This window comes from Mucilaginibacter inviolabilis, assembly GCF_011089895.1.
Lineage (GTDB): Bacteria > Bacteroidota > Bacteroidia > Sphingobacteriales > Sphingobacteriaceae > Mucilaginibacter > Mucilaginibacter inviolabilis.
Genome location: NZ_JAANAT010000001.1, coordinates 1,555,829 through 1,671,171 on the forward strand (window position 1 = coordinate 1,555,829; position 115,343 = coordinate 1,671,171).

General features: G+C 43.4%; 106 protein-coding genes and 1 pseudogene (1 of these 107 cut by a window edge). 41 read left to right on the top strand and 66 right to left on the bottom strand.

The window, feature by feature from the left end; all coding sequences use genetic code 11:
- On the top strand, positions 1 to 255 hold the end of the coding sequence (locus G7092_RS06240) for a L,D-transpeptidase scaffold domain-containing protein (protein WP_166087282.1). Its footprint begins 1,227 nt before the window's first position; only the last 255 of its 1,482 coding nucleotides appear in the window; its start codon lies beyond the left edge, outside the window; it ends in the stop codon at positions 253 to 255.
- 205 nt (positions 256 to 460) lie between these two features.
- On the opposite strand, the gene G7092_RS30510 is transcribed toward G7092_RS06240, so the two are convergent.
- Genes G7092_RS30510 through G7092_RS30950 form a run of 3 tightly spaced genes read right to left on the bottom strand, consistent with a single transcriptional unit; the run spans position 461 to position 1,216 of the window.
- Positions 461 to 898 carry an SDR family oxidoreductase gene (locus G7092_RS30510; protein WP_202985224.1) on the bottom strand — a complete coding sequence of 146 codons (438 nt, stop codon included), beginning with the start codon at positions 896 to 898 and terminating at the stop codon, positions 461 to 463.
- Positions 796 to 1,128 carry an SDR family NAD(P)-dependent oxidoreductase gene (locus G7092_RS30515; protein ID WP_202985225.1) on the bottom strand — a complete coding sequence of 111 codons (333 nt, stop codon included), beginning with the start codon at positions 1,126 to 1,128 and terminating at the stop codon, positions 796 to 798. Before G7092_RS30515 ends, G7092_RS30510 begins: the two co-directional genes overlap by 103 nt.
- Positions 1,106 to 1,216: an SDR family NAD(P)-dependent oxidoreductase gene (locus G7092_RS30950; RefSeq protein ID WP_369074288.1), complete on the bottom strand. Its 111-nt coding sequence runs from the start codon at positions 1,214 to 1,216 to the stop codon at positions 1,106 to 1,108. The genes G7092_RS30515 and G7092_RS30950 overlap by 23 nt, the downstream gene beginning before the upstream one ends.
- Positions 1,217 to 1,445: 229 nt before the next feature.
- Between G7092_RS30950 and G7092_RS06250 the strand changes: the two genes are divergently transcribed.
- Entirely contained in the window at positions 1,446 to 1,598 is a 153-nt protein-coding gene (locus tag G7092_RS06250; protein WP_166087284.1) for a hypothetical protein, read from the top strand.
- A 66-nt stretch (positions 1,599 to 1,664) separates the two neighbouring features.
- On the opposite strand, the gene G7092_RS06255 is transcribed toward G7092_RS06250, so the two are convergent.
- The 6 genes from G7092_RS06255 to ppsA all read right to left on the bottom strand — a co-directional run bounded on the left by G7092_RS06255 (position 1,665) and on the right by ppsA (position 9,158).
- Positions 1,665 to 3,257 carry an oleate hydratase gene (locus G7092_RS06255; RefSeq protein ID WP_166087286.1) on the bottom strand — a complete coding sequence of 531 codons (1,593 nt, stop codon included), beginning with the start codon at positions 3,255 to 3,257 and terminating at the stop codon, positions 1,665 to 1,667.
- A 15-nt stretch (positions 3,258 to 3,272) separates the two neighbouring features.
- The gene (locus G7092_RS06260; protein WP_166087288.1) at positions 3,273 to 4,253 is read right to left on the bottom strand and encodes an MlaD family protein; all 981 of its coding nucleotides are present in this window, start codon (positions 4,251 to 4,253) and stop codon (positions 3,273 to 3,275) included.
- A 6-nt stretch (positions 4,254 to 4,259) separates the two neighbouring features.
- A complete protein-coding gene (locus G7092_RS06265; protein WP_166087290.1) occupies positions 4,260 to 5,039 on the bottom strand; it encodes an ABC transporter ATP-binding protein in 780 nt (259 codons plus the stop codon).
- Between the two features lie 6 nt (positions 5,040 to 5,045).
- The gene (locus G7092_RS06270; RefSeq protein ID WP_202985226.1) at positions 5,046 to 5,840 is read right to left on the bottom strand and encodes an MlaE family ABC transporter permease; all 795 of its coding nucleotides are present in this window, start codon (positions 5,838 to 5,840) and stop codon (positions 5,046 to 5,048) included.
- A gap of 208 nt (positions 5,841 to 6,048) precedes the next feature.
- Positions 6,049 to 6,657: an HdeD family acid-resistance protein gene (locus G7092_RS06275; RefSeq protein ID WP_166087292.1), complete on the bottom strand. Its 609-nt coding sequence runs from the start codon at positions 6,655 to 6,657 to the stop codon at positions 6,049 to 6,051.
- 62 nt (positions 6,658 to 6,719) lie between these two features.
- Entirely contained in the window at positions 6,720 to 9,158 is a 2,439-nt protein-coding gene (gene ppsA, locus G7092_RS06280) for a phosphoenolpyruvate synthase (RefSeq protein ID WP_166087294.1), read from the bottom strand.
- Between the two features lie 260 nt (positions 9,159 to 9,418).
- On the opposite strand from ppsA, the gene G7092_RS06285 reads away from it, so the two are divergent.
- The gene (locus G7092_RS06285; protein WP_166087296.1) at positions 9,419 to 9,799 is read left to right on the top strand and encodes a hypothetical protein; all 381 of its coding nucleotides are present in this window, start codon (positions 9,419 to 9,421) and stop codon (positions 9,797 to 9,799) included.
- Positions 9,800 to 9,967: 168 nt separating this feature from the next.
- On the opposite strand, the gene G7092_RS06290 is transcribed toward G7092_RS06285, so the two are convergent.
- Together G7092_RS06290 and G7092_RS06295 are read right to left on the bottom strand one after the other, a co-directional pair.
- Positions 9,968 to 10,834 (bottom strand): universal stress protein, encoded by an 867-nt coding sequence (locus G7092_RS06290; RefSeq protein ID WP_166087299.1) that lies wholly within the window; start codon positions 10,832 to 10,834, stop codon positions 9,968 to 9,970.
- Positions 10,835 to 10,972: 138 nt separating this feature from the next.
- Entirely contained in the window at positions 10,973 to 11,347 is a 375-nt protein-coding gene (locus G7092_RS06295; RefSeq protein ID WP_166087301.1) for a response regulator, read from the bottom strand.
- A 234-nt stretch (positions 11,348 to 11,581) separates the two neighbouring features.
- On the opposite strand from G7092_RS06295, the gene G7092_RS06300 reads away from it, so the two are divergent.
- The 5 genes from G7092_RS06300 to G7092_RS06320 all read left to right on the top strand — a co-directional run bounded on the left by G7092_RS06300 (position 11,582) and on the right by G7092_RS06320 (position 15,143).
- Positions 11,582 to 12,178: a Crp/Fnr family transcriptional regulator gene (locus G7092_RS06300; RefSeq protein WP_166087303.1), complete on the top strand. Its 597-nt coding sequence runs from the start codon at positions 11,582 to 11,584 to the stop codon at positions 12,176 to 12,178.
- Positions 12,179 to 12,245: 67 nt separating this feature from the next.
- Positions 12,246 to 12,884, top strand: a complete 639-nt coding sequence (locus G7092_RS06305; RefSeq protein ID WP_166087305.1) for an NAD(P)-dependent oxidoreductase — start codon at positions 12,246 to 12,248, stop codon at positions 12,882 to 12,884.
- A 44-nt stretch (positions 12,885 to 12,928) separates the two neighbouring features.
- Positions 12,929 to 13,711 (top strand): alpha/beta fold hydrolase, encoded by a 783-nt coding sequence (locus G7092_RS06310; RefSeq protein ID WP_166087308.1) that lies wholly within the window; start codon positions 12,929 to 12,931, stop codon positions 13,709 to 13,711.
- A gap of 124 nt (positions 13,712 to 13,835) precedes the next feature.
- Positions 13,836 to 14,201, top strand: coding sequence for an NIPSNAP family protein (locus G7092_RS06315; protein ID WP_166087310.1), 366 nt, complete (start codon positions 13,836 to 13,838; stop codon positions 14,199 to 14,201).
- Positions 14,202 to 14,384: 183 nt separating this feature from the next.
- A complete protein-coding gene (locus G7092_RS06320) occupies positions 14,385 to 15,143 on the top strand; it encodes a patatin-like phospholipase family protein (RefSeq protein ID WP_166087312.1) in 759 nt (252 codons plus the stop codon).
- 90 nt (positions 15,144 to 15,233) lie between these two features.
- Here G7092_RS06320 and G7092_RS06325 read toward each other — a convergent pair whose 3' ends face one another.
- Positions 15,234 to 15,905, bottom strand: coding sequence for a BON domain-containing protein (locus G7092_RS06325; RefSeq protein ID WP_166087314.1), 672 nt, complete (start codon positions 15,903 to 15,905; stop codon positions 15,234 to 15,236).
- A gap of 165 nt (positions 15,906 to 16,070) precedes the next feature.
- On the opposite strand from G7092_RS06325, the gene G7092_RS06330 reads away from it, so the two are divergent.
- Positions 16,071 to 16,427 carry an RNA recognition motif domain-containing protein gene (locus tag G7092_RS06330; protein ID WP_166087316.1) on the top strand — a complete coding sequence of 119 codons (357 nt, stop codon included), beginning with the start codon at positions 16,071 to 16,073 and terminating at the stop codon, positions 16,425 to 16,427.
- Between the two features lie 16 nt (positions 16,428 to 16,443).
- Here the strand turns inward: G7092_RS06330 and G7092_RS06335 are convergent, their stop codons facing one another.
- The gene (locus G7092_RS06335) at positions 16,444 to 17,745 is read right to left on the bottom strand and encodes an NRAMP family divalent metal transporter (RefSeq protein ID WP_166087318.1); all 1,302 of its coding nucleotides are present in this window, start codon (positions 17,743 to 17,745) and stop codon (positions 16,444 to 16,446) included.
- 318 nt (positions 17,746 to 18,063) lie between these two features.
- Between G7092_RS06335 and G7092_RS06340 the strand changes: the two genes are divergently transcribed.
- From G7092_RS06340 to G7092_RS06370, 7 genes are all read left to right on the top strand, one after another.
- Positions 18,064 to 18,615: an RNA polymerase sigma factor gene (locus G7092_RS06340; RefSeq protein ID WP_166087320.1), complete on the top strand. Its 552-nt coding sequence runs from the start codon at positions 18,064 to 18,066 to the stop codon at positions 18,613 to 18,615.
- Positions 18,616 to 18,709: 94 nt separating this feature from the next.
- Positions 18,710 to 19,780: a FecR family protein gene (locus tag G7092_RS06345; protein ID WP_166087322.1), complete on the top strand. Its 1,071-nt coding sequence runs from the start codon at positions 18,710 to 18,712 to the stop codon at positions 19,778 to 19,780.
- Positions 19,781 to 19,966: 186 nt separating this feature from the next.
- Entirely contained in the window at positions 19,967 to 23,158 is a 3,192-nt protein-coding gene (locus tag G7092_RS06350; RefSeq protein ID WP_166087324.1) for a SusC/RagA family TonB-linked outer membrane protein, read from the top strand.
- A gap of 21 nt (positions 23,159 to 23,179) precedes the next feature.
- On the top strand, positions 23,180 to 24,553 hold the full coding sequence (locus G7092_RS06355; protein WP_166087326.1) for a RagB/SusD family nutrient uptake outer membrane protein: 1,374 nt from the start codon (positions 23,180 to 23,182) through the stop codon (positions 24,551 to 24,553).
- A 204-nt stretch (positions 24,554 to 24,757) separates the two neighbouring features.
- A complete protein-coding gene (locus tag G7092_RS06360; RefSeq protein ID WP_166087329.1) occupies positions 24,758 to 27,265 on the top strand; it encodes a zinc-dependent metalloprotease in 2,508 nt (835 codons plus the stop codon).
- Positions 27,266 to 27,293: 28 nt separating this feature from the next.
- Positions 27,294 to 28,454 carry a TlpA disulfide reductase family protein gene (locus G7092_RS06365; RefSeq protein ID WP_166087331.1) on the top strand — a complete coding sequence of 387 codons (1,161 nt, stop codon included), beginning with the start codon at positions 27,294 to 27,296 and terminating at the stop codon, positions 28,452 to 28,454.
- Between the two features lie 107 nt (positions 28,455 to 28,561).
- Complete coding sequence (locus G7092_RS06370) at positions 28,562 to 28,927, top strand: hypothetical protein (protein WP_166087333.1); 366 nt, start codon at positions 28,562 to 28,564, stop codon at positions 28,925 to 28,927.
- 180 nt (positions 28,928 to 29,107) lie between these two features.
- Here G7092_RS06370 and G7092_RS06375 read toward each other — a convergent pair whose 3' ends face one another.
- The 4 genes from G7092_RS06375 to G7092_RS06390 form a co-directional block, all read right to left on the bottom strand.
- A complete protein-coding gene (locus G7092_RS06375; RefSeq protein ID WP_166087335.1) occupies positions 29,108 to 29,761 on the bottom strand; it encodes an NAD(P)H-binding protein in 654 nt (217 codons plus the stop codon).
- Between the two features lie 12 nt (positions 29,762 to 29,773).
- On the bottom strand, positions 29,774 to 30,715 hold the full coding sequence (locus G7092_RS06380; protein ID WP_166087337.1) for an NADP-dependent oxidoreductase: 942 nt from the start codon (positions 30,713 to 30,715) through the stop codon (positions 29,774 to 29,776).
- 300 nt (positions 30,716 to 31,015) lie between these two features.
- On the bottom strand, positions 31,016 to 31,525 hold the full coding sequence (locus G7092_RS06385) for a dihydrofolate reductase family protein (RefSeq protein ID WP_166087339.1): 510 nt from the start codon (positions 31,523 to 31,525) through the stop codon (positions 31,016 to 31,018).
- 114 nt (positions 31,526 to 31,639) lie between these two features.
- Positions 31,640 to 32,434, bottom strand: coding sequence for a helix-turn-helix domain-containing protein (locus G7092_RS06390; RefSeq protein WP_166087341.1), 795 nt, complete (start codon positions 32,432 to 32,434; stop codon positions 31,640 to 31,642).
- A gap of 160 nt (positions 32,435 to 32,594) precedes the next feature.
- On the opposite strand from G7092_RS06390, the gene G7092_RS06395 reads away from it, so the two are divergent.
- From G7092_RS06395 to G7092_RS06440, 10 genes are all read left to right on the top strand, one after another.
- Positions 32,595 to 33,176 (top strand): PhnA domain-containing protein, encoded by a 582-nt coding sequence (locus G7092_RS06395; protein WP_166087343.1) that lies wholly within the window; start codon positions 32,595 to 32,597, stop codon positions 33,174 to 33,176.
- Positions 33,177 to 33,384: 208 nt separating this feature from the next.
- A complete protein-coding gene (locus tag G7092_RS06400; RefSeq protein ID WP_166087345.1) occupies positions 33,385 to 34,074 on the top strand; it encodes a class I SAM-dependent methyltransferase in 690 nt (229 codons plus the stop codon).
- Between the two features lie 50 nt (positions 34,075 to 34,124).
- Positions 34,125 to 34,718: a class I SAM-dependent methyltransferase gene (locus G7092_RS06405; RefSeq protein ID WP_166087348.1), complete on the top strand. Its 594-nt coding sequence runs from the start codon at positions 34,125 to 34,127 to the stop codon at positions 34,716 to 34,718.
- Positions 34,719 to 34,788: 70 nt separating this feature from the next.
- Positions 34,789 to 36,051: an aminotransferase class I/II-fold pyridoxal phosphate-dependent enzyme gene (locus tag G7092_RS06410; RefSeq protein WP_166087350.1), complete on the top strand. Its 1,263-nt coding sequence runs from the start codon at positions 34,789 to 34,791 to the stop codon at positions 36,049 to 36,051.
- 5 nt (positions 36,052 to 36,056) lie between these two features.
- Positions 36,057 to 37,646: a phosphoenolpyruvate carboxykinase (ATP) gene (gene pckA / locus G7092_RS06415; RefSeq protein WP_166087352.1), complete on the top strand. Its 1,590-nt coding sequence runs from the start codon at positions 36,057 to 36,059 to the stop codon at positions 37,644 to 37,646.
- A 27-nt stretch (positions 37,647 to 37,673) separates the two neighbouring features.
- The gene (gene gcvH / locus G7092_RS06420) at positions 37,674 to 38,069 is read left to right on the top strand and encodes a glycine cleavage system protein GcvH (RefSeq protein ID WP_166087354.1); all 396 of its coding nucleotides are present in this window, start codon (positions 37,674 to 37,676) and stop codon (positions 38,067 to 38,069) included.
- 7 nt (positions 38,070 to 38,076) lie between these two features.
- Positions 38,077 to 39,168, top strand: a complete 1,092-nt coding sequence (gene gcvT / locus G7092_RS06425; protein WP_166090917.1) for a glycine cleavage system aminomethyltransferase GcvT — start codon at positions 38,077 to 38,079, stop codon at positions 39,166 to 39,168.
- 169 nt (positions 39,169 to 39,337) lie between these two features.
- A complete protein-coding gene (locus G7092_RS06430; RefSeq protein ID WP_166087356.1) occupies positions 39,338 to 39,514 on the top strand; it encodes a BF3379 family histone-like protein in 177 nt (58 codons plus the stop codon).
- Positions 39,515 to 39,732: 218 nt separating this feature from the next.
- Positions 39,733 to 40,074 (top strand): hypothetical protein, encoded by a 342-nt coding sequence (locus G7092_RS06435; protein WP_166087359.1) that lies wholly within the window; start codon positions 39,733 to 39,735, stop codon positions 40,072 to 40,074.
- Positions 40,075 to 40,199: 125 nt separating this feature from the next.
- The gene (locus G7092_RS06440) at positions 40,200 to 40,436 is read left to right on the top strand and encodes a hypothetical protein (RefSeq protein WP_166087361.1); all 237 of its coding nucleotides are present in this window, start codon (positions 40,200 to 40,202) and stop codon (positions 40,434 to 40,436) included.
- 47 nt (positions 40,437 to 40,483) lie between these two features.
- Here the strand turns inward: G7092_RS06440 and G7092_RS06445 are convergent, their stop codons facing one another.
- From G7092_RS06445 to G7092_RS06460, 4 genes are all read right to left on the bottom strand, one after another.
- Positions 40,484 to 42,139: a SulP family inorganic anion transporter gene (locus tag G7092_RS06445; RefSeq protein ID WP_166087363.1), complete on the bottom strand. Its 1,656-nt coding sequence runs from the start codon at positions 42,137 to 42,139 to the stop codon at positions 40,484 to 40,486.
- Between the two features lie 8 nt (positions 42,140 to 42,147).
- Positions 42,148 to 42,573, bottom strand: a complete 426-nt coding sequence (locus G7092_RS06450; RefSeq protein WP_166087365.1) for a DUF983 domain-containing protein — start codon at positions 42,571 to 42,573, stop codon at positions 42,148 to 42,150.
- 64 nt (positions 42,574 to 42,637) lie between these two features.
- Positions 42,638 to 43,297: a class I SAM-dependent methyltransferase gene (locus G7092_RS06455; RefSeq protein WP_166087367.1), complete on the bottom strand. Its 660-nt coding sequence runs from the start codon at positions 43,295 to 43,297 to the stop codon at positions 42,638 to 42,640.
- 5 nt (positions 43,298 to 43,302) lie between these two features.
- Positions 43,303 to 44,016, bottom strand: a complete 714-nt coding sequence (locus G7092_RS06460; RefSeq protein WP_166087369.1) for a methyltransferase domain-containing protein — start codon at positions 44,014 to 44,016, stop codon at positions 43,303 to 43,305.
- Positions 44,017 to 44,144: 128 nt separating this feature from the next.
- On the opposite strand from G7092_RS06460, the gene G7092_RS06465 reads away from it, so the two are divergent.
- Positions 44,145 to 44,852, top strand: a complete 708-nt coding sequence (locus G7092_RS06465; RefSeq protein WP_166087371.1) for a Crp/Fnr family transcriptional regulator — start codon at positions 44,145 to 44,147, stop codon at positions 44,850 to 44,852.
- A gap of 114 nt (positions 44,853 to 44,966) precedes the next feature.
- Here the strand turns inward: G7092_RS06465 and G7092_RS30955 are convergent.
- Positions 44,967 to 45,227: pseudogene (locus tag G7092_RS30955) on the bottom strand (heavy metal translocating P-type ATPase); the annotation flags it as partial.
- Between the two features lie 206 nt (positions 45,228 to 45,433).
- Between G7092_RS30955 and G7092_RS06475 the strand changes: the two are divergent.
- Positions 45,434 to 46,069 carry a hypothetical protein gene (locus G7092_RS06475; RefSeq protein ID WP_166087373.1) on the top strand — a complete coding sequence of 212 codons (636 nt, stop codon included), beginning with the start codon at positions 45,434 to 45,436 and terminating at the stop codon, positions 46,067 to 46,069.
- Positions 46,070 to 46,160: 91 nt separating this feature from the next.
- Here G7092_RS06475 and G7092_RS06480 read toward each other — a convergent pair whose 3' ends face one another.
- The 17 genes from G7092_RS06480 to G7092_RS06560 all read right to left on the bottom strand — a co-directional run bounded on the left by G7092_RS06480 (position 46,161) and on the right by G7092_RS06560 (position 56,887).
- Positions 46,161 to 46,793, bottom strand: coding sequence for a TetR/AcrR family transcriptional regulator (locus G7092_RS06480; RefSeq protein WP_166087376.1), 633 nt, complete (start codon positions 46,791 to 46,793; stop codon positions 46,161 to 46,163).
- An 89-nt stretch (positions 46,794 to 46,882) separates the two neighbouring features.
- A complete protein-coding gene (locus G7092_RS06485) occupies positions 46,883 to 47,341 on the bottom strand; it encodes a hypothetical protein (protein WP_166087378.1) in 459 nt (152 codons plus the stop codon).
- Between the two features lie 40 nt (positions 47,342 to 47,381).
- Positions 47,382 to 47,987, bottom strand: a complete 606-nt coding sequence (locus G7092_RS06490; RefSeq protein ID WP_166087380.1) for a DJ-1/PfpI family protein — start codon at positions 47,985 to 47,987, stop codon at positions 47,382 to 47,384.
- 173 nt (positions 47,988 to 48,160) lie between these two features.
- Entirely contained in the window at positions 48,161 to 48,550 is a 390-nt protein-coding gene (locus G7092_RS06495) for a nuclear transport factor 2 family protein (protein ID WP_166087382.1), read from the bottom strand.
- Positions 48,551 to 48,616: 66 nt separating this feature from the next.
- Positions 48,617 to 49,111: a nuclear transport factor 2 family protein gene (locus G7092_RS06500; protein WP_166087384.1), complete on the bottom strand. Its 495-nt coding sequence runs from the start codon at positions 49,109 to 49,111 to the stop codon at positions 48,617 to 48,619.
- Positions 49,112 to 49,230: 119 nt separating this feature from the next.
- A complete protein-coding gene (locus G7092_RS06505; RefSeq protein WP_166087386.1) occupies positions 49,231 to 50,106 on the bottom strand; it encodes an AraC family transcriptional regulator in 876 nt (291 codons plus the stop codon).
- A 53-nt stretch (positions 50,107 to 50,159) separates the two neighbouring features.
- Positions 50,160 to 50,549: a rhodanese-like domain-containing protein gene (locus G7092_RS06510; protein ID WP_166087388.1), complete on the bottom strand. Its 390-nt coding sequence runs from the start codon at positions 50,547 to 50,549 to the stop codon at positions 50,160 to 50,162.
- Between the two features lie 80 nt (positions 50,550 to 50,629).
- Entirely contained in the window at positions 50,630 to 51,229 is a 600-nt protein-coding gene (locus G7092_RS06515) for a DUF4202 domain-containing protein (protein WP_166087390.1), read from the bottom strand.
- Positions 51,230 to 51,257: 28 nt separating this feature from the next.
- Positions 51,258 to 51,548 carry a hypothetical protein gene (locus G7092_RS06520; RefSeq protein WP_202985227.1) on the bottom strand — a complete coding sequence of 97 codons (291 nt, stop codon included), beginning with the start codon at positions 51,546 to 51,548 and terminating at the stop codon, positions 51,258 to 51,260.
- A gap of 73 nt (positions 51,549 to 51,621) precedes the next feature.
- The gene (locus G7092_RS06525) at positions 51,622 to 51,945 is read right to left on the bottom strand and encodes a DUF3817 domain-containing protein (RefSeq protein WP_166087392.1); all 324 of its coding nucleotides are present in this window, start codon (positions 51,943 to 51,945) and stop codon (positions 51,622 to 51,624) included.
- A gap of 60 nt (positions 51,946 to 52,005) precedes the next feature.
- Positions 52,006 to 52,485: a hypothetical protein gene (locus G7092_RS06530; RefSeq protein ID WP_235953791.1), complete on the bottom strand. Its 480-nt coding sequence runs from the start codon at positions 52,483 to 52,485 to the stop codon at positions 52,006 to 52,008.
- Positions 52,486 to 52,563: 78 nt separating this feature from the next.
- The gene (locus G7092_RS06535; protein ID WP_166087394.1) at positions 52,564 to 53,112 is read right to left on the bottom strand and encodes a biliverdin-producing heme oxygenase; all 549 of its coding nucleotides are present in this window, start codon (positions 53,110 to 53,112) and stop codon (positions 52,564 to 52,566) included.
- 48 nt (positions 53,113 to 53,160) lie between these two features.
- Positions 53,161 to 54,216 (bottom strand): cytochrome-c peroxidase, encoded by a 1,056-nt coding sequence (locus G7092_RS06540; protein ID WP_166087396.1) that lies wholly within the window; start codon positions 54,214 to 54,216, stop codon positions 53,161 to 53,163.
- Between the two features lie 72 nt (positions 54,217 to 54,288).
- Positions 54,289 to 54,927 (bottom strand): SCO family protein, encoded by a 639-nt coding sequence (locus G7092_RS06545; RefSeq protein ID WP_166090921.1) that lies wholly within the window; start codon positions 54,925 to 54,927, stop codon positions 54,289 to 54,291.
- Between the two features lie 17 nt (positions 54,928 to 54,944).
- Positions 54,945 to 55,409, bottom strand: coding sequence for a hypothetical protein (locus G7092_RS06550; RefSeq protein WP_166087398.1), 465 nt, complete (start codon positions 55,407 to 55,409; stop codon positions 54,945 to 54,947).
- Between the two features lie 23 nt (positions 55,410 to 55,432).
- On the bottom strand, positions 55,433 to 55,789 hold the full coding sequence (locus G7092_RS30960) for a DUF3817 domain-containing protein (protein WP_166087400.1): 357 nt from the start codon (positions 55,787 to 55,789) through the stop codon (positions 55,433 to 55,435).
- Positions 55,790 to 55,813: 24 nt separating this feature from the next.
- The gene (locus G7092_RS06560) at positions 55,814 to 56,887 is read right to left on the bottom strand and encodes a GlxA family transcriptional regulator (RefSeq protein WP_202985228.1); all 1,074 of its coding nucleotides are present in this window, start codon (positions 56,885 to 56,887) and stop codon (positions 55,814 to 55,816) included.
- A 278-nt stretch (positions 56,888 to 57,165) separates the two neighbouring features.
- Here G7092_RS06560 and G7092_RS06565 point away from each other — a divergent pair, with 278 nt between their 5' ends.
- The 10 genes from G7092_RS06565 to G7092_RS06610 all read left to right on the top strand — a co-directional run bounded on the left by G7092_RS06565 (position 57,166) and on the right by G7092_RS06610 (position 68,400).
- On the top strand, positions 57,166 to 57,753 hold the full coding sequence (locus tag G7092_RS06565; protein ID WP_166087404.1) for a TetR/AcrR family transcriptional regulator: 588 nt from the start codon (positions 57,166 to 57,168) through the stop codon (positions 57,751 to 57,753).
- Between the two features lie 208 nt (positions 57,754 to 57,961).
- A complete protein-coding gene (locus tag G7092_RS06570; protein ID WP_166087406.1) occupies positions 57,962 to 58,489 on the top strand; it encodes a DUF420 domain-containing protein in 528 nt (175 codons plus the stop codon).
- 55 nt (positions 58,490 to 58,544) lie between these two features.
- A complete protein-coding gene (locus tag G7092_RS06575; RefSeq protein ID WP_166087409.1) occupies positions 58,545 to 59,681 on the top strand; it encodes an efflux RND transporter periplasmic adaptor subunit in 1,137 nt (378 codons plus the stop codon).
- A 15-nt stretch (positions 59,682 to 59,696) separates the two neighbouring features.
- Complete coding sequence (locus tag G7092_RS06580; RefSeq protein ID WP_166087411.1) at positions 59,697 to 62,873, top strand: efflux RND transporter permease subunit; 3,177 nt, start codon at positions 59,697 to 59,699, stop codon at positions 62,871 to 62,873.
- Between the two features lie 17 nt (positions 62,874 to 62,890).
- Positions 62,891 to 64,303, top strand: a complete 1,413-nt coding sequence (locus G7092_RS06585) for an efflux transporter outer membrane subunit (RefSeq protein ID WP_166087413.1) — start codon at positions 62,891 to 62,893, stop codon at positions 64,301 to 64,303.
- Positions 64,304 to 64,314: 11 nt separating this feature from the next.
- Entirely contained in the window at positions 64,315 to 65,001 is a 687-nt protein-coding gene (gene ccsA / locus G7092_RS06590; protein ID WP_202985229.1) for a cytochrome c biogenesis protein CcsA, read from the top strand.
- Between the two features lie 51 nt (positions 65,002 to 65,052).
- Complete coding sequence (locus tag G7092_RS06595; protein WP_166087414.1) at positions 65,053 to 65,265, top strand: CcmD family protein; 213 nt, start codon at positions 65,053 to 65,055, stop codon at positions 65,263 to 65,265.
- A 55-nt stretch (positions 65,266 to 65,320) separates the two neighbouring features.
- Positions 65,321 to 66,688, top strand: a complete 1,368-nt coding sequence (locus tag G7092_RS06600; RefSeq protein ID WP_166087416.1) for an MFS transporter — start codon at positions 65,321 to 65,323, stop codon at positions 66,686 to 66,688.
- Positions 66,689 to 66,784: 96 nt separating this feature from the next.
- Positions 66,785 to 67,810, top strand: coding sequence for an SDR family oxidoreductase (locus tag G7092_RS06605; RefSeq protein WP_166087418.1), 1,026 nt, complete (start codon positions 66,785 to 66,787; stop codon positions 67,808 to 67,810).
- Positions 67,810 to 68,400, top strand: coding sequence for a Crp/Fnr family transcriptional regulator (locus tag G7092_RS06610; RefSeq protein ID WP_166087421.1), 591 nt, complete (start codon positions 67,810 to 67,812; stop codon positions 68,398 to 68,400). Before G7092_RS06605 ends, G7092_RS06610 begins: the two co-directional genes overlap by 1 nt.
- Positions 68,401 to 68,498: 98 nt before the next feature.
- Here the strand turns inward: G7092_RS06610 and G7092_RS06615 are convergent, their stop codons facing one another.
- The gene (locus G7092_RS06615; protein WP_166087424.1) at positions 68,499 to 69,536 is read right to left on the bottom strand and encodes a S66 family peptidase; all 1,038 of its coding nucleotides are present in this window, start codon (positions 69,534 to 69,536) and stop codon (positions 68,499 to 68,501) included.
- 674 nt (positions 69,537 to 70,210) lie between these two features.
- On the opposite strand from G7092_RS06615, the gene G7092_RS06620 reads away from it, so the two are divergent.
- Positions 70,211 to 72,742: a UvrD-helicase domain-containing protein gene (locus G7092_RS06620; RefSeq protein WP_166087427.1), complete on the top strand. Its 2,532-nt coding sequence runs from the start codon at positions 70,211 to 70,213 to the stop codon at positions 72,740 to 72,742.
- Between the two features lie 91 nt (positions 72,743 to 72,833).
- Here G7092_RS06620 and G7092_RS06625 read toward each other — a convergent pair whose 3' ends face one another.
- Genes G7092_RS06625 through G7092_RS06635 form a run of 3 tightly spaced genes read right to left on the bottom strand, consistent with a single transcriptional unit; the run spans position 72,834 to position 79,241 of the window.
- Positions 72,834 to 74,969 (bottom strand): DEAD/DEAH box helicase, encoded by a 2,136-nt coding sequence (locus G7092_RS06625; protein ID WP_166087429.1) that lies wholly within the window; start codon positions 74,967 to 74,969, stop codon positions 72,834 to 72,836.
- Between the two features lies 1 nt (position 74,970).
- A complete protein-coding gene (locus tag G7092_RS06630; RefSeq protein WP_166087431.1) occupies positions 74,971 to 76,284 on the bottom strand; it encodes an ATP-binding protein in 1,314 nt (437 codons plus the stop codon).
- Complete coding sequence (locus G7092_RS06635) at positions 76,281 to 79,241, bottom strand: tellurite resistance TerB C-terminal domain-containing protein (protein WP_166087433.1); 2,961 nt, start codon at positions 79,239 to 79,241, stop codon at positions 76,281 to 76,283. The genes G7092_RS06630 and G7092_RS06635 overlap by 4 nt, the downstream gene beginning before the upstream one ends.
- A gap of 192 nt (positions 79,242 to 79,433) precedes the next feature.
- Here G7092_RS06635 and G7092_RS06640 point away from each other — a divergent pair, with 192 nt between their 5' ends.
- A complete protein-coding gene (locus G7092_RS06640; RefSeq protein ID WP_166087436.1) occupies positions 79,434 to 80,390 on the top strand; it encodes an exonuclease domain-containing protein in 957 nt (318 codons plus the stop codon).
- A gap of 33 nt (positions 80,391 to 80,423) precedes the next feature.
- Here G7092_RS06640 and G7092_RS06645 read toward each other — a convergent pair whose 3' ends face one another.
- From G7092_RS06645 to G7092_RS06690, 10 genes are all read right to left on the bottom strand, one after another.
- On the bottom strand, positions 80,424 to 81,140 hold the full coding sequence (locus G7092_RS06645; RefSeq protein ID WP_166087439.1) for a Cthe_2314 family HEPN domain-containing protein: 717 nt from the start codon (positions 81,138 to 81,140) through the stop codon (positions 80,424 to 80,426).
- Between the two features lie 5 nt (positions 81,141 to 81,145).
- Positions 81,146 to 84,805, bottom strand: a complete 3,660-nt coding sequence (locus G7092_RS06650) for an SbcC/MukB-like Walker B domain-containing protein (protein WP_166087441.1) — start codon at positions 84,803 to 84,805, stop codon at positions 81,146 to 81,148.
- Positions 84,802 to 86,019: an exonuclease SbcCD subunit D C-terminal domain-containing protein gene (locus G7092_RS06655; protein ID WP_166087443.1), complete on the bottom strand. Its 1,218-nt coding sequence runs from the start codon at positions 86,017 to 86,019 to the stop codon at positions 84,802 to 84,804. The genes G7092_RS06650 and G7092_RS06655 overlap by 4 nt, the downstream gene beginning before the upstream one ends.
- Positions 86,016 to 88,196: an AAA family ATPase gene (locus tag G7092_RS06660; protein ID WP_166087445.1), complete on the bottom strand. Its 2,181-nt coding sequence runs from the start codon at positions 88,194 to 88,196 to the stop codon at positions 86,016 to 86,018. Before G7092_RS06660 ends, G7092_RS06655 begins: the two co-directional genes overlap by 4 nt.
- 428 nt (positions 88,197 to 88,624) lie before the next feature.
- Positions 88,625 to 89,572, bottom strand: coding sequence for a site-specific integrase (locus G7092_RS06665; RefSeq protein WP_235953792.1), 948 nt, complete (start codon positions 89,570 to 89,572; stop codon positions 88,625 to 88,627).
- Positions 89,572 to 89,886 carry an Arm DNA-binding domain-containing protein gene (locus G7092_RS06670; RefSeq protein WP_317170000.1) on the bottom strand — a complete coding sequence of 105 codons (315 nt, stop codon included), beginning with the start codon at positions 89,884 to 89,886 and terminating at the stop codon, positions 89,572 to 89,574. Before G7092_RS06670 ends, G7092_RS06665 begins: the two co-directional genes overlap by 1 nt.
- Positions 89,832 to 90,155 (bottom strand): helix-turn-helix domain-containing protein, encoded by a 324-nt coding sequence (locus G7092_RS06675; RefSeq protein WP_166087451.1) that lies wholly within the window; start codon positions 90,153 to 90,155, stop codon positions 89,832 to 89,834. Before G7092_RS06675 ends, G7092_RS06670 begins: the two co-directional genes overlap by 55 nt.
- 60 nt (positions 90,156 to 90,215) lie before the next feature.
- Positions 90,216 to 91,229 carry a competence protein CoiA family protein gene (locus G7092_RS06680; protein WP_166087453.1) on the bottom strand — a complete coding sequence of 338 codons (1,014 nt, stop codon included), beginning with the start codon at positions 91,227 to 91,229 and terminating at the stop codon, positions 90,216 to 90,218.
- Positions 91,230 to 91,320: 91 nt separating this feature from the next.
- Positions 91,321 to 91,527 carry a hypothetical protein gene (locus G7092_RS06685; protein WP_166087456.1) on the bottom strand — a complete coding sequence of 69 codons (207 nt, stop codon included), beginning with the start codon at positions 91,525 to 91,527 and terminating at the stop codon, positions 91,321 to 91,323.
- Positions 91,527 to 91,700 carry a hypothetical protein gene (locus G7092_RS06690; RefSeq protein ID WP_166087458.1) on the bottom strand — a complete coding sequence of 58 codons (174 nt, stop codon included), beginning with the start codon at positions 91,698 to 91,700 and terminating at the stop codon, positions 91,527 to 91,529. The genes G7092_RS06685 and G7092_RS06690 overlap by 1 nt, the downstream gene beginning before the upstream one ends.
- A 110-nt stretch (positions 91,701 to 91,810) precedes the next feature.
- Here G7092_RS06690 and G7092_RS06695 point away from each other — a divergent pair, with 110 nt between their 5' ends.
- On the top strand, positions 91,811 to 92,821 hold the full coding sequence (locus tag G7092_RS06695) for a helix-turn-helix transcriptional regulator (RefSeq protein ID WP_166087460.1): 1,011 nt from the start codon (positions 91,811 to 91,813) through the stop codon (positions 92,819 to 92,821).
- Here the strand turns inward: G7092_RS06695 and G7092_RS06700 are convergent.
- From G7092_RS06700 to G7092_RS06760, 13 genes are all read right to left on the bottom strand, one after another.
- On the bottom strand, positions 92,806 to 96,180 hold the full coding sequence (locus G7092_RS06700) for a UvrD-helicase domain-containing protein (RefSeq protein ID WP_166087462.1): 3,375 nt from the start codon (positions 96,178 to 96,180) through the stop codon (positions 92,806 to 92,808). The two genes, G7092_RS06695 and G7092_RS06700, sit on opposite strands and share 16 nt — an antisense overlap.
- A gap of 2 nt (positions 96,181 to 96,182) precedes the next feature.
- Positions 96,183 to 99,383, bottom strand: coding sequence for an exodeoxyribonuclease V subunit gamma (recC, locus tag G7092_RS06705; protein ID WP_166087464.1), 3,201 nt, complete (start codon positions 99,381 to 99,383; stop codon positions 96,183 to 96,185).
- Positions 99,367 to 101,085, bottom strand: coding sequence for an exodeoxyribonuclease V subunit alpha (gene recD, locus G7092_RS06710; RefSeq protein WP_235953793.1), 1,719 nt, complete (start codon positions 101,083 to 101,085; stop codon positions 99,367 to 99,369). Before recD ends, recC begins: the two co-directional genes overlap by 17 nt.
- Positions 101,086 to 101,450: 365 nt before the next feature.
- A complete protein-coding gene (locus G7092_RS06715; protein WP_166087467.1) occupies positions 101,451 to 101,789 on the bottom strand; it encodes a hypothetical protein in 339 nt (112 codons plus the stop codon).
- A 142-nt stretch (positions 101,790 to 101,931) separates the two neighbouring features.
- Positions 101,932 to 102,378, bottom strand: a complete 447-nt coding sequence (locus tag G7092_RS06720; protein WP_166087469.1) for a hypothetical protein — start codon at positions 102,376 to 102,378, stop codon at positions 101,932 to 101,934.
- Between the two features lie 696 nt (positions 102,379 to 103,074).
- Complete coding sequence (locus tag G7092_RS06725) at positions 103,075 to 103,635, bottom strand: hypothetical protein (RefSeq protein WP_166087471.1); 561 nt, start codon at positions 103,633 to 103,635, stop codon at positions 103,075 to 103,077.
- A gap of 12 nt (positions 103,636 to 103,647) precedes the next feature.
- Positions 103,648 to 104,163, bottom strand: coding sequence for a CHAP domain-containing protein (locus G7092_RS06730; protein WP_166087473.1), 516 nt, complete (start codon positions 104,161 to 104,163; stop codon positions 103,648 to 103,650).
- 26 nt (positions 104,164 to 104,189) lie between these two features.
- On the bottom strand, positions 104,190 to 104,726 hold the full coding sequence (locus G7092_RS06735) for an RHS repeat-associated core domain-containing protein (RefSeq protein ID WP_166087475.1): 537 nt from the start codon (positions 104,724 to 104,726) through the stop codon (positions 104,190 to 104,192).
- 148 nt (positions 104,727 to 104,874) lie between these two features.
- A complete protein-coding gene (locus G7092_RS06740) occupies positions 104,875 to 105,309 on the bottom strand; it encodes a hypothetical protein (RefSeq protein ID WP_166087477.1) in 435 nt (144 codons plus the stop codon).
- 9 nt (positions 105,310 to 105,318) lie between these two features.
- Positions 105,319 to 106,317, bottom strand: a complete 999-nt coding sequence (locus G7092_RS06745; RefSeq protein ID WP_166087479.1) for a hypothetical protein — start codon at positions 106,315 to 106,317, stop codon at positions 105,319 to 105,321.
- Positions 106,318 to 106,604: 287 nt separating this feature from the next.
- The gene (locus G7092_RS06750; RefSeq protein WP_166087481.1) at positions 106,605 to 107,111 is read right to left on the bottom strand and encodes a hypothetical protein; all 507 of its coding nucleotides are present in this window, start codon (positions 107,109 to 107,111) and stop codon (positions 106,605 to 106,607) included.
- A gap of 9 nt (positions 107,112 to 107,120) precedes the next feature.
- Positions 107,121 to 110,924: a DUF6443 domain-containing protein gene (locus G7092_RS06755; protein WP_166087483.1), complete on the bottom strand. Its 3,804-nt coding sequence runs from the start codon at positions 110,922 to 110,924 to the stop codon at positions 107,121 to 107,123.
- A gap of 48 nt (positions 110,925 to 110,972) precedes the next feature.
- Complete coding sequence (locus tag G7092_RS06760; RefSeq protein WP_166087486.1) at positions 110,973 to 114,947, bottom strand: PKD domain-containing protein; 3,975 nt, start codon at positions 114,945 to 114,947, stop codon at positions 110,973 to 110,975.
- Between the last annotated feature and the right edge of the window lie 396 nt (positions 114,948 to 115,343).

A 115,343-nucleotide genomic window follows, 5' to 3' on the forward strand; every position in this document is an offset into this window, starting at 1 on the left:
GAACATCCCGAACAGCTTGCCGCTTTGATCCTGGAAAATGATCAAAGCTCAGATAAGGTAAAAGCCTTACGACAAGCGATAGCGTCCTATCGAAAAAAGCAGTTTAATCTGCGACAACCCATACCATTACAAATAACCTATCTTACCTGCGAGGTAAAAGAGGGCAGGCTGGTCAATTATAAAGATATCTACGCGATGGATCAAAGTTTAGGCATGGCGCTTTATCATATCAATGAGGTCTTATCCCGGAAATAAGAAGTCTTCTGATTATTCAGAACCTGGAGGTGGATGTTAAATTATTAATTTGCCTGTCATCCAGCCGCTACAGCGCTTGAGACCGCCATAAACCAGCAGCTGACCGGAAGTTCCGGATATAAAACGCGCATTACTGGGGAAAGATATGGTTAAGCACGGTATCGCTAATCATCTCCTTTTGAATAAGACGTCTGTTCCATTATATTTAATAGGCCGTCCAGCCACCATCTGCCGTGATCACGGTACCGTTAACAAAGGCAGATTTTTCAGAAGCCAGGAATAAAGCCAGCTCTGCAATAGCGTCCGGATTTTCGGAATGAGGCATATTGCCGGTACCTGCATTCATTCTTTCAAAGCCGAAAGGATCGTTTTCCATGCCATAAAGGATATTTGTATTAATGCCTCCGGGCGCAATAGCATTACGCCTGATGCCCTTTTCCGCGTATTGGTATCCGATATTTCTCGTCAGGCCGATCAGCCCATGTTTGGATGCCGTATATGCACAACCGGCACGCCCACCATATAAGCCGCCTATAGAGGCTATATTGATAATAGTACCTGAGCCCTGTTTAAAAACAGCCGTACAGCGCTTCTGCAGGTATAGAACGGACCGTTCAGGTTGACACCTATTACCTTTTCCCACAGTTCATTGCTGACTTCGGCGACAGGGGTAAAACTGTCCATTACCCCGGCATTATTGACCAGGATGTCCAGCTTATCGTATGTCTGTAAGGTAAAATTCATTAACAGGCTAACATCTTCCTCCCTGGAGATATCAGCAGTAAAGCAGGCAGCCTGCCCTCCCTTTTTATGGATGGCGTCTGCTACTGCTTCTATGTTCTGCTGACGGTTATCCGCAAGTATTACTTGCACCTGCCTGAGCAAAGACCATGGCAATGGATTTACCTATACCCGAACCGGCTCCTGTTACAAGCGCAACTTTAGACGTTAAAGTTTTCATATTCATAATTGTTTATTGGTTAGTGATCAGTAGCCATTAAGGCAATACCCAAAAATCCAGAATATCAACTGTAAAAAAAATGATTCCCGTTACACAAGATGGTGATAAGCATCCTGTAAAACAAGGATATATATCGTTAAAATCCTGATTACGATCATTTCCATTCTGTGTCCTTATCTCCACCTTTATCCAGGTATTTACGGGAGTAACACCCATAAAAAACAAAACGATGGTAAAAGATAAAACCTGGATCAGCGGATTAACAGCCATGATCATTATTACGATCATCATCCTGATCATGATCGTTTCTGCCCGTAAAGTGTATGGACAGCAATCGAACCCGAAGGGATTGAGGCCGGGGGGGCACCGGGGCCGGGGATAAAATATCCCGGTACAAAAAACCACAGGCCCAGGACCCGCGGTTTTTTTATTTACACCAATCAAATTTTCAGATAAGCATGGTTTTCATAGCGTCAAACAACACCTCCGGATGCCGCGCCCCATGGTACATGGGCGCAGGTTCTTTATCAAGCTTCAGCAGCTGATATACTGCCGTCTGCGCTGTTCTTACCGAGTACTCGACAGTAAATACAGTATCATCCGGCATTTCGGCAAATTGCCCGATAAAAGCCAGGTTTACGGAATCAGCAGGAACCACTTCCGGGCGGTCGCCTGCAGCCCGCGTCAGGAATTCGCTGGTAATATAAGGCAGCATACAGGGAATGCAATTACAGCTATTGATAATCTGCTCCCTGGCTTGATCAAACCGTAAATGTGAAAGCAATTCGCTCATGATCTCCGCCCCACTGCAATCTGCCATTTTCTTCGGAATAAAGTTGCCGACCCTGTCCGGAAACAGGCCGTACCCCCAAAACACGGTCACCCCCTCAGGCTGACCAATAAAATGCGGCTGATAAGCCAATACAATAGACATCAGCCAATTGGAATCCTTAAAAGTGACCAGTGCGCCGGTACCCGCGGGATTGCCCGAAAATTCTTCCATCAGGTCAAAGAACTGCGTACCCTGACAGGTCACGGTGAAAGACTCCCATTTGGATTCTTCCACCCGGTTGTCAAATACAAAGGGGCGACCGAATTCTGAGCTATGCTGGGCAATTTGTTCCCACAACCTCCAGCTGCCATCTTTTTTACCGGTGATCAATTCCGGAGGTGACTCCATAGTACCCAGGCTGGAATCTGCCGTCATCGAGCCTATGGTCACCAGCACGAGATCCCGCGATATTATACTGATTTCCAGTTCCTGTTGATTTTGGACATAATGTATGCGTTCAACGACTTTTTTTCCAGCCTCTTCACAGAAATCAAGACCGGTTACCTGAACGCCCATTTCAAACCTGACACCCCGTTTTTTCAACCAGCGGATCAATGGTTTAGCCATGGAGTCAAACTGGTTATAGGGCGTACGATCCACTCCCGCAAGCGTATTGATGCGGCTGAATTCATGCAGGAACCGATGAAGATATCGTTTAAATTCCACTGCGCTATGCCAGGGCTGAAATGCGAACATGGTATCCCACATGAACCAGAAGTTGGTTTTAAAAAAAGCGGGCTCGAACCATTCGTCAATACGCCGGGTCTCCAGGTAACTTTCGGTTACAGCCATCATCTCCATCAGGTCCAGGCGGTCTTTATTACTGAACCCCATGGAAGACACATCGATAATGCTGCCGCCCTCAACTACACGGGCACCGGCATGTGTTTTTATTTTTTTATTAAACGCTTTAATTTCTTCCAGAACGGTCACATCCGGATCTGTCAGGGAAGGAATAAAGGAGAACAGGTCGTAAGTGCAGTGGTAACTGAAGTTAAGCATCCTACCGCCACGCAGGACATATCCGTTTTCAGCTGTTCCGCCACCGTCCAGGCTCCCTCCCGCAATGTTCATCTCTTCGAATATCGTGATCTGATCCGCGGGAATTTCACCGTCACGGATAAAATATGCCGCGGCGGCCAGCGAGGCTATACCACCACCTACCAGATAAACATGAGGATGTTTTCCGATATCATTTGTATTTTTCATCTGTTAAAATTTTAATTATTGTTTCTTATTTTTCTGCTTTTCAAGATTTTTAAAGTAGCCCCGCAACAGGAAATTATGTTTTAAGGCTTCCATATTCTGATTGAACCCGGCAGTTCCGTCCTGTATATTTCTCATGGTTGATCTCAGTTGCCCGGCCACCACCGAGTCTTTGAGCAATACATACATGGAGCCGTTTTTTGAAGACAGGTCCTGATTAACACTATTGATCAGCGTATTCAACTGAATGGTCGCCTGGTTGGCATTATCACTAACCAACCGGACGTTTCGCATCGCGTTATTCAAATTTCCGGAGAAGACCGTATCGGTCAATAAAAGTCCAGCCGCACCTTTTCCTTCTCTGATCCCTTTCACGATCATGTCCAGGTTCATGGCCATATCCCTCGCGTCAGCTGTTGCCTGATGAATGTTTCCCAAAGAAGACCGGAGACCAGAGCCAAGCTCCTGATCATTCAGCACCTCGAATATTTTGCTCTGGTTAATGCGGGTCACTGTATTTTTTAATTCTTCTGAGATCAATGCCATATTATTGTTAGTCTTATCGAGCGTCTGCAGCATGGCATCCGTATTCACCGCTTTCCGGGTTTGCAGATAATCGCCCTTATGGATGACCTGCCCCTTACCCATCCCAGGTTGAATATTGATGATCTTATTACCCATCAGGCCTTCGGTACCAATAGTTGCAATGGCATCCTGATGTATAAATGCACTGACTTTAGGATCGATCGATAATATCACCTCGATTGCAGTGTCATTAAGCAACTCGATATTTTTTACCGTTCCGGCCTGAATCCCGGAATACAGCACATTATTCCCGGCTATTAACCCGTTCAGATTAGAAAAGCGCACTTTCACTTCAAAATCTCCTCCAAACAGGTTGTGATTCTTCCCGATCATATAAAAGGAAAAGATGAGCACCAGCAGTCCTGCCAGCGTAAATACGCCCAATTTTGTATTATTTTCTCCCTGGTTTGTCATGGTGTTTTACTCAAAAAACTGTTTAATATTTTCATCAGCCGCTTCTTCCAACTCCTGATAGGAGCCTTCGGCATAACACTTTCCATCCAGCAGTAAAACCACCCGGTCTGCTGTATTTTTAACACAGTTCATGTCGTGCGAAATAATGATAGAAGCCGTGTGGTATTTTTTCTGAAGGGCTATAATGAGGTTATCGATCTCCCTTGCAGTAACGGGGTCCAGACCCGTTGTTGGCTCATCATACAAAATGATCTCCGGTTTGAGGATCAGGGTACGGGCCAACGCGATCCTTTTCAGCATACCACCGGAAAGTTCCGCAGGCATCATATCTGCCGTATGGGGCAGGCCTACGTTTCCCAGGGCTTCTTTCACTAAGGCATCTACTTCTGTCTGCGGCAGCTTGATCCACTGTCTCCGGAGAGAGAACTCCAGATTTTCCCTGACTGTCATCGAATCATACAGCGCGTTTCCCTGGAAAAGAAAACCAATTTTTGTCCTGATCTTGTCCAGGTCTTCATGGTCTAATTCAGGTACATTTTTACCCAGCACCCTAATCGTTCCGCTATCTGGTTTTAAAAGCCCAATGACGCATTTAATCAGGACAGATTTTCCTGCTCCTGATTTACCGAGCACCACTACGTTTTCATTCGGGTACACTTTGAGGTTAAAATCATTCAGCACGACATTTTCCCCAAATCTTTTACAGAGATGCTCAATCTCAATGACCGCTTCCCCATCTCCTGGTATCTTTTTTTCTGGCATTGATGATCCGGTTAAAGTTTCCATAATCAATTAATTTAGTCCAAGAACATCAGTGAGCTGCACAGCCAGCAGGTCAATGATAAATATCAGTACGGAAGCCAGCACAACGGCTGTATTGGCCGAACTGCCGACACCACGGGTACCCTTACTGGAATTATATCCCTTGTAGCAGCCGACAATACCGACTGCAAATCCGAAAAAGAAGGTCTTGATCACAGCCGGCGCAAGGTCACCAAAGCTCAGGCTATCAAACACCTGTGTAAAAAACAGTTGAATACTCGTTACCGATCGGATATTGACCCCGACATAAGCGCCAAACAGGGAGATCGCATCACTCAGTATAGTCAGTATGGGTAGCATTAAAGTTGCTGCCAGAACCCTTGTGGCCACTAAATATTTAAAGGGATTAGTGCCGCTTACTTCCATGGCATCAATCTGTTCGGTTACCTTCATGGAGCCTAACTCGGCGCCAATACTACTGCCTATCTTCCCCGCAAAGATCAAAGCGGTAATCACCGGGCCGATCTCCCGGACAATGGCGATACCGACCATCACCGGCAGCTCAGACTCTACACCATAGCTGACCAGGGAAGGCCTTAACTGCATGGTCAGCACAAGTCCCATAATAAATCCGGTCAGGCCGATCAATGGCAGGGACTGGTAACCAATGAAATAACATTGGGCCAGTAGCTCCTTTAGTTCAAAACGGGGTTTAAGCCCTGTAGAAAAAAAAAGCCCTGTAAACCTAGTTACCTGACCGGTTTCCCTAATGAACTCCGGTATCCTGGCCATCAAGGTTAAATGAATTTTATCTTTACTATTCATGTTATGCCGGTGTCTGAATTTTTACTAAAATTACAGGCCTGGCTTCTGTCGGCGAATGACGAGCATCATATATGTTTATGACCTCCATCAAGAAGTCCGTATGCCTCTTTTATTGGGGCAAAACTGGTCATCAAAAAAGCTCCGCCAACGACCATCTATTAGTCGTCAACCGGAGCTCAAATAACCTGCATGCTAGTCATTAAAGTCTTTATCCCAGCACTTCCGATTTTTCTCTACGATGATGATGCCCTGAAAGTTCATCCTTGATTCTCTTTATCTTCAATGATAACCAGATCCGGAAGATACCGGCGAACAGGAAAGCCATCCCGGTCCAGAGGATCAGGTTCTCTATTCCAAAAGCCGGATAGGCCAGGACGAGCAGGGCAAAACCAATAATGGACACGGCAGTAAATAAAAGCCATTTCCAGTTCCGGAAGCCGTAAGAGCGCATATCCAGCGCATTGGCAACCGCCATGATTCCCCGGAAAAGTATCCAGACACCCACGATCAAGGGCAGGATGATCATCGTGATCAGCGGATAGCGCCACAAATATCCACCGATAAACAAATCGACCAGTCCGCCTGCAAACGCCCACCCCCAGCCGTCAACTGATTTATGGTTGATTAGCGAGAACGTGACCTCAAAAGCACCAGTCCCCATTATACAAAAGGCAAATGCCCAACTGAGGGAAAGATAAGATTCAAAAGGAGATGCAATGACCCAGATTCCCATGCCAATCAGGACAAGTCCGGCAAGTAATATGAGCCACCAACGGCTGATCATGTTTCGTACGATATTAAAAGGTAAAGTTTCCATGTTGTAATGATGTTAGTTTAATTTCAGGTATCAGGAGATATTTTTCGGTTATGCGCTGTGCGCTAATGGGTGCCATTTAAATTTTTAATCTTAATGGGGTGGTTTCCAGTTTTTGACAATTTAGTCGGTGGATAAAGCGCATCATTGATATTATTAATGCCGTTAAAGAGCGCGTCCGGGTTGAATGAAATACTGTCAATGCCGGCGTTTACGATCATTTTGGTGAATTCTTTGGAATCGCTTGGCGCCTGTCCACAAAGTCCGACCTTCCGTTGCAATTGGTTGGCTTTTTGAATCATCAAAACGATCAGTTTCCTGCTGGCCGCATTTTGCTCATCAAATAAATCCGCGATCACAGCAGAATCCCTGTCGATGCCCAGTGTTAATTGTGTAAGGTCATTGGATCCTATAGAAAAACCGTCAAAAACTGCAGCGAACTCTTCGGCTAATATCACATTACTGGGTATTTCTGCCATGACAAAGATCTCCAGCCCGTTAACACCCTTTTTAAGCCCATTTTTCTGCATCTCGGTCAGTACCTTTTTACCCTCTTCGACGGTTCGGCAAAAAGGGATCATCAGTTTGACATTGGTGAAGCCCATATCGTTCCTGACCTTTTTCATAGCCTCACATTCCAGGCGAAAACCCTCCCGGTAACGTTCATGGGTGTAACGTGAAGCTCCCCTGAATCCGATCATCGGATTTTCTTCTTTCGGTTCAAAGTACTTGCCGCCAATCAAACCGGCGTATTCATTGGTTTTAAAGTCACTCATCCTCACAATAACTTCTTTCGGGTAAAAAGCCGCAGCTATAACAGCCATGCCCTGTGCCAGCCGGTCTACAAAATAATCGGTCTTATCTGAATAGCCGGAGGTCAGATGCTCAATCTTTAACCGGTCCGTTTCGTCAGTCACCCGGTCAAAATTGACGAGTGCCATTGGGTGTACCTGGACAGCGTGCGAAATGATAAATTCCAGCCGCATCAGCCCGACACCATGATTAGGATAAAAAGACAGTTGGAATGCCTGATCTGGATCACCAACAATCAGTTGCACCCTGGGATGTTCCGGCAGGCGAATTTCTCCTAAGTCTGTTGTCGTTTCCTTCCAGTTCAATTTACCGCGATAGACGGTACCGGTCTTACCCTCGGCACAGCAGAGGGTGATCTCTTCACCATCTTTGATATTCACGGTTGCATTTTCCGTACCGACAATCGCTACTGCACCCAGTTCCCTTGCGATAATGGCTGCATGGCTCGTCCTGCCGCCTTTATTAGTGACAATCCCGGCTACTTTTTTGAGAATAGGATCCCAGTCGGGGCTGGTGGTATCAGTGACAAGGATATCACCAGGATTTAATTTAAAAGCATCCTCAGGAGAGCTTAACAAACGTGCAAATCCACTGGTAATCCGGTGTCCGACAGCAGCTCCCGTTGTGAGCGTTTCTCCCCTTTCGGCGATATGGCAGGTTTTAATCTGTAATTCTTTCTCCCGGCTATGCACGGTTTCAGGCCTGGCCTGTATCATATAAAGCTGGTGGTTCTCCCCGTCTTTGGCCCATTCAAAGTCCATTGGTTTCTGATAGTAGTCCTCGATAATCAGCGCCCAGCGGGCCAGTTGTTCAATTTCGGCATCTTCCAGCACGAATTTCCCCCTCATTTCCCAAGGGGTATCCTGATTGATCGTTGTGCGATGCTCATTCCCGTCCTGTGCATAAACCAGCATTTTACTTTTGCTGCCTAGTTTTTTCTGTATGATCGCGTCCTTATCTTTTCTTAAAGCGGGCTTAAATACTATAAATTCATCAGGCACCACAGTACCATGTACCATGTTTTCACCCAAGCCCCAAACACCGGCGAGGTGCACCACATTACGAAAACCGGATTCTGGTTCAAGCGTGAAACCCACGCCAGAGCAGCCCAGGTCCGAGCGGACCATGAGTTGAATACCTACAGCAAGAAAAACTTTAGTGTGACCGAAGCCCTTATCTTCCCGGTATTTAATAGCGCGGTCGGTATATAAGGAAGCAAAACATCGTTTTACAGCATAAATGACTGCCCAATGTCCCTGAATATTTAAATAAGAATCGTGCTGGCCGGCAAAACTGGCATCCGGGAGATCCTCAGCTGTTGCGCTGCTGCGTACAGCTACTGAGGGGTCCGAAAAACGAAATACGTAGTCATAAGCGTCGATAATGGCCATCTGGAGATCCTGAGGCATCTCCGTTTCCATGATCAATTTCCTGGCCTTTGTTCCAACCCGGGAAAGATTGTTAAAATTATCCCGGTCGAGTTCCTGAAGTACGCCCTGCAGGCGCTGTTCCAGGCCATTACATTTTATAAAATACCGGTAAGCCGCGGCGGTAACGGTAAAACCGTCCGGGACCTGCACGCCCATAGATATCAAATGCGTAAACATTTCTCCGATGGAAGCATTTTTGCCGCCAACCTCCGCGATATCCGATAAACCGGTTTCACTGAATTTTTTAATAAAGGATTCCATATGAATTGCTATAAATGGTTAGAAAAAGGCTTACCTGTCTATCAAGTACAACAGCCTGGCCATTCGTTTTAATATGGAGCTAATTTCCTTTTAAAGCCCTGCTTAAATAATGACCGGGGTCAACACCAAAGCTGATCCTGCGCATTCCGCAGAAAGGGCCGCTCATTCCGCTTCCATTTAGCTTATGTTCTGAAGCGGTATCACGTCAAAAAATGTCGACGATCATTTTTCCGGAGAGAAAAGCTACCTATCCTTGTTCTATGAAACAGATCAGTATAAAACATTTGAATTTCGCGCACAACGCGTGGTTAAGAGGCCTTGGCTTTTATGAACTCGAACTGGGTTTCCTGCAGGAAAGACTGGAAGAAATTGCTGCGGACAATACGGGTCAAGCCGTATCTGAAAAAGTAGAGCACTTCCAAAATCAGTTCATCATCCATCGGGATTACCTGGATGGCTTGAAACATCGTATACACGAGAACATGAAAGTGCTTCAATATGAGCTGGCCGGATCAAACGGTCACGTTGACCGGGATACTGTAGGGCTTTATAACCAGTTAGCCGAGGACTACTTTACAGAAGATCAGCTTTTCATCGCGCTGCGGCATGAATTCAACCGGTTCGCTGCTGAATGGATGTAAGCGGGGGGCCCTTCTTTCAAATAAGGCAAGTACAGCCTTCAGGCCAGGTTTTTTAAAAGATAACCCGGCCTTTCCTATTAAATTCTATGACGAAAACTGAAACTGCGGATCAAAAAAAAGCCGCAGGGTTTTAAGTTTCCCTGCGGCTTTCCCATAAATATCTATGCTTTACCTGTCTTCCATATCCGCAGGGATTACCATCACCGGTATTTGCTGATGCTTTAACTGGTCATTGGTGTGGCTGCCTTTAAACATCCTGTTCAAAAAACTATGCCGGTCATGTACCAGGACAAGCAGGTCAGCCCCGTTCTCTTCACAGTGGCGGTTCAACCGTGCAGGCAATTCCTTGCCGGTGATGTTCTGATACGATATATTAGGGTAACGGTACCTTTTCACGCGGTTGGAAAACTTAATTTTCTTTTCTATCTCACGGGCATCATCATGGCCCCAAATGGATACATGCAGGATTTCCAGATGAAAATTAAAAAGGCGGCCGAGTTTGGTGAGATAATGTACCGCGCGCAGATCACCCTCATCAAAATCACAGGCAATCGTAACCTTTTTTATCTTCCGGAGATCTGCCTTTTCCGGAATGATCAAAACCGGCCGGTTCGTTTGATTGACCACAGTGCTGGTATCGCTGCCGATCAGTAAATGTTTCATGGTCGTTCCGGAACGGGCACCCATGATAATGAGTTCTATATCTTTTCTTTCCATAAAGGCGCCCAATTGATATTGCAGACTCCCCTCTTCCCGCTGACAATCAATACTTGGCCGGTGCCCTCCGGATGGTATTTCCGCAATCAGCTTTTCCAGGCTCTCCTTCAAATAAGTAATTTTCCCCTTACTTTCGTCGACCCAGATCATCTGTTCTACTGCATAAGGAGAGCCGCCAAATTCTGACAGAACGGGTTGGCTGATAAAAGTGTTGAACAATAAGATATTCGCACGCAATTTGGCGCACAAAGGAACAGCTGCGGTTGCGGCATGATCCGCATTATCACTATAATCAGTTAGCACCAGTATCTTTTTCATGATGATTTATTTAGAGTTAAATCTTTGTTAGTCCTCATTATAGGAGGTTATAGGACAAATATGACCAATACGCTGTTCTCCGGCTATGACTGCCGTCATACCGAAATTTGATTTACGGCATATTTTAATGGTAATAGATTAGCGGGGGAACCCCAATACCTTCTCTATGATCTGGAAAAGGTCTTTATCGTCATAAGGTTTGACCAGGTAATTACAATAACCGATGGATAATGCCTTTTCCATATGTGATCTTTCCGACATCGCAGAAGTGAAAATAAAGGGGATATCCCTGGTATTCCGGTCAAGGAGCAATAATTCAAAAACCTCAAATCCATCCAATCCGCGCATCACCACATCGCTGATGATCAAATTGGGATGATGTAGTTTAGCCATGCTAATCCCATCGGTACCATTATCGGCAGTAATTACCTGGTAGCCTTCCAGTTCAAGGAGTTCTGTCGTATTCTCCCTGATATCCGTATTATCTTCAATAAACAATATCGTGGTGGGCATAATCGATGAATTATTTACCTGATGATCAAATTTTTGCCATCTGAATAAAGTAAATAAAGATAAGCATATTCCATTAGCTTCTATCGGATTTTGCAGGTCAGATGATTCAACTCCCTATTAATTGAGCTTTTTTATTAAATTCGGCTGACGGATTATTATTTCCACCACATGCAAATACCGGATCAGTTAGTGGACAGGCTATTTATACTTTAAACAACTATACAATACGTTAAATTGAAAGCTGCTATTGATACCTATTTGAATTCAGTCAAGGCACTTTGTCCCCAGGTGACAAGTGCTGAATTGGACTTCCTGATGAGTGGCTTGACGGTTTCTAATCTTAAGCCAAAACATTTTTACATGCACGCAAATACGGTTCAAAAAGAAATAGGATTTGTGTTTTCCGGCTTATTGCGAACATTTTATATTGACCATGAAGGCAGTCAGATTTCGGTGAATTTTCTTCGGGAAAATCGCTATGTGACACACTATCCTGCATTCATTACACAAACTCCCAGTAAGTATTACTTTCAATGTATAGAACCAACGATTGTTGTCAACCTTCCCTACAAACATATTCAGGAATGTTACAACAGGTTTCCAAATTTGGAACGTTATGGCAGATTGGTAGCGGAGGAAGCTTTGAAAGTTCTGCATAGAAGAGTTGAGAGCTTTCTGTTTGACAATGCCGAAACCAGATACCTCGATTTTATAAAAGAAAATCCCAATCTGTTTAACAGGGTGTCCTTATCCTATTTATCATCCTACCTGGGTATCGAGCGGCAATCTTTAACCCGAATAAGAAAAAAATTGGCACACCATTCATTTTGACACATTTGTGTCAGGAACACCTTCTGTAACGCGACTACTTTTGGTTTGAAAATCAACCAACATAAAAATGAAAGTAGTCATCTTCGGAGCCACTGGTTTCTCTGGCAATGCCGTTTTGAAAAAAGCCTTAGCACAACATCACCAGGTAACCATATTAGTAAGAAATAAATCCGCGATCTCCACCCATGATAAAAACCTGAACATCATGGAAGGCTATGTCATGGACAGAAACAAAATTTCGGAGGTACTGGAAAATCAGGATGCGGTAATTCAATGCCTTGGTGTAAGTGGAAAAAGCACGCAGCCCACAACATTCATGTCCGATGTAACAAAAATAATTGTTGAGGAAATGGAAAAATCAGGCGTTAGACGACTGATCTCCATGAGTAATATAGGAACCGGAAACAGTATTGGTTACAACCCCTGGTATTTTACTAAAATCATTCTCCCTTATTTTATGAAATGGTTAAAAGTAGTTATTGATGATAAGAACCGCATGGAACCCATCGTCATGAACAGCCGCCTCGACTGGACAATTGTTCGCTGTCCAAATATTGTAGACAAGCCTGCTAAAGGAAGGACTCATGCCACTTTGGACGGGAAAGGATTAAAGCTATCTATTACTTTGGGCGACATGTCAACGTTCATTGTTCAGCAATTAACAAACGGAAGTTTCTCCAAACAAGCACCTGCGATCAGCAATTAACACCAGGCAACTATTTTTTCTTAATTATTTTATAATCAGTAAAAATGAATACAACAGCACAAAAAGCTGAAATAACAACCAGTATTGGGAAAATTTCAGTTTATATCCAAAAAAACACGTCCGATAAACTGCCAATAATATTCTTACACGGCATATACTTCGACCACCATTTATGGAACAAACACGCCGAAGAAATAAATGACCGTACTGTAATTGCTGTTGACATGCCTTTCCATGGCGACAGCCGGGAAAACATCGAACCCAAGTGGACTTTGAATGATTGCGCGAATATGCTGATGGAGATTTTAGATAATTTACAAATCTCAAAAGTTATTGCAGTCGGACATTCATGGGGGAGTATGACTATTTTGAGAGCTGCACACAGGCAACCCACAAGGTTTGAATCTGTCGGGTTGTGTAATATGTCTTTTAAATCGGCAGCAAAAAGCCAAAGAATCGCCTCCTGGTTTCAGCATTCCATGTTGGTATTTAGAAATTTCTATATCAATCAGTCCGCTAAGACTTTGTTTGGAAAGGCCTCACTAAAAGAGAATCCTGCCCTGGCCAATGAGCTCAAACGCTCCATGGGTATTTTATCTAACCGGCAAATAAAGCACATTGACAAGGCTGTTATGATGGATGCGGAAGATGCTACTTACCTGATCAAAACATTAAAAGTTGATGCCATTGCTTTAAGAGGTGAAGAAGACTTTGTACCAACACCACCCCATATGGAAACAATCCTAGTAAAAGGTGGACATATTAGTCCTTTAGAAAGGCCATTGGAAGTTTCTCAATTAATCAGCAGACTAATGGCAAAGGAATAACCATAAAGCCCGGCAGTCAACAGCAGCAACGCGCCATTCGCCAATTTACGGTTGTTTGAAATCATGGCAATGGCTACTGATCACGATAACATTTCAAAATAACTTAATACTCAAATCAAATACAATGGCAAATCAAGTTCAATACACCACAGAATTTAACATTATTGACGGAAAAATTGAAGAATTCAAAAAAATGCTGCATGCCATCATTGCATCTGTTAAAGAAAACGAGCAGGACATGAGTGCATACCAGGTTTACCTGAATGCCGAGGAAAATAAAGCGTTTATTGTGGAGTGGTTTAAAAATTCCGAAGCTATTTTAATACACTTATCAAACGTAGGACCTTTATTTCCCGAACTCTTAGCCATAGCACCGGCTGTGCGCTTAGAGGTTTTTGGAAACTTAACGCCAGCGGCAGAAGTAGCACTAAGATCTATTGGCGCCAAAATTTTTAAATACCATGAAGGATTTATTCGTGGAGACATTTAATTATATGGAGGGTAATCAGCTGTAGCTATTACCGGAGGTTAGCATGGCATGAAGCGCAACGCCTCTCCTGTTGTTTTGCATTAAGAAAACCGGGGCCGCCGATAAGCCACATACATCCTTACAGCTAATATTGCTGTATATCAAACATGCGTCTGATTAATATATAAATTATTATCTTGAACCATGGTTGGAATTGGAGTAGTGCTATCCGGAGGAGGAGCTCGTGGAATTGCTCATTTGGGTGTATTAAAGGCACTTGAAGAAATCGGTATCCAGCCGGATATTCTTTCCGGGGTAAGTGCAGGCGCGTTGATTGGCGCTTTGTATGCGGCAGGACATTCCCCGGAACATATTCTGGAACTGGTTAAAACACATACTTCTTCCAGCCTCGTCAGGATGATCTTATCTCCATCCGGGCTTTTCTCCCCCGCGGGTCTTGGCAAATTATTAAAGGAGACGATTCCGCATGATAGTTTCGATCTTCTACAGGTCCCCTTGTATGTAACAGCTACAGATATCGGAAGCGGCGAATCAGTTACTTTTTCCGAGGGGCAATTACATCCGGTCCTTATTGGCTCATCCTCGATACCGGGACTGTTCACGCCGGTTAAATTTGGCCGGCATTACCTGGTTGATGGCGGAGTCCGGAACAACCTGCCGGTGAGTTGTATCAGAGACAAATGTCATAAGGTTCTGGGCAGTCATGTAAATAAACTTTACCATGATCATCCGGAACAATTGGGAAGATTCCAGGTGCTGGAAAAAAGCTTTCACCTGGCCGTGGCCAATACGGTGGCCGCTCATGCCCTGCAGTGTGACATTTTCCTGGAACCTGAATTACAGGGCCATCAAATGTTTGAAACGAGGCATGCTGATCAGCTCTTTAAAGCCGGTTATGATGTCGTTTTGAAACAAAGGGACTTACTGAGGTCATGGATCTAACACTAAAGGATCGGATATACAGATTACTTTCACAAGTCAAAACATGGACCGTCTCCGGGAGACAGTCCATGGAAAGTACGCATCCGATTTTTACATTAAAATGCCTTCCGGCTCTTCTACGGTTAACTTGCTTTCTACACTGTACACACCCGGAGCTGCCCATACCGCATTTTCAGCCTCGTCCTTTTCAGTTAATGAGCTTACCCGGCCGGTAAGTGTTACTTTGCTACCATTCACGGCTACGTTTACCTTCCCTGCATCAATATTCGCATTGCGGCGGAAAGCAGCACCGATCTTTTGTTCCAGTTCAAATGCGGAGATTTTGGGTTTAATTTCAATGAGGTTAATGATGGAACGCACCCCGGTCAGGTTTTCGATGACCGTTTTCGCATTGTTACGCTGAAAGGCCCATTCCACTTCTCCCTGCAACGTAACCACACCATTTTCAACCTTAATCTTTACCTTCTCGTCCTGCACTGCAGTATGCCATTGCAGGGCGTTTAATGCTGCTTCGGCGATTTCGGTATCGGTTCTACGATAGATAGACGATACACCTACCTGGATATCCTCGGCTACCGCTTTGACACCACTGATTTTCTTTGCAGCGTTTTCCGCGGCGATTTTTTTAGTATAAGTATCTACCTGCCCGGACAGCGTTACCACGCCATTCTTTACGGCCACGCCGATTTCAGCGGCATGTAAAAAAGGGAGCCAGGTAATTTCGTCCATTACATCCTGTTGAATTTGAAGATCTGTTTTCATCACATTAAAAATTTAAAAGTTAATTAATATTTGTTGCCCAAAGGAACACGTTATAGTATTCCACGTCCATGACAGCCATCATTCTTTTTGCTGATCCTGGTCAAAACCTTTCCAACATGATTTACTACCTTCACTTTGTATTCATATCAGGTGTTAAGATTATTTATGATTAAGCTATTTGTATCCGGTTTTCCGTTGGAAATGAAGGAATTGGAGCTGGTCCAGCTTTTCGGCCCTTTTGGCACAGTCAGTACAGTTAAGATTGTCCGGGACAAGGTTACCCGGAAATGTAAAGGATACGCATTCCTGGAAATGGAAAATTTGGGAGATGCTGAAAGAGCTGTCAGCGCCTTAAATGGGATGCCAAGTGGCGATAGGTATTTAACGATAAACATTACCCTTGTTGAAAAAGGAAATCCAGGCAGCGACAACAATAGATCATTACCCCCGGCAACTCGTTACATCAAGGTGGAAAGGCCGGGTATTGTGCAAAAGAAGAAACGCCCGAGAAAACAATTTTGAGCTATTTAATACCGCGTTATTTAAATATCGTGTAAAACATAGCGATTGCCGCCGCGCCCATGGCCAAAAAGGTAAACCAGAGCAGTATATTGGATAAACGGCCATTTTTATAATCACCCATGATCATTTTATCACTGGAAATCCTGACTATTAAAAATAGAAGAGGAACCGCGGCAACGCCATTCAATACGGCAGCGTAAACCAAGGCCTTCACAGGGTCGATCCCAATAAAATTGATCAGTAAGCCAATGAGGGTGGCCACACAAATTATCAGGTAAAAAGCTTTGGCACGGTTCCATTTAAGATTTAATCCTGATTCCCAGGCAAAAGCCTCGCAAACAGCATAAGCAGCTGAGCCTGACAAAACGGGTACCGCCAGCAAGCCCAAGCCGATGATCCCAACAGAGAAAATCAGTTTAGCCAGGAATCCAGCATGAGGAAAGCTGTGCACCAGCGGTTCCAGGGCTTTTGCAGCGTCTGCAGCCGTTTTCACATCCGTGATACCGCTCTGGTGTAAAACTGTTGCACCAACAACAATAATACTCCAGGTGGCAAATTCAGAAAACAACATACCTGAGCTATTGTCAATACGCATATTCCGGATGGCGGCCTTGCTGATCACAGGTATTTCATTTACCAACTTGTTATGTTCCTTTTCTTCTTCCACCTCCTGGGATGCTTCCCAAAAAAACATATAAGGAGATATAGTAGTACCTAAAACACCTGTGATAATAAAGAGAAAACTAAAGGTAAACTCAAAATGAGGTATAAAGCTCGCCCGCATAACTGTAACCCAGGGCTGATGCACAATAAACAACGTTATGGGATAAGCCAACAAGGCCAGGGCGAGCCATTTCAATATCCTGGAATAGGTACGATAATTGGTAAATATCTCCAGTAAAAGGATAATGATCGTAAAGAATAAGGTGAGCATTATGAAAGGGACCGGCACCAGCAGTTGTACAGCCGAGGCCATAGCCCCAATATCGGCGCCAATATTGATCACATTAGCGATAAGCACTAAAGCTACAACCCCATACAGCACTGTTTTATTATAATGCAGTTTAACGACCGAGGCGATACCCTTACCGGTTACCATCCCAATCCGCGCACAGGCTTCCTGAACTGCGATCATAAATGGAAGCATATATAAGGCGGTCCATAATTGCCCATAACCGAACTGGGCACCCGTTTGGGAATAGGTAGCGATACCAGACGGATCGTCATCGGCTGCCCCTGTTGTTAAGCCCGGGCCCAAGACCCTGAGGAACCGGATCAGTTTGTTTTTAGGTCGTTTGATAATCGGCTTTAGGTTCATACAACTCGATTGTTTTTCTATAAAGATAAAATATAAGCGCTTATCAAATAGTGATAATGATCATATAATGTTATGTCGTCACTCAGCCTTTCTCTGATTTAATCCGGATATTCCATAGTTATTGACCACCTCGTTCTGAAATATCATAGATATCATTCTGAAACACTTTGATCATGCTCATTCTATTGGATGCAGAACCAATTTGGCAATACGTCCACAAATGCCTATCCTATCTACATAAGTAAATAAGGATACTCGTCACAAAATATTTGCTATAATTTATTAATAGACTAACTTTAGCATTTTACATTAGCACAATTGGTTCAGGCAGATATTATTAAACTACAAAATGCCGTTGCGATTAATCGCGATGAAGCCGCTTATCGCCAATTGTTTATAAATTTCCACCAGCCGCTTATCAAATTTGGCTTTTCGATTATTCAATCTGAGGAAGCTGCCGAGGACTTATATTCGGAAGTGATGATAAAAATATGGTTGATGGAAGAAAGTCTCGCAAAAGTCGAAAACCTTAAACAATATTTATATACGCTAATCCGTAATGCGGCTTTCAATGAACTAAAAGTACAGAAAAAAGTAACTTTTTCTTCGTTAGACGATCTTCCAGACAACTATATCAGTACATCTTCGGTTGAAGACAGTTTTTTAAAAGACGAATTTGTAGATAAGATAAATGATGCCATTAAATCACTTCCCCCTAAATGCGGTCTTGTCTATCGTTTGATCCGGGAAGATGGGTTTAATTATAAACAGACTTCTGAGATCTTAGGTATATCAGTGAATACCATAGAAGGCCATATGACCTCCGCGATCAAAAAGATAAGTGAGTCTCTTCGGAAATATCTTCATTAGATCCTTTGTAAATACATCCCTTAAAAATATTTTCATTCTGACCGGTGGTTTTGTTATTTAATATTGTCTTAACATTAAATAAGCAATGCTTGCCATGTCCGAAAAACTTTTTTTTCAGCTTTTATCCAGACAACTTGCCGGCGAAGCAACATCTGATGAATTAAAGAAATTAAAACTGCTAACTGAAGAAAACCCCGAGTGGAATAAACTTTATCATGACCTAAACTATAACAAAGCAAATCAAACCGAAGGTGAGCAAGTTAAAGCCGAGCAAGCGTATATGCTTCACATGCTCAAGATGCAGTTAGCTGTTCCCAAAAAAGAAGTTGAAGCTGAAAATAATGTAATCCGGCTTCCTTTCTATATAAAATATATGAGGCCGCTAATTGGGGCAGCCGCTTCTTTATTGATAATTGGATCGATCGTAGCCTATACCTTTTCAGGTAATAATCCTGAAAAGAAACTTTCTAACCTCATACAAACAAAAAAAGGTTCGAAAACTAATATCAAATTGCCTGATGGAACTACCGTGTGGGTCAACTCCGACAGTAAGATCTGGTATGCGGATAACTTTAATAGCAAAACGAGAGAAGTCTGGCTTTCAGGGGAGGCCTTTTTTGATGTAAAACATGATTCCCAGCATCCGTTTATTATTCACACGGATAAAGTCAATATTACAGATTTGGGTACGGCTTTCAACGTCAAAAGCTATCCAAATGATCCTGATATTGAGACCTCGCTCATTCGCGGTAAAGTTGATATTACTTTTAATGACAGGCCTAATGAACATTTTACGCTGCATCCAAACGAGAAATTGACGGTGAGCAGGAATCAAACTTCTAATGGCCAAATATCTAAGATCAATGAAGGAGAGCCCAAAATCAAATTGGACAATCTAAAATCGCTGAACGCCGACCATGTGATTTCTGAAACTGCCTGGGTATATAATAAAATAGGCTTGAACAATATCACATTCGAAGATATTGCAGTTCAACTGGAACGAAGGTTTGATGTGGAGATCACTTTCAAAGATAATGTAGTAAGGCATTATCATTATACCGGAGTATTTGAAGATGAAAATTTAGAAGAGATATTAAATATTTTACAGATTTCGAAACCCTTTAATTATAAAATGAATGGAAGAAAAATAACGATCAGCCAATAGGTGTCTGGTAAATAAAAACGGGAAATGTTGGAAGCATTCCCCGTTAGAATAATTAACCAGGCACAGTTCCCCTTCGAAAGAGAATTAACGCACTATTTATTAACTATTCAAAACAAATGTATGAAGAAACCAAGACTCTTCAACCAAGATTTATTTTTCATTAAATATCGAAGCGCCTTCCTTAAAATGAAACTACTCTTACTCCTGGTGATTATTTCGTTAAATGCTACCGCAGCGGTATACTCTCAAGTTCAAATTTCTATTAACCTAAAACAGGTTACCCTGGAAAAAGCGTTAACGGAAATTGAACAAAAATCGGCGTATCGGATTATTTATAATAACGAAGTAGTTCCTTTTAAACAAATTGTATCTATACATGCAGACAACACTGATTTGTCCAAAGTACTTGATCAATTATTAAAGGATTTGCCGGTCAAGTATAAAATTCTGGACAACAAGATCATCGTATTAACGGAAAAAGATCAACGTAAGGTCGAATCCAATAATAACGGCTATTCACTCTCTATTAAAATAACCGATGAAACAGGGCTGCCTATGCCGGGAGCGACAATTAAAATTGAGGGGCCAAGGGTTGAGTCCGTAGTTACCGATGCTAATGGCCTGCTTCAAATACCCAACATTGATGCCGGTACTTACACATTTACAGTTTCCTTTGTTGGTTATGAAACCTATGTGGCCAAAATAAATGTATTAGGTAACACCACCTATAATGTAATATTAAAAGCCTCACCGAATTCGCTTGATGAAGTGAGGGTAGTTGGTTATGGTAAAGAAACTAAAAGATTTCAAACAGGTTCATCTATTCACCTAACTGCAGAAGATATAAAAAAGCAGCCGGTAAATAATGTTTTATCCGCCATTCAGGGTTTGACTCCCGGATTGAACATCGAAAATACGTCTGGCACGCCGGGAGCACCGGCTACGGCCATGGTACGGGGTGTAAATTCCCTCAACATCAATAACTCGACAAACCCAACCATAGGTTCAAATATTCTGATCCTGATTGATGGTGTGCCTGGCGACATCACAACCGTGCCACCTTCGGACGTAGAGTCGATAGACATACTTAAAGATGCCGCTTCCACTGCCATCTATGGGGCGAGGGCATCAGACGGTGTAATCATTATCACCACCAAAAGAGGATCCGCGAATGGAGGGAACAAAGTTACCTTTAACGCTTATACCAATTTTAATCAGCCAACTAACATTGCTAAAGTATTAAACACCGCTGAATTTCGGAATATCAGGGGGCAGGCGTTTAAAAATGATGGTATCACGCCAAACCAGTACAATGCTCCTGATCTTTTCATGGATAGTACAGTAAATACCAACTGGGGAAAATCATTATATCATACAGCACTTACACAGGATTACCAGGTCGGTATTTCCGGAGGGACTTCAGATATCAATTATTATATCAGCGGCGGGTACCGTGATGAAAACGCGATCGTCGTAGGAGATTGGCATTCAAGAAGAGCAAATGCGAGAATAAATATGGATGCCACCTTATTTAAAGGTTTCAAAATCGGCGGTGGATTTGCTTATACCAATCAAAATAGTAACCTATACAATGGTGCAGTAGCAGCAGCGATCTATTATGCACTGCCAATGATTCCCCTTAAAAGTGCCGACGGCAGTCCTAACTTAACATTATATAATTCTTATACCAGTCCGAACAGGTTATTAACCGCTTATAATCAAAGTAATAACGGACAAATGTTGGGTAATTTTTATTTCAACTATAATATACTGAGCGATTTGACACTGCTGACAAATGTGAATTATCAGCATGTGGATAGTAAAACCACATCTTTTACACCAACGACTGCCTTTTCGTACCCAACTACAGGTAATAACGGTAATTATGGTTATGGTGGAGGCAACACGCTGAACATCGAGCCTCAATTAAACTATAATAAAACCTTTGGCAATCATTCATTAAGATTATTGTTAGGCGGAACTTACCTGACAGCAAACTCTTACAATACCTCACTGATTACCTCCACCAATACAAACGCAATCGACGCATTAAATACATTGGCTTCAGGGACGGTTATCTTTCAAAACTATGTTGAAGCGCCCTATAAATTTACATCCATATTCGGAAGAGTTAATTATAAGTATAAAGACCGTTACCTTTTGGAGGGTGTAATTCGCCGGGATGGGTCCTCCCGATTTGGTGATGATAATAAATTCGGCACATTTTACGCCATATCAGGTGGCTGGATATTTTCTGACGAAAGCTTCATGAAGAAAATTGCGGGTGAAAATTTCTATGGAAAAATCAGGGCGAGCTATGGTTTAACGGGTAACGATAAAATTGGTGATTTTAGTTATCAGGCCAACAGCGCCTCCACCTCTTATTCCTATGATGGGAACAATACACTTTATGTACAAAACCTGGCAAACCCCAATTTGAAATGGGAACAGACAAAAAAGCTGGATATTGGAATTGATATAAACATTCTTAAAAACAGGGCCAGCCTTACTATAGACTATTACCACGATCAAACAACCAACTACCTGTTTACTCAATCGCTTTCTTATGTTACCGGCTTTAATTCAATTGTCTCTAACCTCGATGGCTTGATTAACAATAAAGGTTTCGAATTCACGCTTAATGTGATACCTGTTAGTAGCAAGAATTTCAAATGGACAAGTAACTTTAACATAACTACGGTTCAAAATAAATTAGTAAGTCTTCCTAACCTCAGCAACTCGGGCATTGGAAACAGGTATAACTACCAGGTTGGCCAACCCATAGGCCTGGTTTGGGGGCTGAAGTACCAGGGTGTAAATCCGGCTAACGGCTTGGCGATATTTCAGGACGTTGACCATAATGGCTCCATTGCCATGTACACACCAGACGAACAGGTGTTAGGTAAAACTATCCCTGATTTTTATGGTGGCTGGAACAATACCATCAGTTATAAGAAATTTGATTTCAGTTTTTTAACGCAGTTTGTTAGTGGAACCACTAAACAATACGATGTTTATGATACCCCCGGCGGATCCTTAAATCTACCTGTCAGTTTTCTAAATCTTTGGCAAAAACCCGGAGATATCACCAATATACCCAGAGCAGCTACACCAGGTACGGAAGCATACAATACTAACAGTCTGATAAGCAGCAGCAGCTTTGCCTACAGTAATGCATCCTATATCAGGGTTAAAAACATCACCCTTGGATACAATTTCGGAGCCTTAAAAGCGGTTCATATTACCAATCTCAGACTTTATACCACCGGGTATAATTTGTTTACCATTACCGGCTTTAAAGGGGATGACCCTGAAGGCTACAGTAATCTTGTGCCAATGACAAAAATTTACACCATTGGTATTAACGCAACATTATAAACCCAACTCAAAATTCAGATTATGTCATCAAAAAAAATATATCATAAGGGCATTTGGATGGTTGGCCTAATAATTATCGGGCTAACCAATTCCTGTAAAAAAATGGTCGAGGTTAAACCGGTCGGTTCAATACCTACTTCCGTGGCCTATTCTACTGAAGCTAACATCGCTGCTTCTGTAAATGGTATTTATTATACTTTACAACAGCAAGGCACTATTTACAATTCGAGTTACAATTCAATTTTTCCATTACTCAGTGACGAGGCCAGTATTGGGAATACTTCGACGGTGCAATATCTTCAATTTGGAAACAGCAACATTACCTCTGATAACTATTTGATCAGTGGTTTCTGGTCAAACTGTTATGCTACAATATATCAGGCCAATCTTTTATTGGAGAATGTTAGCGGGAATACTGGTATAAATGCCACTAATAAAAATCAATGGCTTGGAGAAGCCAGGTTTCTGAGGGCTTACTCCTATTTCATATTGACTCAATATTTTGGAAAGGTACCATTGGCTACTACTTCTGATTATAAAACTAATAATTCATTAGCCAGAAGCGACACAGCGACTATAAACAAATTCATTATCTCCGAGTTAGAAGCAGCAGCAACCTTGTTACCTGATGGGTATTCGGCTTACAATAATAATCGGACAAGGGCGTGCAAACAAACGGCGCAGGCTTTGCTTGCCCGTGAATATTTGTACAGAGGAGATTGGGCGAAGGCGGAAGCTAATGCAACTTTGCTGATAAATAATTCCACGTTTTCTTTACCGGGTGATTTGAACAATGCCTTAGTTTCAAATTCGGTGGAAAGCATTTGGGAAATAGCTTTTTCCCAAAAAAACCAAAATTATACAGCTTATAATCTTGTTCCATTCGGACCCTACGCACCACCGGTTGTTCCAAGCACTAAACTTGTCAATGCGTTTGAAACCGGTGATAAAAGAAAAGATGTCTATTTAGAACCTATACCGGCTGACCCGTCATTCTATATCATGTATAAATGGCACGATCAGACTAACTTAGCTGATCAGCCCAAAATCCTGCGACTTTCGGAGATGTATTTGATAAGGGCTGAAGCAAGACTTAACCAGAACAACCTTTCTGGCGCAGCTCAGGATATCAACACCATACGAAACAGGGCTGGACTGGCTAATACGACAGCAACAACTCAGGCAAATTTGATGAGTGCGGTTATGCAGGAAAGATTCGTGGAACTTTGTTTTGAAGGCGATCGATGGCTCGACCTAATACGCACTGGCCAGGCAAACATCGTATTAAGCGCGTTTAAAGGCAGCAGTTGGAAAAGTTCAGATCAGTTACTTCCCATACCGGCAACAGAGATTGGCAATAATCCAAATCTTGGCCCTCAAAACCCGGGATATTGAACGGGGTGAGTGGTTTGCTACGCAAATCAATGATGAATTGTTGAGAGGAAGGTACTTGGTACCGGTTTGCAGAAGCCGGTACCAAACCACCTTGAAGCTGCATGGGTAATTGCCCTGGCAGACTATTTCGTTCCTTTCTGTCAAGTAAACCCAGGTATTATAGCCCGGGTTGCCTGACAGTACTTACACAAATACAAACATATTATGAATACTAAATTTAAAGTGCTCGTAGCACTTTTGCTGGGATTGCCATTCCTTGTGAGCGCGCAGAACAAAGCTTCAAAAAATAAAGCAGGTGCGGATACGGTTAAAAAGCAGGAAGTTAAGTCAGCCATAAAACCATATGCAGAAGTTATTACCGAAAAGGCTAAAAGTAAAGCAGGGCTATTTACTGTACATCAGGTAGATGACAAATTTTATTTTGAATTGCCGGATATGATCATGAACCGTCAGATACTGGCCGTAACCCGATATTCCAAAACCCCTGGAGCGGCAAACTTCTATGGCGGCGAGCTTGCTAACCAACAAACGGTATACTGGCAAAAGGGGCCGGATAATAAGGTTTTTTTAAGAGCATCGATCTTGGTGAGTCAAAGTAAGGATTCCACCCAGGCTATCTTCAAAGCGGTAGAGGTATCCAGTCTGGACCCTATCGTCGCAAGTTTTGACGTAAAGGCATTTTCAAAAGATAAGCAAGGTGTAGTTATAGATGTAACTGATTTTTTTAAAGCAGACAATCAAATTGTGTCAATGCCCCCTTATCAGAAACAACAGGCAAAAATTACAAGCCTGGCAGCGGATAAATCATACATTTCGCAAATTAACACGTTCCCAATTAATACCGAGGTACATACGGTAAAAACGTTTGCTGTTACCCCGACAACAGGTTTTGGTGATCCATATAACCGGCCGATACCAGCAGGAGTAGAAACCGGTTTTATAACTTTAGAGTTAAATACTTCTTTTTTGCTGCTGCCTGCTATTCCTATGGAGCGGCGTCGTTTTGACGAGCGGGTAGGCTATTTTGCGGGCCAGTTTACTGGCTTTCAGGATAATGAGCAAAGCGTGAAACCGGTTTCTTTTGCTGTGAGATGGCGACTAGAACCCAAGGATGAGGATGTCGAGAAATTTAAACGCGGAGAGTTGGTAGAACCAAAGAAACAAATCGTTTATTATATCGATCCGGCCACTCCAAAAAAATGGAGAAAATACTTAATAGCAGGTGTAAATGATTGGCAAAAAGCTTTTGAGCAGGCTGGTTTCAAGAATGCCATAATTGCGAAAGAATGGCCGGAAAATGATACAACCATGAGTATGGAAGATGCCCGGTACTCTGTGATCCGGTATCTCGCCTCTCCCGTGAGCAATGCCTACGGGCCGAATGTGCACGACCCAAGAAGTGGGGAAATACTGGAAAGTCATGTAGGGTGGTACCATAACGTTATGAAATTGGTGCATAACTGGTATATGATACAAGCCGGAGCCATCGACAAGCGAGCCAGAAAGATGGAGTTTGACGACGAATTGATGGGAGATTTAATTCGGTTTGTATCTTCTCATGAAATTGGGCATACCCTTGGGCTTCGTCATAATATGGGCAGCAGCAGTCAAACACCAGTTGAAAAACTACGGGATAAGGCTTGGGTGGAAGCAAATGGTCATACCATTTCTATCATGGACTATGCCCGTTTTAATTATGTTGCGCAGCCAGAAGACAGCATCGGACCCAAAGGGATTTATCCGCGGATTGGGGAGTATGATAAATGGGCAATTGAGTGGGGGTACAAATATGTAAATGCGAAAGATGACGTGGAGGAGCAAAAACTTCTTTTTGCGGCTACAACTAAGCGGTTGGCAGCGAATCCTAAACTTTGGTTTGGCGGAGAAGGGAGTTATGAAGATCCGAGGAGCCAGAGTGAGGACCTGGGCGATAATGCTATAACGGCAAGTAATTATGGGATCAAAAACCTTAAAAGGGTTATTGCAGGATTAGAAGACTGGACTAGGGAAGATGGCGATACCTATTATAACTTTAATGAAATGTACAACCAATTGGTTGCTCAGTATGAGCGCTATATGTACCACGTCATGCGAAATATAGCGGGGATATATTTTACAAATAAAGCATCTACAGAATCAGGGAATTTATTTGTACCCGTTGAAAGAGCCAAACAAAAGGGAGCCACGGATTATTTGATCAAGCAAGTATTTGTGACGCCAGAATGGTTGATACCAGAAAATGTGATCAATAAACTTGGTGTAAGGCCAATAGAGAGGATTTTAAGCCTACAGGAAGATGCATTGAGCTCGTGTTTTTCTGCTGCATTATTGCTCAATGTGACAGAATGCGCTCAAAGATCATCTGATCCCTATGGTCTGTCGGAATACCTTAATGATCTGACAAATGGTATATGGACCGAATTGGGAACTCATAAAGCCATTTCCATTTACAGGAGGAATTTACAAAAGCTGTATATCGATAAGTTGCGTCTCGTAATTAAACCTATTGACAACAGCAGCAGGCCAGCTGGGGTACCCTATATTTCCGAGCCGCCTGCTAACAACAGAGATGTGCAATCTATCATACGCCACTTGCTATCGGCATTGAAGAAAAAAATTGATATGGCTATTCCTCAAACCAGCGATACGCTATCAAAGTATCATCTTGAAGATGTGTCAGTAAGGATAACGAGAGTTTTAAGTGACAAATAATTTAACAGCTAATAAAAACACTTTTCAAATGAATTTTAATAAGCATACGATGTTATTCATTCTCTCCATTTGGGGAGGTGCAATAATACCATTTAGTGCCCATGCACAACAAAAGAACTATACCATTAAAGGGATGGTCGCAGATTTACAGGCGCCGGCGAAGGTTTACATCGGGTACACTACCGATGACAAGGTCGGCCTTACAGATTCTGCTATTGTAGAAAATGGAAGGTTTGAGTTTAAACAGTACACGTTGCACCCTGTTAATGCGCTGTTATATGTAAGCCGGACCGGTAAGCCGACTAATCGGATCTCTAATAATAAAGACATTACGAATGTTTATATAGAACCGAATGCTTCTATTATCCTCACAAGTGATCATAGTTTAGCCGAGCGTAAAATCAGCGGATCAAAAACGGAACAGGATTATGAAGGGTATTTGAAGTATGTACATTCCTATGACCAACAACTGGATACCTTAAGATGGAAAATTGCCACGACGGCGAAAGATACTTCAAAACCTGCGGAAACCGTCAAAATGCAATTACTTGAACGGTTCAGGTTAGTTACCGAGGACAAAAGGAAAAAGACAAAGGAATACGTTCTAACGCACCCTGCCCAACAGCTGAGTTTAAATCTATTGGAGGAGTATTCTGGTCAATTTATTGACTATAAAGATATTAAACCTGCTTTTGATGGATTGGAGCCCGGATTGCGCAATTCTCCGCAGGGGAAAATATTCTCTAAACAGATTGAGGAAGCCAATTCATTAGCTGTTGGTACGATGGCCCCTGAATTTTCGCAAACAGATAGTTTAGGGAAGATTATTTCCTTATCATCCTTTAGGGGTAAATATATATTGGTGGATTTCTGGGCAAGCTGGTGCGGCCCTTGCAGGGTTGAAAATGTAGTAATAAAAGAAGCCTATAGTGAATTTAAGGATAAAAACTTTGAGATCCTCGCCGTTTCTCTGGATTTTAATAGGGCAAATTGGTTGAAAGCGATAAAAGATGACGGATTGCCCTGGTATCATGTATGCGATCTGAAATACTGGAAAAACGCAGTCGCTTTGCAGTATAAAATTGTATCCGTTCCACAAAATGTCCTGGTTGATCCATCAGGTAAGATCATCGCACGTAACTTAAAGGGAGATGCATTAAAAGAAAAGCTCGCTGAACTGTTGAGATAGATAGTAGTTACCCTAAATAGATGGAGCAGCCTCTTACTTTTTAGATCTAATAATAAATCGAAATTAAATCATATTCAATTCAATATTCCAATAAATTAAGTTAAATCGTGAAGAAATCAACAGGCTTTTTAACAAAAGTCAGGCTATGTCTTTGTCTTTTATCCGGTGTCCTGCTCAATTCGTGCAGCTTATTTCATCATGTTAAACAGAACGCAGCAGAACTAAATGCCTCTTCACAGGCAACAATTGTATTTTATTCACTCATTAATGATCAGGACAAAATCATTAATGCGATGCGCCTCCTTTGCTCTAATGGAATTAATCCGAAAATACAGTGGACACTGCCCAATCAACCATCATTAGCTGAAGTTCAGTTAACAGTGCACAACTGTAAAGATTTGGATCACATAGTTTACGGGTTAGCGTTTGAAGGTATAGTTATTAAAACTGTCAGGTATAATTCAGGAGATTAATCGAAAAAAACTACGGCCTGAATCTTAATAAATGATGACCTGTATATAAGATCTTCTAATAAATTAAAAAAGATATACCTCCGTTCTTTATATGTTTTTTTAAGTAGTTATTAAAAGAACAGTTAATAGTTAATTAGATAAAAGTGGTACCTCCTGAGGAGAGGTACGCTTTTAAAATCCCTAAACAAGTTGTATCATTTCGTGCCAGTGGTAAATTTTTGACTTCTCGGACGGATTTTTTGCAGCATTTATCATCGCTGTCGCGATTTGTTTTGCCTCGATACTCCTATACTTATTCATTTTTCCCGTAAGAACAGGGCTGATAAACTCCCATATTCTTCCTAATACTCTTTCTACCGGCCGGGCTTTAGTTCTGTTTCCGATAATCGTCGAAGGTCGAAAGATGTGGGTATGTTCAAAATTTTGAAGAATGATATCCTGTTCAGCCTGACCTTTGGTTTTCGGATAAAAGAAAGAAGATGCGACATTTGCTCCAATTGACGAAACAAAGAAAACAGAGCTGGCTCCATTTTCTTTGGCTATTTTTGCAGCCAACACCGGATAATCGTGATCAACCTGATAATATGATGCGTTATCAGGCGTCTTTTTTCGGGTTGTTCCAAGAGCAATGTAAACTTCATCGACCTTAATCCCGTCTACCAAACCAACAAATGATCCAAAATCGCCGGTTAAAACTTTCAACTTATAATGCTTTATAGGTAGTTCCGTCCTTACTACGGCAATTACTTCGTCATAGTCATTACTCCACAAAAGTTCCTGCAGGATATTGAATCCAACCAGTCCGCTTGCTCCATAAAGAATTGCTTTTTTCATTTTTTTCGAAGATTACAGGGTCACGACTATTTTCCCAACAGTTCGGCCTGTTTCAATTTGCTGATGGGCCCTACTAATTTCATCGAGTTCGAACGACTGGGCTATATGTGGTTTTAAGGCTCCATTGGACAAAAGTTTAGCTAACACTCTCATGTCGTCACCGCTGGATTTAACGGCCGTATTATAACAGTGTATGCCTTTTTCTTTGGCCTTTTCAGCGATCAAAGCACTTGAACCTGTAATAATACTTATTACCGTGCCTCCTTTTTTTGTTACTTGCAGGGAGAGTTCGGTATTTGCGCCACCAACTGTATCCAATACTAAATCTATATCGGATAAGGTTTCTTCAAAACGTACAGCCTTATAATCGACATGTTCGTTCGCACCCAGGCTCAAGACAAAATCACGGTTTGCCGCTGAGGCTGTTCCAATGACGTATGCTCCTAAGCTCCTGGCAATTTGTACGGCAAAGTGCCCCACTCCTCCTGATGCCGCATGTATTAATACACGTTGTCCCCGCGTTATTTTACCATGTTGTATGAGGGATTGGTAAGCTGTAAGTGCCGCTAAGGTAGTTGCGGCAGCTTCAGCATGAGAAATATTGGCTGGTTTGATAGCCAATTGTTCGGCTGGAACCGCTACATATTCGGCATAGGCCTTGCCATGCCCAGGAAAGTTTATCATACCAAAAACCGCCTCTCCTACTTTAAAGTCGTTAACCTCAGCCCCTACTTGTGTTATAATGCCAGAAATATCCCAACCAAGAATTAAAGGTACTTCGGTTTTGAGTTTTTCATACAACCCTTGGCCTTTCCTTGTTTTTATGTCGATTGGATTAATACTAATGGCTTTTACCTGTATCAGCACTTCGTTATTTTTGATAACAGGAAGATTAAGCGTTGCTAGCTTAAGGTTCTCTGCTCCTCCGGGCTGATCTAAAATAATTGCTTTCATTTTTATCTTTATTTTTGAATAGTTCTACGAATACTTTTCCAAGCTTCTTGCAGAATCTATGTAAGTCCTGCTTCAATTTTCAAACTGTCTATAACTCTTTGTATTTAAATTATTCTACAAAGATGAGATATAAACTACCCCAAAAAAGTATAAGAACTACTGCAAGAAATACAAATATCAAAGATTAAATATTCATCATATTATCTCCGTTCTGGAAGATCTTTTTTCCAGTCTTCCTTAGAATGATCATCCAGCGAATAATAAGCAAGAGGGGGAGCGAACCAATTCCCCCCTTGCTTATTATTTTTTAACAAGCCAATGCAACTGAAATATATCGCTGGTAATAACTTTAGTTCCCAAAAGTTCGAGATCCAAATCATGATCAGTTAAATCAAGAAGCTCTTCCCCTGTACTGGTTAATATCGGGTTATAATTCAGGTAAAGCTCGTTAACATATCCTTTGTTAATAAAGGAATGATAGGTTTGTACACCTCCCAGGATCAGGATTTTGTTTTGTCCCTTTTTACCCAGATATTCAATTATTGATTCAGCATCCGGGAGAAAAGTTACGCCCTCAAAGCTATCTGTCCTTTTGGAAAGAACAATAAGCTCTAGGCCCTTCAGGCCTTCACCTGCTCCTGGAATGCTCATAAAAAGATTAAATGTATTGCTACCTATGACCATATTGCCTGTACCCCAGGCCAGTTCCATACAATCTTTCAATATTTCAACCGGCGTTTGGTAGTTTTCTTGTTGTGCCAGTATAACTCGGCCGTTCGCTGTGAGCGACGCATAAATGATAAATTCCATCTTAATGATTTTTTCCCGCAAATATATTTCGCTTGAAAGGCATAAAATTGTACAGGGTGGACAAATTGCTTTGGCGGGAAGAAAATAAAAAGATCAAGTCAAAATAACACGATGTTAAAGCTGGCAAATTGGGCCTGAGTTTTTAGCATTGTGTCCTGATAGTTTTTTAAACTCGCGGGAGAAATGGGCCGGGTCATAATATCCTGATGCATAACCAATCGCTGCAAGGGAATAAGGCTTTGGCTGGTACAGTAAGTTCCTGGCAACCACAAACCGGGATAACCGCCTGAAAGTTTGTGCATTCACGCCAATTTGATCCTTGAAAACCCGGGCCATATGTCGCGAACTTAACGGGTACAAACCAAAATCATTTCGATAGGCTACAGTTGGACCAGGATACTTTTGAAGTATTCCTGCCAGTTTGGATACATATCGAAAATAATGATTCTCGTTTCTTATCTCGCGGCAAAAAAAACTATCTAAAAGTTGATTTCTTGTCTCAAAATCACTTGCAGATCTCATTTGATTAAAAAGATGTCTGATTGAATCTCCAAAGACTCTCTCTGCATTCACAAAGGTCTCTGTTGTTTCTGAAACGGGAGTATCACTAAAGCGGGCAAAGCCGAATGAAGAAAACTGAATGATAACGGTTTCAATTTCCCGCTGTGCCGGTGTCATCAGGTAAACACTTTCGTGTAAACCCAATAGCATAATGTCCGGACAAACTTGTCCGTTAATTTTCGCTGCCTTAAAATTAAAAATTAATGAAACGTTATTGGAGGGAAATATTTGCTTTTGCCGATGATGGCCCGACTGGTCATAGAAATGGCCGTATGAAAGAATAAGTGAACTTAGCTCAACTTTCCCTGGTGATTCTAAACTAAAGATAAAATCATTTTCTTTATCCATCTCCTACTTTTTTTGGTAAAGGCAAAGATAGTAATACCTGGGGTGACACCAATTCCTGCGATTCTTCGAAATCAGACAGCAACTCGTGGCCGATACGCACTCATATATGGCTAAAAACAGAACAATTATTTTTGCGTCCATTTTTAATAGCAGTATAACAATGAATTTAGAAGAGCAATTACGTGAGCGAAGCAATAATCAATGCGAACTATGTCTGTCCACTACGGATCTTTCTGTATATGAAGTACCACCGCAAGACAGCAGTAACGCTGATAATAGCATCCTGCTCTGTGGAAAGTGCCTCGCCCAGGCAGAGAAAAAGGAAGCCTTGGACAATAACCATTGGAATTGCCTCACCAGCAGTATGTGGAGCGAGGTTCCCGCTGTTCAGGTAATGAGCTGGCGGATGCTCAACCGCCTGCGGCAGGAAAGCTGGGCCGCAGACAGCCTGGATATGATGTATCTGAACGATGAGCAACTGGCCTGGGCTAAAGTTACCGGTGATCACGAGAACGATAGCAGTGTGGACCTGCATAAAGATTGTAACGGACAGGTATTACAGGTTGGCGATAGCGTGGTGCTCATTAAATCGCTTGATGTGAAGGGGAGCTCGCTTAATGCCAAAATGGGCACGGTAGTAAAGAATATAAAACTTGTAGAAGATAATAGCGGGCAGATAGAAGGTAAGGTCGAAGGACAGACGATCATTATCCTTACCAAATTTGTAAGGAAACAGCACTAAAACATTTCCTATCTTACAATATCAAAAGGGGCGAAATGATGGTTATATGAAATCGCCCCTTTGTTCAACCCTATACTGGGATGTGACGACTTCGCATTATCATCAGTTTACTCAGAAATCCTGTTAAATCAAGTACAGCATGCGATTATAACCAGGTAAAAACTGATAAATATCACCTTCCTCATTGATTTCTTGCAGGTAAAAGCCCTTGGATGGGTGGATATATTTGCAGGTGCTTACTCCATACCCAATTTCGTCATTTCCGCCCGAGCCCGAAGAGCAACAGCAGGGCACTATTGTACCTTTCAGAAAGAAACATCCCAATGATTGTTTCTTCCGCAATGAAGCGGAATTTGATTGGCTTTATCCTGAACATTTGCAATTGATATCCCTAAAGCAGTGGACACCTATCGCCATTGCCAGAAAAGCTGCCGAATATTTAGCTGTAAAAGGTGCAAAAATTCTGGATGTGGGCAGTGGTATCGGAAAATTCTGTTTGACTGCGGCACATTTTTATCCTGATTCTTTTTACTTCGGAGTAGAGCAGCGACATGAACTGGTCCATTACGCCAAAACCGCCAAAAGATACCTGGGGATGGATAATGTCGATTTCCTGCATGCCAATATTACCCAGATTAATTTTAAAGAGTTTGATCATTTCTATTTCTATAATTCTTTTTTTGAGAATATAGACCAGGTGAACGCGATTGACGATAGCATAGAGACCTCCTATAGCCTCTACACGTATTATTCGATGTATCTAAAGGGCGTGTTAAGCGAGAAACCGGAAGGAACCCGGGTGGTAACCTACCAAAGCCTCGGCGAGGTTATTCCATCCGGTTACAGGATGACAGGCCAGTCTTATGATTCCATGCTGCAATTTTGGATCAAAGAATAATTATCCATTTAAACTTAAAACTTAAATAAAACCTCACACGCCTTTTTTAAATGTATAGCGATACCTTAAATATTTCCTATTTCCGCAAAGACGCGGCCTTTGATACTTTATATCCCCGGCATATACGTGAATTATCAGAAATGCACTGGACCGCTTTGGATGTTTCCCTGGAAGCCAGCAATTTTCTGGCGGCCCCGGGGGCCCGGGTCCTGGATATCGGGAGCGGCGTCGGTAAATTCTGTATTGCCGCTGGTGTCTATCACCCGGAAGCTACTTTTTACGGTGTTGAACAACGGGAAGAACTGTTCCACCATGCTCAAACAGCTAAAGAGCAGGTCGGGGTGTCCAATGTCCAGTTTATCTATGGTAACCTAATGGACCTGGATTATGACCAGTATGATCACTTTTATTTTTACAATCCTTTTTATGAAAATATAGAACCCAAAAGCCGGATCGATTTTACCGTCAGGACCTCGTTTGAATTATATCATCAATATACCCTATTCATTTACGAGATGCTGAACAAGAAACCGGCCGGTACTAAACTGGTAACCTTTCATGCGCCGGACAAACAAATTCCGGCCAGTTATCAATTAATGGACAATTCCTATAGCCGGGTCTTGAAAATGTGGGTCAAGCAGTAAGCGATGTGGTTCAAACCCTGCTATAGGATTATACGATTTACTGATGAACGATCATAATTAATATTTATTGATGAATTTAATACAAAAAGCACTATCCAAATTAGGTCCTTTAGGCGATCATGCTCATTATGCCCACGGTTATTTCACTTATCCCCGGCTCGAAGGAGAACTGGGGCCCAAAATGAATTTTAAGGGAAAAGAAAAGCTGGTCTGGAGCCTGAATAATTACCTGGGACTGGCCAATGATCCTTTAGTCAGGCAGGCAGATACTGAAGGTGCCAGGCAATATGGCCTGGCCTATCCTATGGGAGCCCGTATGATGACCGGAAACTCAGCGCTGCATGAGCTACTGGAAGAGAAACTTGCTGCTTTTGTGTCCAAACAGGATACTTTTTTATTGAACTATGGCTATCAGGGCATGGTATCTATTATTGACAGTATGGTTGACCGGCATGATGTGGTGGTGTATGATTCGGAAGCTCACGCCTGTATCATTGACGGGCTCCGCTTACACCCCGGGAAACGTTTTGTTTACCGGCACAATGACATGGATGACTTTAAGAAACAATTATTCCGTGCCAAAAAACTGACGGATGATAGCAAAGGGGGTATCCTGGTCATTACCGAAGGCGTTTTCGGGATGCGGGGAGATCTGGGTAAACTGAAAGAAATAGCTGCTTTCAAAAAATATATAGATTTTACATTGCTGGTGGACGATGCTCACGGGATCGGAGTCATGGGTAATCATGGTGCGGGAACCGGCGAAGCCCTGGGCGTACAGGATGAAATTGATCTTTATTTTGGCACATTCGCTAAAGCGTTTGCGGCCATCGGCGCATTTGTATCCGCGAACCGGGACATTATCCAGTATCTCCGTTATAAAATGCGGTCGCAGATTTTTGCCAAGGCATTACCCATGCCATTGGTATTTGGTTTACTGCAAAGGTTGGAATTGATCCGGACACGACCAGAACTCCGCATCAAGCTATGGCAGATCACCCATGCCCTGCAGGATGGGCTGAAAGAAGCAGGTCTGGATGTGGGTGATACCGAATCCCCGGTTACCCCTGTCTATTTAAACGGGTCGGTTAGTCAGGCCACTGCATTGGTGGAAGATCTTCGTGAAAATCATCATATTTTTTGTTCCATGGTAGTTTATCCCGTAGTGCCCCATGGCACGATCATGCTCCGGCTCATCCCAACTGCCGTACACACTTTTGCAGATGTTTATAAAACTGTCGCCGTATTCAAGCAGGTCAGGCAAAACCTGGTTGAGGGCAAGTACGCCGGAAACGCTATACCTGCAACAGCTGAGGAACAAATTTTAAGCTGAATAACATGAAAAAATCAGTCGGGAATTCCCTGGATTATATCGGTTTACAAACCAACAGTCAGCTAAACTGGAATACCCCTGCTCCGGAACTGATCCGACGGACAACGGAGGCCAAACAGGGGTTTCTGACAGATACCGGCGCACTTGCCTGCGATACAGGAAGGTTTACTGGCAGATCGCCGAAAGATAAGTTCATCGTTATGGACGACCTCACCGAAGACAGCGTTTGGTGGGGTGATGTCAACCAGCCTTTCAAAGCCTCGGGCTTTGAGGAGCTATACCAAAAAATGATAGCATACCTGTCTTTAAAAGAAGTTTATATACAGGATGTGTATGCCTGTGCGGCTATCGCTTACCGTTTAAAGGTCAGGGCAGTTACAGAATATGCCTGGCAAGCCTTATTCGTACATAATTTATTTATAAGGCCTGAACCCAAAGAACTAGCGGAATTTAAGGAAGACTGGCTGATCTTATCTGCCCCGGGCTTTTTTTCCGACCCTGCTGCCGATGAAACAAGATCAGCTAACTTCACGGTAATCAATTTTTCCAGGAAGATCATCCTGATCGGCGGAACTGCCTACACAGGAGAAATAAAGAAAAGTGTTTTCACGGTATTGAATTTTTTGTTGCCCCGGCGGCAGGTATTCCCGATGCATTGCAGCGCCAATACTTCTGTTCAGGGAGACACGGCACTTTTCTTTGGCCTATCTGGAACCGGTAAGACTACGCTGTCCGCTGATCCGGCAAGGAAGCTGGTTGGAGATGATGAACATGGCTGGGATGATACCCAGATCTTTAACATGGAGGGTGGTTGTTATGCCAAATGCGCGAATTTATCCCAAGAAAAGGAACCGCAGATATTTAATGCCATTCAATATGGCGCCTTATTGGAAAACACCTGCTTTCATCCCGGTACAAGGCGGGTAAATTATGAAGATATCTCCGAAACTGAAAATACCCGCGCAGCCTATCCGCTGGATTTTATGGATAATATCCAGGCCCCTGCTGTCGCGAAGATACCCCGGAATATTTTCTTTTTGTCGGCAGATGCCTTTGGGGTTTTACCGCCCATAGCTAAGTTAACCCAAGAGCAGGCCATGTATCATTTTCTTTCCGGCTATACCGCCAAAGTTGCCGGAACTGAAATGGGAGTTACGGAACCCAGGACTACATTTTCAGCCTGTTTCGGAAAACCTTTTTTACCCTTACACCCGATGCACTATGCCCTGTTATTGGGAGAAAAACTCAGGAACAATCCCATTCAGGTATGGCTGATCAATACAGGCTGGACTGGAGGAAGCTATGGGACAGGGACAAGGATACCGCTCGAATATACCCGGGCGATGATCACAGCCGCCTTGAACGGAAACCTGCAAAGCGTGTCCTTTACCAGTGACGCTTTTTTTGGGTTGCAGATGCCTGACTTCTGTCGTGGTGTACCATCGGCTATCCTAAATCCCCAAAATACGTGGAAAGATCCTTTCCAGTATCGTATAGCAGCAGCAAAATTAGTACAACAGTTTATTCAGAATTTTTCACAATACATTGCGCCGGAGATAATTAAAGGCGGCCCCATCGTTGAAGAGTCTATTTGATACCATTGAACCATAAAAAACAAAGATATGAAATACCCGGAACATCTATTTTATACAAGGGACCATGAATGGATCAGCTTTGAAAATGAGCATGCGCTGATAGGTATCACCGATTTTGCGCAAAAGGAATTAGGAGATATTGTTTATGTAGATATCCCATCCCTGGACAAGATTATTGTTAAAGAAGCCATATTTGGCACGGTGGAAGCAGTAAAAACGGTTTCTGACCTGTTTATGCCGGTAAATGGCAAAGTTATAGCGATCAATCCCTTATTGGAAACAAACCCGGAACTGGTGAACCAGGATCCTTATGGCAGCTGGATGATCAAGGTCTTGGTGACCTCAGCAAGCGACCGGGAATCCCTGTTGAATGCAGAACAATACCAGGCGCTGATCGTAAGTAATCCTTCATCGCATGAATAAGCTTATGATGAAGAATACGGCATTGGCAGCAATCCATCAATCATTAAACGCCAAAATGGCTCCCTTCGCAGGCTATCATATGCCTATCCAATATTCGGGGATCAATGAGGAACATGAAAATGTCAGGAACCAGGTAGGAATCTTTGATGTTTCCCATATGGGTGAGTTTTTTGTAAAAGGTCCGGATGCCCTTGACCTGATACAGCGGGTAACTACTAACGATGCTTCAACCTTATATATCGGGCAGGTGCAGTATTCCTGCATGACCAACGAGCAGGGCGGGATCATTGACGATCTGCTGGTATATCGGCTGGACCTGGAGGTCTATATGCTGGTGGTGAACGCATCCAATATAGAAAAGGACTGGAACTGGCTGGTGGATAACAATTATAAGAACGCAGAATTGGTAGATCGATCAGATGAGCTTTCGCTGATCTCTGTTCAGGGCCCATATGCCGTTGATACGCTTCAGCGCTTAACCTCCTATCAACTGAACCTGATCCCTTATTACCATTTCAGAGAGCTGATGTTAAATGGCATTCCCGGTATGATCGTGTCCAATACGGGGTATACCGGAGCCGGAGGATTTGAACTATATGTACCCAATCATTCGGCAGTTGCCCTATGGGAGGCGATCATGACCGCAGGTTCCTCCTACCATATCCGACCTGTAGGCCTTGGAGCCAGAGATACCCTTCGACTGGAGATGGGATATTGCTTGTATGGCAACGACATTGACGATCATGCTACACCCCTGGAAGCTGGTTTGGGTTGGATTACCAAATTCAATAAAGTATTCAATGGGAAGGAGGTTTTGCAGGAACAAAAAATGGCCGGCGCGAAACTGAAATTAGTCGGGATCCGGATGAAAGAAAGAGGCATCCCTCGTCATGGATACCGTATTTTGAATACGGATGGTGAACCAATCGGGGCGATTACTTCCGGCACACAGTCCCCTACTTTAAAAACAGGAATTGCCTTAGGCTATGTCGCTATTGACGCTGCAGCACCCGGAACAAATGTGCTGGTAGATATCCGGGGCCTGTTGATGGGTGCCTGTGTCAGTAAGATGCCCTTTGTACAAAGTCAAATAAAATAGTCATCTATGCAACCCTGTAATTCGCTAATGGGAATATCTGCCTAAATGATCAAAAAGGATGTCAATGATCATCGGAAAGGCTATTTATACTGAAATTTTTTAGTTTTACGTGTTTGTTTTCAAAAAAGGAACGAAAAACAACCCTCATTTATTTACTTAATAAAAACATATGGAAAAATTCAAATCGGTAAAAGACCTGGTGGCTTCTGTAGAAAGCGACGTGGTCAGCTTTTACGAAAAAGGCAACAAAGCGGCGGGAACCAGGCTTAGAAATGCCATGCAGCAATTAAAAGTTATTGCAACGGATATTCGTAAAGAAGTAACAGAAAAGAAAAACAATCAATAATAGTTTAAAAATTGTTTTGGGAAAATAAGCCCGGTCAGTTTTGACCGGGCTTATTTTTATGGTGGAGATTCGACTATTTAACAAGTAGCGCAACCTGATAAATATCAGTATTGGGACTGATATTTTATTTATATAGCGGCTAAAGTTTGAAGTACTTTTGACTATCGGGGAACTGAAACCATGGAGGAAAAAAGGAAAACCGGATATCAAAACACCTGATGAGTTTATTAAAAAAAGGCAGTAACATCAAGGAGCATTTTTTTATAGGTTATGATCTGCATAAAGCCGGTTTTATTTTTGATCCTCCCCATATCGCCTGTAATTTTAATTTGGATCTGTTATGCGGCTTCGCTGCCGACTTTGTAAAAGTATCTGCTTCCAGGGCCGGGATAAGCGTAGCTAAAGATGGAATCATAGCTGAATTACTTAAGCTTTTACTTTCGGTCAGTAAAGATGATTGTATTGTAGTCTTGTCACTCAATAAAAAAGGGGCTATATCAGGGAAAGTAACCCATAGAAAAAGTCATCTGTTTAATGAATTATTTGACGAGTCCATTTAACAAGCATTTGTGTCAATCGCTAAGCCATATCGCCAACAGGCATTCACCATAAATATCTGCGTTGAGGATCTTCTGTCCGTTCCTCTTTTATATACACAGCGATTTAACCTAATTTCTATTTACCTATGATCGGATTTCCTTTACGTGTAAATTATAATCAACAAGACTATATCTATTATATTATCTCCGCTCCGAGTAAAAAAAAACTTTGTATTGAAATTCTTTTAGAAGGCAAAAATCATACGCTCATCCTGGGTGAAAATAAATTATGGATGGAAGAAGCGCCCGAAGAGAATACCGTTCTTGAACCGGGATTGATCCTGGCCATTAGCAGGGCTGTAACGCTGCGCTATCCTATTTAATCCAGAAAACAATGATGCCTTAGTTTGCGATTCAGGAATTGTTTTTTTTAGACATTGGATAAGACATCATTCGCCCGTTTTAAAGCTTTTTCAAAACTGTCCTTGATATTACCTTTCCCTATTTGAAACAACAAACGTGCTTTTTTTAATTCAGCCATTACCTGTTCACTATTCACCTCGGAAAGGATGAGTTTTGTTCCCTTCTTTTTTATTTCCTGATGAACATCTCTCAATACCCTGATACCGGTTGCATCAATAACAGGTACGTTCCGCATCCGGATGATCAGTACCCTGGCTGGCTTCTCCAATACCTTCATCGCGTCTTTAAATTTATAGGCCGCGCCAAAAAACAGAGGACCGTTGATCTCAAATACATCACCCCCCGCTGGAATGCCTTCCGGATTAAGGTCCTGATCAGGTAATTGTTTTGATGAGAAGACGGCTTGCTGTACAGAACTTGTTTGCATCATTTTGCGCATAAACAGGAAGGCAGCCAGGATCATTCCGATTTCAATAGCTACGGTCAGGTCCACCAGTACAGTTAGCCCGAAGGTGGTCAGTAAAACGGCGGCATCACTTTTAGAACCTTTAAATACAGCTATAAAATTTTCCAGCTCGCTCATATTCCAGGCGACCACGATCAATATCCCGGCGAGTGTTGCCATCGGTATCAGCGCCGCCCATTTGCCTACAAAAAGCATAATCAGGAGCAGGGTGATGGCGTGGATGATCCCGGCAATGGGTGTCCGCCCCCCGTTTTTAACATTGGTGGCTGTTCTGGCAATCGCACCGGTTGCAGGGATGCCTCCAAAAATAGAAGAACAGATATTCGCCAGTCCCTGAGCGATCAGTTCTGTATTAGACCTGTGGTTCCCGCCGGTCATGCCATCCGCGACAACCGCTGATAATAAAGACTCAATACTGCCCAGCAATGCGATGGTAAAAGCAGGCCGGATCAATTGCTGGATGGTCGCCACGCTGACGCCCGGAATTACCGGGTGTGGTAAAGAAGAAGGAATAGCCCCGAAACGACTGCCAATGGTTTCAACCGGGAGATGAAAGAACCAAACAACCCATGTACTTATAACAATAGCGATCAGTGAGCCCGGAATCTTATGGGTTATTTTGGGCCACAGCAAAAGAACCAGTAAGGTAAAAATCCCGATGAACAGGGCATATAGATTTACAGAAGACAGGTGCAGGCCATAATCCAGCCATTTGCTGATAAAATCTGTAGGAATGCTTCCCATTTTCAAACCTAAAAAGTCTTTGACCTCGGAGGAAAAAATGATGACAGCGATCCCTGTGGTAAAACCAATGATCAGCGGATAGGGAATATATTTGATGGTATTGCCCAATTTGGCCAGGCCCATGATGATCAGGAGTATCCCAGCAATAAAAGTGGCGATAACTAAACCGCTGACACCGAACTGCTGGACGATTCCATAGACGATGACGATAAAGGCACCCGTAGGGCCGCCGATCTGTACCCGGCTGCCTCCCAAAGCGGATATGACGAGCCCTGCAATAATAGCAGTAAAAATTCCTTTTTCCGGGGATACGCCAGAGGCTATGGCAAATGCAATGGCTAAGGGTAAGGCCACGATACCTACAATGACACCGGCCACTATATCTTTATAAAATTGCGCCAGGGTGTAATTTTTAAGGGTATCGATCAGCTTTGGTCTGAACAAATTTATCATGCTGTTCATTATTGAAACCATTTATATTTATTCCCGTCAACTGGCGTGTCCGTATCCAGCTCAGGATGATAATGCACCTTGGGCGACAACCAGTACAGTAATCCCACACGGGAGTACCGGAAATTCAGCGGTGACAGGACGAATAAGCCGCCGAGGATCGTTGCAAGATATAACCAGGGTGAATCGTTATTTCCGGTGATCAGAAAGGTGGCTACCCATAAAAATCCGCCTTCTGCTACATTCATAGCGTAGCTCACATACATCGCCGCATAAAAATAGCCCGGCTCAATTTCAAAAACCATCTGACAATGCGGGCAATTCAGGTTGATCCTGTTGAAGCCCAGGCTGTATGTTGCCCCCTCAAACATATTTCCCCGACGACAGCGCGGGCATTTGGCGTGCAGCATGGCCCATGATTTTGATGTTCTTCCCATGATTTATTTTATCAATGCGGTACTTCTTTTACAGTTCCTTGAATTACTATGCCGGTCCGGGAACTCACTCTTTGATCCACATTTTCAGGAACCTGCTATAGGCGTTACTAACCAACTGGTAACTTGGCGGAACCTGGCTATCGGCCCCATGGAATGTTACCAGCCTCGTTTCCGCGGGCTTTTTGTCCAGCATTTCGTAAACAAACCGGCTATAGCGGTCATAAAGTTCAAACGAAGTTTTTACCGCGTAATCGATCCGGCTATCCGGTTCGATATTTTCATAAAAAGGGTTATAAAAATAAAAGTGATCGTAATTATCAAAGTCCAGTTCGGTCAGGTTACCGTGAATGAAATTTACATTGGGTAAATCAATTTCCTCCCTGGCTATTTCTGCGAAAGTGAATAGTTCGCTCCGCTGTTCAATACCGTAAAATGTTGTTTCCGGATGAAAAAAACCAGCTACCAGGCAAAACTTTCCGACACCGCTCCCGATGTCCAATACTTTGGCGTTTGGAATGGCCAGAAACTCTCCCGCCTTTTTAGCGATGTCAACGGAGGTCCAGTGCATGGCTGATAATGCCTGGATATGTTCCGGGTAGAGATCATCAAAAACATGGTCTTTACGAAAAATGGACGGACTTAGCCTATGATGGAGCATACTGCTGTCTTTTTTATCGGTTTCAAAACCCCGGAAGGGAGCGTTTAAAAATCTGAATACATTCATTTGGACTATTCTTTGATCCACATTTTTAGCAAAGTATCATAGGAAACATTTGCCAGCCTATAGTCAGGCGGGATCTCCTGTTCTAAACTGTGAAAGGTAACCAGGCGCGTACCTGGAGGCTTTGCGCTCAGCACCATATAAAGATATTGGGTATAGTAGTTGTATAGGCCCTCTGATAATTCGATCGTATTATCGATTTTATTCATTTGATCAATATTCTCATAGAATGAATTATAAAAATAAAAGTGATCAAACTCTTTGAAATTAATCTGAGTGACATTCCCGTAAATGAAATTCACATTGGGCAGATCCGTATATCTTTTAATGTTCTCTGCCAAATGATGCAATTCATGTCTTTGCTCCACTCCATAAAAAAAAGTTTCCCGGAAATGATAACCCGCGGTCAGGCAGAATTTACCGGCACCACTACCAATATCAAGCACCCTGGTGTTTGGTAAAGACAGGAATTCGGCGGCTTTTTGGGCAATAGACAATGGCGTGAAATGTTTGACTGATAGCAATTGAAAATGTTCGGGGTAAATCCAATCAAATTCTGTATCATCACTGAATAAGAGATCATTGATCAGTGTATTTCCCGGCGATCGTATTATTTCTGGCTTGATCTGATCCTGGGGACCGAGTGGCAAAAGCGAAAACGGATCATCTTTCATCGTATACAAATTTAGCGTTATAGCAGCAGCAATGGCATGGTAAGACATCAGCGTATGGGCTGATATTTATCAGTTTTTGCAGATAAATAGCTGCTTTATATCTTCCCGGCGAGTTAGGCATTTAGCGCGTGCGGCGGCTTATCAAATAGGCTTTAATAAATTCGTATCTTTGTAATATGAGCCTATCTGGAATTTTTCCGATTGACAAATGGGAATTCACAACACAGTCTGTTTTAAATACCCTCTCAGAAGAAGATTACCATTTTTTGATCTCCCGGCAGGGAGCGCAGAAATATCAAAAAGGGGAAATTATTTTCAAGGAAGGTGTCGTGCCTTCCGGTATTTATTTTATCCACCAGGGGAAAATAAAAAAGTATAAAGTTGACAGGAGCGGCAGGGAGCAGATCATATATGTAGCCAATAAAGGCGAACTAATTGGGTACCATGCGGTCTTGGCAGAAGAACGCAGTCCTGATTCTGCCGCCACTTTAGAAGATAGCCTGGTTAGTTTTATTCCTAAAGAAGATTTTTTAACTATTCTGGATAAATCGCCGCTTTTTGCCCGGCGCTTATTGAAAACATTGAGCCATGAGTTTAGTGTGCTGGCCAATGGTATTTCCGTGATTTCGCAAAGAACCGCGACGGAACGGCTTGCCATCGCGCTGATCGTGTTAAGGGAAAAGTTTAAAGATGAAGGATCCAGGGAACAAGAGATCATTTTAAATATATCCAGGATGGATCTGGCCAGCCTGGCCGGTATCGCCCAGGAAAATGTGATCCGCCTGTTAAAGGAATTTAAAGAGGAAGGTATTTTGGAAACGGATGGCCGGAAAATATGGATCAAAGATATTAAGCGACTGGTTAAAAAATCAAACTATGCGTAAAGGCTGATTTTACAATTTCATGAAAGCGATAATTGCTAAGAAATGGCGTCAACCAGGGGGTAATAATATGATCAACAAACAGGCCGGTTTAGACTCTTAATCATAGATTTGAAATTAACCTTTTACTTTTAGCGTACCGGCATTTATAGCCACGACAACCGTGCTGACCGTCATTAAGACCGCACCCGCAGCCGGGCTTAACACAATGCCCTGGTTAAACAGCACACCGGCAGCCAATGGCAACGCGATTACATTATAACCCGTTGCCCAGGCCAGGTTTTAAACCATTTTCCGGTAAGTCGCTTTACCGAATAAGATGAGGCTGACAATATCCTTTGGATTACTGTTCACTAAAACAATCCCGGCGGTTTCTGCTGGATATTCCGGAGCCGGGGATCATAACATTCCGAAATCGCGGACCAATAGTTCTGCAACACTTTGACCATATCAAATCACTGATTAATAGTTACCATTTTTTAATGTGATAAACACAAGGCGCTGCTCTAAATGCCACGGAATCGCTTGGTCAAGGCCTACGGAACGTCCAGGTATTATGGCTAAAACTGACGAATAAATTTGTAATGGTCTCGCACACCTTGCTTGAATCTTATTATCAACAATTCTATCCAAGCGGGACAAATTTTCATCGCCACGAGATTTACTTCAAAAACGGCGACTTCCATTCTTCATTTAAGTATTTCGACCAGCATAACCGTCTTTATATTGACAGAAAAATATATGCGGATGCTATCGTGATCTGGTCTTCACCTTATTCTGATTTCAGTATTCGTTGCCTTGAAAAGCTTCCCCGTGATGAAAATAATCAAGACAACACTTTCATAGATTTTAATCTAAAGGCATGGACAGATCAGGAAGTTGGCCATACCTTTGGATCGTTAGCATATCGGTTTACGTATAATGGCCTCAGACATTTTCATAAGTTTAATTTACAAGATCTTGATCTGACAAATGACCTGCTTATCGACACCGGCAAACACAAGGATAAGATCATCAACGTCAGTGCCATATTTTACAAGGATGGGCATTCAACTTTTGGCGGCTTTAGCCACTGGAACACACCAGAACCACCTATAATAAAAACGATAAGCGTATCAAGTTATAAAGCAGTGGCATATGCAATACTCGCACCGCAGAGGCGGGACATAAAAGAACGTTTAAAATACTACTTTGCGAAATATTTGGGCTTGCATCTATAATTCGCATTAGGGATTGAAAACGGCATCCTTCGCCAGAAGATAAAGTGGAAAGCCCGACCGAAGGGAGTGCCATGAAGTTGATCCATAATACTTAAATATCTAAAGATTTATTTTTCTGCGCTGCTTCAAAGGCCCAATTAACCACATTGCCAAGCGCATCTGAGATTGCTTTGACGCCATCTTCTGCACCCATGTCCAAATCTGCAAAATCATAGCCGTTCGCTAAGGTGTGCAGCACGGTATAGTAAATACCACCGATCAGTAATGCTGCAACGGCCCTGAAATTGATATCAGAATTTTCAAAGTGCCCGTCGGTCTTTTCTAAGATATCCTGTCCAATAGATTCACGGACATTATGTATGCTTCTCATGATATGACTGGACCCATTAAGTTCCATCAGTATCAGGCTTTGCATCTTCGGTTCTTTACTAAAATGCTTAAAGAGCTGCTGCAATATCTCTGTAATAAACTGCTGGGCATTGCGCTCATCCAGTTCTTTTGCCATCTTTTTCAAGTGCTCTGCGAAAAGCATCCAGTAGTCATTTTCAACAATATATGCCTCAGTAAGGTTATTCAGATTACCGAAATAGCGATAGATTAGCTTTCTGTCAACACCTGCATGCCGGGCTACTTTACTGATTCGTACGGCACCGAACCCTTTGGATTTAATGATAAAGCCAACCGCATCTATCAATTTACGCTTGGTTTGTTCTTTGTCTTTCATGATAAGGTATTAAGTTTGTTTCACATCACCGCACGATCAACATCACTGCTCTAAGCAATGGATGCGAAAAAAAAACGGATCGCTCGGAATTATATACGGATCAAAGGGCGATGCACCAGGTCAAGCACGGGCCATGGTATACTGACGACAGCCAGCATAAAAGCAACGCCGAAGTATCTCATCAAAACGTATTGCGTGTAATCATTTGTTTTACTTGATCTAAGGATAAACATCGCGCCGGAAGTAAGCAAAGGCAGCATTAGCATTGCAAGGGGATGTATCCAATCGAAGAAGTTTGCCTCCTTATTGCCCGGCTGAGTGTGTTGCAAAAAATCATGGACCAAAGGACTGTACATATAAACAAGAATGCCAATGACCGTCGCCATGAGGATCAGGTGCTGTGTCAGCCGAGCAACCTTGATCTGGAACACCGTTGGCTGAACACCTGTGATCAGGTTATATAGCGCTCTGCCTGAAGTATAAAGTAGCCCTCCAAGGATCAGCCATCTAAGCAGAGAATGACATAATAATATTATTTTAAATAGCATGGGATTAGCAATTGATCGTTAATAAAATGGTCATCATTGTTTACACTAAAGTATTAGGCTGGCAGATCTTAAAACCCATGAGGCGTTTTACGTTTAAGACATTTTCCTTATTCGTCAGGCGCTCCAGTAAGGCGAAGGCAACATCCAATGCCGTAGACGGACTCCAAGAGGTGATGATGTTATCATCAATCACGATAGGCTCCATGCACAGAATGGCTCCAAGATTAACAAGGCTTTGCTGACGTAAAGGATTAAGGTTGTAAGTAGTCGCTCTTTTGCCCGTCAGCACACCGCTTTGCGCAACTGCTATCGCGCCCGTGCAGATCGAAGCGATCATTTTTTTGCTGTTATGGAAACGTTTAATCAAGCCAGATATCTCAGGGCGCAAAGCGCTTTCGAAATAGCCGAATTCCTGAAAACCGCCCGGGATGGCCAGTGCATCAAAATCATCAGGATCAAGTTCTTCGATAAGTTGATCGACAACGAGCTTTTGGCCGAATGTGCTGCCGACCTCTTTAGTGAAACCACAAGTATAAAGCTGTGTGGAATGGTCACCTTCCAGTCTATTCCATCCGATCACATCGACAAAAACGCTTGCCTCATAGAATTCAAATCCTTCGGCAAGCAGCAGCAATACTTTTTTCATAATAAGCGCCAGTAAGCCGGGCTGACCACACCACTTAAGTAAAGCGGCAACTTCCTGCCCGTACAAAATTTGTAAAAACGAAGAAAGAAGGCTACATACAGCCTTCTTAGATCAAAGCGACGTTTGGGGACAGTACCGGAGATCTTAGCTCTCTCCGGCACTCAACATCATCATTACTGTCCCCAATAAAGGTTAAACACCTTGGACAACACTTTCCACTCACCATCAATCAACAACAAGGAAAGATAATCCGTAGAACCCACGCCGCCTTGTAAGTCTTCCAATTCCACCAGCACGACAGCTGCCGTCTCTGTTTTATGCAGAATGCTTATATGAGCCTTTACATCCGCAGCTGCGCCATTCTCCTGGGTGAAGTCGTACAGGAATTGCAGCTTGGTCGTTAATTGCCCGTCCGGCATGTACCCGGCCATTAGGCCTTCAGAATGAAAGGTTTGTTTTAGCTGATCGACATTACCGGTCTTTAAACCATCAACGTAGATTTTCGCCACAGCGATTATATTATCATAATCAGCGATCGAGTTATTATTTTTTATAGCTGGCATATTTGAGATCTTAATTTTTGATCGGATATAGGCCGGATGCCCGGCCGTTTTAATTGATTACTGAAATTATTTAGCGTGTGACAAGTGATAGACCTTCGATATGATCTTCCATTCACCATTAATCTTCATCAGCGATAAATAATCAGTTGAATTATGATTCGGTGAAGTATTTTTCAATTCAGCAAGAACCGAAGCTGTATTAGCGGTCTGGTGAAGAACGCTGTTTACCGAAGTTACCTTTGATAGCGCGCCATTTTTTTCGATCAGGTCATAAAGATGTTGAACACTGCCTTCAGTGATCTCATTCTCTGCCGAGAAACCGTACATGATCGCGTTTTTGTAAAAGCTTTTCTTTAACAGATCAACCCGGCCCAAGCGTAAGCCTTCTACATAGGTATCGATCACGTCCAGAATTGCTTTTTTATCAGCAGCGTCAGGTGCTGTAAGAATTTTGTGCCCCGTTGATACATATGTTTTTTTTGATGCAGACGAACCCGGTCCCTCTTTCGCCATTGCCATAGTTGAGCAAAGGCTTAATAAAACTATAAATGCTGTTCTCATTATTCCTATATATTTATTACTACAAAGGAGGGCTAATTTCTACCGATCGGCTTTTCTAAAAAGTCTATAATTTTGTTCTATTTGGTTCAATTATTGGATTAGACCATTTGAGACGTCTTTTAGACCGCTTGTCTTAAACTAGTCGGAATCTTGCCATGGTATTGCTTAAAAATTCTTGAAAAGTGAGATACATTCTCAAAACCTAAGGAATAGCATATTTCAGAAACAGTCATTCCCGTGGTTTCAAGCATTTCTTTGGCCTTGTTCAGTCGCTTTTCCCTTATCCAGGTGGCAGGTGGCAAATTATAGACCTGTTGAAAGTCACGCTTAAAACTGGATAGGCTCCGGCCGGATAGGTAGGCCAGGTCCTGGATCCGAACCTGTGTAGCATAATGTTGTTCGACCACCTCACGAAGGTCAGTCGGTACTTGCTGCTGCAAATGCAGTATTTGCTGAAACATGGCCTGGCTGCAAACAGCCGTATCGTACAACAATTCCATCATTTTATGGCGAAGTTGGCTTGGCACTACCTTGGCAACATTTTTAAAATACGGCTTTAGGGACTGGGCAAATGCAAGCAGGCATTCATCCATGGGTTGAACGGAAGTAAGCACTTGGTGGACCGAATTCTGCCGGCTTATCCTGAGCTCAGTACTGGTCAGGAAAGATCTGATCAGCTCGCTTTTCAGGGAGAACATCAGGCAGTCGAATAGGTTGCTGTTTTCATGGCTTCCTGACCACTCATATTGGACCAATGTTGCCTTTTTAAGCAGTATCATTTCGTTCTTGTTAACCAGGAAAGACTGTTTGCCATACACAACCCTAAGGTTTCCCTCCAGCAAAAAAACAAGCAAATGGTCTTTCAGGTACATGGAGCCGTGTGTGTCGATATTATGAACGCATTGTTCGATCAGAGAATAACCGTCCAGTAGCAGTGTTTTGGCAGCCCAATCCAGCTTGCAACCATTAAGGGCACTAGGGTCTAGGATATTCATGTTTACTATTATAATGACATATCCCGCAGCAAATCGGGAATTGCCGGGTTAGATCATTTCTGTTCTGCTTCAGCGGAAGGGCGTTCTTTATCCATGATCATCTGGAGGTTTGTCCAGGCACCGCCGTTGACCGCATTTTTATACCCTCTGGCCTTTAGCAGTTCAACGGCCTGAACACTTCTTACCCCATGGGAACAACAGGTTAAGATCGGACGTTGATGATCCAGGGTAATCGGTATGCCTTTCTCCAGCTCATCTAAGGGAAAGTTGACCGCACCTTCCAGATGTCCGCGTGAAAACTCTGCTGGTGTCCGTACATCCAGGATCACCGGATCTTTGGCAAGAATGTTTTCCATGGTGTGATCATCTACAGATGTAGCGAACATGCGGTAAATGAAAAAAACAAATAAGGCAATGATGCCAAAAAATACAACGTATCTCATATTGATAATATTTAAGTTGCGCAGCCAATTCACTGATCCCAGGACTATGACCGCTTATTAGTAATAGTGTTGGTAACAGCTTAAGAATGTTCGACCCGTTCGATTGCTTTAATGACCAGGCTTAAGCCGTCGTTGGTATAAGGCAGCAACTTTGCGATTGCATGACCATGCTTATCCATTTTTAACAGCGACCGGTAAAGAATATTGACCATTTTCTCGGGCTCATCAAGGTATTTAAGGCGCAGTTCTTCATACTGATGCTCAAGAAAGATCAAACACAAGGCATTTTCCATGATCTGCACTTCATAATCCTGTTTTATTCTTTTTTTTAAGATGATCTCCGTTACACGGTTGATTTGGTTCTCGCCATAACGAGCTTCTCTCATTAAATCACCAGCGATCGTGGCATGATGCTGTGCCAGATCCTTTCTCCATTTGAGATAAGCTTCCCTGCCATCCGGATAACTGTCACGGGGAATCTCCCATCTGCCGATGTGCTGGCAACGGGATGCCAGTAACAGTTCTTGACCAGAGGCCGGCTGAAGGGACAAAACCCATTCATTCAGCATCAATGCATGAGCATATTCCTGGGGATAAACCTCGTTTTTCCAGATGATCCAACGAGGATCCTTTTGATTATACCCATCAAACAGGTTAAAAGCGTGTTGTAGCTGGTTCATGTGAATGCCGAATTGGGCCCTGCAGGGATTAGTTAAGATTTAGTTTTTCACTGGGCACATTTAAGGCAATCCCTTTTTTACGGAATTTCCTGTACCACACAAATCCGACGATTGCGATTGCGGCATAAGGCATACAAAGCAAGTAAAGGATGCCGTTATTAAGACCTTTCGCAAGTCCTTCGTTTCCCGACTGCCTGTTTGATTCTACTGTCGCGACACATTGAGCACATTGGGCATGGGCCACTTTAGCCGTTCCCATCATAAACATCACAAGAAAAATGCTCAGAAATTTGGTGATCTTTTTTATATAAGTTTTCATGGACTATAAGATTTAATTATGTTATCAAAATATAAGTGACCGAACATTTCAGTCAAATGTCTTCCGGTGTTCGTTACCGGTTGGTTTCGGCAAGCCGCTCTTTTGTGATCAACCGATCTATGTAAAATGTGCCAAAGGGTATAATACAGGCAAGCAGTACCTTCCAGGTAGTTCGCTGGAACTTCCATTGCTGCTCTACACCAATGCTAAGGGTGCTAAATATGAATCCCAGAAACAGCAGACCATGAATAGGGCCGATCGCTTTAACTAATACAGGATTTCCAGCAATGTATTTAAACGGCACGGCAACACCTACGAGAAATAACAGTGAGGTCCCTTCGAGGTAGCCTAACAGCTTCAGCCTGCCGACCCGGGTTTTTAAAAGGTTTTTAGTCATGACAACAGATTTTAATGGATTCTTATTTGGTACAGAAGTAATTACATTTTAAGTGATAGATCATAGCGTCCGCACGAACGGCCGGCTCGCCAATGGTGAGAATGGCCAAGGTATAGCGATAAAAATCACCACTAAAGCGATCGTGAACCAGGTCAGCATCGTATCAAATTTTTCAGCATCGGTCTTCTGCCGCTTTGCCTTGGCTGATCCGATCGTAATCAGCACTACAGCTACCATCATCATAACCAGATGGAAATAGCGAAAGAAGGTCTGCTCATTAAATAGCCTTCCGGGCGCATCCATCATCTGGAACAAGACGACCGGGCTTTGAAAGTAAATGGACATTCCCAGCAGCAGTTGTACGTGCGCAATGGTGGCTGTCCAGTGCCGCCACTGGTCCACTGAGGCGGTGTAACCTATCTTGCCGGTTTTCCCCCGGTAAGCGATGTATATGGAATAGACGAGGCTGCTTAAAACAAGCCAACGCCAGAACGAATGCAAAAAAAGTAATATTGGAAACATGATCATGAAATTTTGCATACCATGTAGTATGCTTTAAAGCAAAAAAATATGATACTAGTGTCCCGCATGTCTACCAAGACAACCTTCAACAGACAGTTACTTATCATCGAAAGACAAAGCAAAGCAGTGAAAAGTATCGGTAGCCGTTTCAACGACCTGGTATTGTTCTGACACCGGAACGGTTTTATTCAAAACCTCTATAAAACGCCCCCAGATGGAACCTGTCTCAGGGCCGTACCCGGAAAAGAAGGAGACCCCGTCAGTGATGCCTAACTTTGCCAGCATTTGAACAATGATGGAACCTCCCATGATGGAGCCTTCCATCACATAGAAAGCGCCCAGTGCCTGGTACACATTAGTGATCTCCGGCACATCCGGTACAGAAATCTCTGTTACGGTCTGGCCGAGACTAACCATATCGTTGGCCAGAAAGCCAGAATTTCGACGCTGTGCCTTGTCAGGCAGAATATCTTCGTTCATGTACGGCGCGATCACCTCCTCCAACCGGGAGAAAAAGGCATAGAAATATTTTAATAAGGCTGCATAATCTTCCTTGCTTTTGATGGCCTTTAATCGGGTAACAACTATTTTTTCTAATTGCTGATGGGCCGCAGCAGACCCATTTCTTAAAACGTCTTGTATCATAAGTATAAAAATTAATTAAGATCGTAACTGGTTTGACCAGCCTGTTGATCATAGGTTTTGAAATCGTTTATCATTTATAAATTCTTTATCCGTGAGTGTCTTTAAAAAGGCCAATATCTGCTTCTGTTCCCGGTCATTGAGGGAAATACCTAACCTACCGTCCTTTTTCAGTTCGGGATCAAGATTAGGATTTGCTTTTACGCCATGGTGATAATGTGCCAGCACATCATTAAGGCTCGCCAGGCTTCCGTCATGCATATAAGGCCCGCTGACCTCAACATTCCTCAAAGAAGGCACTTTGAATTTCCCTATGTCGACTCTCCGGTGGGTCAGGCTGTCCCTGCCTTTATCCGCAGAACGCATTTCCAATCCATTGTTGCGAAAACTGCGATCAGTGAATAGCGGCTCCTGGTGACATGAACTGCATTTCTCTTTAAAAAGCGTATATCCTGATCGCTCTTCTTCCGAAAAATTGCCTCCTTGTTCATTCCGAACATGTTTGTCATATTTCGAATTTGCGGAGACCATCGCAGCCATAAATTGAGCTAAGGCTTTCATCATTTTTTTTTCCGTAATAATCGAATCGCCAAAGGCTTTTTTAAAGAGCGGCGGATACATGGGTAGTTCCTGAAGCCTCGCACTCATCTGGTTCATTTCGTTGGCCATTTCACAGGGATTGGTTACCGCATTATGCGAGGTCAGGTCCAATTGGTCCAGGCGTCCGTCCCACATAAACTCCTGTTGCCAGGCCAGGTTGAATAAAACAGGGGCATTCCGGGTGCCTGTACACCCTTTTATGCCCCGACTGAGCGGCCGCTCAAAATTTGCAAATGCTGCATTTGCCTGATGGCACGACCCGCAGGAGATCGATTGATCAAGCGATAGCTGACGGTCGTAAAACAAGATTCGCCCGAGCTTAAAGCCGGCTGGTGTCAGCTTATTGCCTTTAAGATCATAGACCGGGTTAGGAAAATTGGAAGGCACTTTAAGTTCAATATTTTCCTCTTTAGCATCAAAATTAACTTGGGCCGGCTTGAGATTATACGCAAAGTAGCCGATGATCACATTGATCAATACGATGATGATGATTAATTTTTTCTTCATTAAGTTCCTGTGCAGAGTACACAATCACGGGCAGGTGCTAATCTTGTCGGCAGGCTGCAGGACGCTGATCATTTACTTTTTTTCTTCTGCAATTAAAATGTCCATATCGTTCAATAGTTGATCAACCTGTTTCGAATCAGTTCCGTCGTAGGCACCTCTTACTCGTTTTTCTTTGTCTACGAGCACGAGATAACCCTGGTGTACATAACCACCGGGTGCTTTGCCGTCCTCGCCAACAGAAACAAGGTAATTTTGCTTAGCAAGCGTATAAACGCTGTCTTTGGTACCACGCACGAATTGCCATTGCGATCCATCAACACCTAATTTCTGTGCATATTTTTTCAAGACATGAGGAACATCATATTTGTAATCTATGGTATGAGAAAGCAGCATGACCTGGTCGTTTCCTTTATATTTTTCATATACTTTCATCAGGTTGCGGTGCATTACGGGGCAAATGGAAGGACAAGAAGTAAAAAAGAAATCAGCTACATAGATCTTACCATCGAAATTATGGTTGGAAATAAAAGTGCTGTCCTGGTTGATAAACCTGAACGCGGGAATGGTCTGGTATACGGTATCGATAATTTTATTACCGTCGACTATACGTTCGACCGGTTCGTGTGGACCATAAATTGGAAGCGTTTTAGGCTTTCCTTTACATGCGGAAAGGGCGATCGTCATGGCGACGCAAAACCATATTTTATTCATCATCGATCAACTGTTTCTTAATTATCAATTGTGTTTATAGGAGGAATATGGAGCTTTTGAAATAAGCCTTTAGCTTCAGAAATAGCATTGTTATATAAGCCGTCAAGCTTATTCAATTTATCAGCCTCTGCTTGATAATAAGCATTGGTCGCTTCCGGAGAGTTTCCTATATAATCCGCCTTGTATTGATGCATCCAATCTTCCATGGTCTCGTCAGCTTTGATTAATAATGCTTTGATCGCTTTTATCTGTTGAACAGATTTAAGACTGTCTATTTCGGGATTAATAGCAGTAGAGTGGATTAATTGTAAAGTGTCCAATTGCATTTTGATCGACATGGCTACCTCTCCCTTCTGCATTAACTCATCATGTTTAGAAAGAACGTATTGCTTCGGATCAGGCTCACTCTTTGGTCCGCTGCAAGAAAATGCCAGGCCAAGCAACACCATGGATACCAAGTAGTATGTTTTTAGTCTGTTCATTAGATATTTATATAATTTTTCATTTAACTATTATTGGAGTGGACCTTTGCTATCGGTCCACTATCGTTGCATCTAAGTTTGCTTTTATTGAGCATTAGCTTGGCAACGAAAAAGGTCCCGAAGGGAATAAAACAACTGACCAATATCTTAAAGGTGGTCTCGCTAAAACGCCATTTGAATTCTTCAGCGACCTGAACGGTATTGACCATAAACCAACAGGTCAGCGAGAGATGGAACGGCGAAATAAACCATAACATACTGGGTTGTTGCAGTAATAATTTAAGCGGAATGGCGACGCCAACCAAGAGTAAAAACGACACGCCTACGCAATAAGCGCTTATTTTCAATCGTTTTAGGGGTGATCCAAAAATCTCATCCATCAATTTACCAGGCTATAATGATCGTCAATCCACTTCGCTATGATTCATATTGATCGGGTAGTGCTCCCCAAGCCCCAAATCCTTCAAAGTTGTGCGGAATGCCCGGCGATAATCAGAAGGCGTTGTATTCAATAACCTCAGAAATGTACGACGCATAGAACTCAATGCTCCAAAACCACAGGATTCCGCAATATTTTCAAGGGTGTTGTCTGTATCTTCTAATAGCTTCCTGGCCTGTTCAATCCTTACTTTTTCGACGAACTTAGCCGGAGGCGTACCTGTTTGTTTTTGGAAAACCCTTGTAAAATTTCGTGGACTCATATTCAAATGATCAGCTATGCTTTTGACATCGAGTGCTTCGGTTAAATTATCGAGTACCCATTTCCGAAGTTTTTGACTGAGGCCCGGTCTTTCAACTGAAGGAAGTAAGCTACCGAACTGGCTTTGGTAACCCGGCCTGTATAAATGTACGACGAGTTCACGTGCTACCTGGATCGCCACATCTTTTCCAAAGTCTTCCTCTACCATAGCCAGGGCGAGATCTATACCTGAGGATACACCGCCTGACGTATATATATGGCCGTCTTTGATGTATAGAGGATTCGTGTCTACGGTCAGCTGCGGATAGCTTTGCTGAAGTATTTCGTTCAATGTCCAGTGTGTGGTCACTTTACGGTTATTGATCAATCCCGCTTTTGCCAGCGCAAAAGTGCCTGCGCAGACAGAGGCGATTCTCCTCGTATTTTTATCAGTACGTTTTGAAAGCCATTGGTAAAAAGGCTTGAACTGAATAGTTTCTGAATCTTCCGATTCATAGTTAGAAATAATTAAAGTATCTATCCGTGATCTGATATCAATAGCGCGAATATGGCATAAAATGTCAGCCCCTGCATTGGTGGCTATACATTTATCAGCTGTAGGTGCAGCTATTTGCACTTGATAGCCTACCGGTAAACCCCTGCGTCCCAGGTAAATATTTGTTGTTGTAAATACATCAGCAGGCCCCACAAAGTCCATCATCATACGACCGGACATGGCTACGATAACGACTTTTTTTTTCTGATCCGCCTGAGCATTATCCATGATCTCACTTTTCATACTTACAAAAATACACGTTGTGGGACTTGTCTCAAAGGACATAAATAGCGCATTTTAGGCCATTTTTAAAATAACGAACTAAAATGGTACTTAGAAAAATAAATCCTTGGAATTTACTTATAATCAATAGTTTAATTAGCGGTTTCGTCTATTAACAGACGACCAAACTTGACATTTTTAACTAGCTTCAGCAATGGCAGCTTTACAACAGGCAACGCATTCAATGATAAAAAACACCAAAACATAGATAACTTTGCACCGTACTAATCGGTTTGATAATGTCAAAAGCGGACGCAACAAGAATGGATATATTAAAGAAGGCATTTGACCTGATTTACAAAAATGGTTACCAGGCAACAAGTATTGATCAAATCCTGGAAACCACCTCTGTAACTAAGGGTGCATTCTATCATCATTTCAAAAGCAAAGAAGAAATGGGGATAGCTTTGATCGACGATGTCATACACAGGGAGATCTGGCCGACGATCCTGAAGTCGCTCAGAGTCTCGAAGGACTTCAGAAAAAACTTATATCAAATGCTGAAAGATCTGCTGATCGCCCATCCACTATTGAACGCCGACTATGGTTGCCCCGCCGTTAACCTGGTGCAGGAAATGGCACCGATAAATGAAAACTTCAGAAAAGCGCTGAAAAAAAACCAAACTGAATGGCGCAAACTCATCGAAGATGAGATCGCAAAAGCCAAGGCTGCAGGACAGCTAAGTGCCGAACATAACTCCGAAACTACTGCGTTGTACATTATCACGCTTTACCATGGAGTACGTGCGATGGGAAAAGTACTTGGAAAGAGTTATTACAACACCTTTTTGAAGGAATATCAAAAGTATCTGGAATCACTTAAATAAAATTTTTTTTTATAAAACATACTGTGTGGTATGCTTAGTTAAGATCTATGACCATTCAAATATCCAACCCAAAAACATACTACGTAGTATGCTTTCTATTATTCAGTGAGCATTTAACGATGCTAACCTTCGATGATTACTTTAACTGGTTATCGCTTCACCCAAACACTTTGATGAGGCCTACGATCACAACGATCTATTTAAACTAATGAAACAGAAAAATTTTACTCCTTTGATCTGGATACTGACGATGGCTATCAATGGTTTGATCGCGACCGCCTATTTTATTCCAAAGAACGATCTGCTTAATGGCTATGACCTCACTAAATTGCCCTTGTTAAATGCAGTGTTGAACGGATCAACTTTCATTGCCTTAATTGCAGCATTGGTCAGTATTAAGCGAAAACGCGTTATAGCACACCGAAGCTTTGTATTTCTCGCGTTCTCATTTACCGCGCTTTTCTTATTCTCTTATCTACTCTACCATTTTTCTATTCCGTCAACAAGGTTCGGAGGCACCGGAATGATCAAAGCTATTTACTTCTTGATACTCGTTACGCATATTTTTCTCGCAGCACTGATCGTCCCGCTGGCTTTGGTCACGATGAGCTATGCCCTGAACGGCAATTTAAACAGACACCGGAAAATAGCAGCCTGGACGATGCCGATCTGGCTGTATGTCAGCCTCACAGGTGTTATCGTTTATTTCCTCATCTCACCATATTATCCGCATTAATCCCAAGAACAACTATACAGCTCCAATTTCTTTTACACTTAATATTTAAAACTTTATGAAAAAAAATCTGATATACGGTTTGATGGCTCATGCCATCATCTTTTCTGGCTGTTCATCCGGCAGTTTGCCATCAGTACCGGCAGCCACGCCTTCCGTACCTGTTGCAACTGTAAATGCCAGTGATGAGATCATTTATTCGGAATACCCGGCAAAGATCGAGGGTTTGACGGATGTTGAGATCAGGACCCAGGTTTCCGGCATTCTTGAAAAGATCTTTGTCGATGAAGGTGCCTACGTCCAAAAAGGAACCCCGCTATTCCAGATCGATACCAGGCCATATCGTGAGGCCTATAATGATGCCGAGGGTGACTTACTTGCCACAAAGGCAACGGTAGCCAGCGCAAAACTGGAAGTCGAAAAGTTGACGCCACTTGTGCAGAACAAGGTAGTTTCATTATACCAGTTAAAAACAGCGCAGGCAGGCTATGAAGCAGCTTTGGCCAAAGAGACACAGGCCAAAGCCAAGGCCGGAAATGCAAAGATCACCTTAGGTTTCGCAACGATCACAGCGCCTGTTAGTGGCTTCATTGGTCGTTTTTCGAAGAAGACCGGCAGCTTACTTTCGCCCGCTGATACTCAGCCTTTGACCTATTTGTCGGATAATCGCGAAGTGCACGCTTATTTCTCTATTGGTGAGGCAGACTTTGTTACCTTCAAGGATGGTTTAAAAGGTGCATCGATCAATGAGAAGTTAAAAAATTCACCGCCGGTAACCATTTTGCTGGCGGGCAGGAACCCATATTCCCAATCCGGGACGTTGGACATGGTTGATGCTGCATTTGATAAAACTACCGGCGCGATAACACTTCGTGCAACTTTTCCTAATCGGGAAGGCTTGCTTCGTTCCGGAAATTCCGGCAGGATCAAACTTGGTTTGAAACAATCCGGCGTGATCGATATACCGCAATCAGCCACCTTCGAAATGCAGGACAAGACATTTGCCTTCATTGTTGATCAAAACAACAAAGCGCATCAGGTCGCCCTGACCATATCCGGCTCTACGGATAACACCTATTACATTTCCGCCGGCCTGAAGAGTGGTGACCGTGTAGTGTTAAAAGGTCTGGAAACGGTTAAAGATGGAATTCTAGTAAAACCGGAACAACCAAAAGAAAAATTGGCCAGCAACTAACTAAAATAACAAATCATGCTTAAAGTATTTATCGATAAACCGGTAATCGCCACCGTGGTTTCTATCATGTTGGTCATTCTCGGTGCAGTGGGTCTGATGGGCCTGCCTATTCAACAATTCCCTGATATCGCGCCGCCGGTGGTGCAGGTATCCGCCAATTATCCCGGGGCCAACGCTGAAACCATGGTCCGGGCAGTAGCGCCGCCGTTGGAAGAAGCGATTAATGGCGTTGAAAATATGAGTTATATGAGTTCCACTTCCAGCAACGATGGAACGCTGACCATATCTGTTTACTTCAAGTTAGGTACCGATCCGGACCAGGCAGCGGTGAATGTGCAGAACCGGGTATCATCCGCGACCGGGCTGCTACCGCCTGAAGTCGTTCAGGCAGGTATTACTACCCAAAAGGTGCAGAACTCGCTGATCATGGCCATCAACCTGATGAGTGAGAATCCGAAGCTATATGATGCCACTTACTTGACCAATTATTCACAGATCAACATCATCCCTGAGCTGAAACGTATCCAGGGTGTCGGTCAAGTGATCTTCTTTGGTGCCAACAGGGATTATTCCATGCGTATCTGGCTGAACCCAGCACAAATGGCTGCCTACAATATTACACCGACAGAGGTAATGACAGCTGTACGGAGCAAAAACCAAGAAGCGGCTCCGGGCAGATTCGGGGAATCCAGCAACCGTTCATTTGAATACGTGCTTAAATATTCCGGAAAATATACTAAACCTGAAGATTATGGCAACATGATCATCAGGGCGAACTCAGATGGCAGTATGCTGAAGCTGAAAGATGTTGCCAAAGTCGAGTTGGGTAGCTATACCTATAATTCATTGAACACGGTGAACGACAAGCAAAGTGTGTTGTTCCAGGTGATCCAGTTGCCCGGTACCAATTCAAGGGACATTCAGACGAAGGTTGGTGAATTCATGAAGAAAGCTGAAAAAGATTTCCCGAAGGGAATCAAACAGCAGATCCTTTACAATACGAAAGACATGCTGGATCAATCCATTGAACAGGTAGAACATACCTTACTGGAAGCCTTCATCCTTGTGTTTATCGTGGTTTACATCTTCTTACAGGATTTCAGGTCGACTCTTATCCCTGCTATCGCTGTTCCGGTAGCAATTATCGGAACGTTCTTTTTCATGTCTGCCTTCGGGTTCTCCATCAACTTACTCACCTTGTTTGCGCTTGTACTGGCGATTGGTATCGTAGTGGATGACGCCATTGTCGTGGTGGAGGCTGTACACTCCAAATTAGAACACCGTGACATCACCCCGAAAAAAGCAACCATGACTGCTATGCATGAGATCACCGGAGCGATCATTTCCATCACACTTGTAATGGCTGCGGTATTCCTGCCTGTTGGCTTTATGAAAGGTTCCGCAGGTGTGTTTTACAGGCAGTTCGCCTTTACGTTGGCAATAGCTATTGTGATATCCGCATTAAACGCGCTAACACTCAGTCCGGCCTTGTGCGCTTTGTTGTTGAAGGATGTGAATCATGATCATCGCGGGCAACCGAAAAATTTCAAACAGCGATTCTTTCATGCTTTCAATAAGGGATTTGAAAATATTACGGGCAGATATGTTGGAGCCGTAAAAGGAATGATCAAATTCAAGTGGATCAGTCTGGGCGGCTTAGCGTTGGTTGTGGTTGTCACTGCCTGGCTAATCAGAAGAACACCGACAGGTTTTATCCCATCTGAAGATCTTGGTTTCATTGCCATATCGGTCAATCTTCCTCCCGGTTCTTCTATGAACAGGACTCAGGCCATTCTGGATGAAGCAGCGAATAAGGTACGGGATATGAAAGCTAAGTTTGCATTCAATGAAGTTGCAGGCTTTAACGTATTGACCAGTTCCACCAGCCCCTCTTCAGGCGTAGCATTTTTCAGGATGAAAAAGGACGGCGAACGCGGAGAAATGAATAGTGTCACGGATAATATAGCCGAACTGCAGAAAAGGTTGAATACGATTAAAGGCGCTCAGTGTTTTGTCTTCTCATTTCCAACCGTTCCGGGCTTTAGCAACGTTGACGCCCTTGACCTCGTTCTGGAAGATAAGGCAGGTGGCAAGCTGGATAAGTTTGGTGGCCTGGCGAACCGTTTTATTGCCGAATTAATGAAACGTAAAGAAATTGCAGTCGCCTTTACCACCTTTCGCGCAGATTATCCGCAGTACGAAATGGTGCTTGACCATGAGAAAATCGAGCAATTGGGCGTAGATGAAAAGGATGTATTAAGTACAATGCAGTCTTACTTCGGCAGCGCACAGGTGTCAGATTTCAACCGATTCGGAAAGTATTACAGGGTGATGGTTCAGGCTGAAAAAGAAGAACGGGCCGATCCCGCATCGCTCGATGAGGTATATGTCAAGAGCAAAGCCGGTAGCATGGTTCCGGTAAAGACGATCCTCAGCTTGAAAAGAGTATTCGGACCGGAAGTGATCACACGTTATAACCTGTTCAACTCTATTGGCGTCAATGCCGTACCCAAGCCGGGTTACAGTACCGGTAATGCGATACAGGCGGTACGTGAGGTCGCAGCCGAGGTTTTGCCAACAGGTTATTCTTATGAGTTTTCCGGCATGACCAGGGAAGAAATTTCTTCCGGCGGCCAATCGGTGATCATCTTTGTGCTATCACTATTATTCGTTTATTTCCTGTTATGTGCGCAATATAACAGCTACATCCTTCCATTGGCCGTTGTGTTGTCTGTGCCAACCGGAATCATAGGTGTATTTATGGCTATTGGAATGGCCGGAATCGATAACAATATTTACATTCAGGTTGCACTGATCATGCTCATCGGCTTGCTGGCTAAAAACGCGATCCTGATCGTTGAATTCGCTGTACAGCGCAGGCATGCCGGGCACACCTTGGTGGAATCAGCGCTGGAAGCAGCCAAATTGCGTATCCGTCCGATCATCATGACCTCTGTTGCTTTTGTTGCCGGTATCACACCAATGATGCGCGCTACAGGTCCTTCAGCCATGGGTAACCATTCGATCAGTATCGGAGCGGCCGGCGGCATGCTTGGCGGCGTGATCCTTGGATTATTTATTATTCCGGTATTGTTCGTTGTCTTTCAGGCACTTCATGAGAGGATCTCCGGAAAAAAAGAAATTATTGAAGAGCAAAAGGCATTGGAGTACAAACCCGAGCCTGTGCTTTAATTATTAATCACTGAGCAATGAACAATAGTAAAATAATATATCTGATACCTTTTTTAATTGCCTTTGCTGGCGCGTGCAAGGTATCAAAGGACGTTAAAACCCCGCAACCCGAGCTTCCGGCGGCATTTAGAAATGCACCCGCATCAGATAGCGCTAGTATAGCAAGAATGCCCTGGAAATCGTTTTTTCAAGATCAATTCTTGCAGCAACTGATAGACAGTACGCTATCACGAAACTATGATATGCAGATCGCGATGAAGAATCTGGAACAGTCACGATTGGTTCTGAAGCAATCTAAATGGAATAATGTTCCGCAAATTGGGCTGAATGTAACAGCAAATACGACCAATCCCTCAAATAACAGTTTGAACGGATTGACACTCGGACAGTTCCTTGGTACTAACCACCTGGAAGATTATTCGGCAAACTTAAGTTTGAGTTGGGAGGCGGACATCTGGGGTAAGATCAGAAATACTAACAGGATCGCGCTTGTCAGTTATCTGCAAACACAGGAAGCGCAGAAGACATTGCAAACGGCTTTGATCGCATCCGTATCTCAGGGATATTTCAACCTGCTGATGCTAGACGCACAGCTGAGTATTGCCAGGAGAAATTTAAGTTTGAACGACAGTACGCTTAACATCGTAAAGCTCCAATATGACGCCGGGCAAGTCAGTTTACTTGGCGTTCAGCAGGCGGAAGCACAACGCCAGGTTTCAGCGGAATTGGTGCCTCAACTGGAGCAGGCCATAGCTATTCAGGAGAACGCCTTGAATATGCTTGCAGGGCATTTGCCGGCTAGGATCCAGAGAAATTCGCTACTTGACGAGGTGAGCCTCCCGGCTATGCTTTCTGCAGGTATTCCCTCAGAAATGGTCAGCCGCAGACCTGATGTAAAAAGCAGGGAGCTTGATCTGACCATTGCAAATTCGCGTGTAGGTATCTCCAAAGCGCAAATGTATCCTGCATTACGCATAACTGCTTCGGGCGGCGTCAATGCGATCAGGGCCAGTGACTGGTTCAATATACCAGGATCATTATTTGGCATTGTCGGCGGCAGTGTATTACAGCCACTTCTTCAGCGTAAAGAGTTGAGTACGCAATATCAGATCGCCAAGGTCGAGCGTGAGAAAACAGTATTATTTTTCAGGCAGACCGTGTTAAAAGCGGTTGGCGAGGTTTCTGACGCTCTGATTAGTATTGAGAAGCTAAAGAACAGGGAAGCAGTGGCAGTTGCTCGGGTTAAAACGCTCCAGCAAGCCACCGCTAATGCCAATGCATTATTTAAGAACGGCATGGCGAATTACCTCGAAGTGATCACCGCGCAAAGTAATGCCTTACAAAGTGAACTGGAATTAGCGACTGTCAAACGACAGGAATTGAATGCCATTTCGGACCTATATCGCAGCTTAGGAGGCGGGGCCAATTAATGAGCATTACGATGGACAAATTATTATTATACATTGATCAGGCTTGGTGGAAAATCACCGGGGTAATTTTGGTTTTTTCCACTTTATTTACAGGTTTGTTGTTACCTGTGCCCGCACTGCCCATCCTGCATGAGACCATCAGGAATCTATATTTTCATGTCCCCATGTGGATGGCAATGCTGGTCGTTTTTAAGATTTCAATATATGGGAGCTTAATGTATTTGCGTACAGGTGACCAGCGATATGATCTCTTGTCACTTGAATGCGTTAAGGTGGGACTTTTCTTTTATATACTGGGCCTGTTGTCCGGCATGCTTTGGGCTAAATATACCTGGGGGGCATATTGGAGTAATGACCCAAAACAAAACAGCGCTGCTATTGGAGCACTGCTGTATTCAGCTTACCTGGTACTTCGCAATTCTATTGAGGAAGAACAAAAGCGCGGCAGAATAGCGGCCATTTACAACATCTTTGCTTTTCCTATTATGATTGTACTCTTGTTTGTGTTGCCGCGCATGACAGATTCCCTTCATCCAGGTAATGGAGGTAATCCGGCCTTTGGAAAATACGATCTGGACAATGGCATGAAGCTGGCCTTTTATCCCGCTATGCTTGGCTGGTCGCTTATTGGGGTTTGGATCGCTACAATCCGTTTTCGTATCCAAATGATTGATTACTATCAGAACACAATTAATTAAATTTAATAACAGCCAGCTGCAATCGAAAAGCAGCTGGCTTATCCGTTCAACATGAAAAAATTATTAATAGCTGCAATACTTTTTTTGCAAACTGCTAATCTCTTTGCTCAATCAGGTTCAGGAATTGAAATGGCCGACTCACTTAGAAGCTCCGGAAAAATCTACGTGGTGGTTGCGACCATTGCGATCACATTCGTGGGCCTGGCAATTTATCTGTTTTCCATTGACCGGAAATTAAAGCGATTAGAAAAGGACCATCATTAATTAACCGACGCACCAGATTGTTCCCTACTTTTGCGGCTTCAATAATTTCTTCGCTTTGAAAAAGAATCAGACGGGCTTTTGGTTTGTGGTCATCACGACCAGTCTTGCATTTGTAGTATCTCAACTGGATGTTTCTATTGTAAATGTGGCTGTTCCGCAAATCGGGAAATCATTTTCTGCGAATATCAGTACTTTGCAATGGATCGTTGATGCCTACACCATTGCTTTTGCCGTATTAATGTTATCAGCAGGGGGCATGAGTGATCTGCTGGGGTCCAGGCGCCTTTTTCAGATCGGCATACTAATCTTTGGGATAGCGTCGGTAGGTTGCGGACTTGCATGTAACGCGCGCTCATTGATCGGGTTCCGGGCTTTGCAAGGAATCGGTTCCGCAACCATGATTCCAAGTTCGTTATCTATTCTCAGCAACAATTTCTCAAACGAACCAAAGCTAAAAGCGCGCGCTATCGCTTACTGGACTGCCGGAGGGGCGATATCTATAGCAGCCGGACCTGTTGTTGGCGGATTACTCGTCAATATGAGTAGCTGGCGGATAATCTTTCTGGTAAATATACCGATATGTTTGGCCGGCTTCTTTTTAAGCATTTATCTCACTGATAGTGTAAAAAGTAAAAGCAAGGGCTTTGATATACCCGGGCAATTGATCTGGATGCTCGCGCTCACCGTTTTTATTGCTGCAATGATCGAATGGCATACGCTGGGTCCAACATCACCGATCATATATGGCGGCATCTCTTTCAGTATCCTGATGTTGATAATGTTTATTTGGCGTGAACGGGTAGCGAAGGCACCAATTCTTCCGCTTGACCTGTTCAATTCCAGGAATTTCAATGTATTTATTGGCTTGGGAATGTCCCTCAACTGGATATATTATGGTCTGGTCTTTGTTCTTAGCCTCTACCTGCAGCAGGTCTTGCATTATACTGCGTTTCAGACCGGCCTTGCTTTTTTACCATTAACCGGTGGGTTTCTAATCTCAAACCTGATGAGCGGCTACCTGATGGATCGCTATGGAATACGTGTGCCGATCCTTATCGGATCTGTAGTTTTCGCTGCGGGTTGCATCTGCCTGTTAGCAGCAAAAACAGAAACACCATACTGGCATCTGTTATTCCCTTTCTTTGGCCTGCCATTCGGAATGGGCGTGGCTGTTCCGGCAATGACCACAGGTACACTCGCGACGGTAACCGCAGGTAGATCCGGTATTGCATCGGCAGTTCTTAATACTACCCGACAAGCAGCAGGCGCTGTAGACGTGGCTGTGTTTGGTACTATGGCCAGTGGCGGAACCAATCAAATCGTTTCAGCCATCACGGTAATCGCAATCATAGCGGCGGTCTATATGCTTTTTTATGCTTTGTTGATCTATAAGACACTTCAAGAACTTAATCACTATAAATAATAAGTGCTGCACGACGCAAAATCAATGACAGCATTTCTTAACAAATGGTAATGGCAGTTCAATTTCCAAACTTGACTTTTGCTCAAAACAATGGTTATGAAAAAAGAGAAAGTTTTGCTTACCGGTGTTACCGGATTTTTAGGAGCTCATACGGCCATTACACTGCTAAATGCAGGGTATGAAGTTATCGGTACCCTACGCTCCGAGGGTCGTAAAGCTGCGATATTGCAAGTCATCAAAGAACATACGGCAAATATTGACAGGCTAAGTTTTGCAGTGGCAGACCTAAGCGATAAAGATATCTGGTATGAACTTACCCAGGGTGTTGATTTCATTCAGCATGTGGCATCACCTTTTCCGTCAACTTTACCTAAAAACGAGAACGAACTGATCAGGCCTGCTAAAGACGGAACGCTAAATATTTTAAGAGCTGCGGCACGGAACAACGTTAAGCGGGTGATCCTGACCTCCGGACTGTGTTCAATCGCCTATGGTATTGATGAATGGAATGATAATAAAGTCTTCAACGAAAACGACTGGACGAATATTAACACCGACAAAGATATAACACCGTATTATAAGAGTAAGACCATCGCTGAAAAAGCGGCCTGGGATTATATGAAAAGTAATTTAACAGACCTTGAACTGGTGACCGTGTGCCCAGGCGCTATTTTAGGACCTGTTCTGGAAGAAGATTACGGAAATTCTGCCAATATGATCATCGCCTTGCTTAACGGCAGCTACCCGGCCATACCCAAAATAGGGTTTGATCTGGTTGACGTACGCTCAGTGGCTGATTTGCTGGCTAAAGCAATGGAAAGTCCACAGGCAGCCGGAAATCGTTACATCGCCGCTTCGGAATACTTAAAGTTCAAAGAGATCGCTGTTATATTGAAAGAATGCTATCCTGATAGAAAGATTCCGAGCGCCGAATTTCCTAACTTTATAACGAAGCTGATAGCAAATTTTCGCCCCGAGCTAAAACCAGTATTATTAGAGATGAAAAGAAGAAAAACGGACCTGACAAAAGCAAGAAAGGAACTTGGTTGGCAGCCGATCCCAGCTAAAGATGCTGTGATCGCATGTGCAGAAAGCGTCCTACAACTAAAAATCGTTAAATAATGGAAATGTTAAAATCTGCTTTGGCTTTCGGAGGGATTCTCGCTGATGAGGACATTCAGGTTCTCACCGCTGATTTTAAGCACCGTAAGGTCAAAGCAGGTGAATACCTACAGGAATTACACGAAGTCGCAACTGAGATAATTTTTGTGAATTCCGGTGTCTTAAGACTTTTAGGTATTGATGGCAATGGTGACGACGTAACCAAGCACTTTATCCGTCCTAATCAATTTTTTGCCAATCTTGAAAGTTATTATACTAAACAGCCGGCTTCAGAAGCGATCCAGGCTGTAGTAGATGGGGACGTTTTTACAATTGCATTTTCCGCATTTGAAAAACATTTAAAGTTGATCCCCAACTTGTACATCCAATTTAAAACCATCAGCGAATCAACATTACTGCAAAAAATCAAGGATAATGACTTTTTGAACTTCGGCGATGCAAAGACAAAGTATTTTGAGTTGCTGCGACGTTATCCTATAATTGTCCAGCAAGTTCCGCAACACTATATTGCTTCATATCTCAAAATCACACCCCAGTCATTAAGCCGGATCAGAAAAAGTTTAAATTCTGGTACTACACTCGATAGCTAACAGCATATAAGATAGCCAATTGATATGTCCAGATTCAACTCAAATTCGTTATCATACTGCGAAACGAGTTATAGCTAAAGTTGTATGCCGTATGCTTTTCAATGAACACCAGCTTCAAGGATTATAAATTTATTTTCCAGGCAATTGATCTCAGCCATTACACCGTAAGGAATTATAAATACAGGATCAGTATGTCCAAAACTCATATTAGATAAGATTGGGAGGTCATTACAGTTAAATTCATCACTGACGATCTCTAACAACGCTTTTTCATACTGCCTACACTCCTGCTCAGATCGTTGTCCACCTGGCCTCCCGAAAATGATGCCATTTACCAATTCAAATATACCCTGGTATCCAAGATTTCTTAAGATATACTTAAAGGTGCTTTGCGATAATTCGCTTTCGGATATTTCGATGAATAAAATAGCTCCTTTCCAACTTTCCGGGTTCGGCCAAAGGTCGGTCCCCAATAACATGGTAAAGACCTGAATACAGCCTCCGAGCAGATGTCCATTAACGGTTTTGGTTCCTTGTATTACCTGTTTTCCAGCATTGGGCAGTAAATTTCTTTTGATCATTTGATTCTCAGGATTGAACCAATCTAAATATTCTGCTGTCCAAAATTCAGGATCAATAATTTCTCCAGGCGGCACGGCTGAGAAGAGCGTTTGACGGAATTGCGTGGCAAAGTAAGGTATGAGACCTTGGTTTTCAGCAAAGTTCGCAAGAATACTCGGGCCGTAGAAAGATGTCAACCCTGCTTTAAAACAAAGTAAGTGCGAAACCGTACTATCTGAATACCCAATATAAGCTTTCGGATTATTGCTGATTATATCAATATCAACATATTTAGCCATTCGAATCGAATCGTCCCCACCAATAGCCGATATGATTCCGTCTATAGTTGGATCAGCGAAAGCATCCATTAAGTCTTCAGCCCGGGCCTGTGGATTACGCTTTGTCCACTCCGGATCTTTTAGGGTATGCTTCATCTCAACCAGCTCAATATCGAACTCATCCTGTAATTGCTTTTTCCCGATATTGTAGCGATACGGCAACAATCCGGCAAGTCCTGCTGAAGAACTTAAGGCCGCAATCCGATCACCCTTTTTAAGGCGTTTTGGTTTTAACATATTCGCCCAAATTTAGCGAATCAATTTTTGATTAATGTCTTGCTAAGAATGATCAATTAATACATAATGATGCCAAAGTTCAAGGTTTATAAGTTTTACCAATATATAGACTTGATCATTCGCTCGGTACCCAAAAGCAGGTATACAGTTTTTGATCAAGGTCCGTGATATTCGTGTAAAGAGTAATAAAAGCTCCCACAGTGACAGAACATCTATATTATAATAAAAGAATTTAAAACCGATAAAATTCTTTACAACCGACTTAACAATTAGAGTAAACTTGCTGTCTACGTCATTCGTAGAGTAAGGTTTTTTTATAAATGTAATTTATTGATAATAAGTTTATGTGAATGATAGTTCTGAACTCTCCCTCTCCTCTCCTAACCTAGGTGTATTTCAAAAATAATGGTTCGAGCCCAGCGTCGGGAGACCGGCTCGGCTTTAGCCGAAGCAGGGTTGATGATAAAGTGGATGTGTTTCAGTTTCATAACCCAACAACACCCCGCTGCCGCTTAAGTTTAGCTTTTTTATTTGGGCAATCCATATCCACCCGAACTTTGGTATCGCAGGCGCACTGGCTGGCGGTGGCAGCACCCTACATGGAGATAAAATTCGAAATTTCAATTTGCCAGATAATAATTCTAATTTCAGCGGATCAAACCTTTGTCCAAAGAATGAAAGAAGATAAATTAAATGGCATTAAACCTTTAACTGTCGTTCTTTTATGCCTATCTATTTTCGGCATTTGGTTTCTCTGGACCAAATGGGTACGGAACAAAAAAGCCAGACAAAAACTGCAAACATTATTACCTGAGATCAGAGACGCGGCTAAAGACTTTGAGCAGCTTATCAACTATGATTATTATTTCTCGAACTTCCGGGAACAGCAATTTACGCAAGCCCGATCTTCATTGCTCAAATCCATCCCCGGCTATTATGGCGAAGTCGGCTTAGATACGGCGGATATAGAACTCCTCAGCAAATTGCTGAACAGCTATCAGCATATCAAAAGCGAGAGGGCTGTTTATAATGACCGCTTTGTAGAACTTGAAGCAGCGAAATATGCAAATCTGTTTAATTCGCTCGAATCCTATCCTTTGTCCAGGGATCAGGTCGAAGCGATCATACGCGATGAAGATAATAACCTGGTCATTGCCGGGGCAGGTACAGGTAAAACCACGACGATCAGTGCCAAGGTAGCCTATCTTTTGGAAAAGGGGCTCGCCAAACCACAAGATCTGCTCATCATTTCTTTTACCACTAATGCGGTTGATGAAATGCGTGAGCGTTGCCTGAAGTTTTGCCGAAACATGCCTGATGCCGATAAGCTGGATGTCAGGACCTTTAACAGCTTTGGGTATTTTGTGACCCGTTTCTGTTCGGCTAAGGAAGTACTGCTGGCCTTTGATGGTAAAGATGATAAAGCAAAAATTTTCCTTCAGGAGAGGTTTAGTTACCTTTTTAAGAATGATGCGGACTTTCAAAAAAAAGCGATCAACTTCATCGCCTTTTTTAGCCGTCCGGAGCGTGATGAATTTGAGTACGAAACACGCAACGAATACCTCAAACATGAACAGAGCTATAAAAATGTATCCTTAGATGGAACCCAGGTCAACAGCAAGGAAGAATTACAGATCGCGAACTTTCTTTGTCTGTTTAAGATAGACTATGAATATGAGCGCCACTACCCTTTACAGCCTGAAGACCGTAACGCCAGCTTCGCGGCTTATACACCCGACTTTTACTTCCCAAAATATAAGATTTGGCATGAACATTATGGGATAGACCGGGAGGGCAACGTCCCCTCTTTTTTCAAAGCAAAACACCCTTTTCGCACAGCGAAGGAAACTTATCACGCCGGTATGCTTTGGAAAGAAGATATCCATAAAAAGTATGGAACAACATTAATTAAAACTTATTCCTACGAAAATAAGGAAAATTCACTGCTGCAAAACTTAAAGACGCGGCTCGAAACTTTGGGTGTAGAATTCAATAAACGTACACCCGAGGAACTTTATGACCTGATCCAGTTATCCCCGGAATATGAAGACTTTATTGCTTTGGTACATAGCTTTCTGGGTTTGTTAAAGTCAAACGGCAAGCAACCGGCGGATATAATCATCCCTAAAGCTGATAAGCGGTTAAAAACATTTATGGATGTTTTTGCGCCACTGTTTCGTGAATATGAACGCAAGCTTCACGATGGTCATTCGATAGATTATAATGATATGATCAACCTGGCGAGCAGCTATATCAGTGCAGGTGACTATACAAGGTCTTATAAATATATCCTCGTCGATGAGTTTCAGGATATGTCGCTCGGGCGTTATGAATTGCTGAAAAGCCTGCGCAAGCAGAATCCGGCGGCGAAGCTATACGCTGTTGGCGATGATTGGCAGTCGATTTTTCGGTTTTCCGGCAGCGATATTTCAATCATCACGCAATTTGAGGAACATTTTGGCTACACCAGTCAATCTGCTATCCTGACCACTTACCGTTTTAACAACGAAATTTTAAAGACGACCAGCGACTTTATTCAAAAGAATCCGGGCCAGATAAAAAAGCAATTGACTGCGCTCAGTGTCGCCCAACAACCCTCCTTTTTATTTCATGGACTGGAACTAAGCGGCCACACGCTACAACAGAAGCAAGCTATTAAACTTAAGTGTATAGAACATTTGTTGGAAAACATCAGCGCAACTAAAAGCGATGCCGTAGTATTTCTGATTGGACGCTATAAACATAACAAACCACCGGGCTTCCAGGATTTACAAGCTGAATTTACGGAGCTCAGCTTATCTTATTTCACAGCGCATAGCGTCAAGGGCTTGACTGCTGACTTTGCAATATTGCTTGATCTTGATTCAGGTGTTTTTGGTTTTCCTTCCGAAATAGCGGATGACCCTATCCTTAATTCGGTGTTGCACGAAGGAGATAAATTTGATAATGCGGAAGAGCGGCGCTTATTCTATGTAGCGACGACCCGGGCACGCCACCAGAATTTCATGTTATACGATTTGCATAATCCAAGCAAGTTTGTGCTGGAATTACAGGGCATAGGTTCAGCTCAATCCGTGGTGGAAAAAAAGAGTTGCCCTGAATGCGGTGGTATCCTGGTGCAGCGAACAGGTTCTTATGGGGCTTTTTATGGTTGCGTTCATTACCCGCGGTGTGACGGTAAAGTGAAAGTGGATGCTATGGCTTAAGCCTGGAGAAATGCGTTTCCTTTACAAATGCTAATATGGAAGGCATAAGCCGGGGACCTTTTGACAGATATAAAAGGAATCGGTTCCTGGATTAATGATCCGTATGCCTAACCAGCCTGACATTGGCTAAAAACGCTCCCGCACCATCGAAATCGTAACGCGTTGCCTTCAGCAGTTCCTTCTGCAGTACAGGCGGCAGATAGACTCCCCATTTAGCGTTCACCATCCCCCCGGGATTGGCGGCAATAGCCTCCGTAAGATAGGCATCGACCTGTGCTAAATTGGCGAGCGCAGCTGTTAGAGTACTTTCAACGGTTTTAAAATCACAGCTGAAGTGGAACGTACTATCCTCTTCCACCAGGGTAGTAACAAAACCCGGCTTCATCTGCTGCAAAACGAAGGCTATAGCGCGGTTAACACCAGATCCCTGGAAAGTATAAACTATACAGCTACCGCCTTTCTCCGTAACCGGCCGGTCATACTTTAGGTCCTCTATGGCATATTTGCCGAACATTTTCCGGTATTCGGCTAATACATCTGCTGCGCTCTTATCCAGCTCACTCCAGGCAGATCCGGTCATCAGTAATTCCAGCATGCGCTCCCTGACCCGGACGTTGACATCCATACCACCACCGGAAAATTTGGGTTTCTTACCATCCTTAGCCGGTATTACCGTGATCTTTTTGGATTTCTCATCGATATCGACGACCTTCCAGATCCGGGCCGCCAGGAATATATTCTCATCAACAACGATGATCGATGTTAAAGGAATTTCGCCGATGGGTCTATCGGCGTGAACGACTTTATAATTGGGGTCGGTTTTAAACACCGCGTAGAAATCACGTGCATTGACCATTCGCTCGCCTTCCACCCCGATGATCAGTTCCCCGCCGATAAGTTCCAAAAGATCCAATTGCAACAGGTGTTTCACGATTGCGGTGACAGCCGCTGGTTTGATTTCGGCAAAGGCGTAATTGACGGACATTCGTTCCTGCAATGCCTCGAACGAGCAGCCGCTCAGTTGTTTTACGGTCGATAAGATCTGGTGGAGTAAAATATCGTAAGCATATTGATTGTTACCTATTGGCTCAACGAATTTTTCGCGGTAAAGGGAAAAGCAGGCCAGTGACTGGATCAGGCTCCAGGGTTCCGTTGCGTAAAACAATAACATGCTGGTCGTCCCATCCTTCCTGCCGCTCCTGCCGACCCGCTGGATTAATGAAGCAATGGAGTTGGTAGCATCGACCTGGACAACTTTATCCACCGAGCCTATATCAATACCCAGCTCTAAGGTAGAAGTGCAGGAGATCGCAAATGGATAGCGCTGGTTACTCTTTGCAAACTCCTCCACGTATTCTCTTACTTCCCTATCAACAGAAGAATGATGTGAAAAGTAGTTATGATGACCGCCGACACGGTCTGAAATTTTGTTTAGTTTGACTGCGATCTCTTCCGCTCTGCCCCTGCTGTTGGGAAAAATCAGCACCTTATTGTCCTTGGTATTGCTATAAAGATCTTTGAGCAGGTCAAGTGGCAGTTCGGCACCTTCATCCGGAAAATACTTAAACTCGGCATCTATCTCTTTGCCGGTCGGATCACGTAACACCGCAGTATTGGCGGCATTGCCGGTCATCTGTTTGACTGCGGCATGGTCGCCTATTGTTGCGGATAGCCCGACTACTTTATATTGGCATTTAGCGGTAAGGGGCAGCCTGCTGAGCAATGATTGTAACTGTACACCCCTATCTGTTCCGAGAAACGAGTGGATCTCATCAATCACCACATAATCCAATGTGCCGAACAGGTGAGGAATATGTTGCGGCGCATTACAAAACATGGCTTCCAAAGATTCGGGTGTGATCAGCAACACACCTTCCGGATCGCGGATCAATTTCTCTTTCAATGACCGCTTTGCCTCGCCGTGCCATTTAGTTACCGGCACATCAAGGTATTCGCAAAGTTCTTCTATGCGGGTGAATTGGTCGTTGATGAGCGCGATCAGCGGTGAAATGTAAAGCACTTTCACCCCCGGCGTTTTAAAACTGACCCGGGACAGAATGGGCAAAAATGCCGCTTCGGTTTTACCGGAAGCCGTGCGGGATTCCAGGATATAATTACGGTCGTCCGCTAAAATGTGTTGGATTGCTGCCGCCTGGATGGAACGCAGGGATTCCCAGCCTTTGTTGTGGATATAGCGCCTGATCGGTTCTGCCAGCAATTCGACCATACTATAATTCTTCTATATCCTCCAATAATAGATCTTTTGGCCGTTCATCTTTCACCTGAAGGCTGGCAAACATTTTTTTCTTGTCGGCCTCCGGGTGCTGGCGGAGTAAACTCAGAATACCTAAAAAATCACGAATTACTTCGCGGGGTAATAAAAACTCAGCGGCGCCTGGTTTATTATAGAGCTCTTCCATGAACAAGCGGATCTCTTCATCCGACAAGGCCACCTGGACAGAATAATTGACATTGAATATTTCCCGCAACATTTGGAGCAAAACAAAGACCTGGTTAAAATCCAGCGGCCGCAGCTTGATCACCGGCTGGGCGAAATCACGGTAGGCTGAGCTTTCAAAGCGGTTGGTTTCCAGCCGGGAGCGCAGCGCGCGATAACTAAAAAACCCGCGGCGCTCGTTTTCCAGCACCTCATTCGTCCCGGCAAAATTGATGAATAAATTGCCGACCTTCCCCTGGAAACAATCGTTGTAGATCATCAATATCTTTTCGTAGTTTTTTTCACGCATCGCGGCCGTACCGATCTTGTATAAATTGATCGCCTCATCCAGGTTGATCATAAAGCCGCTATAACCCATGCTTACAAAAAACTTGCAAAAGTTCTTCAGCATATCATAATAATTCAGGTCGTCGATGATCTCGCGAACACCCAGGTCTTGCCGCGCCTCGGTTTTGGTAGTATATTCCCCTTTGAGCCAGCGCAAAGCATTAAGCCGCAGCCGGTCATCCTGGCGGACATAGCCTTCATAATATTTCAGCACCACGAGTCCGAAGTCAAATCCGCCGACCTCGCTGATTTCCCGGACCGCTTTGGTGATATTCGCCTGCACCAACGGCAAATGTTCCTCCTCCCGGATCAGATGTAAGGGAACATTATTTTCGGTGGCCGTTTTTGTCAATACTTGTTCTATCCATTTTTCCAGCAAAGTGGGCAAAGCGCCGCCTTCTGGTTTGGTTTGAATAGATATATTATCCATGATCGCCTTGTATAGCGACCTTCCCTTACCATCATTGGCATACAGCCGGTTATCCGGCGTAAAGTCAGCGCCGGCGACCACGAACTTAGCTTTTAAGGCTACTGTGTTCAGGACATGCATCATAAATGATTTACCCGACCCAAAATCACCGATCCAGAATTTAACCATGCTATGGCCGTTCTTGACATCTTCCAGCGCTTGTACGAAAGCGTCAACTTCGGCTTTACGGCCAACTACAATATGTTGCACTCCTACCTTGGGCACTACACCACTAGATAGCGAGTTGATGATCGCGGTAGCTTCTTTTGGTTTTAGGTTGTTAATCATTCAGCGTATATTTTTTTAAAGTAATCAGGGTCAATCGTGTATTCGTCTTCGCTTTCTTCAATAAGTACGTCATCCAACAAATCAATGCAAGCTTCGTTAATGCTTTCAATCAATTGATTTTTGAATGCACCATGCTGCTGGGCAAACTGGCTAACGGATCCAACCGAGAGCGTAAAATCATTTGATCGAAATAAATCCAATAAAGTTTGTTGCAAAACATTCAGCTCTGTTGTCACCAGCGTGTCGGCTGGCGCTGCGATTGCTACCACGGTCATACTTTCTTCTTCCAGGGCCGCTTCAGGTTCGTCTTCTTCATTCAAATATTTATTCAAAACGCTAATTGTGCCTGACAGCTCTTGACCCGCCATTTTAATGGCGCTGTTATCCAGTGTGATTGTTTTGCGTTTAGGTTCATAAAAGCCAGCAACCTTTTTAAGTGATTGTTTAATGTCCTTGAAAACAATCAACTCGTCTACAATCGCCTGAAATTCCGCTTGTTGTTCCGGTGTTTTGAATAACTGCTTTTGGTTGGTTTTATTCAATGGTTTGTTATCGATGCGCGCTGACTTTTGATCAAACTTGACGTAATACAAATACATGCCCAGCGCTTCAATTTTATCGATTGGTGCCATCAATTTAGCAGCTTCGAAATAAATGTTTTCTACCGACGGATTTTTCTTATTCAGCTTGGCCAGGGAGTGAATTTCTTTAACAATGGTTTTTGCATCCCGGTTAGTATCGCTCATCGTACGCTCAAACTGGTGTTTCCACCGGGTCGAATTTTTTTGATTAAGTTCTATTTCCGTGATTTCATCTGGTGCTGGCATGCTTGGAAGGAGTTCAACAATGACTTCGTCAAGCACGGGCTCGATATAGCGTTTGAACAATTCTAAAGCTTCCGGGCTCCGGGCATTGAATGCAGGAGAAATGCTCCGGCCGCTTGCCCAGGCTTCACGCAATGCACTTTCTGCTTTTTTGTAAACGGTGTAGTAAAGGTCCGCTTCAGTAGCTTCTTTTACCTGGCTATGGTCATAATAACCCCATTGGTTAGGTTGGTGCAGGGAAAATTTATAGGCCGCATTTTTAATATCTTCCAGCCTTTGTTGCAGTCCAATAGGTTCATTGGCAAAACGCCGAACCATTTTTTTAATGATGGTCAGATAAAGCTTGATTACGGCGATAGAACATCCTTCAATGCCATTGAAGGCATTGGTATAATGGATAAATTTATTCAGCCATATAACTTCCTGCGGACTTAAATTTAATTTTGATTTGTATTTACTGCCGAGTTTATAGTCATCCGGGTTATAACCTTGATAAACGTGGTTTGTGGTACTCGTGAAGTTGGTCGGCGTTGTAAAACCAACTGAAATATCCAAATTAAGCTTTATATCTCCGGGTACAATGTCGATCACGTTAGTTGTCTGATCTTCTTTCAGTGGTTCAAAAGGTGCGGCATCGATCACGACAGGTTTTTCAGGAAGGTCGGCAGGACTTTGGACAGACAGCGCAATTTTTGCGGCCGCTACTGACGCGACAATTTCACTGATCTCAATAGGCGCAGAAGTAGGTGTTACTTCAACAATAGTCTCGTTCCCTTTCGATGGTTCAAATCGTGTCGTATCCGGACTTGGCGGCGGGGTAATAATGATCGGGTCAACCTTTGCTTCCACAGGAGCTTTTTTAGCGGGTTTGTTTTGAGCAGGCTGAACTGGCAGGCGGACATCCGTTTGCTGTTGAAGACGGCCAATCTGTAGCAACAGGTTGGCGAAATTATCGGCCGCGCCTTTTTTTGAAGTAGAGATTACTACGTTTAAGCCCGTATTTGACGAAAAACAATAGTCGGAATAAGCGCAGATCGACAATTGCTTGTTATTAGCAAATCTACGGTCAGGGCCACCTTTTTTATTCATATGTTGCCAGGTGCGATCTACTGCCTGCGCATCTCTGGGAACTATTTCATTTTCAATAAATCGGCCGGTCTGGGCGGTAATTTTTAAATTTTTATAAAAAACTGCGGTGTAGCTTTTATCGCGCTTGATCAGAAGACGTTCGGGCAAAAAGAATAATTCAGAGTTTTGCAGCTGAATAGCAGGAATTTGAACGTTCGTTTTGAAAAACTCTAGTGGGGTTTTGTGACCGTTGATGAAATGAATGTTATAGCGATGAATCAGATTGGCGGCACCGCCACTGCTCTTTAAATTTAAATTAGCTTGTGTGCCGGTATGCTGCCATATTTTCGCAGCACCCGCAAACTCACTGAAAAACTTTTTAAAATTCTCATAGAGGGGTCTCAAGTTTTCATCTATTTCGTAAAAAATGGCGATTTCCATTTGTCGACGGTCTATTTTACGGAGCCAGGCGATTAGAAAAATAAAAAACAAGATGCCGCCTGCACAATGGTATGGAAGCTGCGCATTGGACAAATAGGTGCTGTTCTCTATTACCGCGTCCGTATGATGGTGTCTGATGGTGGAGAAAGCTCCGTTGACATAGCCCACGGAATCGTGTAAAGCAATTTTCAACCATTTACCATTAGTGCTGTCTAATAAAGGAAAAGTTTCCCCATACCTGGCTGACCTGAGGATTGACGATTTAGCGTTAGGTAAATGCCGGATGTTCAATCCATCGTAATTTGTAATCTCGACTTTTGTGCTATCTGTCCCCGGTTGTTCGACGATTTGGCGGGTGTTAAACGAATTGTAAAACAGCAGGATCGTAAAAATTATCAGCGGATAAACTCCAAACCAGGTAACGTGGGATAATTGCTTTGATTTTAGGTTAAGGTCCTGTATAAACTTTTCGCTATCTGATTTTTTTAGCTGGTGATCTTTCGCAGACCGCTCTGAATAATAGGTTCCTTGCGCGGCAAGCGTTACAAATATACCCGGTTTGTCGACTGTTTCTCCTATGGAGTTATCTCTGAAACCTGATAAATTATGATTACTCCGATCCATGCAAAATTTTAAAGTTGAGGTTTTCTAAGTTAGAAAATATCATGAAGCAAACATAACTGTCTTTGAAAATATTTAACCGCGTACTTATTTGCGGCAGGCGCGTGAATGCTTACCTAATTCACCAGATAAATTTGGAGTATTTGGTAAATGAACAAGATACGATTATATTAGTACCAACCTTATTACAAAATAATGAACTTTGTAACCATCGACTTTGAAACTGCTACCTCGGACCGTAGCACGCCTTGTGAAATCGGTCTGACCTTTGTGGAAAACAACCAAATAGTAAAAACCCTTTCTTGGCTAATTAAACCGCACTGCTATCCAAATTTTGATTTTTTCAATGTACTCATACACGGAATTACGCCGGCTATGGTGGCGGATCAGCTTGAATTTAATGAATTATGGCTAGAGATACTACCGTTGATTGAAGGTAAATTTTTATTTGCGCACAATGCCGGTTTCGATTTTAGCGTTTTGCGAAAAACACTCGATGCATACGATCTTCCCTATCCGAACGTGGTTTATGCCTGCAGTTATATTATGGCAAAAAATATCTGGCCAGGTTTGTCATCATACAATTTGAAATCACTATGTAATGAACGCCAGATAACTTTTGATCATCACCGGGCTGGTGCCGATGCCAAAGCAACAGCTGAATTGATTTTGATAGCTTTGGCAGAAAGGGAAATCACCCACATTGACGACTTTAAAATCAAAAGCCGGATGGCTATAGGGAATTTATCATCCACAGGTTATCATCCTTGTCAAACGATCAGGACTTATACAAAGCCGGATTTTCGAGCTGTCGCTGCTGATACTTCTCATCATGACCGCGACTGTTTGTTTTACGAACGTAATGTTGTCTTTACAGGTAAGCTTTCCTCGATGGAAAGATCCGCTGCTCAAAAGATCGTCATTTCAATTGGCGGCCGGATAACGGATGGTGTTACGCGGGATACCGATTACCTGGTAGTTGGGTTTCAGGATTATCGTTATGTCGGAGAGGATGGAATGAGTTCGAAGCAGAAGAAAGCCATTGCCATGGTTAATTCGGGCGCTAATTTGGAAATATTATCCGAAGACGACTTTTTAAGAAACATCGACGGTAAATGGAACTCAATTAAAGTTACGGTGGAAACGATTTAACTTAGTAAGCTCAGTATCTACCGGGCTTATCGCTTAAGGTGTTTGAGATAAAGAAGCCGAAATCCTGTCAAAATCATCCTTTAAATGCATCAACAAAATCAGCACAGCCTGCTTTAATATCCCTTGATTTTTTTCAAAAATCCAGTTATAGGAAACCAATCCCTTCAACTGTGTCTCATAAACCTCTTTATCGTAAGGGCTAAGTTGATAAGTGCTTAACATCGCCAAAGTGGAATCTTCCAGATCACCACGATGCGCTATCCTATCGCGAAGCGGTTTAATCTTTTGAAATGCATCATCAAAATAGTCCAAGTATAAATAGAGTTTTTGCGCCTGAACATCGGAATTTTTTCTAACGCGTTTTTCCAAACCTGGTGACTGTGTGTGCCCCATTCGATAAACAACATTTACTAAATTAAGTGTGATATCTTTAAGCTTCGGCAACCTGAAGAAATAGTTCTCCCACATAAATTTGATATAATCCCCACGGTCCACCCGCGTCATCTTAAAGGATTTCACTTTTGGATGCGCAAATTCGATCAGTTTGATCGTCATATCGATATCCCAAAAACTTTGCGATAGATCATACAACACGTCGTTCACCGACTTCATATATAGGGCGTATTCGCTGGTCTTTTCATGCTTATTCAGTAACATCGCGGTTGTGACCTTTTGTACCTCCTGGCCCAGCGGTGTCGAAAATAAGGATTGCGAGTTCCACTCTATAGAGTCATCTATATCATCCTTCATTCGTGTCATACAAGCACGGGTTGCTGACCATAACCAATAATGCTTATCCTGCTCACCCCGCCTGGCTGGGGACTTACCCGAATCTGTGTACCGATACGCTCTTTTAACGCCTCAACATGCGAAATAACACCGATCGATTTACCTTTTGCCTGAAGACTCTCTAAAGCGCCGATAGCAATATCAAGTGTTTCGGGGTCCAAGGTACCAAACCCCTCGTCGATAAATAGGGAGTTAATTTGAACCTTATGGCTGGCTAAATCAGAAAGCCCCAACGCAAGCGCCAGGCTGACTAAAAAACTCTCTCCACCGGATAAACTATTCATTGGTCGCTCAACATCAGCCTGATAACCGTCTACAATCAGTAATTCAAGGTCAGCCAGCTCACTTTTACGGATGGTATAACGCGACGTCAGTTTTTGCAGGTGCAGATTGGCCAAATCTGTTAGCCGGGTCAAAGTTAACCCTTGGGCGAAACGGCTAAATTTTCTACCATCTGCCGAACCAATTAAATTGTTCAAACTGCTCCATCGCGCAAATTCCTTAGTCTGCTTTTCTATCTGTATCGTGATTGCAGCATATTTCTGACGCGTCACGATGTCATCCGCTAAAATCTGCTTTAATTTACCTATTTCCTGATTCAATTGGGCAAGTAACGAATCGGAAACCCCTATCGCCTCATTCAAAACCTCAATTGATTCTGTCGTCAGCTGTTTTGCATTTTCAGTTTTAATTTCGTTTTCTCCTCTGTCAATAGACTCTTGAAGCGACGTTATAGTAGATTCCAATTCCTTCTTCAAATTTCTGATCTCAGCGGCGAACTCTTCAATCATGAATAACGATCGCAAAGTTTCCACGTCGGCGATTTCTTTTTTGATCAAGGCCTGCGAAAGCTTGCGCCTCAGTGCAACGAACTGCGTCGAAACAGACAACTGCCGTTGTGTTTCCTGGGTAATCCTGTCAGCAGTCTGTTCAAATTGCTGTTTTTTTGTTTGATAATTTTCCTGCATCAAATCTTTTTGCTTTCGTTGCCGATCAATTAAATCTTGCAAACTGTTACGCTCCATTACTGGATTGCGCTCACCGAACAAATCTTGGCGTTCTTTGCGCTGATTGCTCCAGTGGGATTTCTCCGCCTGCAACTTAATCATCGCACTATCCAATTCTTTCTTACGGATAATCAATGTTTTATCTATATTCTGTATTTCTGCTAATAATCCTGACAAAGTAACCTCGCAACTTTGTTTTTCACGAAGGGAGCTAACATAGGCAGCAGCGCGGTTTATTAATAGCTGATCATACTGTGCATCTTCCAAAGATATACCCAGTGGCTCCAGCAGTGCCTTGATCGCTTTAATTGTCTCATCCCGTGTGATCTGTTGACTATCTATTGCCATCTCCAAGTCGTTCACTTTTTCAATGGCAGCTTTAACGCGTTCGGCAATAACAGACGTATTATTCTGTGCGGCTTTTAAATCCTGACCTTCGGATGCCCATTCATCGCGGGCAATCTGAAGGTCTTTTGAAAGTTTTTGTACATGATCCATTTGCTTTATCAATGCGCGCAAGACTTGATTTTTTGAAGTCATCGCCTCGTTGATTGAGCTAGAAGATATGATCGTAAAATCTCCCTTATTCCCGGAAACTTGACCAAATTCATTTTTCAAATCGCTCAGAGTCACATCAAGAATTTCGTACTGATTTCTTTTCTCGTTCAAAGTGGTATTAAGGCCATTGATCAACAAGCTTTGTTCATGGGATTTTGCTGAAAGTCTTTTAACAAGCTGATCCTGTTCGTTAAATTTTTGTTCAGTTGCATTCAACTCTCGCCCCGGCTGTTCTGCCGCGTAAGGATGATCCAAAGATCCACACAGAGGACAAGGATCCCCCGCAATCAATTCACCTCTATCCTTTTCGTAGTTTACTATTCGCTGTTGCAAAATGACCAATGCGTTCAAATCATTCAGGTGTTCAACTGCCGATTTTTGCTGCTCAGTGATATCATTAAAAGCTGTGTTTTGCGTTCCAATCTCTTTTTCCAATTTCGCTACAACTGAAGCCAGGGAAGCTTTTTCATTCAAAGCCTTATCGTATCTTAGAGAGATGGCATAAAGCTGTTCATAGGTTTTAACTTCAGCTGGTAAATTTACCAGTTCCTTTGTAATTTGATCAATAGTTTTTCCGCCCAACGCATCTTCGACCGACCGCGTAATTTTTACGATTAAATCTGCCTTTTCATTAAGCCGATCGTTTAGTACCCCTATACGTAAACTGTTTTCATAAACTTCATTTTCAGTAGACAGAAGCGTTTTTTGTACCTCATTTTTTTGCGTAAGCGTTAAGTTAGTTTGTTGTTCCAGGTTTCTTAACTGCAAACGGTGTTGCTTTATCAATGCAATGGTCGGTTCCAGATTTTTGTCCTGGTCATGTTCTGCCAGCCAGTTAATTAAACGTTCTGATTTAGCTTGCGCTTGTTCGGCGCCGGCCCGCGCTGCTTCCTTATCGTCCACGAGTTTACTGACCTTCAGTGCGGCATCGTCAAACATAACCTGTAACTGGTCCACTTGCGATTTCGAATGTTGAATCGCAGTATCTAAATGCATGACCTTTTCAAATAGTGGAAATTGGACTTGATAGGTCGACTCTGATACTTGCAGTATTTCCGCAGCGTTATTTAGTTGAGATAAGGCCTCTTTTGAAGCTGACTCAAATGCAGGCAGCGCTAGTATCAACTCCGTTAATCTGGCGTCAATATCTTCCAGTTGTTGGCCGACCGTGTCCATTTCTACCAGTTGTGGTCGAAAAGTGACGGCCAAGTCGTGCTGATTTAACCGCTCAAACTCATTGGTATTTTCGCTGTAACGATCTTGCGCTGCGCTCAATTGACGACGTCGGTCCTCGACTGCCAGGCGTAACTTTTCCAGTGACACCAACCAGTCCAATTGTGCGCGAATCGCCGACTGAGCTTTTTTCTCGGCTTTTTCGGATTTGTCAAGTTCGTTTAAATGAACCTTGTGACTTTGTAATTCATCATCGGTCAGTATTGTAGTATCGTCAAGTTTATCAATTAAACTATCGAGCAACTCCCTTTCTGTTTTCTGCCTATTATATACATATCGGGACAAATCAGCATAGATAATTGTATCCGTTATCTTTTCCAGCAATTCACTACGTTCACTTTCACTGGATTTTAAAAACTTCGTAAAATCCCCCTGGCACAAAATTACTGAACGTAAAAACTGATTATAATCAAGGCCGCATAGCTCAACTATCTTATTCTTAGTAGAAGTCGGGGTATGACCTCCAATAAACAGACCCGTTTCTACTTCGGATAGTTCCATCTTTTCCGGCTGCAGGTTCCCGTTTGCATTCAATCTGCTCCGTTTCCGGGACCATTTGGAACGATAAGCTTTATTATTCACTTCAAATTCTACCTCCGCAAAACTCTCCCCGGTATGTCGTGACATCGTTTCCTCCTCTTTATCATGGCGGTGGACTTTGGCATATAAGGCTAAGGTAATCGCATCCAGGATGGTAGTTTTTCCCGACCCGGTCGGCCCGGTAATAGCAAAGAGACCACTTTCATTGATTGGAGCCACATCGAACCGGATCTCATGCGAACCGGTCAACGAATTAAGATTCAAAAATTTCACCCCAAGAATTTTCATGATCCTCCCTCCTGCTGATGTAATGCCTCCAATGCCTCTTTGAAAGTCGAGAGCATTTCCTCGGGTACAGGGCTGCCATACACCGACTCATATTTTTTTCCAAACACGGCTTCCGGAGTTAAGTCATTGAGCGCTAATGCTTCCACTTTTGAGTCCGTATTGTTCCTTCTGATCAATTGTTGCCGCGAAAAAAAATGCCCGATAAAAGGTTTGCTCAATTTAAGCTTAGCCAGTTGTTCTGATAGATCAGGAAGAAAGGCATCGGTTTCTATTTTGAGCTCTACCCATGCCGGGTATTTCAACCCGGCATCTTCCAATAAACTGATCTGGCTTTTGACGCTACTCATACTTCCTGATATCCTGATCAGGCTGCGACTGGGCGGGATTGGAACTTCTTTAACTTCCACCACACCTTTACGAAACTCGACTGCAATAACTTGCTTTTTGTGATTATATTCGGAGAAGTCCAGAGCAATCGGGGAACCTGAATATCGAATATGCTCAGCCCCGTTTACCTTTTGAGGTTTGTGCAGGTGGCCCAGGGCGATATAGTTGAATTCCATGGGGAACTGGTCGCCGGCCACCTGCCCCAAATTCCCTACATGAATATCCTTTTCCGAACCTGAAGCAGCTCCACCGGCCGCAAATAAATGACCGGTTGCGATTACCGGAATATCTTTTTCTTTGTGTAATGCAATATGTTCAACCAAATTATGGTAATGATCCATGATCCCCATTTTAATACGCATTTCCCGTTCTTCAGCGGTTTCGCCTGATATGGATAACCTAATATCTTTGTCTCGTAAAAATGGTACCGCACAAACGATCAGACCAATCTCACCATCTGAATTTTTGATAGGGATAACTTGTTCAGCAGGATGCTCCGGTACGCCGCCTACAATATGTACATTAAAATATTTCAGTAAGGTTTTCGGTGCATTTAATGTACTGATCGAATCGTGGTTGCCACCAATGATGACCACATCCCGGCAGCAAGTATCTTTGACTTGACGTAAAAAACGATAATATTGTTCCAGTGCCGAATTGGAAGGAGAACCGGAGTCAAAGATATCACCCGCAACGATGAGCACCTCAATTTTTTCAGCATTCAGTATGCCTATCAGCCAATCCAGAAAATCCTGATGTTCTTCTGTTCTTTCGAACTGTTCCAGGCGCTTCCCCAAGTGCCAGTCCGCAGTATGTAATACCCTCATGCGGTCATCATCATATTATAGTGCTCCAAATGCTCAGTATGTTCAAATACCTTTTTGAAAACCTCCAAATAGCGGTCTGTCATATCACCCGCATGCTCGACAAATAAATCATCCGGAATGCTGTGCGAGCCATCATTAATCCAGCTTAGCAGTGACCGGCAGATCGCTTTATCTTCATTAATTTCAAATTTATCAAGCAACTTATCGTTCATCCCGCTGCCCAGCAGGCTGAAGTAATTTTCTATAATCCGCCGCATCGTATTTTGCAGGGTCACCGCAGAATTTTGTTCTTTATTTTTTAATTCGTGCCAAAGCAATTCATAAGAATTTTTTATCGGGTTATGTTCCCCATAACATTGCACATTCGTCACTTGGTTATTTTTACGAAGCATCCAGAAAACAATTTCTTTTGATGCGCTACCCCGGTCAACAAAAGACACCTCTTTGTGAAAGTAAACATTGTGGGTTAACAAAATCAACTGCTTTATACTTCCCCTGTCCGCCTTGATCTGTTTAATGATCTCTTTAAGTAAAGAACTTACGATAAACAAAACGTTACTATCCAGACTACTGATCGGGTCATCGATCACTAAAATCCGGTCTTCTGTAATATTGGATTCTGTGCTGCCCCCCCTCGTCAATTGAAGGAAGTACAAAAAAGTTATAAAAGTGATCTCCCCTTCACTCAAGGTAGCATCTGCAATATCACCATTCTCTCTTTGGATTTGGTATTTGTTGGCCTCAGCCTGGTAAGGAACAATTAAAAAATTATGAAAGCCAAAGTTTTGCAAAGTCCGGTTGATCTCATCAATAGACGGCTGTACACTGGTCACATTTTTACTACGCTCCTTGATATCTTTATCGAGTTCTTTGTATTTTCTTTCCGCTTCGGTTATCCCATCAGTAATACCTTTGATAGCTTTTTGAATGATTTCCCGACTATTAACAAAATTGTCGATCAGTGTCTTGTGCTTATCGGTAAGGAACCGCCACACGTTTTTAATCAGCGTCTGTCGTTCTTTACTAAAGTTGGCCACGATCTCGTTATGGGCGTTGATTTCTGTATTGGCCGTGGTGATCAGCGCGCAAAGCTCTTCAAGCTGTTTTTTAACACTTTCCAGTTTAATGCTACGACTGGGTTCTTTTCCTTTGTTTTCAAGCAAGATGCCATTAGCGGTCAGCTGGCTTGAAAAAGTTTTCAAATACGCCGAAAATTTTTCTTTGTCGAGTTTTGAACTTTTATTAGTCTTTTCCCCGTTTTCGATTTGCTGAAGGAAATTCAAACAATTCTTCGTAAGCAAAATATATTCTTCTGCAAGCCTTTTAATATTCGCCGTATCCTCGATAAAGGACGCATCAAAATAGTCCTCCAATTGTTCGATAAACGTTTTCGTAATCGTACTTTGCTGACAGAAAGGGCACGTTTGATTATCCGGTTCGATAAACTTTCTACCCTCGTTCACCCAATCATTCAAATTCAACCTTTGTATCAATTTGGCAATATCTACATCCGCTTTGCCCAATATTTTTTTTGCCCATAAATCATCTTTTTCGATTTCTAATATGCGCGAAAAGCTTGGTATTGAAAGTCTGGCCAACGTTTCCGGCGCTGATCCAAAAATGGTTTTTGCTTTCGCCGCAAGCGTTTCGTAATCCAAAAGTGCAGACTTATTACCGGTGAATTCCTCGATCAGTTTGTTTTTGAAATTCTCTTTTATTTTAAAACCGACAAATGCGTCACTAAAGACATTTTCATAAGCTTTGTAAACCTCAACCCAAGCTATGTCACGAAATGAATTGTCCTTTTCCTGCAAATCCTCAGTTTTCTTTTGCAAGGTATCTTTACGTTTGGCAACATCTTCTTTAAGCGATTTGCGTTGTTCGATCTTCTCCTCGATTAACCTCTGCTCTTCTTTCGTGGCCTGCCCAATAGTAAATACACCATCTATTTTCCCTTTTCCAAAATTTTTATCCCTAAAATCCTTATTGTATACCAGGGCGCTCAATTTTACATTGTTCTTCCAGGTAACTGTACACTTGTTAAATATCGGATCTTCAGAGTTTGCGACCAGCTTGGTCAGGGTTGTTTTCCCACTGCCGTTAACACCATAGATAAAATTGATTTTTTTAAGGTTGTCGAACAGCACACCTGCTTGGTTATAAGTGGCAACGTTCATTAATTGGATTCGGTTTATCATTGAATAAAGGTAAGGTTTATAAGTACCTCAAATATAGGTGTTAAAATACTTATACCGATAAATAATATATAATAATAAACTACCGGTGGTAGGGTTCATCCTCTGAACACTTCTCTCCTGCGCCATCCCCATAGTGAAACGTCGTGCCATCCAGCGCGACTATCCGGCAAAATTTTCCTCTGTCCCTCAAAGCGATTCAAACTGTACACATGCTCTGCTTTTTCACGAATCTGTGATGAAATTAGCCGCTTTCCGTCAGTTCTGATAAAGTAATCAAGAAAACTGGCTTATGGGGAGCCTTGCTAAACTTCTTAGGGGGCCCTCTTCAGGTCCAATAGGTTCGATAAATATCCAGCGGGTCAGCCATAGATAACATATCGTAAAGCCAGGCATCCGGTACCATTGCGTCAATATTCTTTTTCCAGGCCCAGCTCCTGACCCTCGTAACGTGCTTTCAAGGGGTCCATATCTATTTTCACCTTTTTATCAGTGACCCGTGCATATAATTGCGTTGATTTGATACTCTTGTGCCCCAGCATTTGCCCTACCGTCTCAATAGGAACGCCATTTGTCAGCGTAACCGTCGTAGCGAAGGTATGTCTGGCGATATGATAGGTCAATTTCTTATTGATATGCACCGCCTTCGCGATCTCTTTTAAATAGGCATTCGCTTTTTGATTGCTGATCGGCGGGAATAACTTACCCACAGGCGTCCTCGGATCATCCTGGTAAAATTTGATCAGTTTCAAAGCCGGGGGCAAAAGCGGAATACGCACCCGGTTGTTGTTTTTTGAACGATGGCTTTGTAGCCACTGCTCGCCATCTTCCCCGGTAAAAACATCGTCCAGCTGCAACTTGACCGTATCGATATAAGCCAAACCCGTATAACAACTAAAAACAAACAAGTCCCGGACTGTAGCCAGGCGTTTCAGCTTAAAGGTTTTCGAACACATGCGGCTGAGTTCTTCGCTTGTCAAATAATCCCGGTAAACTTCGTCCACTTTCATTTTCAACGCAATAAAAGGATCATGGCTTAACCAGCCCAGATTCATTGCCAGTCTGACCACTGACCTTACCCGGCGAACGGTTGATGCGACAGTATTGTTCTGCATCGTATAGTTGGTTCGCAGGAAAGCCTCGTATTCCCGAATAAACTTGAAATCCAGCTCGTCAAGCCTCAAGTCCTCCACGTCATAGTTTCGCTTCATATAGCGTTTCAAGATTTCGTAAGTCCGCTTATACTTCCGCAAAGTGCTTATGGTATAATTTATTCCAACCAGAGAATCGATAAAATTAATCTGGTAAGTAAAAATGTCGGAGAGCTTTCGGACGGGGAATAGCTCTTCACCCTGCATCAATTTACGGATATGGGTTGCGGTAAAGCCTTACCGGTCGCATAAAGCTCCTGCCTGCTTTCGTGGCATCGGCCAGCCATGGTATCCAGCCAACTGTTGACCGATCTGGCCCGCTCCCGGGTGCCTTTCATACGTTGAACACTCCCATCCCACTCCTCTTTCAAACAGCTGCATTGCGTCGAAAAATCCTCCCGGTGCCCATTGACGGTCACCCGGATATAAATATGGGCCTCTGGCTTGCCTGGCGATTTAGAGGGCTTCAGGAAGAAGTTGACGCTGAAAGTTTGTTTTTGCGCGCGGCCGGGCGCTTCAATGGTCTTTTTTTTTCAGGGCCTTCCAGCATTTTGTCTATATCCTCCTGTTTATAAAAGTAAATCCCGCCGATCTTTGAAAACGGTAAAGCGCCATTCACACGCAAGTTTTGAATGGTCGCGCCGGATATCTTTAACAACTTTTTTAAATCTTCATTCTTAAGCCACTTATCATTGCCCGCCTTTCCTCCAGCTAAAGGTCCGAGCAATTCGAATAATTCCTTCTTGAAATTTTCCAGGTCTTTTTTGGTAATGAGTTCGTCCGGTGTCATGGTACACTAAAATAATCCCGGATAAACTTTGAAGTGGTAGGTTGTGAATTTAATTTTTATTTACTGCTCATCTTCAGCTTCTTCACCCATATAATCATCATCAGGTTCATACTGCGGCAAATATTTCCGTGCATAAGCCACCCAGTCATTTTCTTTAAGCCATTGTTTGTTTTCATCTTTTTCCCACCAGCGTTTTTGCGGAGTGACCATGATTTTTCTTTCCGGAAGGTTTAGCCGCTTATTATTAGGATTTTCCCAGGCCCCGCTTATCTTAGCAACGGCATCGGCAAGGAACACTTCATCGCCGGTCTTCGGCTCTTTCAATGTCTTGTACTTCAAGTAAAAATTTCCAACATGTTGTTCCTCAGCATTTTCATCAAAAAAAGTCTTCGGCTCAATATACCGCATAGCAGGTCCGTAATGGACAGGCGTAAGTAGGCCATTTTTATCAGGTTCGTAATAAAACACATACCCCAGGTACATACTATGCAGATAAAGTTCATAACGTCTTGGTCTGAAAACGGCTTTTTCCAGGGGTCTTGTTAACGGTACCACCCAAAGAACATGGATGTTTTTTTTGGCGTAAAACGTGGTTTTCTTCCTGATATAACTTGGCGAATAAGGACTCAACTGGACTTCGACCGCTACCGCCGGGAAAGCTTTGTTCCTTTCCCCAAAATAGCCGGCAATATCCGGTATGAATGTACCCAGCGACTCATCCACAATTTTAACTTCAGTCTTCCAGTTGCCTAAGGGGAAGCGTTCTTTTAAAATGCCAAATAGCTCATCGCGGACCCCATGGTGAAAAGCCGTGTCCTTATTTTGCCCGGTCGGCGTGACCAGCGCCTTATGTGCGAAATGGTCTTCTTTATCACTGCACTTTCTAACGATCGCTTCGGACAAACACGCTCTGCAATAAAACGGCCCGTCTGATTTTCTGACATACCCGGCATTGACCAAGGTTTTCAAGTCGGCTAAAAGCGCCACACCGCCAACAAGGCCAAAACACCGGGATTCATATGCGTCGGTCTTCTTCGGTCGGGAGGATTTTTCTTCTTCGTTATCTGTAGTCATTGTGATAAAATTTGGCACATCAAGATAAGCAATAAAGCCCCTTCTGTTCAAAGGGGCAGTCAATAATTTTTCAAGAAAATAAAACCACTGATCAACCAGTGTTGCAGGCGGACGCACAAAACGCGCAGCCGTTTGACTGGCGGTAATGCTTTTTAGCTTCCGTCACTGCCGTGGCGCAGCCATTGTGGTAACCCAGGTAGGTGGTGCTTTTGGCTAAAGAAAGCCAGTAGCATCCGTCTTTGTGAACCTCGTGGTCGCCATTGCTTTGCGCATGGTCATTGACATAATACTTGTCCATTACTTCTCCTTTCTGACACCTTTAAATGGCGTCCCATCTTGTTTAACATCCATAAAACGCCCGCTGTTAGCATCGCGCTTTACCCATTGTTCAGTCGAGGGATTAAAAACCTGACTGCGTTCTCTGACGGCACCGTTGCGGTGACCGTCTCCTTTTGGTGGATTAGTGGCCATAGAATTAACTTTTTATACAAAGGTGCGACCCCACTCCGCAGCCTATTTGCGCTTCAAATATCTTTTTACTATTTTTTTTGATATTTTTACTCAATCCTAACCTGTTATAAATGCCACAATCCAAAGATCAGCCTGCCCGCATACGCGTAATTAATGAATGCCTCTCTCAGAATGGCACATATTGGACTAAACAAGAACTGCTTGATAAAATGCTGGACATTGATATCGATATTGAAGATCGTACGTTGGAAGCAGATATCACAGACATGCGCCGATCGACGAAACTTGGCTACCGTGCACCTATAAAATGGTGCAGAGTACATAAAGGCTATCACTACACAGAACGCGATTATTCAATCGACAAACTGCCGCTTAACAAGGATGATGTCAGGCGCCTGGAATGGGCGGCCACGACCCTATCTCAATATCAGGGCATACCCCTAATGAGAGAATTCACAACCACCATCGATAAGATCATTCGTGTGGTCAACCGGGTAAAGCGGGGGAATTATGAAACCATACTGGACTTTATAGAGTTCGAAAAAACACCACCAGCCGACGGACTAAAACATATGGATGGGATCATAGAAGCCATCCAGAGCGCCAGGGCCATACAGCTGACCTACCATAGTTTCGATCAGGAAGCGCCTAAAATGGTCACCCTGCACCCGTACTTTATCAAAGAATACCGGAACCGCTGGTATGTGATTGGGTACCATCAGGAAGAAAAGATGATCAAAACCTATGCTTACGACCGTATCCTGGAAATTGACCAGTCGGCTAGTCTATATATAAAAAACACCACGTTCGACAAAAGCAAATACCTTAGCGATTGCATCGGCATCGGTCTGGGCTCCCGGGAGAAAGAACATATCGTACTTCAGTTTGTACCGCGCAGCGGTAAATATGTTACTACCCAGCCTTTACACCATTCACAAAACGTGATGAAAAACGATAATGAGGCTGTTATCATATCGCTGGATGTCATTGTCAATTATGAATTAATCAGCACCATTTTAAGCTACGGTAATTTTGTGCGCGTGATCGAGCCGGCTTCCTTGATTTCCACGATTAAAGAAACGGCCCAACTGATCATTGAGCAATATCAACCCGCAACTTGATCGCCGATAAAGATATCTTCGATAGCGCTTATCTCTGCCAAAGACGGCCGGTAAGTAAACACACCTGTTTCGGTTCCCTTTCTGACGCCCCTTAAAAATAGATAGATAACCCCGCCAAAATGCTTGTCATAGCTGAAATCGGCTAGCCGGACACTCAAATATTTCTTCAGGGCCAACGCGTAAAGTAAGTATTGTAAGTGGTAGTGGTATTCATCCATTGCCTGTTTTAGTTCGTCACCGGCATAAGCTTCGGTCGAGGATCCCAAAAAGTTCGATTTCCAGTCCAGTAAGTAGTATTTGCCGTTCAATTCAAAAAACAAGTCGATCTTGCCGTTCATGATACCTGAATAATCACGGTCTTCACCACTGCCCAGGATGCCGAGCTGCCGGTTATTGAAGACACTTACCGGAAAATCGAACTCAAACTCACTGATCCGGGCATTCCGGTTTATGCCGGACAAAGCAATGGTTTGCTCATTGACCATTATTGTTGAGCCAATCACATGGTCGAGCAATTGTAAAAGCATTTGGGGGGTAACGACCGTTGACCCCGGAAAGAACCGGTTCAAACCTGCGTCGATCACCTGCTGCCATCCCTGCCGGTCGCCGAAGTCAATGTTTTCAAATAAATAATGCAGGAAATTGCCTGTTATCGCGCCTTTAGGCAGTTGCTTAAAAATAAAGACATCATAGGCAGCCTCCGGCGTGATCATATCCTCCCGCGGAATGTATTCGTGTTTAGCAGTCAAAAAGGTATAGCTCAGTTTATGCCAGTTGGGTTCTGCCAGCACGAATTGTTTTGCCGTCCGGGGCGGAACAGGCTGCCAGGGCGCTGAAAAGTTTCTGTTGAGGTCAGGCGCCGGTCCTGTGCCATCTGCAAAAACTATTAAGTCGGACGGGGGCGGCGCATCTTTCAAGGCTTTGAAAAAATCGTTTAAGCTGGAATTGTTATATCGCCAGTCAGTATTTTTCACCAGGTAACATTGGTATACGGCGCGGGTGATGGCCACATAGAGCAGGCGTTTGTTTTCCTGCTCTTGCTGCGCGCGGTAAGCAGCCAGCTGGTCACTGGAAAGCTGGGATTGGTGCATGAATAGATACTCCGCGCTATCATGGTCCCGAAAACTGCAGAAAACAAAATCGTCTTTAAACTTGAAGTCCAGGTAAGGCGCAAAAACAATGGGATATTCCAGGCCCTTGCTTTTGTGGATCGTGACGATTTTTACCGATTCTTCATCACTTTCTATACGCTGCTGGTATTCATCGCCACCAACATCCATTCCATCGACCGCCTTTTGCAGCCAGTTGATCAGCTCGATATTGGCCAATTGTTTTCCGGTTTGGACTTTGTGGAGCAGTTCAGTCAACTGCACCAGGTTGGTTAGGACCCGCTCGCCGCCTTCATGTTTCTGACTCAATAAACGTTTCCTGACCTGGTGTTCGGCAAAAAAGCCGGTCAAGGCGACGTAGATGCCTGCATTCGCCCATAACTCACCGTATTGTTTAAACTGTTCTAGTGTTTGTTCCTCATTCAGTTTTAATAAAGCGTCGCGGCCGAGGCCGGCTATGGGCGTTAGTAAAGCTTTATTGATCGTACTGCGGCCTGGCGTTTCAAATGCGGTAAGCAGGGCCAGTATAGAAACGGCTTCCGGCGTATTTAATATCCTGGCATCATCGATCGTCACTGCCGGTATTCCTAACCTGCCGAGGGCGGCCTTGACATCTGCGCCCTCATACCGGCTTCTAACCAGTACGCCTATGGCGGCTGGTGTGACCGGTTGCTTTTTGTCTTTTTTGACCAGCACGGCGGTGGGGTCGTTCAGCAATTGATGGATCGCCTGGGCGGTCATATTCGCGGCCGTCGGTTTGTTCGGTGCCTGGTAGACCGACATCGGAACTTGTAGCTCGTCATTCCGGTAAAGGCCCATATTTTGCAGGCCGTCCGGCGCTTCTACAGGGACATACTTAATGCCATTCTCCCCAGTTCCGAAGCTAAACGTGTCAAAATCCTGTACAGGTTCGAAGAAATTGTTCATTGCGGCGATCAGTGTCGGGCTTGAACGGAAATTGGTATTCATTTCATATTTAGCGCTCACGTTTTCTGCAGCCTGCAGGTAGGTAAATATATCCGCTTTTCTGAATGAATAGATCGATTGCTTGGGGTCGCCGATATAAAACAGTATGGTTTCGTCACCGAAAAAGTATTCAAATAACTCGTACTGCAATTTATCGGTGTCCTGGAATTCATCGATAAAAACCGCCTTGAACTTATTTTGCATCAAGGCTTTAAGCGCCCCGTTCTTATCTGCCATGCCGGCCCGGTGCAGTTTGTTGATCAAATCATCGAATAGCAGGATGCTATGCTGGGACTTATAGGTATCGATCTGCTCAACCGCCACCTCGATAGCCATACAGATCAAACGGTCGATCAAATTCCAGATGAGCTGACCGGGACGTTTTCTCAACAAAGCCAATGCATCGATGCGCCCGAGTAAATCGGCATAATTATCGGTGATATAGCCTGAACCACGTTTTTTTACCAACGCTTCGATGAATGCCGGTGGATCGACCAGTAAGTGTTGCAGGTGTTTTCTCGCATTTGTATTGGCTTGTGTCCGGGCATGCATAGCTGTATCGGTCGTTACCGATTCGAACAGCGCGGTTTCCGCTTCCGCGGCCGCGGCATGGGCTTCCGCCAGCGAAATTTCCAGCGCCGCTTTGTCATCGCCACTTAAACTATAATGCGTACCCTGCACATAATTCACATAACGCTGCCCTGCCATATACCCTTTGATGGCATCCGCGAGCCACTTCCGGCTAAATCCTTGTAACAGCAGCTCTTTAAGCAAAACGGCCGTCAGCGTCGTTATTTTTTCACGCCAGAACTTATTGACTTCTTCCTCCACTAACAAAGATGGGGCTTCCAAAAGTTCGCAATCGAACAGCTGGCCGGTTTCAAAAGCGAACTCGTTCAGCGATTGCTGGCAAAAACTATGGATCGTCATCACCGCGGTCTCGTCCAGCAAAAGAGTGGCCCTGCGCAGCAGCTCACGAATAGCTGCTTCATCAGCCTGACCGATCGCTTCCTGTACAATCGAAGCGATCAGCGGGTCTGCGATCTGTTCCCCTTTCGCAGCCTGGTAAGCCAGGCGAACGAACAAACGGATCCGTTCCTCCAGCTCGGCCACAGCAGCCTTGGTATAGGTTACCATCAATATCTGTTTGACTTCCAGTCCCTTTTGCAGGAGTAAACGAAGCATTAATAAAGCAATGGAATAGGTCTTACCCGTTCCGGCGCTGGCTTCGATCAGGTTACTGCCTGTTAAGGGCACATTTTTTACATCAAATTTCTCTGCCATTTTTATATGCTTTGAAAAGAATCGGGTACAGGACCGTAAATGAGGTTGATATTTGCCGTTAGTTGCTGACAAGTGCCGGGCGAATCAAAAAAACCGCCGTCATATTCCATTATCAAGTATTCATCATGGATAAATGCCGACTGACCGCCATAAATGGCCCGGTCTAAAAAAGCATCAAATCCGGCATCATCCAAACCGGCGATCGTGTCCCTTTTATTCAAAAATTCGGTTGCAAAAAGGTACGGTTGCTGATGGCCTGAGATGAATGGCACCAGCAACTCTTCCAAACGGCCCTTCGCCTCATCCACAGTTAAAAGGTTTGCCCGAAGCACACTTACCTCGGCAGTAACGCCGGAGATAAAATACGTTTCCAGGCCGAGGCCTGCCGCTGTTGCCAGTAAGTGCCGGAGGTAGCAGTCTAAGCGGTGTTTCTCTTCTTTCTTGGAAAAGCAGGTCACCAATTGTTTATTGCCATAGACCTGGGTCAATGACCCGCTAATGGTCGTTTCAGCTAAGTCGATCCGGACCGGAGCGTTTCTGGCAGGTCCTTCCAGCATGCACTCGGCTAAAAGGGCCAGCACCGGCGCAACCTGTTCGGCGGAAGCCTCGATGGCCAGTTCTGCCATGGTGTTCAAAGGCAGCTGGCCGGTCTTGACTTCTTTCTGCCGAAAGGCCGGCCATTCCTCCTGCGGGATCAGTACCAACGCCTGTTTTAACGCCCACTGCTGCAAATGGTCAAGCTCGAAAAGTTCTGTCTCCGGCAATAAGACACTGTCGTCGCCATAATAAACACCTAATATCTTATTGTAATAATATTTGACCGGGTATTTATAAAAAGACAATAACTGCTGAACTGCTACCGAGGCAAAATCGATGTCGGGAGCTGCGGCCTGCTCATTATAGCTAAAGCCTTTGGGATTATCGATCGCTTCGCCAAAATAGCTGACCAGGCCGCTGTCGGGGTCGGCATATAAATGACTGAAACTATGCAGCGGGTGCAGGCGGGTCAGGCGGTTTGCGCCCGTCGGCGACGGTTCGGCTAAGCCGCTGCCCACATAATCGACCAGCTCATCCACCAGCGCGGAAGGTGGTATAAGCGAATTGTCTTTTTGACTGCGCCCGATATAACTGATGTACAGCCGGTCCCTGGCTGATAAGACCGTCTCCAGGAACAAGTGCCGGTCATTTTCCTTAATGTTGCGGTCGCCGCGGCGGCGCTGCTTTTCGATAAGGTTAAAGCTGAGCGGTAGTTCTTTACGCGGAAATTTATCGAAGTTAAGCCCGAGTAGCGCAACAACCTTGAAAGGGATACTGCGCATGGGGATGAGCGAACAAAAAGTAATCCCCCCGGACATAAAGGCGCCGGCGCGTGATTCGCCGGACAACAGCTGAACAAAGTTCTTTCGGAATACGGTGAAGCTCACGGGTTCCTGCATGATGCCCGCGACAAGGTTAAGCCGCTCGAGCTGATCGTTGAAAAGGTCAAATTCGGGATTTTCCTCGCCGTCCGGCTCATACATCAGGCCGGTCACTACCTCCCGCAGGTACTGGCACCAGTCGCTCAGCGGACGCGGGCGGCTTTGTTCGGTCACCATAGAAATGAGCACCCGCACGAAATGACTAAAGCGTATCAATTCAAACGCCTGCGCCCCTTCTACGATATCAAGCGGGTAAAACCCTGTCTCGTTGAGCATGTATTCATCTTCGCTGCGCATGCAAATACCATAAATGATCCGGTTCAAGCCATTGAGCCAGCTCAGGGTATAAGAATCATCGCTCGTTTCGCCCCGGATACCAAAGCGGATATTGGCGGCCCGGACCACATTACGGACCAGTTCCGTATCATGTATACGGAAACGTTCCTTGACATAAGCCAGTTCGAGTATTTGCAGGACGTTCTCCGCTTTAAAATTATCTTCCCGGAGTTCCATGATCAATTGTAGGGTACTGAAAAAGCCGTCGACGGCCTGGTAGCTTTCGTCAGCAATGGTGTAGGGAAAGCGGTAAGGCGCCGATCCGAAAATGGCTTTGATGTAGGGCGCATAGGCGTCGATATCGGTTACCATGACGACAATATCCCGGGGCGAATAAAGTTCGGCAGCCTGATCGACCAAGCCGACCAGGTAATTATACAGTACTTCCACTTCCCTCGCCGGTGTATAACAAGCGTTGATACTGACGGTCTGGTCTTTCAGGTCATCCGGACTAAAAACCTGGCGGTCTTGTTCCATTGCATTATTAAAAATATCAAATTGGATTTTGCCCAGCAAGGTGCTGGGTTCGGGTGGTGCCACGCCGATAGCCTCGAACTGGTTCAGGAACTCCTCGTGCTTAAAAAACAACCCGAAAGTATCCTGGAGTACACGCCCCCAACTGGTTAATAACTGGTTACCCAGGATGGGCGGCGCGTAATTGTTCCTTGCCCCGCCTTGCCTGCTCAACCACCGGGCAATTTGCGCCTCGCTGCGGTCTTCATACCAGTAAGCGTCCGGTGAAGGGTTCAATAAATAAAAACTGACATCGATATGCTCACTCAGCTGGTAAAAAAAGTCAATATGGTAAGCCGTTAAAATAGACAAGCCAAAAAGATGAACGCCCAATACCCGTTCAGTCAGTTGCCTGGTACGGTCCGGCTGTTGAAGGCTGCGTCGTATTTCCTGTAAAATAATGGTTTTATCTGGCATCGCCGTACCCAGCTTTTCCCGGCTCGCGTTCCACAACCAGCATTGCCAGTCGGCATCCTTCGCTGCTGTATCCGCATTGTTCCAGCTTTCAATCATCTCCGGCCGGTAGATCTGGTACTGGTCGAACAAGTCCGCAACTTTGGTCGCCAGGCCCAGGCGTTTCAGTTCGTCGCCTCCTGGATAGTAGCTGGCAATAAAAAGGAACTTCCCCGTAAAGTCAGCACGGTTCAATAAGTCGAAGATCACCCATTGCAGGTGGTCGGCCGATAATACCTGGTTTTTTTGTCCCCCAAGCTTAAAATAAACCTGGTAGATCATATCATTCGGCTTCAAAAACCGAAGGTTAGCGCTGATGCCGTTCAGTTCGGCTGTCTTCATTTTCAGCCAGTTGTTCATACCGGTGGTTTGGGTGACCAGGTATTGCGGCAGGAAAACGCTGCCTTGCTCGGCTTTGAGGTTTTTAGCCAGCTCAGCAGCCAAAGCCGAAAGAGAATTGGATACTTTAAATTGTAAGGCCATAAACGGAACTGCGGGATAAGGTTTCTTCAAAACGGGCTGCCAGTCCGGAAATACGTGCTACCGAAGTGGAGGCAATTTGCTGGATTTGAGGTTTGGAGCCCTGGATGGTAACGGTTTGTTTTGCCCGGGTGACCGCTGTATACAGCAGCTCACGCGTCATGAGGCTTTCATTGGCGCTTTTCGGCAGCATAACGAACACCTCCTCGTATTCAGAGCCCTGGCTTTTGTGAACGGTCATGGCGAACACCGTTTCCGTTTCGGGCAAATAAGCGGGCCATAAGCCCCGGAGTTCACCATCCGTTGTTTCAAACCAGGCTTTGAGCGCGCCGGTTTCATCTGGCCGAATCAAGCCCGTATCGCCGTTGAATAAATCCAGTTCATAATAATTAGCGGTGATCATGACCGGGCGGTTAATATAATAAGCCGCCGAAGGATTGATCAGCTGTTTTTTTCGCAAATATTCCTCCACTCTCCTGTTCACGCGGTTGACACCTTGCTCACCTCCTTTGACCGGGCAAAGAATGCGCAGCGCATTGAATTTGCGAAGCGCGGTAAGCGTGTCCGGCTCTTGAATATAAGCCTGATAAGCACTGACAAATTTCTCGAAAGTGGCTTCATCATACTGGTCGTCTACGATGACGTGCGGATCAGTACCTGCGCTCATCATTTGGTCCATCACAGCCGTGTTATTCGTAATCAGCGCTTTGCTGAATTTGCCGATGCCCTTATCGGCGCTGAAACGCCGGCTTATTTGCAGCTCGACAACATGACCAGATAAGGCGGATTGTTGTTCCGAAACGGATACAGCTGCCGGGCCCCAATGCGCGAAAAAGCCGGCGCTGTCCCGATCAAAATGGTTGACCGTATGCGGCATTTTGCAAAGGTCACCCAAAAGACTGCCTGCCTCTACTGAGGCCAGCTGGTCTTTATCACCAAGCAGGATCAGCCGGGTATCCTTTCCCACGGCATCCAGCAGTTTCGCAAACAGCGCTGCGTCGATCATGGAAGCTTCGTCGACAATAACGACATCATAAGGTAAAGGGGAAGCGGCATTATGCTTGAAATGGGGAGCACCGGGTACATATTGGAGTAAACGATGCAGGGTCTTCGGCACGATTGGTTCAGGGGTTATCAAGCCCGCTTTACGCAGCGATTCGCCCATGCGCATGGCAGCTTTTCCGGTTGGGGCGGCGAGTGCAACCTTCGTTTCAGGTGCCAGTTTATATAGTATAGCCAGAAGTTTGGCGACGGTCGTGGTTTTGCCGGTGCCGGGGCCGCCGGTGATGATGGTAAAATTGTTCAGCAACGCGCTCAATGCTGCAACCAGTTGCCAGTCGGTGTGGTTGCCGTCGTCGCCAGGGAACTGTTGTAAAATAAATTCCGTTTCATCAAGCAATTGCGCAGCACGATCGGCGAACAAATCGCTTTCCGCTGTTTTAAAAGCCAGGATGCGGTCGCGGATCAAGGTTTCATAAGTAAAATAGCGCTGGAGATAAAGCTTGTCCTTGTGTAAGATAAAAGGCTGCATTTCATCAGCGGTTCCGACTAAAGATAGCGTCGCCAAAGGTTTGCTGTCACTAAGTTCTATACAGATATGACCCTCACTTAATTTTTTTGAAACTTCATAAGCATAAGGATATAATTGAGCGTCGTTAAAAAAACCGGCGAATTGTTGATGAACATCGTTGGTGGTTTGCAGCATTTGGAAAGGCTTAAAGGTTTGCGAGTTTAAATATCAACATATCTGCCGCCAAACGCAAACAAAAACTTGATTTTATACAATTTGATTTAAATCAATTACCTCCTACGCTTTATGATTTTTAACTAGGTTATGGCCAACAAGCAACTTTGTATTCATATATATCGTGTAGGCATTTTCTGAAAGTTAAAAGTGCGTAAAAATCTTGATAAATATCTGCAAATCAGTTTCTTATTAAAGTGCAGGATCCCGAACCTTTTAACAAAATTGTTCAACAAAGTAAAGCGCTGAAAAAATTGAAAAATTTTTGAAAAACATATAAATTAGCTATATTTGGCTTAACAATTAGAGTAAACTTGCTATTTGCGTCATTCGTAGAGTAAGGAACTTTTTAAAATGTAAATTACTGATAATAAGCACATAAGAGCTATGGTTCTGAACCCTAGCTCTCCGCAAGAGGAGATTTCTTCAAAACCATCATAGGGCTGTTCATCAATGAGCAGCCCTAATTGTTTTAATCTCAGCCTGTTATGCACAAACTCCGGGTGCAGTAAAGGTGTTCTAAACGTCCCTTCTTTAAACGTGAGACCTTGTTTGAACACCTCCTTTAAGATAGCGTGCTGCTGGTTGAGGGTAGCTTCCTCAAAAATGTGCGGTAAATTGAGCAAATAAGGTAAAACAAGCAGTTCCTGTATCGGGAAATCCATTTGGATTAGAATAATCGACCGCGCCCAACGAAATCATTCTGCCATTTGCTGCCACCATTGTACAGGTTCTTGTTATCATTGGTTGGCGTGATGACTGTACTATCCGCCGCACATGCGCGAGCAAAAGGAGCGCATTATATAATTAGTGTATTAACAAGTCAGAATAGGCATGATAAGAATTTATTTTGATGCTCCCACCATTTTGTCGTCTAAATCCAATGATCTCATCAATCGTCCCCTTTTGATATGTCACCTTTAACTTATAGTTATAAGAGATTTCGTTGGTGTTACCCGCGATATTCCGTATATAAAGGTCTGAAATCTTATAATTTTTACAGCTACCTACTTTGGTGTTAATAAATTTTAATAACTTACTTATCCCATGGCTTCCAGCCAACTGCTTTAAACTATCACCGACCAGGGTGTCTACCTCATCAAAATCTTTAGTACTGATTTTTTTATAAACTTCATTTAAAAAGACTTTGCCATCCTGGTTGTCCGCTTCCTGATTTATAGCTACATTGTTAAACGTGCATGCCCCCGTTAAAGAAACAATCATCAATAGTAAAGAGTATATTATTTTTCTCATTAAATGTGAATTCAAAAAGTAAGATATCTCCATACTTATGTAGCCCTGATAAAAAGTCGGGCCATAAAGAAGTAGATTCCCAAAATCGATCTACCATTAGCTGCAGTCATTGCAAACCAGAATTTTCAAAATCAAGAATCAATTTTTAAAATACGAGACCTCATTAAGGTTCCATAATGATAAATTAACCAAAAAGATGTGACACAATAAATGATAACGAAAACTGTCCCAACTATTTTCCTTTCTCTACTTTGATCTTTAAACAATTTATTACTAATCAAGTACTTTTGTTTATACAATGAACCATAATAAACAAATACCAGAGGAAAAAACAGGAGTATGTAAAATGTAAAACCAGTAAATATTATTTTACCTAATAATAGATTTACTACACACATTGCACCCAATATATTTAGCCCTAAAAGTATAGAGACCATAAAATACGCATTCGCAGCAGAAACAATATTACCAGTTTCCATTAACTTGGATAATGAATAGAATTTATAAAATAAATATTGATATAATTTCATTTCAAAATAGTTAATTAACGATTAGTGTAACCATTCGGCGTAGCGATCGGGCCTCCTTCCTGAATTAGCAAAAGTTGCTAATCTCTCGGTTTATTACTTTATATCTCGCATTACAAATGCTTAATACCATTTTACACACTCGTTACAAACGAGCGCAAAATTGGTATTATTTTATACGCCGAGCTTTTTTTAAGTCATTATACCACTTGCCATTTAAAGTTTCTTTTACAGTAACTTTAAATCCCTTTGATAAAGTTTTACATTCAAGCATTTTATTTAGCAATCGTCTAAGAGATTCGTTTTTATATTGTTTTGCTACTGTATAGTCGGTATCAAACTCATTAAAAATACATCTGTTTAATAGTTGCTCATCTATTTTATTATGGTTATACAAACTAAAATAAGAATCTAAAATTTTAATATTTTCATTCAACGGTAATTTTGTCATCGTGCATATGGCAATAATCTTATTTTGAAAGTCAACAGATTTCTGCAAATATTGAATAACAGAACTTTCAAATCTAAGTGGAGTGAAATAGACTTCATTAAACTCTTTTACATGATGCAAGGCAAAAATATTGGTCAAGTCGACAACTTTTGAATGGATTATTTTAATCCTTTCTTCAAAGTTCAAGCTATCGAGATTTCGATATTTAAGTAATTTTGACGCGTTAACGGCAAATATTGACATAGCAAAAATAAGTAATGTTAAAATTATTGTTTTCATATTTAAATTATTTTAAGGTCCTACATAACGCCTGAAAACTGGCCAACCGCCATTATCCGATCGAAATCCCCAATCATTCTCGGTTACCTGTTGTGTATAACTGGAAAAGCTACTTGTTAAATTAGGGCCTATTACGATTCCAACGTGGCCAGTTGCATCAGAATAATTTTCTTGTACCGCAACGATATCACCCAGCATGGGAGCTTGCTTACTGGTGAGAACTATCCATCCAGGAATTTTAACAAATGGATTTGCCCAATCAGCAGCTGTCGATGGGAACTTACCATTAACATGTGGAAGGCCTGGATTTGCCCCTGCTTTTTTCAATACATCATAGACGTATAGGTTACATTTATTACAACGAGCTGGGAAATTACCTTTAGCTACGTAGTAGCCCCATGCCGTTGATCCCTCATAATTTTCTGCAATTCTTACAATGTTATTCCTTATATCTTGTACGCTTGGCCCTCCCTGGTTGGCGATATTCGAATTTACAAATTGTTGTCCATTTCCCCACCAGGAAGGCAAATTTCCTGAAGAAAAGGCGTTGATGTTTACTTCTGGAGCATCGTAGACCCCGGATTTCCACCTGCCGCCAAGGCCATGCTGGCAGCATAGGTCGAAGCAACGTTTTGAACAGATCCAACTCTTTGTCCTGTGATGTAATTGATCGCTGCTACTGCATTCCCTAAAGTCCCGATACCTTGATTGATGTCGTATATCACCGTTCCCATGGGCCCATTATTGATTGGTATCCCTCCAAATCCTGTTGAGCCCCATCCACTTCCACCTCCTCCTCCATCACCACCACCTCCATATATCCATGCGTCAGAAGACGCCTGGTTTTGGGCCGAGAAAGCATTAGGACCGGATATACGGGAGTCATCATCCTGTCTCAATAAATTTCCCATAGGGTCATTGTTCATCATCGGGCTATTACCCGCATACTGATAACCGGTCATACTTTCAGCTGATTCCGCAATCGGATCAACACCTGTCCATCTGTCCAAAGCCGCATCATAGCTCCGGTAAAAAGTCTGGTAATAATCAGGAGGGTTTCCAAAATCGTTCTGCCACTCGATGCCGCCCACAGATTTTCCTTTACCAAGTTATGGGGTATCTTATCGTTCACAAGCTGCGCACCTGCGTCAGCTTAGGGCTATTACTTTATATCTCGCATTACAAATGCTTAATACCATCTTACGCACTCGTTACAAACGAGCGCCAGATTGGAAAGTATTATTTAGCTGTATCTATTTTAAAACGGCTATTATCATTACCAAGTGGTACATCACCAATCCATATTTTGTATTTCTCTGAATACATCGCCATTCCCTTCCTCAGTTCTGCATCTAAACTCTTTGCAGCAAGTTTGCTATACATAATCAAAAATACGGTATAGTACGTTTTGTAAAAATCATTATTGATTGGCAATGATCCTCCTATGGTATTATAAGCCCTTACCATATCAATGTATTCTTCAGGTTTAAACGTAGTCCAGTCACTCATCAATTTGACATAGTTGGATATTTTTCTGTCAAACTCACTCTTTGTAATTGGTATGCCGATGTTTGTTTGATTAAACTTAATCACACGTGTTGAATCTTGTGCTTTAGTAATTGCGCTCGTTAATAAGATCGCAATTAAGAGTAAAAAATATTTATATATTTTCATATCCATAATTTATTTAGTGAATTTGTATCCAGGGTAATCTTGCTGAATTATTTGTATCGCTGCTGGAGAAACAGTTGGACTATAAATGATTTGGCCGCCATTAATTTGTGCCATATTATTATATCCCCACGTAAAACCTCCTAGTAATCGATCGACACCTGTGCCATTGTAATTTTGGGCGACTACTATAACATTAAATGTACTTATGTCATTGTAATAGGCGCCATTTTGCTCATCCTGGAATAGAATCGTTCCACTCGTTCCATTCCAGGTTACACCAGAAGCAACCTCACCAGGTGTTAGATAGTATGGCGCATTAGGTTGTGCCGGTCCATTTTGTTTACCATAAGGTGAATTTATACCACCATCAACAAATCCAAGCTTCCTGCTCATTCCAGCATTGCCTGAATAAACTTGAATAATTTGCAAACCAGATGCTTTTATACCGCTTACACTAAAATTTGCAGCAATTCGATTCATTTCCCAAACTGAACTTGAGATTGAAACGCTTCCTCTCTGGTTGGCACTATTCGAATTTACAAATTGTTGGCCATTTCCACACCAAGAGGGCAAATTTCCTGAGGAAAAGGCGTTGATATTTACTTCCTGTAGCATCGTAGACCCCGGCTTTCCACCTGCCGCCAAGGCCATGCTGGCAGCATCGGTCGAAGCAACGTTTTGAACAGATCCAACTCTTTGTCCTGTGATATAATTGATAGCTGCTACTGCATTCCCTAAAGTCCCAATACCTTGATTGATGTCGTATATCACCGTTCCCATAGGCCCATTATTGATTGGTATCCCTCCAAATCCTGTTGAGCCCCATCCACTTCCACCTCCTCCTCCGTCACCACCACCTCCATATATCCATGCGTCAGAAGACGCCTGGTTTTGGGCCGAGAAAGCATTAGGACCGGATATACGGGAGTCATCATCCTGTCTCAATAAATTTCCCATAGGGTCATTGTTCATCATCGGGCTATTACCCGCATACTGATAACCGGTCATACTTTCAGCTGATTCCGCCACTGGATCAATACCTGTCCATCGTCCCAGGGCCGCATCGTAACTCTGGTAAAAGTCTGGTAATAATCAGACAGGGGGCCAAAATCATTCTGCTATTGTACAGACTCTTATGTCAAAAGATAAACAACCCATTATTTTAAAGAGCATCAGCCTCAATAGTTACAAACTATTGTCAAATAAATTGCAGATTCACAAACATGCCATTAGTTACTATTCACGCGCGGCATACGTGCTCCAACAAAGACTAATACATTTCGATTAACCAGTTATCACAAATAAGAGATTTCCTTAATTATATTTTGATCACATTTTTCCTCTTTCAGATAGTTTAATAATTCTTTAAAAAACTGGCTTTTGAGTGAATAATATATCGAAAATTTGCGAGGGCCATTAACAATAATGTTATAGCTTTCTGTTGCCGGATCATTATTTAAATGTTCAGAGTTTGTATAGAATTCTTTATGCGTGAAAACGAACTCCTGAATTGCCGTAAGTGTTTTATTATCTGTTGTTATTCTATTATATCTTATCTTAATATACTCCTCTTTTTTTTGTTCTGTTAACGTTGCTGAATCCCCCAACATCCCCTTTAGTTCTGTTAACTGCTGATCATTAAGCTTTATAGTCATTTTTTGGGTACCTATCCAAAAAATTCTATTTATTTTTGTTTGTATTCCAGTATGTACAAACTCAATAAATTTATTTGAATCATTAGTTTTTTGTGTACAATTAACCAATGACAATATTATTAAAAGTAACAGGTTTAGTTTACTCATGGCTATTCGTTATTTAATTGGTGGGTTATTATAGTTGAAAATTATATTTTTTTGAGTTTGGGACGGAGTCATGGAAAAATGATAATCAAAAGGATTAAAAAACACGCTACTACCTTGTTGACGATATCCCCAAGTAAATGTGCCAATATCGAAAATAAATCCGTTGCTGGTTACGCCAACTAAAGTAGTTTCGGCACTGAAAATTCGACTTCGAACTGAAGAGGCAGGGTTATCCTCAAAAAATGACGTTGCATTATTAAATTTTGCTTCTCCCTCTAATTGTGATTGTGTATAGTAGAATGGGTAGTTAGAAAATCCGTCATATTTGTTAATATCGTAATACTTACCGTTTAAATTATCGGAAATTGTTTGAATCCATTGATAAGAAAAAAATTCTTTTCCAGGGGCGCTATTAAACTTTATATTAAAGCTAACCCCCCAAAGTACATCATTACCATCTAAATAAGTCGTTTTATGAAAATCAACCCAAAATGTACCAAACCGAGTAGTTATCCCGCCACCATAGGACGTTCCATTTAAGCTGGTGCTTACATTTCCTGAGTTAGCAAATCCAGTCGACGCATACATGGACTGCTGATCAATCCTCACTGATCCATCACCATCAAGAACTAATTGCGCTCCCATGCTGAGTCCTACCTGATTTTCTATTGCGGCAGCTGTTCTAAAATCATTACCCGAAAAGCCTAAATGAGTAATACTGCTGCCTGTATTCATTCCATCTATAACATCCTGACTAAAACTTAATGCAGACTGCCAAAAAGCACCATAAATATTGCCAGCGCCACCACCTCCTCCGTCACCACCACCTCCATATATCCATGCATCAGAAGACGCCTGGTTCTGGGCCGCGAAAGCATTAGGGCCCGATACTCGGGAGTCATCATCCTGTCTCAATAAATTTCCCATAGGGTCATTGTTCATCATCGGGCTATTACCCGCATACTGATACCCGGTCATACTTTCAGCTGATTCCGCCATCGGATCAACACCTGTCCATCTGCCCAATGCCGCATCATAACTCCGGTAAAAAGTCTGATAATAATCGGGCAGGTTCCCAAAGTCGCTCTGCCATTCGCTGCCCCCATTATACAGATTCTTGTTATCATTGGTGGGTGTCGCTACCGTACTACCCGGCATGATCAGACCGAAGGCATAATAACTGTTCTCCTGTCTCACCTTGGCTATGCCACCTGTGCCCGTATTATCAAAAGTAACCCGCACATTGCCCTGCTGGTCGGCAATGGTATATTCCCTGCTCAGGGTACCGCCATTATTTAATACACGTCCTTCGGGCATCGCGAAATATTGTAAGGTTCCATTCAAATATACAAAACCATCGATATAATCCGTCGTGGCCTGCAAAGTGGCTACGCCCCCCACATTATCATATTGCCTTTTCCGGAGCAGGGTACCATCCATGTTATAACTGTAATCAATATACCGGTTGGCCGAGGAGCTGAAATAAATCCTTTCGGTACGGTTAAGCACATTATGGGAGATACCTGCAAAACCTTTATAAGGGTCGGACGTAAGGTTGCCATTACCATCATAGGTATAGTTACCCGTACCGCCCGTCAGGTTGCGGAAACCAGCCCCGGTATAGCTGGCTCCTGTACCATCGGTCACTGATAATAACTGGTTAGGATTGGTACTGCTATAGGTATAGGCCAGGTTATCGATGCCGGTATGCGTGCCCGCGCCCTGCATGGCGCTGTTGCGGTAAAGGCTCAGAATATTCCCATTCTGATCATAGCTGATCCTATCTTCGTCCCAGCCATGGGTGGTGGTAAAGGCCCCGGTGCTGGCCGTGGTACGCTCGGCGTATATGGCTGCCGTATCCCGGTTCAGCGCATCATAGTAATAACGAAAAGCCCGCTCATAACTGTTGGTACCACCGCCATCCTTGCTCATCCATTTAACCGCCGAAACTTTGCCATTGTAATAAGCTGTATTACCCAGGTTAGCATCGGTCTGATCATACAGCAACTGTAAACCAAATACATCGTTAGCATCGCTGTTGGTTACCCCGGCATCATTGCTCAGTTTGCTGTTATTGATACTCAGCAACTGTCCCCGGATATTATACCGCATATCCACATTTTGCAGATAAGTGCTACCGCTAACCTGACCCAAACCTTTTTTAATCACTTGCCCCAATTCGTTATACGTGTAAGCGGCTACTACCGAAGAACTACCGCCATTATACGCCTGGCTGACCGAAGTAATCCGGTTCCGGTGATCATAGGTAAAACTGGTCTGTACCGTTATGGTAGTGCTTGCCCCGGTCTGCTTGGAGACTTTTGTCACCTGCGGTACACCTGTAAAATCGGGCACGGTGGTGCTTTTGTCTGTCAGGGTTAGTATGTTGGTAAAGTTCAGATGGTTATTACTCTGTGTTTGTATCGGGTTTCCTCTTTTATCATAAAAAGTGGCCCTGGTCATCCAGGTGCCGGCCACGATACCTGGTCCGATATCGAACATCAGCGTCATTGTGGGCATATCTTTTACCGCTGCTGTGGTCGCAGTGCCTTCACCGGGCAGACCCTGGGCCGAATAGCTGAAATTAGGTGTACCATCCATATCGATGTCATAATCATCGTAGTAGGCATAAGCCAGGGCAAATGTATTGCTTGTTGGAAAAGCCACATTGGTGTAATAACCCGTTGAAAGAACGGTGGAACGGCTCTCGTACCAATTGGTACCATAGTTGGCACTGACCCAGGCCTGCATAGCTACCCTGCCGATATGTGTGGCATCGGCATAAATACCCTGGCTCACCATCCGCCCTTTGACATCGTATTTGATGTAATTCCACTGGTTGTTTATCCGCATGTTCGAATCCTGCAGCAATACGGGACGGTTATAGGGATCATAAATGGTCAATACCTTGCTCTGGGCCGGCACTGTTTTTTCTACCAGGCGGCCCATGTTGTCATATACATAATGGAACACCAAATTGATGAGGGGCGCCGTAGTCAGGTTATAACTGTTAGCTGCCAGTTTGTTTACCGCAAGCGGGGGAATGGTATAGCTCAGCATTCCCGCGTAGTTATACACGTAATAAGTATCGAGATTACCACTAGAGAGAACCTGACGTTTTAAAATAACACGACCGGCTATATCGGTAAAGCTCACTGTTTCGGTATTATCTTCGTCTTTGCCATCGGTCACGGCCAGTGTATTATTGGCATAATAGGTGCCTGCGGTAAAACTACCATCAGGGTTCCAGACCAGAATATTACCATCACTGGCACTGTTAAAACGGTAGCTGACCGTTTTGTAATGATTCCCGCTTACAGTCGGCTGAAAGCCGTTCCCGGCCATACCGGACTGCAGTACACGTTGCAAAGGGCTGTTTTCAAACACCTGCTGGGCATAAGGAGAAGCATCGGTAGCAATCAAATATTGCGAGGTCTGGTTATAAAAATTTGGCTGCGCAGTACTGATCGCCGTGGAGCGGTAACTGCCGGCGGTATCTGTACTATTACCCGCATAAGGCAGGTAGCCGATCGTTTGTCTTCCCAGGTTATCATAGGCGACCGGCTGGATAATATCATTCTGATTGGGGCTAGCCTGTACAGCTACCGACTGAAGCGGACGGCCCATGCCATCATAATATACCCTGGTGGTTTGCTTTTGGCTAAGGGTTAGCGCCGATAGTTGGGCATCAGTCGTTACACCGGCGACTTTTACGACTTCCTGCTGGATAAACCCTATACCCTGGGCCACGGCCTGTAGGCAACCGGCAGTCAAAATTAACGTGAACAGGGTCAGGTATATTTTTTTATTCATGTGATGATGAATATTAGGTTTTACTGTTTTGATGATCGTTAATACTACTTATTGTCCGTAGGTACAACTGGTATTATCCGTTTTGAAATTGATGGTGTGACCGGCAATAAAATTGAAAGAAAAACTATAACCCGTTGAATTCCCTGCACTGCTGTAAGTAAAGCAACCGCCATTGCTCGTATTGTTTTGGTCTATATAGCCCACATATTTCCACCCTTTTCCCGTGTCCGGGTTGTATAATCCACCCACTGTGTATATCGTTACATTGTAAGTACCCGCGGCAATGCTAGCCCCGTTCAACTGGCCTGTATTAAAAGTGTAAGTATTAGAGCTGTTGCTTAGCGTAACACTACTGATACCCCCACCGGTTGTATTGGTGGAATAGGTTAAGTTAACAGGAGGTGGCGGCAACACGGTAACGGTTTGGGTTGTTGTTTTTTGACCATAATAAGGTGAACTAACAGTTAGGGTAACGGTATAGTTCGTGGCAGTGCTTACCAGCGCAGAATAAGTATGGGTCACCGTACCCGCCTGGGTCGTATTGAACGGTGCTGTCCCATCCCCAAAGTTCCATTGGTAATTCACGCCGCTACCATAGCAGCCATCAACAGCGCTATTGGTAAAAACAACCGGCGTGGTATTATAAATATTACCGGTGGTGCTTACCGTAAATGCAGAACTGAAATTTTGTATGTCAGTCGATAAAATGTACAAATTCTTTTGCAAGATATTCCTGTCCTGATCAAAACTATATAATGTCCTGCCCCATTGGTCATTGGAGTAATACACAGATACGCCATTGGTGTTGGTTGCTGCAATCTTATAGTGCGTGGTGACATCATAATTCATGGTATTCACCGTCGCATTTTCGGGGTAAAAAAGCACATCATCCACGGAAACATTTACCGAACAGCTAACCTTTGTAGTAAAGCTCGGTGTCATATTATTAACCGGTATTTTCCACTCATAATAGGTCCAGGTATTATTTCCGGCCACCGGCTCAGTATAAGTGTAGGTTTGGCTGCCGGTGGTAGTCAGCGCGATCACCACATTACCAGCGGCCGCTGTATTTAACCATACTGAAAAAACATAATTATTGGCCTGGACATTTTTAGAAGTCTGGGCATTGAGCCATTGGGATGTACCCAAGCCAATGGATTTTGCACTATGGCTGCCATTAGGAGAGAAACCACCGTCAGGGTTACCCGCAACGGTAAATGCATGACTATTATCAAAAGCGTTATCAAAATCGTTAAAGCTGACCTCGGCAGCAGCCGCATTTTTAATAGTCACCAAAGGCTGATGAGTACCATATGTTGCAATAACTCCATTAACATGCTGATGGGCATCATCTGCGGTTTGCAATACACCAGCGCCATCGTATGCAGTATAATTGGCTGCTGCAAAGTACCGGTTATCCCAGCTGAAAATACCTGACGCGATAGTAGATGGCTGAAAATTAGTAATACCGTCGGGCGCAATCAATTTGAGAGATTGGGCCGGCAGGTAAAATGTATTGGCACCTGAGGTGAACGTACCGAATTTGGTGAGCGCTCCACTGATGGTATTGGTAATCCCACCACGCTGCACCTGCTGGTAGGTCTCAACCGGCGTATTGATGTTTAATTGCTGTAAGTGATAGATAGCGGCAGTCGGGGCATCACCGCCTGAAGTAGCCGTTGCGTAGTCTTTGGTATATTTGATCTGTGTGGTCAGGATGCTGTTGTCGCTGTTGGTCACCTGCGTCTGGGTGGGCAGCTTATGGCCGGTTCCGGCATAAGTATAGCTCACCGAACTCTGCCTTGCCTGGCTAAGTGTGGGCGAATCAAACACTTTTTGGGTTTGGGTACTGATCAGTTCGCTTGTTGCCGCGTAGATATTGTATTTCGCATAAGCTTTCACCCCGTTATTGTCATCGAATTTAAAAGCTGTAACCGTTAAAGGTGCCCCTGTACGCTGGTAGGCGTAATTTGTTTCACTTACCTCTGTTCCGGTCTCGTTATAATTGATCACTTTTTGTATCAGCCCCCTTTCCATATCATAGTTGGCAGCAGGCGGAAAGGGATAAGTATAAATATCGTTTTTTATGGGCCCATAGGACGCACAGGTGGGTCTGGCCATATTGGTTATAGTCGGGCTCCATTCTGCCGTAGTACAGGAGCCACATCCCGGGATTGCACTGTTATCCCATTCTGTGGCCGGAACATAATATTGATAAAGGGTGGAACCGGCACCTGTCCTGCTTTCTTTGACGTAACCATACATGACGGTGTGGTCATCATTGGACAGATCAGTTATTGAAATGGCCGTTGCATTATTCCATAAAGTATTGCCTGTCGCTGTACCGGTATAGGGAATTGTGAAGGCAAAAACGGGTAAAGTAACGGCTTTCCCGCTGGATTTACCTGTGACCGGGTTTAAATAACCGTAATTGCGTACCATATCATGCGCTGTACTTATACCATCATTATCGGTGATTTTTTTTACCCGGATGCCATTCCCATAGGAAATTGTATTGGAGGGTATGTCCAGATAATCATTGGGTTCATATGTCAAAGTGGTGGTTCCTCCCTGTGCATTGATAATGGTAGCCAAAGAACCCGTCGTTATTGTAGTCGGGTCCACATATTTTCCGGTGACGCCGACAAAGTTGGTATAATCAGGTCCTGCTGCGTTGGGGTAAGTATAGTTGGTATATCTCGGGTAAGCCGTATTGGCGGGATTAACATACACAAACGGGATCGGTGACGTCGAGTTATTCGTATTATAATAACCCCAATAGTCGTAACGGTTTGTCGATGAATCAGGCAGTGTGGTCTGATAATTGAAAATATTTCCCGTGGAATTGGTCTCTCCATAATAGCTGAACTTATAATTGACCGGTGAATTGCAGCCGATATCTTTAAAATCGCGCAGGAAATTTCGGTAATAACCGGTGTTATCCTGTTTTATAAAAACGACCGGACTGTAGTCGAACTTGAAATTCCGGCCTGCACCAGTGATATTGGTCACATAGGGAATATTCGTTCCACCATTTCCAATTACATAGGTGTCCCAACTTAAAGCAAGGTTATCACCACCCCCGCTTATGGAATAGACCGTTTGAAGATTTATAGTTTGTTGCGTTAAATACTGAACGGAACCAGTGGTAGATCCTGCAATATAGAGGGTAACCGGATCAGTGCTTCCCCTGGGAGTTCCCCCGCCATATCCTAAAGTTATGGCATTACCATTGGCATCCTTTATACTGGTCAGGTGCCAATTATCATAAAAATCAATACCATGCTGGTATTGATAATAGGTGGTCTTTAAATAGACAGGAGGGGTAGTAGAGCCTGTTGGCAGAACGGTCGTTTGTGTGATCTTGTCCGGGCTGGCAAAAGTATAGGTTATACCTTTATCATTAATGATTGTGAACGAAGTTATAGCGCCCCCCAGGTTACCGGTTCCGCTATTCTGCGTATAGGTAATTTTCAGGTCCTGATAGGAAAGCAAACGGATTTGATGGTTGCCGTCAAATATAAACTGACAAGATAACCCAGGCGCATTGACATTAAAAACATCCGGTTCGGTATCCGTAGTATAATTAAAATTGGCATTGATATAGTTGATATCAGTGATCTCATCGGAGCAGGTGGCGGTATTATTATCATTAGCTATGGAAAAAGCATTGATCTTAGCCGGGGCCGTATTGCTGCTGCTCAACCATCCTAGGGAGCTAATACCGCTATTATCCTGGGTTACGTCATCGGGGAGCCCTCTCAATTGCCGGCTGATCTGCCCTCCGGCCTGTAAGGTCCAATTCATGCCAGCCGAGCTTTCTACGTCCTTGGGTTTTACACCGGTTGCATTATATACCAGGCTGATCGGTAAGGAGACCTGTCCGCTGCTGATCGTGTAGACAGGGATAACTACATTACCCGTTCCGGTTAGCGGATTAACGCTTACCTGGCTTTGTGCGGAGACGATGAATTGGCTAAATAAGAAAACGGAAGTAAAAAAGTAAAATAAACTTTTTTTCATATGTTAAATGGCGATAAGTTTAGGAATAACCCGATGGTAACCTGGTATTTAAAGGCTATTTTTAAAAAAAACAAACCTATCAATTATAGTAATATTATCTGATTTTATATAAGATGAAACAGTTTATTTTTAATTAAGCGATATTTTCCAAAAACTGGGCTCGAACCGCAGTTGTCGATTAAAATAAATGATAATTAATGTGCAAACGTTTGCGTGGTTCATATCTTCATAAAAGATCCAGGATTGGAAAGATCAAAAGATCGTAAAAGAATTCTATATACCATTTAAATCACCGATTGTTATCAACTGCAAATCGCTGATGGAGTGACTTATCCGGTTGTGCGCAAATGTTATCCATATTGTATCCTATACCGGGAGCAAAAGCGGTCTTCAATA

Bases quoted from the DNA above. Each gene is read 5' to 3' on its own strand.
- G7092_RS06720 (WP_166087469.1), bottom strand. From the start codon at position 102,378: ATGAGAAAAATAATATACTCTTTACTATTGATGATTGTTTCTTTAACG.
- G7092_RS06565 (WP_166087404.1), top strand. From the start codon at position 57,166: ATGTCAAAAGCGGACGCAACAAGAATGGATATATTAAAGAAGGCATTT.
- G7092_RS06345 (WP_166087322.1), top strand. From the start codon at position 18,710: ATGTCCGAAAAACTTTTTTTTCAGCTTTTATCCAGACAACTTGCCGGC.
- G7092_RS06625 (WP_166087429.1), bottom strand. From the start codon at position 74,969: ATGGTCGAATTGCTGGCAGAACCGATCAGGCGCTATATCCACAACAAA.
- G7092_RS06500 (WP_166087384.1), bottom strand. From the start codon at position 49,111: ATGAGAACAGCATTTATAGTTTTATTAAGCCTTTGCTCAACTATGGCA.
- G7092_RS06495 (WP_166087382.1), bottom strand. From the start codon at position 48,550: ATGCCAGCTATAAAAAATAATAACTCGATCGCTGATTATGATAATATA.
- G7092_RS06740 (WP_166087477.1), bottom strand. From the start codon at position 105,309: ATGAAAATATATAAATATTTTTTACTCTTAATTGCGATCTTATTAACG.
- recC (WP_166087464.1), bottom strand. From the start codon at position 99,383: ATGGCCTTACAATTTAAAGTATCCAATTCTCTTTCGGCTTTGGCTGCT.
- G7092_RS06375 (WP_166087335.1), bottom strand. From the start codon at position 29,761: ATGAAAAAAGCAATTCTTTATGGAGCAAGCGGACTGGTTGGATTCAAT.
- G7092_RS06595 (WP_166087414.1), top strand. From the start codon at position 65,053: ATGAAAAAATTATTAATAGCTGCAATACTTTTTTTGCAAACTGCTAAT.
- G7092_RS06680 (WP_166087453.1), bottom strand. From the start codon at position 91,229: ATGACTACAGATAACGAAGAAGAAAAATCCTCCCGACCGAAGAAGACC.
- G7092_RS06505 (WP_166087386.1), bottom strand. From the start codon at position 50,106: ATGAATATCCTAGACCCTAGTGCCCTTAATGGTTGCAAGCTGGATTGG.
- G7092_RS06525 (WP_166087392.1), bottom strand. From the start codon at position 51,945: ATGACTAAAAACCTTTTAAAAACCCGGGTCGGCAGGCTGAAGCTGTTA.
- G7092_RS06530 (WP_235953791.1), bottom strand. From the start codon at position 52,485: ATGCAAAATTTCATGATCATGTTTCCAATATTACTTTTTTTGCATTCG.
- G7092_RS06585 (WP_166087413.1), top strand. From the start codon at position 62,891: ATGAACAATAGTAAAATAATATATCTGATACCTTTTTTAATTGCCTTT.
- G7092_RS06395 (WP_166087343.1), top strand. From the start codon at position 32,595: ATGAATTTAGAAGAGCAATTACGTGAGCGAAGCAATAATCAATGCGAA.
- G7092_RS06260 (WP_166087288.1), bottom strand. From the start codon at position 4,253: ATGACAAACCAGGGAGAAAATAATACAAAATTGGGCGTATTTACGCTG.
- G7092_RS06660 (WP_166087445.1), bottom strand. From the start codon at position 88,196: ATGAACGTTGCCACTTATAACCAAGCAGGTGTGCTGTTCGACAACCTT.
- G7092_RS06405 (WP_166087348.1), top strand. From the start codon at position 34,125: ATGTATAGCGATACCTTAAATATTTCCTATTTCCGCAAAGACGCGGCC.
- G7092_RS06265 (WP_166087290.1), bottom strand. From the start codon at position 5,039: ATGGAAACTTTAACCGGATCATCAATGCCAGAAAAAAAGATACCAGGA.
- G7092_RS06440 (WP_166087361.1), top strand. From the start codon at position 40,200: ATGATCGGATTTCCTTTACGTGTAAATTATAATCAACAAGACTATATC.
- G7092_RS06540 (WP_166087396.1), bottom strand. From the start codon at position 54,216: ATGAAGAAAAAATTAATCATCATCATCGTATTGATCAATGTGATCATC.
- G7092_RS06390 (WP_166087341.1), bottom strand. From the start codon at position 32,434: ATGGATAAAGAAAATGATTTTATCTTTAGTTTAGAATCACCAGGGAAA.
- G7092_RS06695 (WP_166087460.1), top strand. From the start codon at position 91,811: ATGCCACAATCCAAAGATCAGCCTGCCCGCATACGCGTAATTAATGAA.
- G7092_RS06545 (WP_166090921.1), bottom strand. From the start codon at position 54,927: ATGAATAAAATATGGTTTTGCGTCGCCATGACGATCGCCCTTTCCGCA.
- G7092_RS06685 (WP_166087456.1), bottom strand. From the start codon at position 91,527: ATGGACAAGTATTATGTCAATGACCATGCGCAAAGCAATGGCGACCAC.
- ccsA (WP_202985229.1), top strand. From the start codon at position 64,315: ATGGACAAATTATTATTATACATTGATCAGGCTTGGTGGAAAATCACC.
- ppsA (WP_166087294.1), bottom strand. From the start codon at position 9,158: ATGGAATCCTTTATTAAAAAATTCAGTGAAACCGGTTTATCGGATATC.
- G7092_RS06460 (WP_166087369.1), bottom strand. From the start codon at position 44,016: ATGTCTTACCATGCCATTGCTGCTGCTATAACGCTAAATTTGTATACG.
- G7092_RS06350 (WP_166087324.1), top strand. From the start codon at position 19,967: ATGAAACTACTCTTACTCCTGGTGATTATTTCGTTAAATGCTACCGCA.
- G7092_RS06310 (WP_166087308.1), top strand. From the start codon at position 12,929: ATGAATACAACAGCACAAAAAGCTGAAATAACAACCAGTATTGGGAAA.
- G7092_RS06755 (WP_166087483.1), bottom strand. From the start codon at position 110,924: ATGAATAAAAAAATATACCTGACCCTGTTCACGTTAATTTTGACTGCC.
- G7092_RS06355 (WP_166087326.1), top strand. From the start codon at position 23,180: ATGTCATCAAAAAAAATATATCATAAGGGCATTTGGATGGTTGGCCTA.
- G7092_RS06615 (WP_166087424.1), bottom strand. From the start codon at position 69,536: ATGTTAAAACCAAAACGCCTTAAAAAGGGTGATCGGATTGCGGCCTTA.
- G7092_RS06665 (WP_235953792.1), bottom strand. From the start codon at position 89,572: ATGCAGGGTGAAGAGCTATTCCCCGTCCGAAAGCTCTCCGACATTTTT.
- pckA (WP_166087352.1), top strand. From the start codon at position 36,057: ATGAAAAAATCAGTCGGGAATTCCCTGGATTATATCGGTTTACAAACC.
- G7092_RS06320 (WP_166087312.1), top strand. From the start codon at position 14,385: ATGGTTGGAATTGGAGTAGTGCTATCCGGAGGAGGAGCTCGTGGAATT.
- G7092_RS06450 (WP_166087365.1), bottom strand. From the start codon at position 42,573: ATGGGAAGAACATCAAAATCATGGGCCATGCTGCACGCCAAATGCCCG.
- G7092_RS06465 (WP_166087371.1), top strand. From the start codon at position 44,145: ATGAGCCTATCTGGAATTTTTCCGATTGACAAATGGGAATTCACAACA.
- G7092_RS06535 (WP_166087394.1), bottom strand. From the start codon at position 53,112: ATGATACAAGACGTTTTAAGAAATGGGTCTGCTGCGGCCCATCAGCAA.
- G7092_RS06745 (WP_166087479.1), bottom strand. From the start codon at position 106,317: ATGACCGGTTATCAGTATGCGGGTAATAGCCCGATGATGAACAATGAC.
- G7092_RS06715 (WP_166087467.1), bottom strand. From the start codon at position 101,789: ATGGATTTCCCGATACAGGAACTGCTTGTTTTACCTTATTTGCTCAAT.
- G7092_RS06690 (WP_166087458.1), bottom strand. From the start codon at position 91,700: ATGGCCACTAATCCACCAAAAGGAGACGGTCACCGCAACGGTGCCGTC.
- G7092_RS06325 (WP_166087314.1), bottom strand. From the start codon at position 15,905: ATGAAAACAGATCTTCAAATTCAACAGGATGTAATGGACGAAATTACC.
- G7092_RS06480 (WP_166087376.1), bottom strand. From the start codon at position 46,793: ATGAAAGACAAAGAACAAACCAAGCGTAAATTGATAGATGCGGTTGGC.
- G7092_RS06275 (WP_166087292.1), bottom strand. From the start codon at position 6,657: ATGGAAACTTTACCTTTTAATATCGTACGAAACATGATCAGCCGTTGG.
- G7092_RS06410 (WP_166087350.1), top strand. From the start codon at position 34,789: ATGAATTTAATACAAAAAGCACTATCCAAATTAGGTCCTTTAGGCGAT.
- G7092_RS06330 (WP_166087316.1), top strand. From the start codon at position 16,071: ATGATTAAGCTATTTGTATCCGGTTTTCCGTTGGAAATGAAGGAATTG.
- G7092_RS06560 (WP_202985228.1), bottom strand. From the start codon at position 56,887: ATGAAAAGTGAGATCATGGATAATGCTCAGGCGGATCAGAAAAAAAAA.
- G7092_RS06365 (WP_166087331.1), top strand. From the start codon at position 27,294: ATGAATTTTAATAAGCATACGATGTTATTCATTCTCTCCATTTGGGGA.
- G7092_RS06315 (WP_166087310.1), top strand. From the start codon at position 13,836: ATGGCAAATCAAGTTCAATACACCACAGAATTTAACATTATTGACGGA.
- G7092_RS06620 (WP_166087427.1), top strand. From the start codon at position 70,211: ATGAAAGAAGATAAATTAAATGGCATTAAACCTTTAACTGTCGTTCTT.
- G7092_RS06550 (WP_166087398.1), bottom strand. From the start codon at position 55,409: ATGAACAGACTAAAAACATACTACTTGGTATCCATGGTGTTGCTTGGC.
- G7092_RS06640 (WP_166087436.1), top strand. From the start codon at position 79,434: ATGAACTTTGTAACCATCGACTTTGAAACTGCTACCTCGGACCGTAGC.
- G7092_RS06570 (WP_166087406.1), top strand. From the start codon at position 57,962: ATGAAACAGAAAAATTTTACTCCTTTGATCTGGATACTGACGATGGCT.
- G7092_RS06760 (WP_166087486.1), bottom strand. From the start codon at position 114,947: ATGAAAAAAAGTTTATTTTACTTTTTTACTTCCGTTTTCTTATTTAGC.
- G7092_RS06675 (WP_166087451.1), bottom strand. From the start codon at position 90,155: ATGACACCGGACGAACTCATTACCAAAAAAGACCTGGAAAATTTCAAG.
- G7092_RS06285 (WP_166087296.1), top strand. From the start codon at position 9,419: ATGAAACAGATCAGTATAAAACATTTGAATTTCGCGCACAACGCGTGG.
- G7092_RS06580 (WP_166087411.1), top strand. From the start codon at position 59,697: ATGCTTAAAGTATTTATCGATAAACCGGTAATCGCCACCGTGGTTTCT.
- G7092_RS06655 (WP_166087443.1), bottom strand. From the start codon at position 86,019: ATGAGGGTATTACATACTGCGGACTGGCACTTGGGGAAGCGCCTGGAA.
- G7092_RS06635 (WP_166087433.1), bottom strand. From the start codon at position 79,241: ATGGATCGGAGTAATCATAATTTATCAGGTTTCAGAGATAACTCCATA.
- G7092_RS06250 (WP_166087284.1), top strand. From the start codon at position 1,446: ATGGTAAAAGATAAAACCTGGATCAGCGGATTAACAGCCATGATCATT.
- G7092_RS06455 (WP_166087367.1), bottom strand. From the start codon at position 43,297: ATGAATGTATTCAGATTTTTAAACGCTCCCTTCCGGGGTTTTGAAACC.
- gcvH (WP_166087354.1), top strand. From the start codon at position 37,674: ATGAAATACCCGGAACATCTATTTTATACAAGGGACCATGAATGGATC.
- G7092_RS06645 (WP_166087439.1), bottom strand. From the start codon at position 81,140: ATGAAGGATGATATAGATGACTCTATAGAGTGGAACTCGCAATCCTTA.
- G7092_RS06490 (WP_166087380.1), bottom strand. From the start codon at position 47,987: ATGAAAAAAGTATTGCTGCTGCTTGCCGAAGGATTTGAATTCTATGAG.
- G7092_RS06475 (WP_166087373.1), top strand. From the start codon at position 45,434: ATGGTCTCGCACACCTTGCTTGAATCTTATTATCAACAATTCTATCCA.
- gcvT (WP_166090917.1), top strand. From the start codon at position 38,077: ATGAAGAATACGGCATTGGCAGCAATCCATCAATCATTAAACGCCAAA.
- G7092_RS06610 (WP_166087421.1), top strand. From the start codon at position 67,810: ATGGAAATGTTAAAATCTGCTTTGGCTTTCGGAGGGATTCTCGCTGAT.
- G7092_RS06305 (WP_166087305.1), top strand. From the start codon at position 12,246: ATGAAAGTAGTCATCTTCGGAGCCACTGGTTTCTCTGGCAATGCCGTT.
- G7092_RS06255 (WP_166087286.1), bottom strand. From the start codon at position 3,257: ATGAAAAATACAAATGATATCGGAAAACATCCTCATGTTTATCTGGTA.
- G7092_RS06430 (WP_166087356.1), top strand. From the start codon at position 39,338: ATGGAAAAATTCAAATCGGTAAAAGACCTGGTGGCTTCTGTAGAAAGC.
- G7092_RS06700 (WP_166087462.1), bottom strand. From the start codon at position 96,180: ATGGCAGAGAAATTTGATGTAAAAAATGTGCCCTTAACAGGCAGTAAC.
- G7092_RS06380 (WP_166087337.1), bottom strand. From the start codon at position 30,715: ATGAAAGCAATTATTTTAGATCAGCCCGGAGGAGCAGAGAACCTTAAG.
- G7092_RS06485 (WP_166087378.1), bottom strand. From the start codon at position 47,341: ATGCTATTTAAAATAATATTATTATGTCATTCTCTGCTTAGATGGCTG.
- G7092_RS06650 (WP_166087441.1), bottom strand. From the start codon at position 84,805: ATGAAAATTCTTGGGGTGAAATTTTTGAATCTTAATTCGTTGACCGGT.
- G7092_RS06445 (WP_166087363.1), bottom strand. From the start codon at position 42,139: ATGATAAATTTGTTCAGACCAAAGCTGATCGATACCCTTAAAAATTAC.
- G7092_RS06335 (WP_166087318.1), bottom strand. From the start codon at position 17,745: ATGAACCTAAAGCCGATTATCAAACGACCTAAAAACAAACTGATCCGG.
- G7092_RS06630 (WP_166087431.1), bottom strand. From the start codon at position 76,284: ATGATTAACAACCTAAAACCAAAAGAAGCTACCGCGATCATCAACTCG.
- G7092_RS06385 (WP_166087339.1), bottom strand. From the start codon at position 31,525: ATGGAATTTATCATTTATGCGTCGCTCACAGCGAACGGCCGAGTTATA.
- G7092_RS06520 (WP_202985227.1), bottom strand. From the start codon at position 51,548: ATGAAAACTTATATAAAAAAGATCACCAAATTTCTGAGCATTTTTCTT.
- G7092_RS06605 (WP_166087418.1), top strand. From the start codon at position 66,785: ATGAAAAAAGAGAAAGTTTTGCTTACCGGTGTTACCGGATTTTTAGGA.
- G7092_RS06435 (WP_166087359.1), top strand. From the start codon at position 39,733: ATGAGTTTATTAAAAAAAGGCAGTAACATCAAGGAGCATTTTTTTATA.
- G7092_RS06750 (WP_166087481.1), bottom strand. From the start codon at position 107,111: ATGAGTAAACTAAACCTGTTACTTTTAATAATATTGTCATTGGTTAAT.
- G7092_RS06515 (WP_166087390.1), bottom strand. From the start codon at position 51,229: ATGAACCAGCTACAACACGCTTTTAACCTGTTTGATGGGTATAATCAA.
- G7092_RS06575 (WP_166087409.1), top strand. From the start codon at position 58,545: ATGAAAAAAAATCTGATATACGGTTTGATGGCTCATGCCATCATCTTT.
- G7092_RS06725 (WP_166087471.1), bottom strand. From the start codon at position 103,635: ATGAAAACAATAATTTTAACATTACTTATTTTTGCTATGTCAATATTT.
- G7092_RS06295 (WP_166087301.1), bottom strand. From the start codon at position 11,347: ATGCCCACCACGATATTGTTTATTGAAGATAATACGGATATCAGGGAG.
- G7092_RS06270 (WP_202985226.1), bottom strand. From the start codon at position 5,840: ATGAATAGTAAAGATAAAATTCATTTAACCTTGATGGCCAGGATACCG.
- G7092_RS06510 (WP_166087388.1), bottom strand. From the start codon at position 50,549: ATGAGATACGTTGTATTTTTTGGCATCATTGCCTTATTTGTTTTTTTC.
- G7092_RS06290 (WP_166087299.1), bottom strand. From the start codon at position 10,834: ATGAAAAAGATACTGGTGCTAACTGATTATAGTGATAATGCGGATCAT.
- G7092_RS30950 (WP_369074288.1), bottom strand. From the start codon at position 1,216: ATGAAAACTTTAACGTCTAAAGTTGCGCTTGTAACAGGAGCCGGTTCG.
- G7092_RS06360 (WP_166087329.1), top strand. From the start codon at position 24,758: ATGAATACTAAATTTAAAGTGCTCGTAGCACTTTTGCTGGGATTGCCA.
- G7092_RS30960 (WP_166087400.1), bottom strand. From the start codon at position 55,789: ATGGATGAGATTTTTGGATCACCCCTAAAACGATTGAAAATAAGCGCT.
- recD (WP_235953793.1), bottom strand. From the start codon at position 101,085: ATGCTGCAAACCACCAACGATGTTCATCAACAATTCGCCGGTTTTTTT.